This is a genomic window from Streptomyces yamdrokensis (genome assembly GCF_053890455.1).
In genome coordinates this window covers 1,660,915-1,774,175 of record NZ_CM132679.1, presented here as the reverse complement: position 1 = coordinate 1,774,175, position 113,261 = coordinate 1,660,915, and the positions used below count along the sequence as shown (strand labels likewise).

Sequence of the window (113,261 nt, the reverse complement as noted above, 5' to 3'; positions counted from 1 at the left end):
AGTTACTTCCAGGACCTCGCCGGGCTCCACCCCCGTACCCGCACCATGGTCACCACGGCCGCCTCCGTGGAGTGGACGGTGGTGTCCACGGAGGTCGAGGCGCTCCAGCTGGAGTACTCCTGGATCAAGGAGTACGACCCCCGGTTCAACGTCAAGTACCGCGACGACAAGAGCTACCCCTACCTCGCGGTGACGATGAACGAGGAGTTCCCGCGCGTGCAGGTGATGCGCGGTCACAAGAAGAAGGGCGTCCGGTACTTCGGCCCGTACGGGCACGCGTGGGCGATCCGCGACACCGTGGACCTGCTGCTCCGGGTGTTCCCGGTGCGTACCTGCTCGGCCGGTGTCTTCAAGAACGCCGCCCGTACCGGCCGCCCCTGCCTGCTCGGCTACATCGACAAGTGCTCCGCGCCCTGCGTGGACCGCGTCTCCGCCGAGGACCACCGTGAACTCGCCGAGGAGTTCTGCGACTTCATGGCCGGCCGCACCGGCACCTATGTGCGCCGCCTGGAACAGCGGATGACCGAGGCGGCCGAGGAGATGGAGTACGAGCGGGCCGCCCGCCTGCGCGACGACATCGGGGCCCTGAAGAAGGCCATGGAGAAGAGCGCGGTGGTGCTCGCCGACGCCACCGACGCCGACCTGGTCGCGGTCGCCGAGGACGAGCTGGAGGCGGCCGTCCAGATCTTCCACGTACGCGGCGGACGCGTACGCGGCCAGCGCGGCTGGGTCACCGACAAGGTGGAGGAGATCACCACCGGTGCCCTGGTGGAGCACGCCCTGCAGCAGCTGTACGGCGAGGAGACCGGCGACGCCGTCCCGAGGGAGGTCCTGGTCCCCGCGCTGCCCGACCCGGTGGAGCCCGTCCAGCAGTGGCTCACCGGGCGGCGGGGCTCGGGCGTCTCGCTGCGGGTCCCGCAGCGCGGGGACAAGCGGGCCCTGATGGAGACCGTGGAGCGCAACGCCCAGCATGCCCTCGTCCTGCACAAGACCAAGCGCGCCTCCGACCTGACCACGCGCTCGCGCGCGCTGGAGGAGATCGCCGACGCCCTGGGCCTGGACAGCGCCCCGCTGCGGATCGAGTGCTACGACATCTCGCACCTCCAGGGCGACGACGTCGTGGCCTCCATGGTCGTCTTCGAGGACGGGCTGGCCCGCAAGAGCGAGTACCGCCGCTTCCAGATCAAGAGCTTCGCCGGCCAGGACGACGTCCGGTCCATGCACGAGGTGATCAGCCGCCGCTTCCGGCGCTATCTCGCCGACAAGGAGCGGACCGGCGAGTGGAGCGACGGCGCGGAGCCCTACGGCGGGCAGCCCGTGGAGGAGACCGTCGGAAGCGCCGGGGCCGCCGGTGGTTGCGCCGTACCGTCCGCGAACACGCTCACCGAGGACGACGGCCGCCCCAAGCGCTTCGCGTACCCGCCCCAGCTGATCGTCGTCGACGGCGGCGCCCCCCAGGTCGCGGCGGCCCGCCGGGCCCTGGACGAGCTCGGCATCGACGACATCGCGGTGTGCGGCCTCGCCAAGCGGCTGGAGGAGGTGTGGCTGCCGGACGACGACGACCCCGTGGTGCTGCCCCGCACCAGCGAGGGCCTCTACCTGCTCCAGCGCGTCCGGGACGAGGCCCACCGTTTCGCCATCGGCTATCAGCGCGTCAAGCGGGCCAAACGCTTCCGGTCCGGTCCGCTGGACGATGTGCCCGGCCTCGGAGAGAGCCGCAAGCAGGCGCTGATCAAGCACTTCGGCTCGGTGAAGAGGCTGCGCGCGGCGACCGTCGAACAGATCTGCGACGTGCCCGGCGTGGGCCGCAAGACGGCCGAGGCGATCACCGCCGCCCTCGCCGGGGCGGTCCCCGCCGGTCCCGCCGTGAACACGGCGACGGGCGAGATCATGGACGACATGGTTGACATGGATGGCATGGACGACGTGGAAGAACCCGGGAAGTCCGGGGGTTCTCCCGGGGAGCCCGTGCCCACGGGCGCCCCGGACGACCGACGGGGACTGGAGACATGACCGAGCACGAGACACACAAGGACACCGGTCGGGACACGGACCGGGACGCGGGTGCGGGCCGGGACACCGGCCGGGGCCGCAGCGAGGACACAGGCCCCGGGACACGGCAGGACGACGGCGACGGAACAGGTGACGGAGCACAGGTGAGTACGGGCAAGGAAACGGCCGGGGCCCCCGAAGTGGCGATCCCCGAGCTGGTGATCATCTCCGGCATGTCCGGGGCCGGCCGGTCCACGGCCGCGAAGTGTCTGGAGGACCTGGGCTGGTTCGTCGTCGACAACCTCCCGCCCGCGCTGATCCCCACCATGGTGGAACTCGGCGCCCGCTCCCAGGGCAACGTGGCCCGGATCGCGGTCGTCGTCGACGTCCGCGGCCGGCGCTTCTTCGACAACCTCCGCGAATCCCTCGCCGACCTCGCCAGCCGGGGCGTCACCCGGCGGACCGTCTTCCTGGAGTCCTCCGAGGAAGCCCTGGTGCGCCGCTTCGAGTCGGTACGCCGCCCGCACCCCCTCCAGGGCGACGGCCGCATCGTCGACGGCATCACCGCCGAGCGCGAACTGCTGCGCGAACTGCGCGGCGACGCCGACCTGGTGATCGACACCTCCAGCCTCAACGTGCACGAGCTGCGCGCCAAGATGGACGCCCAGTTCGCCGGCGACGAGGAGCCCGAGCTGCGGGCCACCGTGATGTCCTTCGGCTTCAAGTACGGCCTCCCGGTCGACGCCGACCTGGTCGTGGACATGCGGTTCCTGCCCAACCCGCACTGGGTCCCGGAACTGCGTGCCTTCACCGGCCGCAACGAGGAGGTGGCGGCGTACGTCCTCAACCAGCCCGGCGCCAAGGAGTTCCTCGACCGGTACGCCGAGCTGCTGCGGCTGATCGCCGCGGGCTACCGCCGTGAGGGCAAGCGTTATGTGACCGTCGCCGTCGGCTGCACCGGCGGCAAGCACCGCTCGGTCGCCATGTCGGAGAAGCTCGCCGCCCGACTCGCCGCGGAGGGCGTGGAGACGGTGGTCGTCCACCGGGACATGGGACGGGAATGACCGCACGTACTCCGCGGCTGCACCGGTTGCGCCGGGTGATGCCCGAAGGGCGCGCCACCGGACGGCAGACCGGGGCCCGCGGCGCCAGGCCGCGACGCCGCGGCGCCCAGCCCAAGGTGGTCGCCCTCGGCGGCGGCATGGGACTGTCCGCCTCGCTCGCCGCGCTGCGCCGGATCACCGGCGACCTCACCGCGGTCGTCACCGTGGCCGACGACGGCGGCTCCAGCGGGCGGCTGCGCGACGAACTGGGTGTGCTGCCGCCCGGCGACCTGCGTAAGGCGCTGGCCGCGCTGTGCGGCGACGACGACTGGGGCCAGACCTGGGCCCGGGTCATCCAGCACCGCTTCCAGTCCAAGGGCGAGCTGCACGAGCACGCGGTCGGCAATCTGCTGATCGTCGCCCTGTGGGAGCAGCTCGGCGACCACGTCCAGGCCCTGGACCTGGTGGGCCGGCTGCTCGGCGCGCACGGGCGGGTGCTGCCCATGTCGGCCGTACCACTGGAGCTCCAGGCGCTGGTGAAGGGCCACGACCCCAAGCACCCCGAGGCCGTGGACACCGTCCGCGGCCAGGCGACCGTCGCCCTCACCCCCGGCGAGGTGCAGTCCGTGCACCTCGTGCCGAACGACCCGCCCGCCGTCCCCGAGGCGGTCGAGGCGGTCCTCGACGCCGACTGGGTGGTGCTCGGCCCCGGTTCCTGGTTCTCGTCGGTCATCCCGCACCTCCTGGTGCCGGAACTGCTGGACGCGCTCGTCCGGACCAAGGCGCGCCGGGTGCTCTCCCTGAACCTCGCTCCGCAGCCCGGAGAAACCGAGGGCTTCTCCCCGCAGCGTCATGTGGAGGTTTTGGGACGACACGCCCCTAAACTCGCCCTGGACGTGGTGCTGGCCGACGAGGCCGCCGTGCCCGACCGCGACTTGCTGACCGACGCCGCCGAGCGGCTCGGCGCCGCGGTCGAGCTGGCGCCGGTGGCCCGGCCCGACGGAAGCCCCCGGCACGACCCGGAGCTGTTGGCCGCCGCGTACGACCGTATTTTTCGGATGCATGGAAGGATCGGCCCATGGCGATGACGGCAGCGGTGAAGGACGAGGTCTCCCGGCTCCCCGTCACGCGGACCTGCTGCAGAAAGGCGGAGGTCTCCGCCGTTCTGCGGTTCGCCGGCGGCCTTCACCTGGTGAGCGGACGCATCGTGATCGAGGCGGAGCTGGACACGGCGATGGCCGCCCGCCGCCTCAAGCGGGACATCATGGAGATCTTCGGACACAGCTCCGAACTGATCGTGATGGCGCCGGGCGGGCTGCGCCGCGGCTCGCGCTACGTCGTCCGGGTGGTCGCGGGCGGCGATCAGCTGGCCCGCCAGACCGGCCTGGTGGACGGCCGGGGCCGTCCGATCCGCGGGCTGCCCCCGCAGGTGGTCTCGGGGGCCACCTGCGACGCCGAGGCGGCCTGGCGCGGGGCGTTCCTGTCGCACGGCTCCCTCACCGAGCCGGGCCGTTCCTCCTCACTGGAGGTGACCTGCCCCGGACCGGAGGCCGCGCTGGCCCTGGTCGGTGCCGCCCGACGCCTGTCCATCGCCGCCAAGGCCCGCGAGGTGCGCGGCGTGGACCGGGTCGTCGTCCGTGACGGCGACGCCATCGGCGCGCTGCTCACCCGGCTGGGCGCGCACGACTCGGTGCTGGCCTGGGAGGAGCGCCGGATGCGCCGCGAGGTGCGCGCCACGGCGAACCGGCTGGCCAACTTCGACGACGCCAACCTGCGCCGCTCGGCCCGCGCGGCCGTCGCCGCCGGCGCCCGGGTGCAGCGTGCCCTGGAGATCCTCGCCGACGACGTCCCCGAGCACCTCGCCGCGGCCGGGCGGCTGCGCATGGAGCACAAGCAGGCCTCGCTGGAGGAACTGGGCGCGCTCGCCGACCCGCCGCTGACCAAGGACGCCGTGGCCGGCCGGATCCGCCGGCTGCTCGCGATGGCCGACAAGCGCGCCACCGACCTCGGCATCCCGGGCACGGAGGCCAACATCGGCGAGGAACTCGCCGACAACCTCGTCGGCTAGGGCCTGTCCGACGGTTCGACCCGGCAGTGGAACACGGGGCGCAGGGCCTTTGGTCCGAGCCGATCCGCCCTTCCTGACGGAGCCGCACAAGGTCCCCCGGCCTGGGCGGTCCGCACCCTACTGGCGGGTAAGGCCCGGCCTGCCGGGTATGGCCCGACTCGATGTCACGGGCGTGGTCCCGGAGAGGTAGGGTCGGGGGTGGTCGGGGACATCCCATACAGCTCGCCGGCGACTTGTGCCGGCGCACCAACGAGGAGATCGGTTCGTGACGATCCGCGTAGGCATCAACGGGTTTGGCCGCATCGGCCGGAACTACTTCCGCGCATTGCTCGAGCAGGGCGCAGACATCGAGATCGTGGCAGTCAATGACCTGGGTGACACCGCGACCACTGCCCACCTGCTGAAGTACGACACCATTCTGGGCCGCCTCAAGCAGGAGGTCTCCCACACCGCCGACACGATCACGGTCGGCGACAAGACGGTCAAGGTGCTCTCCGAGCGCAACCCCGCCGACATCCCGTGGGGCGAGCTGGGCGTCGACATCGTCATCGAGTCGACCGGCATCTTCACCAAGAAGGCCGACGCCGGGAAGCACATCACCGGTGGCGCCAAGAAGGTCATCATCTCGGCTCCGGCCAAGGATGAGGACGTCACCATCGTCATGGGCGTCAACCAGGACAAGTACGACCCGGCGAGCCACCACGTCATCTCCAACGCCTCCTGCACCACCAACTGCGTGGCGCCGATGGCGAAGGTGCTCGACGAGAACTTCGGCATCGTCAAGGGCCTGATGACGACGGTGCACGCGTACACGAACGACCAGCGCATCCTGGACTTCCCGCACACGGACCTGCGCCGTGCCCGTGCCGCCGCCGAGAACATCATCCCGACGACGACCGGTGCCGCGAAGGCCACCGCCCTGGTGCTGCCGCAGCTCGAGGGCAAGCTGGACGGCATCGCGATGCGCGTCCCGGTCCCGACCGGCTCGGTCACCGACCTGGTCGTCGAGCTCGGCCGCGAGGTCACCAAGGAAGAGGTCAACGCCGCCTTCCAGAAGGCCGCCGAGGGCGAGCTCAAGGGTCTCCTCGAGTACACGGAGGACCCGATCGTCTCCTCCGACATCGTCAACGCCCCGGCGTCCTGCACGTTCGACTCGTCCCTGACCATGGTCCAGGACGGCAAGAGCGTGAAGATCATCGGCTGGTACGACAACGAGTGGGGCTACTCCAACCGCCTCGTCGACCTCACGGTCTTCGTCGGCAACCAGCTCTGATCGTGGAGCAGACCGCCTGATATGAGTGCAGGGCTCGGCCGGCGCGCCAACGCGCTGTCCGAGCCCTGACGCACGTATCGGAGCGGTCGACCGCTTCCGATCACGAGTGATCACGAGCGAACACAAGCTCTTCTCCAGGAGTCCCTTCATGAAGACGATCGACGAACTCCTCTCCGAAGGGGTCGCGGGCAAGCGGGTCTTCGTCCGCGCCGACCTCAACGTGCCGCTGGACGGCACCACCATCACCGACGACGGCCGCATCCGCGCGGTGCTGCCCACCGTCAAGGCGCTCGCCGAGGCGGGCGGCCGTGTCGTCGTCGCCTCGCACCTGGGCCGCCCCAAGGGCGCCCCGGACCCCGCCTTCTCGCTCGCCCCGGCCGCCGCCCGTCTGGGCGAACTCCTCGGCTCCGACGTGGCGTTCGCGACGGACACCGTCGGTGAGTCCGCCACCGCCACCGTCGCCGGCCTCGCCGACGGACAGGTCGCGGTCCTCGAGAACCTGCGCTTCAACGCCGGCGAGACCGCCAAGGACGACGCCGAGCGCGGCGCCTTCGCCGACCGTCTGGCCGGCCTGGCCGACCTTTACGTGGGCGACGGCTTCGGCGCGGTGCACCGCAGGCACGCGTCCGTGTACGACCTCCCGGCCCGCCTGCCGCACGCCGCGGGCTACCTCATCGCCACCGAGGTCGGTGTCCTGAAGAAGCTCACGGCCGACGTCCGGCGGCCCTACGTCGTCGCCCTCGGCGGCGCCAAGGTCTCCGACAAGCTCGCCGTCATCGACGAACTGCTCGGCAAGGCCGACCGCATCCTCATCGGCGGCGGCATGGCGTACACCTTCCTCAAGGCCAAGGGGTACGAGATCGGCACGTCGCTGGTCCAGGAGGACCAGCTGTCCGCCGTCACCGAGTACCTGGAGCGCGCCGAGAAGAACGGTGTCGAACTGCTGCTGCCGGTCGACACCCTGGTCGCCGAGGCGTTCCCGGACCTGAAGACCAAGGCGCCGGCCCACCCCGACGCCGTCGCCGCGGACGCCATGCCGGCCGGCCGGATGGGCCTGGACATCGGCCCCGAGACCTGCATGCTCTACGCCTCGAAGCTCGCCGACGCGGCCACCGTCTTCTGGAACGGCCCCATGGGCGTCTTCGAGCACCCCGACTACGCCGAGGGCACCAAAGCGGTCGCCCAGGCCCTCCTCGGCTCCCCGGGCTACACCGTGGTCGGCGGCGGCGACTCCGCCGCGGCCGTCCGCATCCTGGGCTTCGACGAAAAGGCATTCGGCCACATCTCGACCGGAGGCGGCGCCTCCCTCGAATACCTCGAGGGCAAGACGCTCCCCGGCCTCGCCGCACTGGAGGACTGACCCTCAATGACCGCTGCTGAAAAAGGCCGCACCCCGCTGATGGCGGGCAACTGGAAGATGAACCTCAACCACCTCGAGGCCATCGCCCACGTCCAGAAGCTCGCCTTCGCGCTCGCCGACACGGACTACGAGGCCGTGGAGGCCGCCGTCCTGCCGCCCTTCACCGACCTGCGCTCCGTGCAGACCCTCGTCGACGGCGACAAGCTGAAGATCAGGTACGGCGCCCAGGACATCTCGGCGCACGACGCAGGGGCCTACACCGGCGAGATCTCCGGCCCGATGCTGGCCAAGCTGAAGTGCGCGTACGTGACGGTCGGGCACTCCGAGCGCCGGCAGTACCACGGTGAGACCGACGAACTCGTGAACGCCAAGGTCAAGGCCGCGTACAAGCACGGCATCACGCCGATCCTGTGCGTCGGCGAGGAGCTGTCCGTGCGCGAGGCCGGCAACCACGTCGCCCACACCCTCGCCCAGGTCGAGGGCGGTCTGAAGGACCTGACCGCCGAGCAGGCCGAGTCCGTCGTGATCGCCTACGAGCCCGTGTGGGCCATCGGCACCGGCAAGGTCTGCGGCGCCGGGGACGCCCAGGAGGTCTGCGGCGCCATCCGCGGCAAGCTCGCCGAGCTGTACTCGCAGGAGGTCGCCGACCGGGTCCGCATCCAGTACGGCGGCTCGGTCAAGTCGGGCAACGTCGCCGAGATCATGGCCCAGACCGACATCGACGGCGCCCTGGTCGGCGGTGCCTCGCTGGACGCGGACGAGTTCGTCAAGATCATCCGCTTTCGCGACCAGTGAGTAGGCTCTAGCCGCGATCCGTCGTACCCTTGCGGGGTCCAGTCCTGTGCTGGACCCCGCGTCGTCCGTCCGAATCCGAGGAAGTTGGTCCAGCCGTGGTTTTGGGGTTCTCGATCGCCCTGATCGTCTTCAGCCTGCTGCTGATGCTGCTGGTGCTGATGCACAAGGGAAAGGGCGGCGGCCTCTCCGACATGTTCGGTGGCGGCATGCAGTCCTCCGTCGGCGGCTCCTCGGTCGCCGAGCGCAACCTCGACCGGATCACCGTCGTGGTCGGTCTGCTCTGGGCCGTGTGCATCATCGCGCTCGGCGTCATGATGAAGACGAGCTGACCCGGGCGAAAGCCCCTGGCGGACAGTCCGTCCGCATCGGGTACGCATTCCCCACGTAAGGCCCCATGTCCGGTACGCGCGGCACAGCGCGGCCTATCATGGGGCTTGCGTCTGGATAGGGGAGCGGTAACTCCAATCACTGGACGCGCGTTGGGCCTTACGTAGACTGAGGCGCTCGCGGCGAAGCGGAACGCCGACTCGCTTCGCCGCACCATCACGCAGGGAGTTACAACCGTGGCAAGTGGCAACGCGATCCGGGGAAGCCGGGTCGGGGCGGGGCCGATGGGCGAGGCCGAGCGCGGTGAGTCAGCGCCGCGGCTGCGCATCTCCTTCTGGTGCTCCAACGGGCACGAGACCCAGCCGAGCTTCGCGAGCGACGCGCAGGTCCCCGACACGTGGGACTGCCCCCGCTGCGGCTTTCCGGCGGGCCAGGACCGGGAGAACCCCCCGGACCCGCCGCGTACCGAGCCCTACAAGACGCACCTCGCCTATGTGCGGGAACGGCGCAGCGACGCGGACGGCGAGGCGATCCTCGCCGAGGCGCTCGCCAAACTGCGGGGCGAGATCTAGCAGTTCGGTTCGACACCAGTGCCGAGGTCTACCCGTGCCGCGGTCTACCCGTGCCGTGGTCTACCCGTGCCGTGCTCGTGCCCGGCTGTTCACCGTCGGCTCCTGGTCGCGGCCTGCTCCTTCTTCCTGCCCGCGGCCCCGCCCGACGTCCTGCCCCTCGCCGTGCCGATACCCGGGGGCCGGACAGCCGTACCTGTTGTTGTGCCCCACGACGGCGTCACGACAGGTGATGTCCACCTCTGATCAATTAGGTTGGAAACCGGCAGCGGGGCGGATACGCAGCACAGGCAGCAAGGAAGAAGGCTGAAGTCCGAGATGAACGCAGACGGCCGTACCAGGCTCGACCAGACTCCCGAGTGGACCGCACTGGCCAAGCACCGCGAGGAGCTCGGGGACCTGCGGTTGCGCGAGGTGTTCGCCGCCCACCCGGACCGGGGCACCGCGTACACCCTCCGAGTCGGTGACCTGTACATCGACTACTCCAAGCACCTCGTCACCGACGACACCCTGCGTTTGCTGCGCGAACTGGCCGCGGCCACCGACGTGTTCGGGCTGCGCGACGCCATGTTCCGCGGTGAGCGCATCAACACCACCGAGGACCGGGCGGTCCTGCACACCGCCCTCAGGGCGCCGCGCGACGCGGTGGTCGAGGTCGACGGGGAGAACGTCGTCCCGGGCGTGCACGCCGTTCTCGACAAGATGGCGGACTTCGCCGACCGGGTGCGTTCCGGCGAGTGGACCGGCCACACCGGCAAGCGCATCCGCACCGTGGTCAACATCGGCATCGGCGGCTCCGACCTGGGTCCCGCGATGGCGTACGAGGCGCTGCGCGCCTTCACCGACCGCGACCTCACGGTCCGCTTCGTGTCCAACGTGGACGGCTCCGACCTGCACGAGGCCACCCGCGACCTGGACCCGGCCGAGACGCTGTTCGTCATCGCGTCCAAGACCTTCACCACCATCGAGACGGTCACCAACGCCACCTCCGCGCGGACCTGGCTGCTCAGCGCACTCGGCGACGAGGGCGCCGTCGCCAGGCACTTCGTCGCCCTGTCGACGAACGCGGAGAAGGTCGCCGACTTCGGCATCGACACGGCGAACATGTTCGAGTTCTGGGACTGGGTCGGCGGACGCTACTCGTACGCCTCGGCGATCGGCCTGTCGCTGATGATCGCCATCGGTCCGGGCCGCTTCCGGGAGATGCTCGACGGGTTCCGCCTCGTCGACGACCACTTCCGCACGGCCCCCGCCGAGTCCAACGTGCCGCTGCTGCTGGGGCTGCTGGGCGTCTGGTACGGCAACTTCCTGGGCGCCCAGTCGCACGCGGTGCTGCCGTACTCGCACTACCTGTCGAAGTTCACCGCCTATCTCCAGCAACTCGACATGGAGTCCAACGGCAAGTACGTCGGCCGGGACGGGCGTGAGGTCCAGTGGCAGACCGGACCCGTCGTCTGGGGCACGCCGGGCACCAACGGGCAGCACGCCTATTACCAGCTGATCCACCAGGGGACGAAGCTGATCCCGGCGGACTTCATCGGCTTCGCCGAGCCGGTCGCCGAGCTGAGCGACGAACTCAAGGCGCAGCACGACCTGTTGATGGCCAACTTCTTCGCCCAGACGCAGGCCCTGGCCTTCGGCAAGACGCCGGACGAGGTGCGCGGCGAAGGCGTGCCCGAGGAACTGGTGCCGCACAGGACGTTCAAGGGCGACCACCCCACGACCACGATCCTCGCGCGCGAGCTGACGCCGTCCGTCCTCGGCCAGCTCGTCGCCCTCTACGAGCACAAGGTGTTCGTGCAGGGCGCGGTCTGGAACATCGACTCCTTCGACCAGTGGGGCGTGGAGCTCGGCAAGGTGCTCGCCAAGCGCGTCGAGCCCGCGCTCACCGAGGGCGCCGACGTACCCGGCCTGGACGCTTCCAGCCGGGCCCTGGTCGCCACCTACCGAAAGCTGCGCGGCCGGAACTGAGAACGGAGCGGGAAGCGGACGGCGCACTGTCGTCCGCTTCCCGTGGAATCCCCCGTCGATCATGACGACCACCATCACGGCGGACGCTCGGGGGCGTTCAAGTTGGGACGCGTACACGGGAGTCGGGCGGGAGGACCGCTCAGGGTCCCGACGTTCCCGAAGCCCCGTCAGCCGGCGCGGGCGCTGTTCCACCCCGCGTGGACACCCGACTCGCTCGATCCGTCCATCGAACGGCTCAAGCGCATACGGATCATCGCCGGACCGGCCGCCGCCCTCGGCGTGTACACCTTCCTCGCCGGCGGGTCCGACTTCACCGAGCTGCTGACGAACACCCTGGCCGCGGCCCTGGTGCTCCTCTTCCTCACCCCGCTGAGGGTCGGCGCGATGTTCCTGGTGTGCCGGCGCGCCGGCACCGTACGGCAGCTGCGGGTGCCGCTGTTCGACGCGCTCAAGCTGCTGCCCCTCGTCCGCGCCCTCGCCGCCCCGGTGCTGCCGGGGTGGGCGATGCCCGGGCTCGGGAGGGAGGACCTGGGGCTGTTCCTGGTCCTCTGCCCGGTGATGCTGTGGCTCTTCGTCTTCGTCTTCGCCGCGGCGCCGCGGATCTCCGGGAACTTCTTCGGCACGGGCGCCGTGCACCGCTCACTGCCGGCCCTGCTCGCCGTCGTCACCTGCTGGCTGATGTCCCTGCCGGGCCTGATCACCGGTGATCTGCACGGGCTCGGTCTCGCCCTGGGCATCGTCTTCATCCTGGCCGCCCCGCCGACGGTCACCGGGATCGCCCTGCTGGAACTGCGGCGGCTCAAGCGGCGCCACGGCGTCCGGCCGGCGGACCACCCGGCGACCCGGGGCCCGTTCCCCGGACTCGTCCCGCAGACCCCGCCTCCGGCTCCGGAACCGGCATCGCATCCGGCCTCCGCTTCCGTCCACGCCCCGGCGCACGGTCCGGGGCAGCCGCACGTTGCGGTGCAGGGCAACCCCTACGCCTACCCGCGGTCCCCGTACGTCCCGGGCACGCCCGGCCATCCGTACGCACCGGCCGCCCCGCAGAACCCGTACGCGCGCTGACCCGCCGGAGAACCCCTTCCGCGCCCCCACAGGCCGCAGCACCCGGGGCCGGCCCTCACGCGACCGCGCTCAGGGTGTCCGCGAGGCGGCGCCGGGCCGCGCGGGCGGCCGGGAGGGCCGCCAGGGCGGCGGCGCCCAGCACGGCGGCGCTGCCGAGGAGCACCAGGAGTGCGGGGGAGGGCCCGCGGGCGATCCCGGCGCCGATGCCGCTCGACCGTCCCTGGGCGTCGATCAGCCAGTGTGCCAGCGGCAGCCCCAGCCCCATGGCGACGAGCACGGCGGCCAGTGCCGTGCAGGAGGTGGCAGTGACCGTGATCCCGGTGATCTGCCGCGGTGAGAGGCCGATCGCCTTGAGCGCGAGCAGGTCCCGTTCGCCCTCGCGTACCGTGCCGCCGATCGCGGTGAGCAGCTCGATCAGTCCGATCAGGGCGAGTACGGCGATCAGCCCGACGACGACCGCGCGCAACGCGGACAGCCCTTCGGCGGGATTGGTCACCGTATGCACGTCCAGCCGGCCGTCTCCCACCCCGGCCAGCCGCTCGGCGACGGCCGTGGGGTCGGCGCCGGGGTCCAGCCGGAGCTGGTAGAGGGCGGGCTCCAGCCCGGGGTCGTTGCCGCGGAGGGTGTCGAGCGAGGTGGAGATGACCCGCCCGGCGTTCTCCGGCTCGATGCTGCGGCCGACGATGTGCAGGATCTGCGGCCGGTCGCCGACGGTCACCCGGACCCAGTCGCCGACCCGGACGTGCAGCAGGTCCAGCAGCCCCTGCCCCGCCACCGCCTCGTCGGGGCCGTGCGCGGCGCGGCCCTCGGCCAGGGTGAACGGGTAGGGCTCCTGGCGGGTGCCGAAGCCGCGCAGCGCGATCGTGGCGGTCTGGCCGGGAACCAGGGCGGCCACCTCGACGCCCGGGTGGGCGGCGGCGACCTGCGGATCGCGTTCCAGCAGGGCGCGGGCCTCCCGGTCGCCGAGCGAGGCGTCCGCGCGGACGCTCAGCGCGGTGGGCAGCCCCACCCGCTCCGGGCTGCTGTGGAAGCGGTCGATGGTGGTCCACGCGCTCAGTGCCGTCACGATCAGCAGCAGCGGCAACGCCAGCCTGGCCACCATGCCCAGCGAGCGCGGGCGGCTGAACGCCTTGTGCCAGCCCAGGACCAGTGCGGGCGGCACCCGGGCCCCGAGCGCCCGTCGCGCCACACCCGTCAGCCGGCCGGCCGCCGGCCCGGGCCCCGCGGTCACGCTCCCGTCCGCCTCCGGGCGGACGACGGGAGTGTGCCGACGGGACCCGGGTACCGGCACCGGCGGCACCCGGCCCGCCCGCCACGCCGCGAGCCCGGTGGTGGCGCCGATGAACAGCACCGCCCCCACGGGTACGACGAACAGCGCCACGGTGTGTCCCGGCAGCCCCTGCCACACGCCGACCGCGTCGCCGAGCCGGCCCGGTATCCCGCTGCCCAGCGTCTCGGTCAGCGCGGCGGCAGCCACCGCACCCAGCAGGGCATAGCCGAGATGCTGGAGCAGGAAGACGCGGACGACCTGCCCCGGGGTGAAGCCGATCGCCTTGAGGACGGAGATGTCCCGCAGATGCCCCCGGATCCTGGTGCTGATCGCCCCGTGCACCGCGAACCCGGCGGCGACCAGCGCGCCGAGCCCGAACAGGCCGAGGACCTGGCCGAGCAGCCGGTTGTCGCCCTGCGCCGCGGCCCGCGCCTGCTGCCAGGTGGAGACCTCGCCGATCGCGCCGGCGCCCAGCACCGTCACCGCACGCTGCACCGCGTACCCGGTGTCGGCGGGGTCGGTCAGCCGCAGCCCGGTCACCCGGCCGTCGGGGTCGGTCACGGCCGACGGCAGGGCCCACACCAGGCCGGGCCGTTCCCCCGGCCGGTAGCGCGGCTCGGCACTGTCGGCGACGCCCACCACGGTCAGGGTCCGCGCGGTGCCGGGCAGGGTGAGGGTGTCGCCGGGCGTGGTGAGCAGGGCGCGGGCGAGGCTGCTCTCCAGCACCACACCGTCGGGGGTGGCGGGGTCCAGCCAGTGCCCGGAGGTGAGCAGCGGGCGGCCGGTGCCGGGCTGTCCGACGGTGCCGCGCAGCTCGGCGGAGGCCCGGCTGCCGCGGGCGGCGAGGGTGACGGCGGCCGTGGGGTGGGGGCCGGAGACGGACTCCACACCGTCCAGGTCCGCCAGCTTCGAGGCGTCGGCCGAAGCGGTGGTGTGCAGGGTGACGTGGGCGCCGCGGGCCTGGGTGAAGGTCCGCTGCCAGGGGTTGGTGGCGTATCCGAACAGGGCCGTGGCCAGCAGCAGGGACGCGACGACACCCGCGGTGGCGAGGACCAGGAACAGCGCCTCGCCGCGGTGCGCGCGCAGATCGGAGTGCGCCCAGCGCAGGGTCGCTCGCACCGGCGTCAGCTCCTTCGCCCGCGCCGGACGCCCGGACCGTCGTACACCCGCATGCCCGTCCTTCGTCAGTCCTGGTCGGTCCCGTGTTGCGGCCGGCCCTGTGTTCCGGCCGGTTCCTGGTCGGTCCTTGGTCAGTCCCTGAGTTCCAGCACCCCGGACGCGCCGCGGCCGCGCGACGGCGTTCCGTCGAGTTCCGCGTCGTCGGCGATCCGTCCGTCGAAGAAACTGATCACCCGGTCCGCGGCGCTTGCCAGCCGGGCGTCGTGCGTGACCAGGACGATCGTCTGTCCGCGCTGGTGGAAGCGGGACAGCAGCCGCATCACCTCGCGGGTGCCCTTGCTGTCCAGACTGCCGGCGGGTTCGTCCGCCAGCAGCAGCGGCGGATGGTTGACCAGGGCACGGGCCAGTGCGACCCGCTGCTGCTCACCGCCGGACAGCTCGCCCGGCATGCTCCGCTCCTTGCCCGTCAGGCCCAGCTCGGCCAGCAGCTCCTCCCGGCCGGCGCGGGCCTTCCTCGGCGGGGTTCCGGCGAGCAGGGCCGGCAGTTCCACGTTGTCGGCGACCGACAGGTTCGAGACGAGGTTGAAGAACTGGAAGACGATCCCGATGCGCTTCCTGCGCTCCACCGCCCAGCGGGCCTCGCTGTAGGCGTCGGTGCGCTCGCCGTCCAGCCAGATGCTGCCGGCGTCCGGACGCTGGAGCCCGCCGAGCAGATGCAGCAGGGTCGACTTGCCGGCCCCGGACGGACCGGTGACCGCCACGAACTCGCCGCGCGTCACCCGCAGACCGACCCCGCGCACCGCGTGCGCCGGGGCTCCCTCGCCGTGGTGCGTCTTGACCAGGCCTTCGGCGCGCAGCACGAGGGCGGGGTTCTCGCTCACTCCAGCTCCTCCAGCTCTTCCTGGCACCGCTCCAGCCAGTCGAGGTCGGCCTGCAGGTGCAGCATCGCGCCCTCGATCAGCAGGTGGGCGACGCGGTTGTCCCGGTCTTCGGCAGCGGCCAGCTTCGACAACTGCCGCATGGTGTTGAGGTACTGGCGCCGCTGCCGGTTGATCAGGGCGATCCGGTCGGCGAGGCCGGTCTGCGGGGCGAGGGCCAGTTTCATGAAGAACTCGTCCCGCACCCGCGGCTCGTCCGCGGTCTCCCCGTACCAGGCGCGCAGCGCCTCCCGCCCGGCGTCGGTGAGGTGGTAGACCTTCTTGTTGGGCCGGCTGGACTGCTCGACGTCCTCGCCCTCGATCAGCCCCGACTTCTCGAGGCGGCCCAGGGTGACGTAGATCTGGCCGACGTTCGGCTGAGGGTACGCGGAGCCCAGCAGTTGCTCAAGGTCCTGCTTCAGTTCGTAGCCGTGGGCCGGGCCGCGGGCGAGCAGGGCCAGCAGGGACTGCCGCACTCGTGCTCCCTCCCCGCGTCCTTCGCGCCACGTGCCCGCGCCCGATGCCACGTCCCGCGCGCGCACGCGATGTGCGGCACGCCCTAGTATCGCCGATACCTAACAGGTATACATGGCCACTGACCCCGGCAAGGGTGCCGGGTGGTGCCGGACGGTACCGGTCACGGGTGCACAGGGAGGAACCTATGCGGTGGATCCATGCCGCGGGTAGGGGCCTTCTCGTCCTCGCCGTGCTCCTGGCCGTGGGGGCGGTCTCCGGGGCGCGGGCCGACCGGGCCGCCCCCGGCGGCGGGCGCGGCCCGCTCACCCTGGCCACCGCGGGGGACCTCACCGGCTATCTCGGCCCGCTGCTCGACGGCTGGAACCGCACCCATCCCGGCGAGGAGGTCACCCTCGTCGAGCTGCCCGACTCGGCCGACGAGACCCGCGCGCAGATGATCACCGACCTGCGCGACGCCGGGCGAGGCCGCTTCGACGTGCTCAACATCGACGTCAGCTGGACCTCGGAGTTCGCCGCCGGAGGCTGGATCAGTCCGCTGCCGCGCGACCGCTTCCCGCTGGACACCTTCCTGCCAGGCGTCGTGGACACCGCGACCTACGACGGCCGGCTGTACGCCGTCCCGTACGTGACCAACGCCGGGCTGCTCCTGTACCGCGCGGACGTGCTCGACGCCGAGGGCGTGGCACCGCCGCGCACCTGGGGCGACCTGGAGCGGGCCGCGAAGACCCTCGCCCCGGCGCACGGACTCGACGGCTACGCCGGCCAGTTCCTGCCCTACGAGGGCCTGACCGTCAACGCGGCCGAGGCCGTCTACTCGGCGGGCGGCACCATCCTGGGCGACGAGGGCGAGCGCGTCACCGTCGACTCCCGGGCGGCCCGCGAGGGCATCGGGTTCCTCGCCCGAGGGGTCCGCGACGGCTGGATCCCCCAGGAGGCGCTGACCTACAAGGAGGAGGAGTCCAAGCGGGCCTTCCAGGACGGCAGGCTGCTCTTCCTGCGCAACTGGCCCTACGCCTACGTCGCCGCGTCCGCCGAGGGCTCCGCGGTCGCCGGCAAGGTCGGCGCCGTACCCCTGCCGGGACCGGACGGGCCGGGGACCAGTGTCCTCGGCGGCTCCAACCTCGCCGTCGCCGCCCACGCGCGGCACCCCGACTCCGCCGCGCGGCTGATCGCGTACCTCACCGGCGAGCCCGTCCAGCGTCAGGTGCTCACCCGCGGCGCGCTGCCGCCCGTACGGGCCGCGCTGTACGACGACCCGGAACTGGTCCGGCGGTTCCCGTACCTGCCGACGCTGCGCGAGAGCGTGCTCGCCGCCGCCCCGCGTCCCAAGAGCCCGCGCTACGACCAGGTGAGTCTGGTCGTGCAGGCGGTGGTGCGCGACGCGATGACCGGGCGGCAGACGCCCGGGTCCGCGGTGCGACGGCTGGCACGCGAACTCGCAGCCGTCTCCGCGCGCTAGGGCCTGTTGCGGACCGCCGTCCGCACCGCACTCCGGGGCCCGCACCCGCCCGGCCCCCCGGGCCTCCCATCCGGACAGCCATATCTAGTTACCTGTTAGGTAACGCGGATGTCTCGATAGTGCCCGATGTGCCCAGGTCGGTGGTGATTCGTCCACGGCAAACGCTGGGTAGCTTGCGCCCGTTCATTGACACCTCCGCGACACACCTACCTAACATGCATGCATAACGGCGAGGACGCCGTCGGCCCGGGAATCCCGGGTCTCCGCACGCACAGACAGGTCGACGTGGTGAGTTCCAAGCACATCGACACCCACCGCTGGTGGCGCGACGCAGTGATCTACCAGGTGTACGTCCGCAGCTTCCTGGACAGCACCGGAGACGGCATCGGCGACCTCGCCGGAGTCAGGGCGGGCCTGCCCTACCTGAAGAAGCTGGGCGTGGACGGTATCTGGCTGAGCCCCTTCTACCCCTCGCCGCAGCACGACCACGGCTACGACGTGGCCGACTACTGCGACGTCGACCCGGTCTTCGGCGACCTCGCCGAGTTCGACCTGCTGGTCGGGGCCGCCCGGCGGCTCGACGTCAAGGTGCTGCTGGACATCGTCCCCAACCACTGCTCCAGCGAGCACCCCTGGTTCCGCGAGGCGCTCGCCGCACCGCCCGGCAGCCCGCAGCGCGCCCGCTTCCACTTCGCCGACGGCCGAGGACCGGACGGTGCGACAGCGCCCAACAACTGGCACGCCATGTTCGGCGGACCCGCCTGGACCCGCGTCACCGAACCGGACGGCCGGCCCGGCCAGTGGTACCTGCACATGTTCACGCCCGAACAGCCGGACTGGAACTGGCGCAACCCCGAAGTCGCCGCCGGCTTCGACCGCACCCTGCGCTTCTGGCTGGACCGGGGCGCCGACGGCTTCCGCATCGATGTCGCCGCCGGACTCTTCAAGCACCCAAAACTGCCCGACTCCCCGGACCCGGAGGCCGACGCCCGCACCCGCGACTCGGTCAACCCGCTGGCCTGGAACCAGCCCGAGGTGCACGAGGTGTGGAGGCACTGGCGCGCGGTGTGCGAGGAGTACACGCGGCGCGACGGCCGCGAGCGGCTCCTGGTCGGCGAGGTCTCCGTCCCGAGCGCCCGGGAACACGCCGCGTACGTGCGCCCCGACGAACTGCACCAGGCCTTCTTCTTCGACCTGCTCGGCGCACCCTGGGACGCCGACGCCTTCCGCAAGGTCATCTCCGAGGCCATGCAGGACATCGCCGGCACCGGATCGACCGTCACCTGGGTCCTCAACAACCACGACCAGGTCCGCACCGTCACCCGCTACGGCGAACCCACGTCCCAGGGCAGGGGCCCCGGCGCCGCCCGGGCCCGCGCCGCCGCGCTGCTGATGCTGGCGCTGCCCGGTGCCGCGTACATCTACCAGGGCGAGGAACTGGGCCTGCCCGAGGTCGTCGACCTCCCCGACGACGTGCTCACCGACCCGATCTTCCGCCGCACCGGCAGCCGCGCCCGGATCCGCGACGGCTGCCGGGTGCCGCTGCCCTGGTCGGGACAGGCCTCACCGTTCGGCTTCACCTCCGGCGCCGAAGGGGCCGCACCCTGGCTGCCGCAGCCCGAGTGGTTCGCCGACCACGCCACCGACCGGGCCCTCGCCGACACCCGTTCCTTCTGGCACCTCTACCGCGACGGCCTGCAACTGCGCTCCACCCTGCCCCAGCTGGGCGAGGGCACGCTGCGCTGGCTGGAGACCCCGCCCGACGTCCTGGCCTTCACCCGCGCCGACGACCTGGTGTGCGCCGTCAACTTCGGCACCGCCCCCGTACCCGCCCCGGTCCCCGGCACCCCGCTGCTCGCCAGCGGCCCGTGCCCGCCCGGAGTCCTGCCCGGCTCCACAGCCGCCTGGTGGATCAGCGGCTCCTGAACCCAGCCCACTTTCCGTACCTCGAAGGGACATCAACGATGATGCGACGACGTACCCCCCTGCTCACCGGCTGCACCGCCCTGGTGCTCGCCCTCGGCGCCACCGCCTGCGGCTCGGGCGAGCCCGTCGCGGCCGGCGGCGGTGACAAGGCGCTCGGCGGCCAGACGGTCTCCGTCGCCGGTGTCTGGTCCGGCAGCGAGCAGAAGAACTTCCAGAAGGTGCTCGACGCCTTCACCGAGAAGACCGGCGCCAAGACGGAGTTCGTGTCCACCGGCGACAACGTCTCCACCGTCGTCGGCAGCAAGATCGAGGGCGGCAACGCACCCGACGTCGTGATGGTCCCCCAGGTCGGCGTGTTGAAGCAGTTCGCCGAGGAGGGCTGGCTCAAGCCGCTGGACAAGAGGGTCCAAGGCGCCGTGGAAGCCAACTTCGCCGAGGTGTGGCGCAGTTACGGCAGCGTCGACGGCACCCTGTACGGCCTCTACTTCAAGGCCGCCCACAAGTCGACCGTCTGGTACAGCCCCGAGGCCCTGGAACAGGCAGGCGTCACCCCGCCGAAGACCTACGACGCCATGCTGAAGGACGGGCGCACGATCTCCGACTCCGGCCTCGCCGCCTTCTCGGTCGCCGGACAGGACGGCTGGACGCTGACCGACTGGTTCGAGAACGTCTACCTCTCCCAGGCCGGGCCCGAGAAGTACGACGCCCTCGCCGCGCACGAGATCGAGTGGACCGATCCGACGGTGGTCGAGGCGCTCACCACGCTCGGCGACCTCTTCAAGGACAGGCAACTCATCGCGGGTGGCCAGAAGGAAGCCCTGAACACCGACTTCCCCGGCTCGGTGGAGAAGGTCTTCGGACCCGAGCCGGACGCCGCCATGGTCTACGAGGGCGACTTCGTGGCCGGCGTCGCCAAGGACCAGTTCGGCAAGGCCATCGGCACCGACGCCAACTTCTTCCCGTTCCCGCCGGTCGGTGACGGCGAGGCACCGGTGGTCAGCGGCGGCGACGCGGCCGTGGTGCTCAAGGACGGCAAGAACGCCGAGGCCGGCATGGCGCTCCTCGAGTACCTCGCCACGCCGGAGGCCGCCGCCGTGTGGGCCGAGGCCGGCGGCTTCCTCTCCCCGAACAAGGAGCTCGACCTCGCTGCCTACGGCGACGACGTCACCCGCGCCACCGCGGAGTCCCTGACCGAGGCCGGCGACTCGGTCCGCTTCGACATGTCGGACCAGGCCCCGGCGGCCTTCGGCGGCACGAAGGGCGCCGGAGAGTGGAAGATCCTCCAGGACTTCCTGCGCGACCCGTCCGACCCGAAGAAGACCGCCGCCGAGCTGGAGAAGGCGGCGGCCAAGGCGTACGGGAACTGACGGCCATGACCGCCACCCTGGTGAAAGAAGCGAGCCCGCCGGCTCCTTCGCACCCCGATCGTGCCCGCCGCCGGCGCCTGCGCCGGCGGGGGCGGATCGTCGCCGTGCTGTTCGTGCTGCCCGCCCTGCTCCTCCTGGGCGCGCTGGTCGTGTACCCGGTGCTGTTCTCCGTCGGCCGCAGCCTCTTCGACGCCTCCGGCACCCGGTTCGTGGGCGGCGGGAACTACACCGAGATGTTCCGCGACCCGGCCACCCTCAAGGCCGTCCGGAACACCGCGATCTGGGTCGTGATCGCCCCCACCCTGCTCACCGGCCTCGGCCTGATCCTGGCCGTGCTGGTGGAGAAGGTCCGCTGGGCCACCGCCTTCAAGCTGCTGCTGTTCATGCCGATGGCGGTGTCCTTCCTGGCGGCCGGCATCATCTTCCGGCTCGCCTACGACGACGACCCGGACAAGGGCGTGCTGAACGCCGCCGCCGTCACGGTCCACGACGCCTTCAAGGGCAGTTCCTCCTACCCGACGGCCCGCGCCCGCGAGGCCGCCGGGGGCGGAGGAGGAGGGGGCGCCGGACCGGGCCTGGCCAAGGAGGCCGACGGCGCCTACACGACCGGCGCGGACCTCTCGCCGGGCACCGTCACCGCCCTCGGCCTGGTCGGTGTCGCCCCCAAGGACCTGCCCGACGACGCCGCGCCCGCCCACCCGGCGGCCACCCGCCAGGAGGCGGGCGCCGACGAGGTCGGCGGAGTGGTCTACCTCGACTTCACCCCCGGCGGGGGAGGAGAGCCGGGCGTGGTCGACCGGCAGGAGAGCGGACTGCCCGGGATGACGGTCGAGGCGGTCCGCGACGGACGCACCGTCGCGAGCACGACGACCGCCGCCGACGGCTCGTTCCGCTTCACCGGCCTGGACAGCGGCTCGTACGCGGTCAAGCTGCCCGCCGCCAACTTCGCGCCCCCCTACGACGGCATCTCCTGGCTCGGACCCACCCTGGTCACCCCGGCGATCATCGGGTCCTACCTGTGGATCTGGACCGGGTTCGCGATGGTGCTGATCGGCGCGGGACTCTCGGCCCTGCCGCGGGACGCGCTGGAGGCGGCGCGGATGGACGGCGCGAACGAGTGGCAGATCTTCCGCCGGATCACCGTCCCGCTGCTCGCGCCCGTCCTCACCGTCGTCTTCGTGACCCTGGTGATCAACGTGATGAAGGTCTTCGACCTCGTCTACATCATCGCGCCCGGACCCGTGCAGGAGGACGCGACCGTGCTTGCGACCCAGATGTGGCTGGTGTCGTTCGGCGGCGGAAACAACCAGGGGATGGGCAGCGCGCTCGGCGTGCTGCTCCTGCTGCTGGTCGTCCCCGCCATGGTCTTCAACGTCCGCCGCTTCCGAAGGAGTCAGCGATGAACGCGATCCGGCGCGGCCTGGGCAACGCCGTGGTGCAGGCGTTCCTGGTCGTGATCGGCCTGGTGTGGATGACCCCGCTGGCCGGCCTGTTCCTCTCCTCGCTGCGGTCCGCGCAGGACACGGCCAAGGGCGGCTGGTGGACGGTGCTCACCAGCCCCGGGCAGCTGTCCTTCGACAACTACGCGGCCCTGTTGAAGAACTCGGGGATGACGCAGGCGTTCTGGAACACCGTGCTGATCTCGGTGCCGACCACGGTCCTGGTCGTGGTCGTCGCGGCGCTCGCCGGATACGCCTTCGCCTGGCTGGACTTCCCCGGCCGCGACGCGGTCTTCCTGCTCGTGGTGGCGCTGCTGGTGGTCCCCGTGCAGGTCGGACTGCTGCCGGTCGCCAAACTCTTCGGCCAGCTGGGACTGTTCGGCACCATCCCCGGCGTCGTGCTGTTCCATGTGGCGTACGGACTGCCGTTCGCGGTGTTCCTGCTGCGGAACTACTTCGCCGAGATGCCCAAGGAGATGCTGGAGGCCGCCCGGATGGACGGCGGCAGCGAGTGGCGCATCTTCACCCGGCTGATCCTGCCCGTCGGGCGGCCGGCGATCGCCAGCCTCGCCATCTTCCAGTTCCTGTGGGTCTGGAACGACATGCTGGTCGCCCTCCTCTTCGCCGACAGCTCCTCGCAGCCGCTGACGGTGGAACTCCAGTCGCAGATCCGTCAGTTCGGCAGCAACATCGACGTGCTCGCACCGGGCGCGTTCCTGTCCCTGGTGGTGCCGGTGGTCGTGTTCTTCGCCTTCCAGCGGCACTTCGTGCAGGGGGTGATGGCGGGCTCGGTGAAGTGACGGACACCGTCCCACCCGGAACGCACGGACCCCCGCTTCCTGACGAAGCGGGGGTCCGTGCGTGTCGTGCGCCGCGCGCGTTACGCCGACACCGGCGGATACAGCGACCGAGGCAGCTGCGAGGCCGCCGCCGTGTCCAGGAGCCACAGGGTGCGGGCCCGGCCGTGAGCGCCTGCCGCCGGGGCCTGGATCTCGCCCGCACCCGACAGGGCGATCGCCGCCGCCTTCGCCTTGTCCTCGCCGGCCGCCAGCAGCCACACCTCGCGGGCCCTACGGATCGCCGGCAGGGTGAGCGTCACCCTGGTCGGCGGCGGCTTGGGCGCGCCGTGGACGCCGACCACCGCGCGCTCCGTCTCCCGGACCGCGGGCAGCTCCGGGAAGAGGGACGCCACGTGCGTGTCCGGGCCGACGCCCAGCATCAGCACGTCGAACTCCGGCACCCCTTCGTGGTTCGCCGGTCCCGCGGCACGGGCCAGCTCCCGGGCGTACGCGGCAGCCGCCGCGTCCACGTCGGTGCCGTACGGTCCGTCGGACGCGGGCATGGCGTGCACGCGCCCCGGGTCCAGCGGCACCGCGTCGAGCAGCGCCTCGCGTGCCTGGGTGACATTGCGCTCCGGGTCGCCGTCCGGCAGGAACCGCTCGTCGCCCCACCACAGGTCGATCCGGCCCCAGTCCACCGCGTCCCGGGCGGGCGCCGCCGCGAGCGCGGCCAGCAGGCCGTTGCCGTTGCGGCCGCCGGTCAGGACCACGGACGCCGAACCCCGTGAGGCCTGCGCGTCCACGACCCGGGTGATCAGCCGGGCCGCCGCGGCCTGTGCCATCAGCTCCTTGTCGCGGTGCACGACGAGCTGCGGTGCCGTACTCATGTCGCCGCCGACCCCTTCACCGGCGCCTGCGCCGCCGCCCCGGCGGCCCGGGAACCTTCCGCAGCCGCTTCGACGGGAGCGGGGCTCCCCGCTCCTTTCGCTCCTGCTCCTTTGGCCGGCGACTCACCCGCCGACCGCTTCCCGGGGTCACCGGACGCCTCGTCCAGTGCCGGCGGCACCTCGTCGAGGGCGCTGGACGAGGCGGTCAGCCCGCGCGACACCGCCGCCGACCGCTCGCCCGACGGCGCCTTCGACGCCCCCGGATCCGCCGTCGGCCGGTGCGCCGGGTTCCTCAGCCGCTCGACGCCGTACCGCAACGCCGACGCGTACGTGTCGTCCGGGTCCAGCCGGCGCAGTTCCTCCGCGATCAGCTCCGACGTGGCCCGGCGCTTGAGCGCCACCGCACGCCCCGGCTGACCCTGGATCGACAGCGTCGCCAGCGAACCGTCGGCCCGGTCCAGCACGATCGGGCCGCAGTCGGTCGTCAGACGGACCGCCGTGAGCCCGGGACCGGCGGACAGCGAACGCTTCACGGGGACGTCCAGCCGGTCCGCGAGCCACATCGCCAGCAGCTCGCAGCTCGGGTTGGACTCCTCGCCCTCCACCTCGACGCCCTGCACCTCGCAGGTCACCTGGTCCAGGGCCGCCGCCAGCATCGAACGCCAGGGCGTGATCCGCGTCCAGGACAGGTCGGTGTCGCCCGGGGTGTAGGAGTCGGCACGGGCGGCGAGCTCCCGCACCGGCTGCTCGCCGGCGTAGGTGTCGGTCACCCGGCGCTGGCCCAGTGCGCCCAGCGGATCGCCGGCCGGGTCCAGCGGTGCGTCGACCGGCCACCAGACCACCACCGGGGCGTCCGGCAGCAGCAGCGGCAGCACCACCGACTGGGCGTGGTCGGCCACCTCGCCGTACAGCCGCAGCACCACCGTCTCGCCGGTGCCCGCGTCGGCGCCGACCAGCACCTCGGCGTCCAGCCGGGACTGCGTACGGCCGCGGTGCGGGCGGGAGACGCGCTTGATGACGACCAGGGTGCGCGAGGGATGCTCGCGCGAGGCGTCCCCGGCGGACTTCAGCGCGTCGTAGGCGTTCTCCTCGTCGGTCACGATGACCAGGGTGAGCACCATGCCGACCGCCGGGGTGCCGATGGCCCGGCGGGCCTTCACCAGCGATTTGTTGATCTTGCTGGCCGTAGTGTCCGTGAGGGCTGTCTTCATGGCCGGCGCCAGCTCCGTCCGTCTCGCTCGAGCATGTGGTCCGCCTCGACGGGCCCCCAGGTACCGGCCGGATACTGGGCCGGCCTGCCGTGGTCGTCCCAGTACTCCTCGATCGGGTCGAGGATCTTCCAGGACAGCTCGACCTCCTCGGTGCGCGGGAAGAGGTTGGAGTCGCCGAGCAGCACGTCGAGGATGAGCCGCTCGTACGCCTCCGGGCTGGACTCCGTGAACGACTCGCCGTAGGCGAAGTCCATCGACACGTCCCGGATCTCCATCGACGTACCGGGAACCTTCGAGCCGAACCGCACCGTGACACCCTCGTCCGGCTGGACGCGGATGACGATGGCGTTCGACCCGAGCTCCTCGGTGGCCGTCGTGTCGAACGGCGAGTGCGGTGCCCGCTGGAACACGACCGCGATCTCGGTGACCCTGCGGCCCAGCCGCTTGCCGGTGCGTAGGTAGAAGGGGACGCCCGCCCAGCGGCGGTTGTCCACGCCCAGCTTGATCGCGGCGTACGTGTCGGTGTTCGAGGAGGCGTCGATGCCCTCCTCCTCCAGGTACCCGACCGCCTTCGCGCCGCCCTGCCAGCCCGCCGCGTACTGCCCGCGCACGGTGTCCCGGCCCAGGTCCTTCGGCAGCCGCACGGCGCCGAGCACCTTGGTCTTCTCCGCGGCCAGCGCGTCCGCGTCGAAGGAGGCAGGCTCCTCCATCGCGGTGAGCGCCATGAGCTGGAGCAGGTGGTTCTGGACGACGTCACGGGCGGCGCCGATGCCGTCGTAGTAGCCGGCCCGGCCGCCGATGCCGATGTCCTCGGCCATGGTGATCTGCACGTGGTCGACGAAGGACCGGTTCCAGATCGGCTCGAACATCGTGTTCGCGAAGCGCAGGGCCAGGATGTTCTGGACGGTCTCCTTGCCCAGGTAGTGGTCGATCCGGAAGACCTGGTCCGGGTCGAACACCTCGTGCACGATCGCGTTGAGCTCCTCGGCCGACCTCAGGTCGTGGCCGAACGGCTTCTCGATCACCGCGCGCCGCCAGGAACCGCTCGACTGGTCGGCCAGCCCGTGCTTCTTCAGCTGCTGGATGACCACCGGGAAGGAACGCGGCGGCACCGACAGGTAGAACGCGAAGTTCCCGCCCGTGCCCTGCGCCTTGTCCAGCTCCTCGATCGTGCCGCGCAGCCGCTCGAAGGACTCGTCGTCGTCGAAGGTGCCCTGGACGAACCGCATGCCCTGGATGAGCTGCTGCCAGACCTCCTCGCGGAAGGGGGTGCGGGCGTGCTCCTTGACCGCGTCGTGGACCTCCTGCGCGAAGTCCTCGTGCGCCCACTCGCGGCGGGCGAAACCGACCAGCGAGAAGCCCGGCGGCAGCAGCCCCCGGTTGGCGAGGTCGTACACCGCCGGCATCAGCTTCTTGCGCGACAGGTCGCCCGTGACCCCGAAGATGACCAGGCCCGACGGCCCCGCGATACGCGGGAGCCGCCGGTCGGCCGGGTCACGCAGCGGATTGCTGCTCGACAAGGTGTCAGCCCTCCGAAGGGGCGAGGCGCGCGAGCTCCGCCTCGGTCGACTTCAGCAGGTCGGTCCAGGACGCCTCGAACTTCTGGACGCCCTCTTCCTCCAGCAGCCGTACGACGTCGTCGTACGCGATGCCGAGCTTCTCCACGGCGTCGAGGTCGGCGCGGGCCTGCGCGTAGGTGCCGGCGATGGTGTTGCCGGTGATCTCGCCCGACTCCTCGGTGGCCTCCAGCGTGGCCTCCGGCATGGTGTTCACCGTGTTCGGCGCCACCAGGTCGTCGACGTACATCGTGGACCTGTACGCCTTGTCCTTCACACCGGTGGAGGCCCACAGCGGACGCTGCTTGTTGGCGCCGGCGCGCTCCAGCGCGCTCCAGCGGTCGGTGGCGAAGACCTCCTCGTACGCCTGGTAGGCCAGGCGTGCGTTGGCGACGGCGGCCTTGCCGCGCAGCGCCTTGGCGGCGTCGGTGCCGAGCGCGTCGATGCGCTTGTCGATCTCGGTGTCCACCCGGGACACGAAGAACGACGCCACCGAGTGGATCTTCGACAGGTCCAGGCCGCGCTCCTTGGCCTTCTCCAGGCCGGTCAGGAACGCGTCCATGACCTTGCGGTAGCGCTCCAGGGAGAAGATCAGCGTGACGTTGACACTGATGCCCAGGCCGATGGTCTCGGCGATCGCCGGGATGCCGGCCTCGGTCGCCGGGATCTTGATCAGGGTGTTGGGCCGGTCCACCAGCCAGGCGAGCTGCTTGGCCTCGGCCACGGTGGAGCGCGTGTTGTGCGCGAGCCGCGGGTCGACCTCGATGGAGACCCGGCCGTCCTGGCCGTCGGTGGCGTCGAAGACCGGGCGCAGGATGTCGGCGGCGTCGCGGACGTCCGCCGTCGTGATCATCCGGATGGCCTCTTCGACCGTGACCCTGCGGGCGGCGAGGTCGGCGAGCTGCTGCTCGTAGCCGTCGCCCTCGGAGATCGCCTTCTGGAAGATCGACGGGTTGGTGGTGACGCCCACGACGTGCTGCTGGTCGATCAGCTCGGCGAGGTTGCCGGACGTGATCCGCTTGCGCGACAGGTCGTCCAGCCAGATCGCGACACCTTCGTCGGAAAGGCGCTTGAGTGCGTCTGTCATGGAAATTCCATCTCCTACGTCTCGTGTCGTATGTGAGCGTCAGCGCTGGGTCGCGGCCAGTGATTCCCGGGCGACGGCAGCCACGTTCTCAGGGGTGAAGCCGTACTCCTCGAACAGCACCTTGCCGTCGGCGGACGCGCCGAAGTGCTCCAGCGACACGATGCGCCCGGCGTCCCCCACGTACTTGTGCCAGGTGAGGCCGATGCCGGCCTCGACGGCGACGCGGGCCTTCACGGCCGGCGGCAGGACGCTGTCCCGGTACCCCTGGTCCTGCTCCTCGAACCACTCCACCGACGGCATGGACACCACGCGCGTCGGTACGCCGGCGGCCTGCAGCTGCTCGCGTGCCCCGACGGCGACATGCACCTCGGAACCGGTGGCGATCAGAACGACCTGCGGAGCGCCGCCCTCGGCCTCGAACAGCACGTAGCCACCGCGCGCGGCGTCCTCGTTCGGTTCGTAGGTCGGCACGCCCTGGCGGGTGAGGGCCAGACCGTGCGGGGCGCCCTTGCCGAACTCCTTCGTCCAGCGCTTGAGGATCTCCCGCCAGGCGATCGCGGTCTCGTTGGCGTCCGCGGGGCGGACGACGTTCAGACCGGGGATGGCGCGCAGCGAGGCCAGGTGCTCGACGGGCTGGTGGGTCGGGCCGTCCTCGCCCAGACCGATGGAGTCGTGCGTCCACACGTACGTCACCGGCAGGTGCATCAGGGCGGACAGCCGCACCGCGTTGCGCATGTAGTCGGAGAACACCAGGAAAGTGCCGCCGTAGATCCGGGTGTTGCCGTGCAGCGCGATGCCGTTCATCTCCGCGGCCATGGAGTGCTCACGGATGCCGAAGTGGATCGTGCGGCCGTACGGGTTCGCCTCGGGCAGCGGGTTGTCCGCCGGGAGGAACGACGACGTCTTGTCGATCGTCGTGTTGTTGGAGCCCGCCAGGTCGGCCGAGCCGCCCCACAGCTCCGGGACGACCGCGCCGAGCGCCTGGAGCACCTTGCCGGACGCGGCGCGCGTGGCGACCGCCTTGCCCGGCTCGAAGACCGGGAGCTTGTCCTCCCAGCCCTTGGGCAGCTCACCGGCCGCGATCCGGTCGAACTCGGCCGCGCGCTCCGCGTTGTTGCTCCGCCACTCCTGGAACGACTTCTCCCACTCGGCCCGCGCCCGCTTGCCGCGCTCCAGCGCCCCACGGGTGTGGCCGATGACCTCGTCGGTCACCTCGAAGGTCTGCTCCGGGTCGAAGCCCAGCACCCGCTTGGTGGCGGCCACCTCGTCGTCGCCGAGCGCCGAGCCGTGCGCGGCCTCGGTGTTCTGCGCGTTCGGCGCCGGCCAGGCGATGATCGAGCGCATCGCGATGAACGACGGCCGGTCGGTGACCTTCCTCGCCTCGGCGATCGCGTCGTAGAGCGCGCCCGGATCCAGGTCGCCGTCCGGCTTCGGGGCGACCCGCTGCACGTGCCAGCCGTAGGCCTCGTACCGCTTGACGGTGTCCTCGGAGACGGCCGTCCCGGTGTCGCCCTCGATCGAGATGTGGTTGTCGTCCCACAGCAGGATCAGGTTGCCGAGCCTCTGGTGGCCGGCCATCGAGGACGCCTCGGCGGAGATGCCCTCCTGCAGACAGCCGTCACCGGCGACGCAGTACACGAAGTGGTCGAACGGGGACGTGCCGGCGGCGGCCTCGGGGTCGAACAGACCGCGCTCGTAGCGGGCGGCCATCGCCATGCCGACCGCGTTGGCGACACCCTGGCCCAGCGGCCCGGTCGTCGTCTCCACGCCGGTGGTGTGCCCGTACTCGGGGTGACCCGGGGTCTTCGAACCCCAGGTGCGGAACGCCTTGAGGTCGTCCAGCTCCAGACCGAAACCGGCCAGGTACAGCTGGGTGTAGAGGGTCAGGGACGAATGGCCGGCGGACAGGACGAAACGGTCCCGCCCGACCCAGTCGGCGTCCGAGGGGTCGTGCCGCATCACCTTCTGGAAGAGGGTGTACGCGGCGGGCGCCAGGCTCATCGCCGTACCGGGATGGCCGTTGCCGACCTTCTGTACGGCATCGGCGGCCAGGACGCGGGCGGTGTCCACGGCCCGCTGGTCCAGTTCGGTCCACTCGAGGTCTGTGGTGGTCGGCTTGGTGCTCACCCTGAGTCAGGGCTCCTCTCCACATGTCTTCGGATGCCGGACGAGTACATACCGGCGACGTCGAGCCTACCCCCGTAGGACGTGCTTCCCCCGAGCGCTTCCCGACGGCCCGGGCTCCCGGCGATCCGCCTTCTGACTGGGAAGTATCCGCATTCGGCAGATGAATACGGAGCCGCTCATCCGGTCGCTCAATCGAGCCGGGATCCGTGCCGTGAGCGGCCCCGTCCAACACGACCGGACCCCCGCGAATGTCCGGGTCTGGGCAACGTCTAAGGTGGCGTGGTACGCGTGAGCCTTTACCGCCGCTTCATCCGGGAGGGCTTGCTGGGATGTCTCTGTCAGGGGTGCGAGTGACGGCCGTTGAATCCCGTCCTGCGGGGGTTATCGGGACGAGCCAGAGCCCGAGTCACCGGCCGATCGGGGCCCGTGTCAAGGCGTTCGTGGCGTTGACCAAGCCGCGGATCATCGAGCTGCTGCTCATCACCACCGTTCCGGTGATGTTCCTGGCGCAGCAGGGTGTGCCCGATCTGCGGCTGGTGCTGCTGACCTGCCTCGGCGGCTACCTGTCGGCGGGCGGGGCCAACGCGCTCAACATGTACATCGACCGCGACATCGACGCGCTGATGGACCGCACCTCGCAGCGCCCCCTGGTCACGGGGATGGTCGGTCCGCGCGAGTGCCTGGTCTTCGGCATCACCCTGGCCGTCGTCTCGACCCTGCTGTTCGGCCTCGCCGTCAACTGGCTGTCCGCCTGGCTCTCCCTCGGCGCGCTCCTCTTCTACGTCGTCGTCTACACGATGATCCTCAAGCGGCGTACGTCGCAGAACATCGTGTGGGGCGGCATCGCCGGCTGCATGCCGGTGCTGATCGGCTGGTCCGCGGTCACCGATTCGTTGTCCTGGGCGCCGGTCGTCCTCTTCCTCGTCATCTTCTTCTGGACGCCGCCGCACTACTGGCCGCTGTCCATGAAGGTGAGGGACGACTACGCGCGCGTGGGCGTGCCGATGCTCCCGGTCATAGCCTCCAACAAGGTGGTCGCCAAGCAGATCGTGGCCTACAGCTGGGTCATGGTCGTGGTGTCGCTGCTGCTCACCCCGCTCGGCTACACCGGCTGGTTCTACACCGCGGTCGCGCTGGCAGCGGGCGGCTGGTGGCTCTGGGAGGCGCACGCGCTCCTCAACCGGGCCAGGTCCGAGGTGACCGGTGGCAAGCTCAAGGAGATGCGCCTGTTCCACTGGTCCATCACCTATGTGTCGCTGCTCTTCGTGGCCGTCGCGGTGGACCCCTTCCTGCGGTAGGGCGTCCGCTGTCCGTCCGACGGGCGGGGTCCGTGGCCAAGGCCACGGACCCCGCCCGTCGCCGTTCGATCTACCCGTCGGTAGCATTCTGGTCATGGCAGAAACGCAGCAGTCGGACCCGAAGGCCGAACAGACCTCCGAGCAGCGGGCCGCACAGAAGGCCGGGCGCAAGGCCGACCGGAAGGCGGCCAGGCTCGCCAAGCGGATCAGTGGCTTCGCCGCGGCCCACGGCGGAGCCGAAGGCCAGATCGCGTACCTCGGACAGCGCGGCGCCCGGATCGTGCTGGTCGGTCAGGACGGTGACTGGGGCGACCTGGTCGCCCACTCCTACCCGATCGCCCAGAAGGCGGCCGAGCGGGCGGGCCTCACCCTCCACGAGGACTTCGACGGCGAGTTCGCGGCCAAGGTCAGGACCGGCCCGTACGAATGGACCCGCATGGCGGGCCTCCAGATCGGCGGCCCGGCCAACGGCTGAACCCCGCCCCCGGGCGGCGCCGGCCCCGCGAGACGCGCGGGGCCGGCGCCGCGGCGAGGCCGCGGCCGGGCAAAACCTACTCGCCGGTTCGCCGTTGGGCCCTGCGGCACCAGCGCAGCGCCCACCTGGGGAGCCCGGACGATCGGCCCGCCGTCCCTCGTGGACCAGTACCGCCACGGCGTGCTGCGCACCGAGCCGGGCCTCGGCACCTTCGAGGTCCAGCTCGCCGCAGTGATGGCCCGCCCGCCCCGGGCCCCACCCTCTTCGACACCCGGACCGGTTTCGCCGTACGCCGCGGGTGCCCGCCCCTGCTGGGCCTGGAGCCGCGTGGGCACTCGGCGACGGGCAGCGGGTGGCCGCGATGATCGCCCCGGAGAACGCGGGCAGGGTGTACGGGCTGGGGTGAGACGTGAAGACGATACGCAGGGTGTACGGACCGGACCGGTGCGTGAAGACTGGGCGGATGCCCACCGACGCCCTGCTCGACCGCTTCCTCACCGGCCTCGCACCGCTCACCCCCGTCGCCGTCTGGGCCCACGGCTCGCTGGCCGGCGGCGACTACCAGGAGGGCCGCAGCGACCTGGATCTGATCACCGTCCTGGACCGCCCGGTCACGGCGCGGACGGTGTGGCGGGTGGCGCTGCTGCACGCCCGTCTGCGGGGCGAGCCGCTCGCCGACCGGCTGCACTGCACGTACCTGACGCCGGCCACCGCGGGAGGCGCCGAGCGGCGTCACCCGACCTGGGCGCACGAGCGGCTTTTCCGTCGAACGGTCACCCCGGTCACCCGGACCGAGCTGCACCGCTTCGGGCGGGTCCTGCACGGCGTACCGCCCGCGGGCGCGCTGCCGCTGGTGCCGGACGGCGAACTCGCCGCGTTCGTGGTGCGCGACCAGCGCGACTTCTGGCGCCGGGAGGTGGACCGGGCCGCGAACTGGACGCAGGACGTATGGGTCGACCTGGGACTGCTGACCTTCGCCCGTGCCACGGTCACCCTGCGCGAGGGCCGCCTGATCTCCAAGCGGGAGGCCCTGGAGGTACTGCCCGGCCTGGGTGCCCCCGGTGAAGTCGTCGAGGACGTCCGAAGGCGGCGCTACGACGGTCCCGCGCCGCCCGACGAGAAATGGGTCCTGCGCCGGGCACGGCTGACCCGGGACTACCTGGGTCCGGCGATCGACTCGCTCGTGGCACGGGACGGCCGACCGGACGGCACCGGCACCTCGGCCACCGGCGTGTCCGGCCGCTCGCGCAGCGACAGCAGCACGCGCACTACCCAGATCCACATGACGCAGGAGCCGAACATGTGCAGCCCGACCAGGACCTCGGGCAGGTCAGTGAAGTATTGGACGTAACCCACCGCCCCCTGCGCGAGGATGATCAGAAACAGATCACGGGTGCGCTTCAACGGGCCCTTGGGGGCGTCCACCGCCTTGAGGACGAACCACAGGGCGAACGTCAGCGTCGCCACGATCCACGCCAGCACGGCGTGCAGCTTGCTGACCGTCTCCCAGTCCAGCGGCATCCGCTCGACCTCGCTGGAGTCACCCGCGTGCGGCCCCGCGCCGGTCACCACCGTGCCGACCGCGATCAGCAGCACGGAGACCGCCACCAGGAACCACACCAGCTGCCGCACCGGCTTGCCGACCAGCGGCCGGGGCTCCCCGTCGCCCTCGCCGACGCGGTGCCACATCAGGGTGGCCACCGCGATCAGCGCAGAGGAGAGCAGGAAGTGCGCCGCGACCGTGTACGGGTTGAGGCCGACCAGGACCACGATGCCGCCGAGGACCGCGTTGCCCATCACGATCCAGAACTGCGCCCAGCCCAGCCGGGTCAGGCCGCGCCGGTACGGCTTCTGGGAGCGCGCGGCGACGATCGCCCAGCCGACGGCGGCGCACAGCACGTACGTCAGCAGCCGGTTGCCGAACTCGATCAGACCGTGGACGCCCATCTCGCGCGTGGAGGCGATGGAGTCCTCGGTGCACTTGGGCCAGGTCGGGCAGCCCAGACCGGAACCGGTCAGCCGCACGGCACCGCCGGTGACCACGATGACCACCGACATGACGAGCGCGGCGAGGGCCGCCCGCCGGACCGTCCGGGGGTCCGGTGTCCAGCGTGCGGCGATGAAGGCGAGGGGGTTGCGCAGGGCCGCCTGGGCGTCGGCGCGGGTCAGGTTTGGCACGCGACCATCGTAGGGCGCCGCTTGTGCACGCTTTCACGAGGGTCCCGGTCGGCGGTACCCGCCGGCCCGCTCACTCCCAGCGGAAGAAGCGGCCCGCCGCCGCGAGCCCCACGACCGCCCACACGGCGAGGATCGCGACCTGGCCCCACGGCAGTCCCGCCCCGTCCTGGAGCACGTCCCGCAGACCCTGGGACAGCGCCGAGACGGGCAGCAGCCCGAGGACGTTCCGCGCGGCGTCCGGGAAGTGTTCCAGCGGCACGACGACCCCGCCGCCGACGAGCAGCAGCAGGAACACCAGGTTGGCGGCGGCGAGCGTCGCCTCGGCCTTCAGGGTGCCCGCCATCAGCAGGCCGAGCCCCGAGAAGGCGGCCGTGCCCAGCACCAGCAGCACCAGTACCGCGAACGGGCCGCCCTGCGGCGACCAGCCCAGCGCGAACGCGATCCCCGTCAGCAGGACGATCTGGAGCACCTCGGTGACCAGCACCGACAGCGTCTTCGCGGTCATCAGCGCCCAGCGTGGCAGCGGAGAGGACGCCAGCCGCTTCAGCACCCCGTACCGGCGCTCGAAACCGGTGGCGATGGCCTGCCCGGTGAACGCGGTCGACATCACCGCCAGCGCGAGGACGCCGGGAGTGAGGAAGTCCACGGCCTCGCCCGCGCCGGTGTCCACGATGTCCACCGTGCTGAACAGCACCAGCAGCAGTGTGGGGATGACCACGGTGAGCAGCAGCTGCTCGCCGTTGCGCAGCAGCATCTTCGTCTCGAGCGCCGCCTGCGCCGCGATCATGCGGGGGAGCGGCGCCGCGCCCGGCTTCGGTGAGTAGGTGCCGGTGGCCGTCACGAGCGCAGCTCCTTGCCGGTGAGCTCGAGAAAAACGTCTTCGAGGGTGTGCCGTTCCACCGAGATCCGGTCCGGCAGCACGCCGTGCTGGGCGCACCAGGACGTGACGGTGGCGAGCAGTTGCGGGTCCACCTCGCCGACCACCCGGTACGAGCCCGGGGTCACCTCGTCGGCCTGGGAGCCGGACGGCAGCGCCTTGAGCAGGGAGACCACGTCCAGCCCCGGCCGGCCCGAGAAGCGCAGGGTGTTCTCGGCGCCGCCCCGGCACAGCTCCTCGGGGCTGCCCTGGGCCACCACCCGGCCGGCGTCGATGATCGCGACGTCGTCGGCGAGCTGCTCGGCCTCGTCCATGTGGTGCGTGGTGAGGATGACGCAGACCCCGTCGGCGCGCAGATCCCGTACGAGGTCCCAGGTGGCGCGGCGGGCCTGCGGGTCGAGTCCGGCGGTCGGCTCGTCCAGGAACACCAGCTCCGGGCGTCCGACCACGGCCATCGCCAGCGCGAGCCGCTGCTGCTGGCCGCCGGAGAGCCGCCGGTACGTCGTACGGCCGCAGGAACCGAGGCCGAGGCGCTCGATCAGCGCGTCCACGTCCAGGGGATGCGCGTGCAGCTTCGCCGTGTGCCGGAGCATCTCGTCGGCCCGCGCACCCGAGTAGACGCCGCCGGACTGGAGCATCACGCCGACGCGGGGCCTGAGCGCGGCCGACTGCCGCACCGGGTCCAGGCCCAGGACGCGCACGGTGCCGGAGTCGGGGCGCCGGTATCCCTCGCAGGTCTCCACCGTGGTCGTCTTGCCCGCCCCGTTGGGGCCGAGCACGGCCGTCACGCCCTGCCGTGCCACCAGGTCGAGGCCGTCCACCGCGGTCTTCGTGCCGTACCGCTTCACCAGGGCCTGCACCTGGACCACGGGCTCACTTCGCATGGTTCACGAGTCTAGGTACGGGCCGGGGGCCCCAGAACGGCGGGTTCGGGAACTCCTCCGTACGAGGGCGGTGCGGTTCCTGCCACCGCCGCGCGTACGCCACCGCGTCCGGCAGCGGGAACGGCCGGACCTCGGCGGCCCGGCCGCGCCCCGGAGGCCGGGACGGCCCACCGCCACGAGCGGGGACGGTGTCCGGTACTCCGCGAGGCGGAAGCAGGTGCAGATGGCGTACCCGGTGCCCGGCGGCAGAATCCGGGCGTCCAGCCGGCAGTCCTGCGGGTGCACCGCGACGACCTTTGCCGCACGCCTGCCGGGCGCGGCGAACGGGGTCCGCGGACGGGCGCCGCGCAGGGCGCCCGGACAGGTCCGGACCGTTTCCGGGACGACGCCGGCCCCGCGGGTGGGGGTGGTCGCCGGGCCATGGCCGGGCACGGTGGCCCGGACGGTCTCCCACCAGGCCTTCGGCACCGGCGGGTCGCTCCACGGCGCCGGGGCGGGGAGGTCGCCGGACCGGGCGGGGACGGCCAGGGCGCCGTCCGGGCCCAGCACGTCGAGCAGGGCGCCGACGACCGCGACCGGACCGCCGTCGACCCTGCCCGGGGAACTCGGTGAGGAGTGCACGAGGAGGGTCCCGCCGCGCCGCACACCGGGATCCGCGAGTCCGGCGGTGAGGGTGTCCCGGGTGACAAGAGGGCCGGTCGGAAGGGGGGCGGGCATGCTCGGGAGCGTCCCGGACGAGCCCTCGGGCCGCCACCGGTTTCCTCGGTGATCCGATCGACCGGAGATCGTTTCCGCAGGTCACCTTAGGTTTACCTAAGTGATGCAGCGCACCTCGGGGCGGATCATGCGCGGCTTGCCCGGTCCGGATGAATTACGCAACAATGGCGTTGTGAAAAACGTCGGAGAGGCTCCCCAGGAGGAACTTGCGACCGGTGAGCGGTCCACCCGCAACCGGGTCGCGCGGTCCGTCCTGGATCACGGGCCCTCGACCGTCTCCGAACTCGCCCAGCGGCTCGGACTGACCCAGGCGGCCGTCCGCCGGCACCTCGACACCCTGGCGGGCGACGGAGTCGTGGAGGCGCGCGAGCGCAGGGTCTACGGCGCACGCACCCGCGGACGCCCCGCCAAGGTATTCGCCCTCACCGACTGCGGGCGGGACGCCTTCGACCAGTCGTACGACAAACTGGCAGTCGACGCCCTGCACTGGATCGGCGAGCAGGAGGGCGGCGACGAGGCGATCTCCGCGTTCGCCCGCGCCCGGATCGCCGCCCAGGCCGGTGCGTACCGGGCGGCGGTGGAGGCGGCCGCCCCCGAGGAGCGGGCCCAGGCACTGGCCAGGGCGCTCACCGCGGACGGGTACTCTGCCACCGCGCGCAGCGCACCCCACCCGCAGCAGGGCGAGCAGCTGTGCCAGCATCACTGCCCGGTCGCCCACGCCGCCGAGCGGTTCCCGCAACTCTGCGAGGCGGAGACGGAATTTTTCGCCGAGCTGCTCGGTACGCATGTCCAGCGGCTCGCCACCATCGCCCACGGCGACGGCGTCTGCACCACCTTCATCCCGAAGTCCTCGACGGCCTCGACCGGCCAGGCGGGCACGGAGGCCCCCGAGGCCCCACCGCCCCCGAAGCCGGGGAAGCCCCCGAGAGCCTCCGGGGCGAAGGCCGGGAAGACCTCGCTCCACATCCACAACGAATCCGCATCTGCATCCGCAAGCACGGCCGGGAGGAACCCCGCATGACTCTCCCCACGGAGACTGCCCACCCCGAACTCGAGGGCCTGGGCACGTACGAATTCGGCTGGGCCGACTCCGACACGGCAGGCGCCGCGGCCAAGCGTGGTCTCAGCGAGGAGGTCGTCCGTGACATCTCCGCGAAGAAGAACGAGCCGGAGTGGATGCTGAAGCTGCGGCTCAAGGGCCTGCGCCTGTTCGACAAGAAGCCCATGCCCAACTGGGGCTCGGACCTGTCGGGCATCGACTTCGACAACATCAAGTACTTCGTGCGCTCCACCGAGAAGCAGGCCGCCTCCTGGGAGGACCTGCCCGAGGACATCAAGAACACCTACGACCGGCTCGGCATCCCCGAGGCGGAGAAGCAGCGCCTGGTCGCCGGTGTCGCCGCGCAGTACGAGTCCGAGGTCGTCTACCACCAGATCCGCGAGGACCTGGAGGAGCAGGGCGTCATCTTCCTCGACACGGACACCGCGCTGAAGGAGCACCCGGAGCTCTTCCAGGAGTACTTCGGCACCGTCATCCCGGTCGGCGACAACAAGTTCGCGTCGCTGAACTCGGCCGTGTGGTCCGGCGGGTCGTTCATCTACGTCCCCAAGGGCGTCCACGTGGACATCCCGCTCCAGGCCTACTTCCGGATCAACACCGAGAACATGGGCCAGTTCGAGCGGACGCTGATCATCGTCGACGAGGACGCCTACGTCCACTACGTCGAGGGCTGCACCGCCCCGATCTACACCTCGGACTCGCTGCACAGCGCCGTCGTCGAGATCATCGTCAAGAAGGGCGGCCGCTGCCGCTACACGACCATCCAGAACTGGTCGAACAACGTCTACAACCTGGTCACCAAGCGTGCCGTCGCCTACGAGGGCGCGACCATGGAATGGGTCGACGGCAACATCGGCTCCAAGGTGACGATGAAGTACCCGGCCGTCTACCTCATGGGCGAGCACGCCAAGGGCGAGACCCTGTCCATCGCCTTCGCCGGCGAGGGACAGCACCAGGACGCCGGCGCCAAGATGGTCCACATGGCCCCGAACACCTCGTCGAACATCGTCTCCAAGTCGGTGGCGCGCGGCGGCGGCCGCACCTCCTACCGCGGTCTGATCGAGATCGGTGAGGGCGCCCCCGGTGCCAAGTCCAACGTGCTGTGCGACGCGCTGCTCGTGGACACCATCTCCCGCTCGGACACCTACCCCTACGTCGACGTCCGCGAGGACGACGTGTCCATGGGCCACGAGGCGACCGTCTCCAAGGTCTCCGAGGACCAGCTCTTCTACCTGATGAGCCGCGGTCTGTCCGAGTTCGAGGCGATGGCGATGATCGTCCGCGGCTTCGTCGAGCCGATCGCCAAGGAGCTGCCGATGGAGTACGCGCTGGAGCTCAACCGGCTGATCGAGCTGCAGATGGAAGGCGCGGTCGGCTGACCCGCCGCCCCGCCCCCGTCGGCCGGTCGATCCGACCCGCCCGTGGGCGGGCCGGCTCGGCCCGCCCCGTCGGACAGCACACGTCTTACTCAGAAAGAGAGCACTACGACAGCCATGGCTGAGGCTCAGAATCTCCCGGTGGGCTCCACCACCGCCGGCTCGATCGCGGTGGCCGCCGAGTCGACCGTCGCCACCCGTATGAGCGCGCCCCCGTCCTTCGACGTGGCGTCCTTCCCGGTCCCGCACGGCCGCGAGGAGGAATGGCGGTTCACCCCGCTGGAGCGCCTGCGCGGCCTGCACGACGGCACCGCCGTCGCCACCGGAGGCGTCAAGATCGCCGTCGAGGCGCCCGAGGGCGTCCGCGTCGAGGCCGTCGGCCGTGACGACGCGCGGCTCGGCCGGGCCGGCAAACCGGTGGACCGCGTCGCCGCCCAGGCGTACAGCGCCTTCGAGCAGGCCTCGGTGGTGACCGTGCCGAAGGAGACCGTGCTCACCGAGCCGATCCGCATCGTGGTGCACGGCGACGGCGGCACCGCCTACGGCCACCAGGTGATCGAGCTCGGCGCCTTCGCCGAGGCGGTCGTCGTCCTCGACCACACCGGTGACGCGGTGCTCGCCGCCAACGTCGAGTACGTCCTCGGCGACGGCGCCAAGCTCACCGTGGTCTCCGTCCAGGACTGGGACCACAAGGCCGTGCACGTCGCCCAGCACAACGCCCTCGTGGGCCGTGACGCCTCCTTCAAGTCCGTGGTCGTCACCTTCGGCGGCGACCTGGTCCGGCTGCACCCGCGGGTCGCCTACGCGGGCACCGGCGGCGAGGCCGAGCTGTTCGGCCTGTACTTCACCGACGCCGGCCAGCACCAGGAGCACCGCCTCCTGGTCGACCACAACGTCCCGCACTGCAAGTCCAACGTCGTCTACAAGGGCGCACTGCAGGGCGAGGCCGCGCACGCCGTGTGGATCGGCGACGTGCTCATCCAGGCCAGGGCCGAGGGCACCGACACCTACGAGATGAACCGCAACCTCGTCCTCACCGACGGCGCCCGTGTCGACTCCGTGCCCAACCTGGAGATCGAGACCGGCGAGATCGTCGGCGCCGGCCACGCCTCGGCGACCGGCCGCTTCGACGACGAGCAGCTCTTCTACCTGATGGCCCGCGGCATCGCCGAGCAGGACGCCCGCCGTCTGGTCGTCCGCGGCTTCTTCGCCGAACTCGTCCAGCAGATCGGCGTCCCGGACATCGAGGAGCGTCTGATCACCAAGATCGAGGCGGAGCTGGAGGCGTCGGTCGCATGACCTTCCAACGTGCCTGCGGGTTGAGCGAGCTGGAGGAGGACACCCCGAAGCGGGTGGAACTCGACGGCACGCCGGTCTCCCTCGTGCACACCGGGGGCGAGGTGTTCGCGATCAACGACATCTGCTCGCACGCGAACGTCTCCCTCTCGGAGGGGGAGGTCGACGACTGCCACATCGAGTGCTGGCTGCACGGCTCGCGCTTCGACCTCCGCTCGGGCAAGCCCGACAGTCTTCCGGCCACACGCCCCGTCCCCGTATACCCCGTAAAGATCGAAGGGGACGACGTGCTCGTCTCCCTCACCCAGGAGTCCTGAGGCACCCATGGCAACGCTTGAAATCCGAGACCTGCACGTCACCGTCGAGGCCGACAACGCCACGAAGGAAATCCTCAAGGGCGTCGACCTCACCGTGAAGCAGGGCGAGACGCACGCCATCATGGGCCCCAACGGCTCCGGCAAGTCGACCCTCGCCTACGCCCTGGCCGGTCACCCCAAGTACACCGTCTCCGGCGGCAGCGTCACCCTCGACGGCGAGGACGTCCTGGAGATGTCCGTCGACGAGCGCGCCCGCGCCGGCCTGTTCCTCGCCATGCAGTACCCGGTCGAGGTCCCCGGCGTCTCCGTCTCCAACTTCCTTCGCACCTCCGCCACCGCCATCCGCGGCGAGGCCCCCAAGCTGCGCACCTGGGTGAAGGAGGTCAAGGAGACCATGGAGCGCCTCCACATGGACCCCGCCTTCGCCGAGCGCAACGTCAACGAGGGCTTCTCCGGCGGTGAGAAGAAGCGCCACGAGATCCTCCAGCTGGAGCTCCTCAAGCCGAAGGTCGCGATCCTCGACGAGACCGACTCCGGCCTGGACGTCGACGCGCTGCGGATCGTCTCCGAGGGGGTCAACCGCGTCCGCGAGTCCGGCGAGGTCGGCACCCTGCTGATCACGCACTACACGCGCATCCTGCGCTACATCAAGCCCGATCACGTCCACGTGTTCGCCGACGGGCGGATCGCCGAGTCCGGCGGAGCCGAGCTCGCCGACAAGCTCGAGAACGAGGGCTACGAGGCCTACGCGAAGGGTGGCGCATCCGAGTGACACAGACGCCGGGCCTCCTCACCGAGCCCAGGCTCCTGAGCGAGGCGATCCGCAAGGACTTCCCCATCCTGGACCGCCAGGTCCACGACGGCCGAAAGCTCGTCTACCTGGACAACGCGGCGACCAGCCAGAAGCCGCGTCAGGTACTGGACGCACTCAGTGAGTACTACGAGCGCTACAACGCCAACGTCCACCGCGGTGTGCATGTGCTCGCCGAGGAGGCCACGGCGCTGTACGAGGGCGCGCGCGACAAGGTCGCGGAGTTCGTCAACGCGCCCTCACGCGACGAGGTGATCTTCACGAAGAACGCCTCGGAGTCGCTCAACCTCGTGGCGAACATGCTCGGCTGGGCCGACGAGCCCTACCGGGTGGACCACGAGACCGAGATCGTCATCACGGAGATGGAGCACCACTCCAACATCGTGCCGTGGCAGCTGCTCGCGCAGCGCACCGGTGCCAAGCTGAAGTGGTTCGGCCTCACCGACGACGGCCGCCTCGACCTGTCCAACATCGACGAGGTCATCACCGAGAAGACGAAGATCGTCTCCTTCGTGCTGGTCTCCAACATCCTGGGCACGGTCAACCCGGTCGAGGCGATAGTGCGCCGCGCCCAGGAGGTCGGCGCCCTGGTGTGCATCGACGCCTCCCAGGCCGCCCCGCACATGCCGGTGGACGTACAGGCCCTCCAGGCCGACTTCGTGGCCTTCACCGGCCACAAGATGTGCGGCCCGACCGGAATCGGCGTCCTGTGGGGCCGCCAGGAGCTGCTCGAGGACCTGCCGCCGTTCCTCGGCGGCGGCGAGATGATCGAGACCGTGTCGATGAGTTCGTCGACCTACGCGCCGGCTCCGCACAAGTTCGAGGCGGGCACTCCGCCGATCGCCCAGGCGGTCGGTCTCGGTGCCGCGGTCGACTACCTGTCGGCCATCGGCATGGACAAGATCCTCGCCCACGAGCACGCGCTCACCGAGTACGCCGTCAAGCGGCTGGCCGAGGTCCCGGACCTGCGCATCATCGGCCCCGACACGGCCGAGGACCGCGGCGCCGCGATCTCGTTCGCGCTGGGCGACATCCACCCGCACGACGTGGGCCAGGTCCTCGACGAGCAGGGCATCGCGGTCCGGGTCGGCCACCACTGCGCGCGGCCGGTCTGCCTGCGGTACGGAATTCCCGCGACCACGCGAGCGTCGTTCTATCTGTACTCCACACCGGCCGAGATCGACGCACTGGTCGACGGCCTGGAGCACGTACGGAACTTCTTCGGCTGAGGGGCTGGCTGGGCGTGAAGCTTGATTCGATGTACCAGGAAGTCATCCTGGACCACTACAAGAACCCGCACGGGCGGGGCTTGCGGGACGGCGACGCCGAGGTGCACCACGTCAACCCGACGTGCGGCGACGAGATCACGCTGCGGGTGAAGTACGACGGCACGACGATCAGCGACGTCTCGTACGAGGGGCAGGGCTGCTCCATCAGCCAGGCCTCCGCCTCCGTGCTGAACGACCTGCTGGTCGGCAAGGACCTCGCCACGGCGCAGCGGATCCAGGAGACCTTCCTGGAGCTGATGCAGTCCAAGGGCAGGATCGAGCCGGACGACGCGATGGAGGAGACCCTGGAGGACGCGATCGCGTTCGCCGGGGTGTCCAAGTACCCCGCCCGCGTCAAGTGCGCCCTCCTGAGCTGGATGGCGTGGAAGGACGCGACAGCCCAGGCCCTGGGCTCCGACGCCGAAAGGACAACGGCATGAGCGAGACCGTGGAGATGAAGCCGGCCTCGGAGGAGGAGCTCCGCGAGGCCCTGATGGACGTCGTCGACCCCGAACTGGGCATCGACGTCGTCAACCTCGGCCTGATCTACGGCGTCCACGTCGACGACTCCAATGTGGCGACCGTCGACATGACCCTGACGTCCGCGGCCTGTCCGCTGACCGACGTCATCGAGGACCAGGCCAAGTCCGCCACCGAAGGCCTGGTCAGCGAGTTGCGCATCAACTGGGTCTGGATGCCGCCGTGGGGCCCCGACAAGATCACGGACGACGGCCGCGAACAGCTGAGGGCACTGGGCTTCAACGTCTGAGACGTCCGCCCGACACCGGTTCTCCCGCAGAACGGCGACACCCGACACGGGTGTCGCCGTTTCGCGTGTGCGGGATTCCGGGGACGCGTCCCCCACCGGGCGCCCGACCGTTGTGTACGCTCGTACATATGGGATACCTGCTGCTCGCCGGGGCGATCGCCGCGGAGGTGGGCGCCACCACCGCCATGAAGTACAGCGAGGGCTTCAGCCGGCTCTGGCCCTCGCTGCTGACCCTGCTCGGCTACGTGGTCTCCTTCACCCTGCTCGCGCAGACGCTGCGCACCCTCTCCATCGGCACCGCGTACGCCATCTGGGCGGGGGTGGGCACGGCCGCCATCGCCGCGATCGGCGTCGTGTTCATGGGGGAGGGGCTCACCGTCGTCAAGGCCACCGGGATCGCGCTGATCATCGTGGGCGTGGTCGTGCTCAACCTCGGCGGCGCGCACTGATGGCCCGGCGGTACGACCCCGAGCGGCGCCGGCGGATCATCGACGCGGCGATCCGCGTCGTCGGCAGGAGCGGCATCGCGGGCCTCAGCCACCGCAGCGTCGCCGCCGAGGCCGATGTGCCGCTCGGCTCCACGACGTACCACTTCGAGACCCTCGACGAGTTGCTGGTGGCCGCGCTGCGCCAGGCGAACGAGGGCTTCGCCAAGGCCGTCGCCTCACGCGGCGGCCTGGAGGACCCGCGCACCGACCTGGCGGCCGAACTCGCCGGCCTGCTCGGCGAGTGGCTCGCGGGCGAACGCACCGGCGTCGAGCTGGAGTACGAGCTGTATCTGGCGGCCCTGCGCCGTCCCGCCCTGCGCCCCGTCGCGGCCGAGTGGTGCGAGGGCGTCACCGAGTTGCTGTCCCGCCGCACCGACCCGGTCACCGCCCGTGCCCTGGTCGCCCTGATGGACGGCGTCTGCCTCCAGACCCTGCTGACCGGAACGCCGTACGACGGGGAGTACGCGCGGGAGATGCTCGGCCGGATCCTGCCCGGAAAGTGAGGGGGCGTCAGCCCGCCGCTCCACCCCTGGCCGTTTCCGCGGAAACCCGGAACGCCTGTCCGCGACGGTCGTTCCGGCCGCGGTGTCAGTGACATCGCCTGCGGTGTCCCGTGGCAGTGGGAAGATCTCCTGGTGGGGGCGCGGCACCTCGCCCGCCGCACGTTCGTTCTGTTTTCATGTATCGCGGTGCCGAAGGAAGGGTACATTCCACCGCCCGCGCCCTCTGAATCGTGTCGATGATCATGATGCGATGATGTGACCATCAGCAGTAACTTGTGCCCCTGTGATTGACACTCAGCTCTCTCGCCAGCAGGACGTGTCCGACGAACTCGCCACCGCACTGTTCGGTACCCGCGCCGCGAGTCTCCACCACCCCTGGAAGCGGCTGTTCAGTTCTGCACCGTTCTCCTACCAGGAGGGTCTCAGTCACGAAGAACGCATCCGGCTGTCGTACGAGCGTCTGCGCCTGGTCAACGACGCCGTCGGCCACCCGTCGGTCCTCGCGACCGACCCCGCCGCGCTGAGCGCGATGCACGAGTGGGCCGGCGTCACCGACGCCGGTATGGCGACCTGCGCCAGCATCCACTACAACCTCTTCCTCGGCAGCCTCCTCGATCACGACCACGACCAGCGGGACCTGACGGAGTATCTGCGGATGGCCCGCGTCGGAACGTTCCTGTGCACCGAACTCGCGCACGGCAACGATGCCTCCCAGATGGAAACCACCTGCACCTTCGACCGGTCCACCGGCGGCTTCGTCCTCCACACCCCCCGCCCCGAGGCCTGCAAGTGGATGCCCAACACCAGCCCCGTGGGCGGGCCCAAGGACGCTGTGGTCGCCGCCCGCCTCCTCGTCGACGACCGGGACCTGGGCGTCTTCCTGTTCCTGACCCCGCTGCACGACGCCCACGGCACACCGATGCCCGGCATCGAAATACGCCGCCTGCCCCGGACGGCCAGCAGCCCGGTCGACCACTGCGCCACCAGCTTCGAGCGGGTCGGCCTGCCCTACACCGCGCTGCTCCAGGGCGACCACGGCCGCCTCACCCCCGACGGCCGCTTCACCAGCAACCTCGGCAACCCCCGCAAACGCTTCCTCCGCTCCATCGGACGCGTCACCACGGGCAAACTCTGCATGAGCGCCTACAGCCTCGGCACCACCCGTCACGCCCTGACCGTCGCCACCCGCCACGCCCACAGCCGCCACACCTCCGGCATGACCAGCGGCCACAGGGTGCCGCTGTTCGCACACCGCAGCCACCACGCCCCGCTGCTGGAAGCCACCGCCACCGCCTACGCAGCCACCCTCCTGCAACGCAGCGTCACCCAGCAGTGGACACAGGCGACGGACGACGACCTGCAGGACTGCGAACGGCTCGTCGCCGTCACCAAGGGGTGGATCACCTGGCAGGCCCGCGCCATCATGACCGAATGCCGCGAACGCTGCGGCGCCCAGGGCCTGATCCTCGCCAACGGCATCGCCGGACAGCTCGCCGCGAACGAAGGCACCATCACCGCGGAAGGCGACAACAAGGTCATCTGGGTCAAGGCCGCAGGCGAGATGCTCCTCGGCGGTTTCGCCCCGAAACCGCCCAGTGAGATCCCGCCGGGGCAGCGTGCGCTGGAGGACCCGCACCACCTGCAGGACCTCCTGACGGACATCGAGCGGATATGGCACGAACGGGCCCGCGCCCGACTGCGCAGCGGCCGGCCCCCCTCCCCCCTGGCCCGCTGGAACGCCACCGTCACCCCCGCCCTCCAGCTCGTCGACGCACACGCCCACCGCCTGGCCGGCGACGCCCTCCGCGACGCGGCCACCCGGGCAGGCACCGCTGCGGCCCGGCAGGTCCTCACCGACCTGCACCGGCTGTTCACCCTGCGCCGCGTCGCCGCACACAGTGGTGACCTGCTGGCTCAGGGGCGGCTCACCACCGATCAGGTGCAGCGGCTGCCCGACGCGGTCGAGAGTGTCGTCGCAGCCCTGGAGCCCCACGCGCTGACGCTGGTCGGAGGATTCGACGTCCCGGAGGAACTGCTGCGCAGCCACCCCGTACTGCACGCCGGCAACCCGGAAGTCCTCGTCCCCGCATAGTGACCGGCCGCCGTGGACGGCCCGCCCGGTACCTGAGACGGCGCGGCACCGGTTCGCATCGCCGGGCCCGCGCCGGTTAGGTTGCCCTCATGACCGACTCGACTGCTCAGAGCACCACCGGCGCAGTGGCCGCCGGCCTCGCCACCCTCACCGCCGACGGAACCGTCCTCGACACCTGGTTCCCCGCCCCCGAACTCGCCGCCGCGCCCGGCCCGTCCGGCACCGAACGGCTGTCCGCCGAGCGCGCCGCCGAACTCCTCGGCGCCGGGGCGAGTGCGGCGATCGGACCGGACGCGCGCCGGGGCGTCGAAGTGGTCGCGGTCCGTACGGTCATCTCCTCGCTCGACGAGAAGCCGACCGACGCGCACGACGTCTACCTGCGCCTCCACCTGCTCTCGCACCGTCTGGTCAAGCCGCACGGCCAGAACCTGGAGGGCATGTTCGGTTTCCTCGCGAACGTCGCCTGGACCTCACTCGGCCCCGTCGCCGTCGACGACGTCGAGAAGGCGCGGCTGAACGCCCGCGCCGAGGGCCTGCACCTGGCCGTCACGTCCATCGACAAGTTCCCCCGGATGACGGACTACGTCGTCCCCAAGGGCGTCCGCATCGCCGACGCGGACCGGGTCCGCCTGGGCGCCCACCTCGCCGCGGGCACCACGGTCATGCACGAGGGCTTCGTCAACTTCAACGCGGGCACCCTCGGCACCTCCATGGTCGAGGGCCGCATCTCCGCGGGCGTCGTCGTCGGCGACGGCTCGGACATCGGCGGCGGCGCCTCCACCATGGGCACGCTGTCCGGCGGCGGCAGCGTGATCATCTCCATCGGCGAGCGCTGCCTGGTCGGCGCCGAGGCGGGCGTCGGCATCGCGCTCGGCGACGAGTGCGTCGTCGAGGCCGGCCTCTACGTCACGGCCGGCACCCGCGTGACCATGCCCGACGGCGAGGTCGTCAAGGCCCGCGCGCTGTCCGGTGCCTCCCACATCCTCTTCCGCCGCAACTCGATCACCGGCACGGTCGAGGCCCGCCCGAACAACGCGGTCTGGGGCGGCCTGAACGACGTCCTGCACAGCCACAACTGACGGGGAGCCGCAGGATCCCGCTCCGTGAGCACGCCCGGGTGCGACGACCGCACCCGGGCATCTCCCTCGACGGTTCCGGGTCCCGGCCTCAGCGGCTCAGGACTGTTTCCCGGCGCATGTGGGAGAGCTTCTCCGGATTGCGTACGGCGTAGAGGCCGGTGACGAGGCCGCCCTCGACGCGGACCGTCAGGACGGTGTCGAGTTCGCCGTCGACCCGCAGGAGCAGCGCCGGGCGGCCGTTGACCTGGGCCGGCAGGAACGAGGAACCGGCGGGGATCCTGCCCAGGCCCGCGGCCAGCAGGCGGGCCACCTTGTCGGCCCCGACGACGGGCCGCAGGACGGCCTGCCTGACCCCGCCGCCGTCGCCCAGCAGGACGACGTCCGGTGCCAGGATGTCGAGCAGGTTCTGGAGGTCTCCCGTCTCGACCGCCCGACGGAACGCGTCGAGCGCCTTCTGGGAGTCCGCCGACGACACGTGTCCGCGCGGACGGCGCGCCGCCACGTGGGCGCGTGCGCGGTGTGCGATCTGGCGGACCGCGGCCGGTTTCCGGTCGACGGCCTCCGCGATCTCGCCGTACTCCAGGGCGAACACCTCGCGCAGCACGAACACCGCCCGCTCCGTCGGCGTGAGCGTCTCCAGCACCAGCATCATCGCCGTCGAGACGCTGTCGGCCAGTTCGACGTCCTCCGCCACGTCGGGCGTGGTGAGCAGCGGCTCGGGCAGCCACGAGCCCACGTAGGACTCCTTGCGGCGGCCGAGCGTGCGCAACCGGTTCAGTGCCTGGCGCGTGGTGATCCGGACCAGGTACGCCCGCCGGTCCCGCACCGTCCCGAGATCGACCCCCGTCCACCGCAGCCAGGTCTCCTGCAGCACGTCCTCCGCGTCGGCGGCCGATCCCAGCATCTCGTAGGCGACCGTGAACAGGAGACTGCGGTGGTCGACGAACGCCTCGGTGGCGGCATCCGTTCCCGCGTCGCCCGCGGGCTCGCTTCGTTCGCTCTTCACCGGACGCTCCTTCGCTTGCGACTGCGTCATGCGCACAGGACACCGGCCCCCGCGATCCTGTGACACCCGTCTGTCGTGGCCTGCGTCACAGGACGGTTCTGTCACACGAAGCCGGCGGGCGGCATCTCGTGTTCGTCCGATGCACCACCACGAGTGAACACGAGTGAGGACGACACCATGGATGCCCGATTCGACCTGTTCGCCAACGAACTCGCCCTCAAGTTCGTCAAGCGGTTCGCCGGTGCCGGCCTGGTGATCCAGCAGTCGCCGCTGCCCCGGTCCACGCAGGAGCTGGTGTCGCTGCGCGCCAGCCAGATCAACGGCTGCGGCCACTGCGTCGACATGCACACCAAGGAGGCCGCCGCAGCCGGTGAGAGCGCGGTCCGGCTCAACCTGGTGGCCGCCTGGCGCGAGTCCACGGTGTTCACCGAGGCCGAGCAGGCCGCGCTGGCCCTCGCCGAGGAGGGCACCCGGCTCGGCGACGCCCGTCACGGCGTGTCCGACGACACCTGGGCCCGGGTGCGCAAGCACTACGACGACGATCAGACCGCGGCCCTGGTCGCCCTGGTCGCCCTGATCAACGCGGCCAACCGGCTCGCCGTGATCGTCCACCGGAAGGGAGGTGCGTACGAGCCGGGCGTGTTCGCCCACGTCCTCGACTGAGGGGCGGGCGCGCGGCGAGCGGTGACGGTCAGCCTGCTGTGAGGCTCCCGTGGAGCGCCCCGAGGCTGTCGGTCGTCTTCCGGTCCGCCGGCCTCAGGGGCCGGCGGACCGGGCCCGCCGGCAGGCCCAGGGTGGTGAGGAGGGCCTTGGCCGTGACCGTGCCGGGCAGGCCGCCGGCCGTCATCGCCTCGATGAGGGCGGTCGCCCGCCGCTGGAGGTCCGCCGCGCGTGCCGTGTCGCCCGCGTCGAAGGCGTCCAGGACGGCGCGCAGGTGGTCCGGGACCACGTTCGCGACCGTACTGACGTAACCGGCGCCGCCGACCGCGTACAGGGCCAGGATGTGCTCGTCGCAGCCCGCGTAGTAGGCGAGGTCCGTGCGGGCGAGGATCTTCTGGGCGGCCAGGAAGTCGTGCGAGCAGTCCTTCACCGCGACGATCCGGGGATGCTCGGCGAGCCGCAGCATCGTGCCGGGCTCGATGCGGGTGCCCGTGCGGGCCGGGATGTCGTACAGGGCGAGGGGGAGGCCCGTGGCGTCCGCGATCTCGCGGAAGTGGGCCTCGATCGCGTCCTGTGGCGGGCGGCTGTAGTACGGGGCGGCGACCAGGAGGCCGTCCGCGCCCGCCTTCTCGGCCTCCCGGGCGAGTGCGGCGGTGTGCGCGGTGTCGGCGGTGCCGACTCCGGCGACGATCGCGGCGCGGCTGCCCACGGCCTCCCGTACCGCTGTGACGAGGGCGTACTTCTCGGCGTCCGTCGTGGTCGGGGACTCTCCCGTCGTACCGGACAGGACCAGGCCGTCGCAGCCGCGGCTCACCAGGTGGTCGGCCAGGCGCGCGGCTCCGTCCAGGTCCAGGGCACCGGCAGGGGTGAAGGGGGTGACCATGGCGCAGAGGGCGCGGCCGAAGGGGGACGGGGACGCGGAGGGGGCGGACGGGGACGCGGAGGGGAGCGGAGTGGTCATGGGGGTAGTCTCGGTGCGATCAATGCGTAGCTCCACTTATATCTACTACCTACTACCGGTAAGCATTGGTAATCGATGGCGGCTCGGGATAAGGGACGCGCGGTCCGGGTACTCGAACGGTCCCGACCGAGAGGAGGCGGAATGCCGTGACCGCAACCATCGAGCACCGTCCGGCCCGCGACACACACGGCCATGACCAGCAGAGGCGCGAGTACAGCGGCGGCACGCGCATGCGTGACGGCCACAGCCATGACGAGCACAGCGTGGGTGAACTCGTCGGACAGGCCACCGAGCAGGTCTCCCGGCTGGTGCGGCAGGAAGTGGCCCTGGCCAAGGTGGAGCTGGCCGAGAAGGGCCGCCGGGCCGGAATCGGCGGCGGCATGCTGGGCGGGGCGGGAGCCTTCGCCTACGCGGGCCTGCTCGCGGCGGCCTTCACCGGGGGCGCCGCGCTCTCCCTCGTCCTGCCGGTGTGGGCGGCGGCGCTGATCGTCACGGCCGTGCTGTTCGTGATCGCGGGTGTGCTGGCCGTGCTCGGACGCGGCCAGCTGCGGAAGGCCACGCCGGCGGCTCCGGAGCAGGCGCTGGGCAGCGTGAGGGCCGACGTGGAGGAGATCAGGGAAAGGGCACACCGATGACGCGGGATGTGAACGGCGTGAACGCGCCTGCGAAGGCGGTGGGTTCCGCTTCCGGGGCCCACATCGAGGCCGATGCCGAGAAGGACGCCGCCCGCGGGGCCAAGGGGCCGGACGAGCTGCGGCGGGAGATCGAGCGGACGCGGCACGAACTCGGTGACACGGTGGAGCAGTTGGCCGGGAAGATGGACGTCAAGGGGAACGCGATGGCCCGCGTGGAGGACCTGCGCGACAAGGCCGGGGCGGTGACCGTGCAGCTGCGGAGCAACGCCACGCAGGTCCGGCGGGCCGGGACGCGCAAGCCGTGGCCGGTGATGGTCGCCGGCGGGACGGTGGCCGGACTGGCGGCGACCGCGGTGCTGAGGCGGCGCGGGGCGCACTGACGGCGGACCGGGTCGGGCGGGCACGGCCGAGGGCCGGCCGGACGGGAACGTCCGGCCGGCCCTCGGTACGGGTGTACGGGTGCAGGTGTGTACGCCCTACGGGCGGAAGCGCAGGATCTGCGGGTCGTGGTCGCTGATCTGGTCGTGGAACTCGCTGTTGAGATGCACGCTGTCGTACGTGAACGCCCCGCCGCGGCGGATCGACGGGCTGATCAGGATCTGGTCCAGAACCTGGCTGTTGCCCTGGTAGACGTATGAGTAACGCTCGCTCCTCGGCAGGGACCTGACCGCCGACCAGAGAGTGCCCCGGCCCTCGAGGATCTTCGTCGTCGTGGAGAACTCGAAGTCGTTGATGTCGCCGAGGACGACGACGTCCGCGTTCTTCTGGGCGGCGAGGACCTTCGCGGCGAAGTCGTGGACCTCCTTCGCCTGGAGGTGGCGCTGCTTCTCCGAGCCGCGCGACGGCGGCTGGTACTGCGACGTCAGGGCCTGGTCGCCGCCCTTGGAGGCGAAGTGGTTGGCGACCACGACCACCGTGCGGCCGCGGAAGACGAACTCGCCGGCCAGCGGCTTGCGGCTGTCCTCGAACGCCTCGGACCGAGGGGCGACGCGGCCGGGGGAGACCGTCAGGGCCGCCTTGCCACGCACCTTGGTGACGCCGGTGGCCGTCGTGGCGTCGCCGCCCGCGCGGTCGGTGAAGGAGACCCGGTCCGGGTTGAAGAGGAACACCTGGCGGATGTTGCCGCCCGGCTCGCCGCCGTCGGTCTTGTCGGCCGGGTCGATCCCGCGCCAGTCGTAGCGCGGGCCGCCCGCCGCCTCGATCGCGTCGATCAGCTTCGTCACCGTCAGGTCGGCGGTGACCGTGCCGTCGTCGGTGGCACCGTTGTCGTCCTGGATCTCCTCCAGGGACACGATGTCGGGCGACTTCAGGTTGCCCACGATCGCCTCGGCGTGCGCGGCGAACGTGTCGTCGGACGGGTCGAGGTTCTCCACGTTGTACGTGGCGACCGCCAGTTCGCCGGAGCGCTGCGCGCGGGTGGACTCGCGCCGCAGGTTCCCGCTCTCGAGCGTGCCGAGTTCGCCGGCCACCAGCGTGTAGCCGCCGTACTGGTTGAAGTCCAGCGGCCCCGCGGTGGTGCCGGCGAGGGTGTCGCCGACGTTGGCATCGGGGAAGTCCGCGGCCCGGCCCAGGGACTGGATCTGCAGACGCCCGGTGTTCTGGGCGTGGTAGGAGCCGTAGACCGTGCCGCCGCGGTGGTTGCGGTTCTCCCGCGGCTTCACCGTGACCCAGAGCTCGGTGTACGGGTCGGTGGCACCGACCACGCGGGTGTCGGAGACCTGGACGTTCATTCCCTCGAGGGACTCGTAGAAGTCCAGGGCGTAGCGGCCCGGGCGCAGCGGCAGGGCGTTGACCGAGCCGTTCGCCGCGGTGTCCCCGGCCGGGGTGTAGGCGGCGGGGACCGACCCGGCGTCGATCCTGGTGGCGGCCGGGACCGGATTGCCGCCGGAGACGACGGTGAACGTGGCGCGGGTGATCTCCGTCAGCGACTGGTTGCCGGAGGACGTGCCGCCGGGGACGTACTCCGTGACCGTGCCGGAGACCGTGACGGCATCGCCCACGGCGACCCCCTGCGGGGTCGAACCCGTGTGGACGAAGACGCCCTCACTGGTGGCCGGGTCGGCGTCCGGGGCCGGATCCTGGATCCAGAATCCGCGGGACGAGCCGTAGGTGCGGATGCCTGTGACGATTCCGGCCACATCGGTGACCTGCTGCCCGACGTAGGGAGACATCCGGGTGTCGCCCTGGATGTCGTGGATGCGCACGGACTGCGCGTGCGCGGGCGAGGTGAGGACGATCGTGGACGCCGCGCACACGGCGGCGACGGTGAGCGCGGCGAGACGCGCGGACGGCTTGCTCGGCAACGGATTCCCTCCGGGAATGTGATGAGTGCCGGGACGAGGGGAAGAACGTGCGACGTGCTGGGACGGCGGGAGCGGTCCGGGCCGGTGGGACCGAGGGGACGTGTGAGGCGGGTCGGGCAGGTGTGACGCGCGTAGAGGGTGCGGTCCCGTGAGCCCTGCGGGTACCCCCAGGATGCCTCTGTGAAAGGCGTCCATGGGCGGATCCCACTCCGGTGGACAACTGTCCGCCGACTTCTACGCGCGTCAATCTCCAGCCTGGCCGGGCCACTTGTCAAGGTTTCAGCCATGTACAGGGGCTGAAGCAGAGGTGAAGCGGGCGGCTTGGGTGGAAATCCGTCTAGGCTGAGCGGCTGAGTCGTAGAAGGCGCCGAGGTCAGGACCTGGGTCTTTCCGGAGGAGAACAGCCGATGTCAGACAGCTCCATGCCGCCGGCGCGGCTGCACCCCGAAGCGGAGCTGGCGCGCGAAGCGCTGTCCACGCCGCTGCTGTCCCGGGCCGCCCGGCTCGCCCGCTGGACCGGGCCCGGAACACGGGTCGACGCCGGCGGCGGACTCGTCGACGAGCAGCTGCCCGCGGCGGCCGAGGTGCTCGGGCTGAGCGGCGAGGACGCCACCGCCGACGCCAGTGCCGCATGGCGCGTCGCCGTGGACGCCGGGCTCGTCGACGTCGTCGACGAGGAGGAGGGCACCGTCACCGCGGGCGCCGACCTGGCGCTGCTCACCGGTGGCTCGCCGCAGGACGTCCTCGCCGTGTGGCTCGCCGCTCTGGAGACGGTGCTCGCCGACGCGAGCGTGCCCGACCTGGACGGGCTCGTCGACGCGCTCGCCACCGGGGACGGCTCCGGCGAACTCGACCTCTCCTCGGTCGACTGGGACCCCGACGCCGAGGCGGAGTTCCTCGACGGGGTCCTCGGCAACCTGTATCTCCTGACCGCCGGTGAGACGGGGCCCGTCGGCCCGCCGGTGCCGCTGCCCGCGCTGGCCGCCTCCGTGATCGTCCCCGACGACCTGCCGGAGCCCACCGACGACGTGCTCCAGCAGGTCTCCGACGCGATGATGCGGCTGGACGACCGGTTCCGCCTGCTGGAACCGGCCGGACTCGTGGAGTACCAGCCGGTCGACGAGGCGCTGCTGGCCGAGGGGGGCGAGGAGCCCGCGCCGCCCCAGGACGACACCGACGTCACCCGCTACGGCGTGGTGCGGCTGACCCCACTCGGCCTGTACGGGCTGCGTGCCCGCCTGCTGGAGGCCGGGTTCGACGCCCCGGCGGTCGGGGACCTCACGGACAAGGGCGCCGACGCGCTGCTCGACGGCACCTCCCTGTTCCCGCCGGCGGCGGCCCACGCGGAGACCGAGCAGTGGCTCGCCCGCCGTGAACCCCTCGCCGCGGCCCGGGAGCTGCTGGCCGCCGCGCGCGGCACCGACGAGAACGCGCCGCTGCGGCGGCTGCAGTGCCAGCAGGCGCTGTCGCTGGTCGGTGTCTCGGCCGAGCCCGCCCTGCGCGAGGTGCTCGACGACGCGGAACTCGGCGGGCTGGCCCGGGTGTGGCTGACCGAGCACGGGGCGACGGACGTACCGCCGCCCTCCGAGGCCATGATCTTCTGGCTGACCATCGACACGGTGGCCGCACAGCTCTCGGCCGAGGGCCACTCCGAGGAACTGCAGGCCCTGGTGGAGGGCCTGGCCCGCCAGCACAGCGGCTTCTTCGCCACCGCCTGGCGGGTGGAGCACCCTGCCACGGCGGACGTGCTGGAGGCGATGGGGCGGCTGCACCCGGACAGGGCGATCGCCAAGGCCGCACGTAAGGCCGCCTTCAAGGCGCGTTCGCAGAAGGGTGGTTGACCCTCGGGAGGGGGCTGACCGGCCGGGCGGATGCCTCGCGCCGGTCGCCGGGCAGGGCGGGCGGCCGCGCGTGACCTGCCGAAGGGGCCGCGGGCGGCCCACCGACGTGTTCGCGCGGGCCCACCGACGTGTTCGCGCGGGCCCACCGACGTGGCCGCGCGCGGTTCACCGAAGCGGCCGCCGGGGAGCCCCGCGGAGTTCAGCCGGTGTTCAGGCACGGGCGGAAGCGTGACGGTGAACGAGGCCTGACCCGTCACCCCCGCACGGCAACCCACCGTCACAGGAGGCTTCATGCCGCTCACCCGCAGGGACTTCGCCAGGACATCCGCGGTCGCCGGCGCCGGTGTCGCACTGGTGGGCAGCGTAGGCGCCCTCGCCTCAGCCCCGGGCGCCCTCGCGTCCCACGACGCCGAGAGCGCGGGTCAGGAGCGGGAGGCGGACCGGCAGCCCCACCCCATGGTCGGTTACGGCCCCCTGGTCCCGGACCCGGCCGGCATCCTCGCCCTGCCGGCCGGCTTCACCTACCGAACCCTCACGTACACCGGGAAGACCCGGCTGGAGTCCGGCGAGTACACCCCCTCCGACCACGACGGCACCGCCGCCTTCGACGGTCCCCGCGGTACCACCCTGCTGGTCAACAACCACGAGATCGACGGCCCGCGCGACGAGGCGGAGCACCCGGTCCCACTCACCGAGGGTCTGGTCTACGACCCGGGCGCGCCCGGCGGCTGCACGGTCGTCGAGGTGCGTCCCGACGGCAGCGTCGCCGAGTGGGTCGGCATCGCGGGCACCGCCAACAACTGCGCGGGCGGCAGCACCCCCTGGGGCACCTGGCTCACCTGCGAGGAGAACTCCGACCGGGCCGGCGAGAACGGCATGACCAAGGACCACGGCTACGTCTTCGAGGTCGACCCCGCCGACCGGCGTGCCAACCGGGATCCCAAGCCCCTGAAGTTCTTCGGCCGGTACGACCACGAGGCCGTCGTCATCGACCCGGGGCGCGGCCACGCCTACCTCACCGAGGACGCCGACGAACCCAACGGCCTGTTCTTCCGCTGGACCCCGCCGAAGGACTTCCGCCACGGCCCCGGCAGGTTCCGCACCCTCGCGGACGACGCGGGCGTCCTCCAGGCGCCCAAGTGCTACGACTCCGGCGGCCGGTTCGTCGACGACTTCTCCCGCGCCACCCGGACCGGCACGGTGTACGGCGTCGACTGGGTGGACGTGCCCGACCGCGACGCGCAGTCCCTCTCCGTGCGCGAGCAGTTCGGGGCCGGCGAGATCACCCGCGGCCGCAAGCTGGAGGGCATGTGGTGGGGCGACGGCGGGGCGTACTTCGTCTCCTCGTACGCCCGTGAGGAGAGCCCGGGCCGGCACGACGGGCAGGTCTGGTTCTACGACCCGCGGCGTCGCACCATGACCCTCAAGGTCCTGCTCGGCGTGAACCCCGATCCTTCCAGGGACGGCGCCTTCGACGGCCCCGACAACATCACCGTCTCCCCGTACGGCGGCCTGGTCATCGCCGAGGACGGCGACGGCGTGCAGCACCTGTTCGGCGCCACCGACAGTGGACGCACCTACCCCATCGCCCGCAACGACCTGAACATCGGCACGGAACGGGAGCCGGAGTTCAGCGAGTTCACCGGCGTCACCTTCTCGCCCGACGGGAAGACCCTGTACGCCAACATCCAGGAACCGGGCATCATGCTCGCCATCACGGGCCCCTGGAAGCGCCAGAAGCGCGACTGAACCCGCGGCACGGAACCATTCCGCCGGGCCCGGCCCGCGGCCGCCCCGAGCACGACGGGGCAGGTGAACGGCCGCGGGAGACGGGGTGGAGCAAGTGTCCGGCACGACGCGGGCCCGCGGAGGTGAGCCGTCGCCGGCACGCGGGGAACCGGCGGGTCCGGTTCCCCGCGGCGGTGGCCCGTGCGGCGCGCCTTCCGGGTGATCGCGCCGCCGCGGGGGACAAGGCCGGTGCCGTCGGCGGATGGCGCCAAGCCCTGCTCGGACACTCGTCGGCGACGCTCGTTGCTAGCTTGGACGGATGGAATCCAAGCAGGTGGCGCGCACGAGTTACCACCACGGAGCGCTTCGGCAAGCGCTGATCGACGGTGCCAGAGACATCCTGGCCGAGCGGGGGCACGAGCAGTTCAGCCTCAACGAGGTGGCGCGCCGGGCCGGTGTGAGCACTTCCGCGCCGTACCGCCACTTCGACGGCCGGGACGAACTGCTGGAGGCCGTGGCGGCAGACGGCTACGCGACGCTGTACCAGTACCTCGGACAGACGGCGGCCGGCGCCAGTGATCCGGGGGAGCGGCTGCTGCGGCTGGGCGGGGCGTATGTGCGGTTCGCGCAGGAGCATCCTGGACTGTTCGTGACGATGTTCCGCAGTCCCTCCAAAGGCGCACCGGTCTCGGCCGGGATGGATTCCTTCGAGATCCTCCGGTGTGCCGTCGCCGAAGCCCAGCAGGCGCAACTGCTCTCCACCGTCCCGTCGGCGGAGCTGCTGGCCAGGTCCGTATGGGCCACCCTGCACGGGCTTGCCGTCCTGAGCCTGCGAGGGCTGACCGAACGGTTCGCCATGGATGTGCCACCCGAGGAACTCGCCGGCGACACGCTGTCGGCGCTGCTCGGCCTCTGACACCGGTACAAAGACCGCAGGGTTTCGGCTCCCGTGACCCCGGGGCGTGGCCCGGACCTCGGCCGACCGTATGTGAACGCTGCTAACATTGATGTATGTTAGTGGCGCTCACATACGAGTGACAGCCAAGAGAGCCGGGAGTTCGTATGGTCGCCGTCCCACCACCCGCAGAATCCAAGCCCCGCCGGCCATCGAGCCGGGGGCGGTGGAGCCGGGTCTGGGTCACCCTCTCGTCGGTGGCGATCGCCGGCTACTTCTCCGGTCAGTACGCGCAGGGCAAGCTGGACGATCTGGGCCGGCGGGAAGTGGGGCTGGCTGCCGACTACGCCTCCCAGGCATGGCCGATTCAGCTGACGTTCTACCTGCACATCGTCTTCGCCGGACTGGCACTGGCCCTGGGGCCGTGGCAGTTCGCACGGCGCATCCGCGCCCGCCGTCGGGCGCTGCACCGGTGGACGGGGCGGGCGTACCTGGTCGGCGTCGGCCTCGGTGCGTTGACCGGCTTCATCATGTCGATGTTCAGCACGGTGGGGATGCTGGGGTTCTTCGGGTTCGGTTCGCTGTCCGCGGTGTGGGGCTGGACGGCCTGGCGGGCGTACAGGACGATCCGCGCGCGTGACGTCCGCAGCCATCAGGCCTGGGTGATCAGGAACTTCGCACTCACCTACGCCGCGGTGACGCTGCGTCTGTGGTTCGGCATGCTGGTCCTTGTGCAGATCCCGTTCATGGACGACTCGGACTCGCTCGAAAGCGTCATGACCAACGCCTACTCGCCGCTGGCCTTCCTGTGCTGGCTTCCGAACCTGGTCATCGCCGAGTTCATGATCCGCCGCCGCGGCCTGCCCGCCCTCCATCTCACGACCGCCCACCCGTGAGCAGATCACGCGGATCGCGCGGAACACCGGCCGGCTCATCGGCGTACGCCGGGAACCGAACAGGACGTGGGACTGGACGAGCGCTACCACACGGGCACCCACGAGATCCCACGGGATCCCCGAGGGGGCGACGCCGGAGGCGGTGCGGCTCGCCGCCCGCACCGAGGGGGTGGTCACCGACCCGGTGTACGAGGGCAGGCCGACGGCCGGACTCGTCGACCTGGTGTCCCGCGGCGGGACCGGCCGCGAGCCCACCGTCCCCCACGCCCGTCCGGACGGGCGGCCGGCGCCGAACGCGTACAGCGCGCTGTTCCGACCGCCCCGGGCCCTCGGTAGGGTACGGAGAGGGCTGCCGGGGTCGGGGGGAAGGGCTGAGGGCTGATGGCGCAGGTCAGAGCCATGCGGGCGGACGCCAGGCGCAATCACGCGCGGCTGCTGGAAGTGGCCGTCGAGGCGTTCGCCACTTATGGCGAGGGCGCCTCGCTCGACGACATAGCCAAGCGGGCAGGGGTCGGCTCCGGCACGCTCTACCGGCACTTCCCCACGCGCCGGGCGCTGCTGGAGGCCGTCTACGTCGGCCGCATCGACGCGATCGCCGCGCGCGCCGGCGAACTCGCCGAACGGCTGCCGCCCGGTGAGGCGCTGACCGAGTGGCTGTACGAACTCGGTACCGGGATGATCCGGATCCGAGGTCTGCGGGCCCTGCTGGGCTCCGCCGTCGGCGGCGGCGGGGGTGAGGGCGGCGTCGGTGGCGACGGTGGTCGGGCCGGCGACACCACCGACTGCTGCGAGCCCTTGAAGGGCGCGGTGGCGCGGCTGGTCGGTGCAGCCCAGGAGGCGGGGACGCTGCGCCGGGACATCGAGCCGGTCGACGTGCTGCGCCTGGCCCACGGGGTCGCCACGGCCTCCGAACTGGCGGACGGGAAGGGGGAGCACATCCGCCGGTACCTGGGGCTGCTGACGGAGGGCCTGCGGCCGCCGCCGCAGCCGCCGCGGCTGCCGTAGCAGGCGGGTCCGGGTGCGCCCCTGCCCTCGGGCACACCCGGACCGGGAAGTGCTCTACAGCGCCTGGGCGGCCGGTTTGACCATGCCCCTGACCGTGCGGGACTTCACGAAGTCGCCCATCGCGGTCATCTCCCACTCGCCGGAGAACTGGCGGATCAGTTTCGCCATCATCACGCCCGTCTGCGGTTCGGCGGAGGTGAGGTCGAAGCGCACCAGTTCCTCGCCGGTGGCGGCGTCCAGGAGGCGGCAGTACGCCTTGGCGACCTCGGTGAACTTCTGGCCGGAGAACGAGTTCACCGTGAAGACCAGGCCGGAGACGTCCTGGGGGAGGCGGCCGAGATCGACCGTGATCGTCTCGTCGTCCCCGCCGCCCTCGCCCGTGAGGTTGTCACCGGAGTGCTTGACCGCGCCGTTCACGATCTGGAGCTTGCCGAAGTAGCAGCTGTCGATGTGGTTGCGCTGCGGGCCGTACGCGATGACCGAGGCGTCGAGGTCGATGTCCTTGCCCCGGTACGCGGGCTCCCAGCCGAGGCCCATCCGGACCTGCGAGAGCAGCGGCCGGCCGCCCTTCATCAGGGAGACGGTCTGGTTCTTCTGGAGGCTGACCCGGCCCTTGTCCAGGTTGATCTTCCCGGTGCCCGGCGCGGCGGCGGACGGCGCCGGGGGCGCGGCGGGTGCGGGCGGAGCCTGCGGGGCGGCCACCGGCGGGGCCGGGGGCGCCGGCGGAGGGGGAGTGGCCGGCTGCGCCGCAGCGGCGGGCCGGGCGGGTGCGGCCGGTTCCTCGACCGTGACGCCGAAGTCGGTCGCGATGCCGGCCAGGCCGTTGGAGTAGCCCTGGCCGACCGCGCGGGCCTTCCAGGCGCCGTTGCGCAGATAGACCTCGACGATCACCAGGGCGGTCTCGTCGCCGAGGCGCGGGGGAGTGAAGGTGGCCAGGACCGCGTTGTCGTCCGCGCTCCGGATGGTGGCGGTCGGTTCGATGCCCTGGAACGTCTGGCCCTGGGCGTCGGGGCTCGCGGTGACGACGATCTTCTCGATGCCGGGCGGGACGGCCGTGGTGTCGATCGTGATGGCGTCCGGAGCGCTGCCGCCGCCGGAGCGGTAGGTCACGCCGGGGCCCGCGGGCTGGTTGTAGAAGATGAAGTCGTCGTCGGAGCGCACCTTGCCGTCGGCGGTGAGCAGCAGGCCCGATACGTCGAGCCGCACCGGGGCGGCGACGTCCACCGTCACGCGGGCGGTGGGAAGAGGGATGTTCGAGCCGGGGGTCATAGCTGTCATGCCGGGTGAACGAGCGGGGGCGTTTTGCCGTTCCCTTACCTGTGCCCCGTTCGGCGCAGTCGGTTTCCGGCCGCTCGGCGGCCCGGTCAGCGGCGGTTGCGGGGGTGGTCGCGGGCGGTGCGTTCGTTGCCGTGCTTGTAGTCGCCGGTCCAGCGGGCCATGACGAGCTGGGGGTCGCCGGTGGCGGTGACCTCGCTGAGGAAACGGGCGGCCCGGTCGCCGTTCAGAACGGTCGCGGGGCGGTTGTGGTGGGTGATGCGCACACTGCCGTTGGCGTGGGCCTCGTGGGCGAAGCCGTGGGGTCGGGGCATGCGGAGATGGTACGGCGGTGGGGGCGGGGCGCCCAGGGGTTTTCGTCCTCACCGCCCCTGCCCTCCCCGGCCCTGGGAGCCGCGCCCCCAGGGCCGCCTCTTCCTACGGCACGACCACGATCTTCCTGCCGATCCCCGCCGCGAACTGCTCCAGCGCCTGCGGGTACCGGTCCAGCGGGATGCGGTCGCTGATGAAGACCTCGGGGTCCAGCACGCCGTTCGCGAAGAGTTCCGCCGCCCGTTCGTAGCTGTGCAGGACGGCCATCGATCCCGTGATCGTGATCTCCTGGTTGTAGATGCGGTACGGGTCGATCGTCACGCGGGTCGCGTAGTCGGCCACGCCGAACTGCAGGAAGGTGCCCGCCTTGGACACGCGGTCCAGGCCGTCCTGGATCGCCGCCGCGTTGCCCGTGGCGTCGATGACGAGGTCCCAGCCCTGGGGCCGGTCCAGTTCGTCAGGGTTCGCCGCCGAGGCGGAGACGCCCAGCTGCCGGGCGGTCTCCAGCCGGGCCGGGTTCAGATCCACCATGTCCACGCTCGCCGCGCCGGTCCGCTTGGCCAGCTCCAGCATCATCAGGCCCATGGTCCCGGAGCCGTAGATCAGGACGTGCGCGCCGAGGCGGGACTGCAGGACGTCGTAGCCGCGCACCGCGCAGGAGAGCGGCTCGATCAGGGCCGCGTCCTGGGTACGGACGTGCTCGGGCAGTTTGACGCAGTTCGCCACCGGGGCCACCGCGTACTGGGCCGCCCCGCCCGCCGCGGTGACACCGATCGCCGCCCAGCGCTCGCACAGGTTGTTGTGGCCGGTGCGGCAGTAGCGGCACTCGTAGCAGTACAGGGAGGGGTCCACGGCGACCCGGTCGCCGAGCGACACCTCGGTGACCCGGGAGCCGACGCCGACCACCTCGCCGGCGAACTCGTGTCCCGGCACGATCGGCAGTTCGGGAGCGAACTCGCCCTGCAGGATGTGCAGGTCCGTGCCGCACAGCCCGCAGGCCGCGACCTCGACGACGACCTCGCGGGGCCCTGGCGTCGGGTCCGGGACCTCGGCGACGACGGCCCGGCCCACGGACTCGATGACGGCGGCCTTCATTTCACGGCTCCCAACGACAGGCCCTGGACGAGTTTGTCCTGGGCGGCGAACCCCGCGGCGAGCACCGGCAGGGAGATGACGAGCGACGCGGCGCACACCTTGGCCAGGAACAGGCCCTGGCTGGTGATGAAGCCGGTCAGGAAGACGGGGGCGGTCTCGGCGACCACACCCGTCAGGACCCGGGCGAACAGCAGTTCGTTCCAGCTGAAGATGAAGCAGATCAGGGCCGTCGCCGCGATGCCGGGCAGCGCCATCGGGGCGATGATGCGGGCCAGCACCGTCGGCAGCCGGGCCCCGTCGATCTGGGCGGCCTCGATCACCGCGACCGGTATCTCCGAGAGGAACGAGTGCATCATCCACACGGCGATCGGCAGGTTCATGGAGGTGTAGAGCAGGACGAGCAGCCAGATGTTGTCGAGCATCCCGGCGTTCTTGGCGAACAGGTAGAGCGGCAGCAGGCCCGCCACGACCGGCAGCATCTTGGTGGAGAGGAAGAAGAACAGGACGTCCGTCCACCGCTTCACCGGCCGGATGGACAGGGCGTACGCCGCCGGGAGCGCGAGCAGCAGGACCAGGATCATCGAGGCCACGGACGCCACCGTCGAGTTGATCAGCGACGGCCAGGGGCTCGCGCCACCGCCCGCGCCGAAGAACTCCCGGTAGCCGTCCAGGGTGAGGGCGGCGGTGAACGACGGCGGGTTGGTGGCCGCGTCCTCCTCGGAGTGGAAGGACGTCAGCGCCATCCAGGCGATCGGCAGGAAGAAGACGATGCCGGCCAGCCAGGCCACCAGGCCGAGCCCCGCTCCCTTGCGGATCCGGGTCCGCGGCCGGCCGCGGTCGGGTGCAGCGATGGTGCTCATGCGCGGGACGCCTCCTCGCGGAACAGGGACGACACGACGCGCAGGGCGAAGGTCGCGATGATGATCGAGCCGATGACCACCAGGACACCGGCGGCCGAGGCCAGACCGTTCTCGTGGGCCTGGTAGAAGGTCTGGTACACGGTGTACGGAAGGTTGGCGGTGCCCAGGCCGCCGGACGTGATCGTGAAGACCGCGTCGAAGTTCTGCACGATGTAGATCGACCCGAGCAGGGCGCCCAGTTCGAGGTAGCGGCGCAGGTGGGGCAGGGTCAGATGGCGGAAGATCTGCCAGTCGCCGGCGCCGTCCACCCGGGCCGCCTCGATCTGCTCCTGGTCCCGGCTCTGCAGGCCGGCGAGCAGGATCAGCATCATGAACGGCGTCCACTGCCACACCAGCGCGGCCTCCACCGCGAGCAGCGGCGTGTCGGAGATCCAGTCGGGCTGCGGGCCGCCGACGTAGTGCAGCAGACCGTTGAACAGGCCGTACTCGGGGTTGTAGAGGACGTGCTTCCACAGCAGGGCCGCCGCCACCGGCACCACCAGGAACGGGGCGATGAGCAGGGTGCGGACGATGCCCCGGCCGCGGAACTTCCGGTCGAGGAGCAGGGCGAGGAGCAGTCCGAGGACCAGGCTGGTGAGGACGACCGCCACCGTCAGCAGGATCGTCGTCCACACCGACTGGCGCAGGTCGGAGTCGCCGAGGACCTCCCCGTAGTTCGCGAAGCCGGCGAACTCCCGGGCATCGGGGTAGAGGGAGTTCCAGTCGAAGAAGGAGATCACCAGCGTCGCCACGAAGGGCAGCTGGGTCACCGCGATCATGAAGATCAGGGCGGGCAGCAGCGGGGCCCTGGTGGCCCATCCGCGCAGCCGGTCGGAGCGCCGTTTGCCGCTGGGGCGGAGGTCCGGGGCGGCCACGGGGGCCGTTGTCGTGGCGGTCATCGGCCCTCGTACTCCTCTGAGATCTCTTCGGCGAGCTGCTGGGACTTCTTCAGGGCCGACTCGACGGACTGGCGTCCGGCGATGGCCGCGCTGATCTCCTGGGAGACCTGGGTGCCGAGGTCCGTGAACTCGGGGATGCCGACGAACTGGATGCCGGGCGCGGGCCGCGGCTGCACACCCGGGTCGTCCGGACGGGCCTGTTCGATGGCCTTCCTGGTCATCTCCTGGAAGGCCGCGGCCTCCGCGCGGTAGTCCGGGTTCTCGTAGGTGGAGGCGCGCTTGCCGGCCGGGATGTTGGACCAGCCGATCTCGTCGCCGACCAGCTGCTCGTACTCCTTGCTGGAGGCCCACGAGACGAACTTCCAGGCGTTGTCCGGGTTCCGGGAGGCGTTCTGGATGCCCCAGGCCCAGGTGTAGAGCCAGCCGGCCGACTCCGTCTTCTCCACGGGAGCGGGGGCGTAGCCCATCTTGCCCTTGACGGGGGAGTTGGCGGACTCCAGGGAGCCGGCCGCGGACGTGGCGTCGTACCACATCGCGGTCTTGCCCTGGGTGGTGTTGTTCAGGCACTCGGCGAAGCCGGACTGGGCGGCGCCGGCCTCGCCGTGCTCGCGCACCAGGTCGACATAGAACTTCACCGCCTCCTGCCACTCCGGGGAGTCCAGGCGGGCGTTCCAGTCCTCGTCGAACCAGGTACCGCCGAAGGTGTTCACCACGGTCGTCAGCGGTGCCATGACCTCGCCCCAGCCGGGCAGACCGCGCAGGCAGATGCCCTTCATACCGGGCTCGGCCCCGTCGAGCTTCGCCGCGATCTCGCCCACCTCCTGCCAGGTGGGGTTGGCGGGCATCGTCAGGCCCTCCCGCTCGAGGAGGTCCTTGCGGTACATCAGGAACGACGACTCGCCGTAGAAGGGCTGGCCGTAGAGCTTGTCGTCGTCCCCGGTGAGGGACTGGCGCATCGGTTTGAGTACGTCCTGCTCGTCGTAGTCGGGGTCCTCGTCGACGTAGGAGTCCATCTCCTTGAGCCAGCCGTTGCGGGCGTAGATCGGGATCTCGTAGTTGGACAGGGTGGCGACGTCGTACTGGCCGGCCTGGTTGGCGAAGTCCTGGCTGATCTTGTCGCGGACGTCGTTCTCCGGCAGCACGGTGAAGTTCACCTTGATGCCGGTGTCCTTGGTGAAGTGCGCGGCGGTGAGCTTCTGCAGCTCCACCATCTGGGGGTTGTTGACCATCAGGACGTTGATGGCGTCACCGCCTGATCCGGCCCCGCCTGCTCCGACCCAGCAGCCGGAGAGCAGCGGGGCGAGCAGCGTCCCTGCGGCGACCGCGGCGAGTGTGGCTCGCGGCGGCCTCCGACGGCTCTGGGTTCGCATGGATCGCTCCTGGACGTATAGGGAGGTACCGGGCGCGGCCTGGGGCGGCTCTGCCCGTGGGGAAGTGGAACCTTGTGCTGTGAATCGCTGAGCTGGTGGACAGATGAGCTGGTGAATCGGTGTTGTGGTGCGGTGGTGTCGTGGTGCGGTGGGGTCCGACGGGTCGTCGTCGGTCAGACGCGGATGACCTGGGGGCCCAGCAGGGAGTAGCGGTGGGCCTCGGCCGCCGGAAGCAGCGTGCTGGTGACGATCGCCTCCAGTGCGCCGACGTCGGCGAACCGGCAGAAGCTGACCGCCCCGAACTTGCTGTGGACGCCCGCGAACACCACCCGGCGCGAGGACCGCACCGCCTGTGCCTTGACCTCGCTGACCGCCGGGTCGGGCGTGGTCAGACCGTGTTCGCGCGAGATGCCGTTGGCGCCGATGAACGCCAGGTCGATGACGAAACCGGAGAGCATCCTCGTCGTCCAGTGGTCGACGGTGGCGAGGGTGCCGGAGCGGACCCGGCCGCCGAGCAGCAGGACGGACACGGTGCCGGTCTCGGCGAGCGCGCCCGCGACCGGCAGGGAGGCGGTGACCACGGTCAGTGCCCGGTCCCGGGGCAGTGCCTCGGCGATGAGCTGCGGGGTGAAGCCCTCGTCGACGAACACCGTCTCCGCGTCGCCGAGCAGCTCGGCCGCCGCGTTCGCGACCCGCCGCTTCTCGGCCACATGGCTGGTGGCGCGGAAGGCGAGCGTGGTCTCGAAGGCGGCGCTCTCCACGGGATAGGCGCCGCCGTGGGTGCGGCGCACCAGGCCGTGGTCCTCCAGAGCGCGCAGATCCCGCCGTACGGTCTCCTTGGCCACGCCCAGATCGGCGGCGAGCGCTGTCACGTCGACCGAGCCGGTGGCGCGCGCCACCCGCACGATCTCGCGCTGGCGCTCCTCGGCCGTTCTGTCGCTCATGGCCGCACACCTGCTTCCTGCGTTGGTTGCCCGTTCGGGCCCCGTGAGGGCCTGCAGGAAGTTGTACAGCGGGTGTGCGGAGCTGACCAGGCCTGTTGCGTGACCGGTCCTGCCCGTTTGTGCCCGTTCGGCTCGGGAGGTGCCCGCCCGGGACCTGGGCGGGGGGCGGACAGGGGCGGGGAAGCGGGCATCGCGGATGCCCGAATGCGGCGGCGGGCGGGCCCGTTCGGTGCCCGCCCGCCGCCGTGGACGTCGATTTTCCGCCGTGACCGCGCCGCCGGTGCCGTCAGTACGGCCAGATCGGCGGGTCGGTGACGAAGTGCCCGCCGAGGCGTGCCTGTGCCGGGTCGGCCGGGTCCAGTTCGCCCTGCTCGGCGACGAGCTTCGCGGCGAACGGCTCGGAGTCGTCCCGCGGGTCGTAGCCGAGGGCGCGCGCGGAGGTGAGGTCCCACCACAGCCGGGTGTTGTCGGACGAGCCGTGGACGACCGTGTGGCCGACGCCCTCGGCGGTCAGGGCCGCGTGGAGGAGACGGGCGCCGTCGGCGGGACTCATCCACACCGAGAGCATCCGCACGCTGGTCGGCTCGGGGAAGCAGGAGCCGATGCGTACGGAGACGGTCTCCAGTCCGTGCTTGTCCCAGTACAGCTGGGCGAGATCCTCGCCGAAGCACTTGGACAGACCGTAGAAGGTGTCCGGGCGGCGCGGGGTGTCGACGGGGATAAGAGGGTCGTCGCCCTGAGGGCGCGGGGTGTATCCGACGGCGTGGTTGGAGGAGGCGAAGACGATGCGCCCCACGCCCTCCTCGCGCGCGGCCTCGTACAGGTGGTAGGTGCCCTCGATGTTCGCCGCGAGTATCTTCTCGAACGGGGCTTCCAGGGAGATGCCCGCGAGATGGATGATCGCGTCGACCCCGCGGACCGCCTCGCGCACGGCCTCCCGGTCGGCCAGATCCGCGACGACCGCGTCCGGCTCGCCCTCGACCGGCCGCAGGTCGAGCAGACGCAGTTCGTAGCCGTAGTCCGGGAGCAGGCCCCGCATCAGGGTGCCGAGGCCGCCGGCGGCGCCGGTGAGCAGGACGGTGCGGGGAGCGGGCATCGAGGATCTCCTTGCGTCACCGGCCGTGCATGTGCGCGCACGGCATTCATATGCGTGGACACGGTAAGGAGGTGTCCCGCCGCCCGTCAAGTATCCCCCACCCTCCCGTGGGCTGGGAGAATCGATCGGCGTGTGACGGGTCGGCGTGCTTGACCGGTGTCCTGGGGGCGCTCTAGCGTGACACCGTTCAGAGATGTAGACGTCAATCAAGAATATGGACCTGGGAGAGCTTGTGACGCCAGCCCCTCTCGCCGCCCGACTCGGCATCCCCAGCGGACCGCTGTTCTTCCCGGTCACCGCCTACGGCCCCGACGGCTCCGTCGACCTCGAGACCTACCGGCTCCATGTGCGCGGCGGGATCGAGGCCGGTGCCGCCGCCGTCTTCGCCTGCTGCGGCACCGGGGAGTTCCACGCCCTGACACCCGAGGAGTTCGAGGCGTGCGTGCGGGTCGCCGTCGAGGCGGCCGACGGACGTGTCCCGGTCGTCGCGGGCGCCGGGTACGGCACCGGCCTCGCGGTGCGCTGGGCCAGGATCGCCGAGCGGGCCGGGGCGGACGGGCTGCTCGCCATGCCGCCCTACCTGGTGCGGGCCGGCCAGGCGGGACTGGTCCGGCACTACCGCGAACTCGCCGCGGCGACCGCCCTCCCGGTGATCGTCTACCAGCGCGACAACGCGCTGTTCACGCCCGAGGGCGTGGTCGACCTGGCCCGCACCGAGGGGATCATCGGCCTCAAGGACGGCCACGGCGACCTCGACCACATGCAGCGGATCGTCAGTGCCGTACGCACCGAAGTCCCCGGCGAGTTCCTGTACTTCAACGGGCTGCCCACCGCCGAACAGACCCAGCTCGCCTACCGCGCCCTCGGCATCACCCTCTACTCGTCCGCGGTGTTCTGCTTCGTCCCCGAGATCGCCCTCGCCTGTCACCAGGCCCTGCACACCGGTGACCGGGCCACCGTGGACCGCCTGCTCGACGGCTTCTACCGGCCCTTCGTCGAACTGCGCGACCAGGGCCGGGGATACGCCGTCTCCCTGGTCAAGGCCGGAGTGCGGCTGCGCGGCCTGGACGTGGGCGGGGTCCGGCCGCCGCTCGACGAACCGGCCGGGGATCATGTCAAGCGGCTCGCTCGGCTGATCGAGCGGGGACTCGCACTGATCGAGGAGGCCAAGTGAGGGCATCGGCGTTCGTCTACCCCTGGGACGTCAACGGGGATCCAAAGGCTCCCGCGCGGATCGCCGGGCTCGGTGTGGCGCAGGTGACGCTCGCCTCCGCCTACCACTCCACGCGCGCGCTGACTCCCCGTCACCCGCGCCACCGTGTCGTCACCGCCGAGCACGCGGCCGTGCTCTACCCGCCCGGCGCCCACTGGGCCGGCCGCGCCCCGCGCCCGTACCCGTCCGGCGACTGGGCCCCCGGCGACGCCTTCGGCGAGGCCGCCGACGCGCTCGCGGCCGTCGGCCTGCAGGTGCACACCTGGGTCGTGCTCGCGCACAACTCCCGCCTCGGCGCCGACCATCCGGACACCTCGGTCGTCAACGCCTACGGCGACCGCTACCCCTGGGCCCCCTGCATCGCGCAGCCCGCCACGCGCGCCTACCTCACCGCCCTGGCCGCGGAGGCCGCGGTACGGCCCGGGGCGAGCGGCACCGAACTGGAGTCCCTCGGCTGGTACGGCCTCGCCCACCTGCACGCCCACGACAAGACCGCCGGCGTCGGCCTGGGCGACGCCGGGCAGTACCTGATGTCCCTGTGCTTCTGCCCGTCCTGCCGCGAGGGCTACGGGGCCCAGGACCTGGACGCCGGTGAACTGGCCGCGACCGTACGGGCCGCCCTGGAACCGGTGTGGCGGGGGGCGCCCTCCGACGGAGGCTGGGCGGGAGTGGGCAGGCTCCTCGGCGAGGACACGGCGACCGCCACGCGCGCGTGGCGCGACGCGACGGCCCGCACGCTCCAGGAGGCGGCGGTCCTGGCGGTACGCGACGCGGCCCCCGAGGACTTCCAGGTCCTGCTGCACGCGGACCCGGTCTCCTACCACTGCGGCGCCAACGCCGGCGTCGACCCCGCGCACATCCTCTCCGTCGCCGACGGCGTGGTCGTCCCCTGCACGGGAAGTCCCGCCTCGCTGACCCCGTTCGCGCAGGAGGCGCGGGGGGCGGGGGAGGCGCGGGCGAACCGTCCGGGCGCGGTCCTCGCCGCCAACTTCACCGTCGTCTCCGGCATGGGCGGCAGCCCCGCCACCCTCGCCGCGGACGCGACCGAGGCCCGCCGCCTCGGCGCGACGGAACTGCGGCTGTATCACGCGGGGCTGGCCTCGGACGGCGATCTGGAGCAGGTGAGCGGGGCACTCGCCGCCCTCTGAGGCGATGAGTTCCGGGGCCGGGGCCGGTCCACCCTCCAGGAGCCGAACCGCCGGCGGCGCCGTGCCCGGTCCCGCCCGGGTCCGGGCACGCGGTGCCGCGAGGGGAAACGTGAGGAGCACCCCATGACCGACCCGACCCCGACCCCGACCCCGACCCTCGACCTCGGACCGCAGACGCGGATCGTGGCACGTCTCGCCGAGGCCGTCACCGACGAGCAGCTGACGGCCGGGACACCTTGCCCGAAGTACGAGGTGCGCCACCTGCTGGGCCACCTCGCCGGACTGTGCGTCGCCTTCCGTGACGCGGGGCGCAGGAACTTCGGCGCCACCACCGACACCAGCCCCGACGCCGTCCTGCCGGAGCTCGCCCCCGGCTGGCGCGAGGACCTGCCCGTGGTGCTCGGCGAACTCGCCGAGGCGTGGCGGGACCCCGCGGCCCGGACCGGCATGACCAGGGCCGGAGGTGTCGACCTGCCCGGCGAGGTGGCCGGAGCCGTGGCGGCCGACGAACTGGTGATCCACGGCTGGGACCTGGCCCGCGCCACCGGCCAGGACTACGCCCCCGACCCCGCCGCACTGGCGGCCGTGCACGCCTTTCTCCTCGCCGCCGCGGCGGAACCCGGCCGGAACGGTGGCGAGGGCGTCTTCGGTCCCGTCGTGCCCGTACCGTCCGACGCCCCGCTGCTGGACCGGACGGTGGGGCTGAGCGGCCGCGATCCGGGATGGACGCCCAGGACCTGACCGGGAGATCTCCCGAGCGGCCGGGCACCCGGGCAGGACGGGTGCCCGGCCGCCGCGGGTGCCCGGCCGGTGCGCGCGCGGTGACGGAAACCTGAACTTCCTTTGTCGGAAGCATTGACGAAACTCCGGACCGCTCTTAGTTTCATCGCGTCGTACTTCGTACGTCATATATGAGACGCGATACGCGAGATTCCGAGAGGCGCGCATGACCTCTGTGCCCATGCCGATCCCCTCCCGCACGCAGTACGTGCTGGAAGAGATCAAACGACGCATCCTCACCGGCCGGCTCACGCCGGGCCAGGCTCTGGTCGAGACCGAACTCGCGGCGCAGTTCGGGGTGTCCAAGACCCCGGTGCGGGAGGCGCTCAAGACCCTGGCCGGCACCGGACTGGTCGTGATGAGCCAGTACAAGGGCGTCACGGTGCGCATGGTCGACGCGGACATGGCACGCGAGGTCTACGACGTGCGGCTGCTCCTCGAACCCGAGGCGCTGCGGCGCGCCGTCCGCCGGGGCGCCTCCCTGGACGCCGCCCGCGACGCGCTGACGCGGGCCGACGAGGCCACCGACACAGCCGAACGCTCCCTGACCAACCGCGAGTTCCACCGCGCCCTGTACCTGCCGTGCGGCAACCCGCTGCTCAGCCGGATGCTCGACGAGGTCCGCGACCAGGCCGCACTCGTCTCCGCCGTCGCCTGGGCCGCCGACCCCTCCTGGGAGCGGGAGGCGAGCGAGCACCGCGAGATCCTGCGGCTCGCCCTGGCGGGCGACGCGGCCGGCGCGGCGCGCGCCCTGCACGCGCACATCGCCTCCTTCGTGCGCCGGGCCTTCCCCGGCGCGGAACTCGGAATCGAGGAAGGCCTGGGGACCCGGGGAGCCCAGGACATCCTCGAGACCACGGACAACCCCGAAGCCACGGCCGCCCCGGCAGCCCAGAAAGAGGACGGTCAGGCATGACGACGACGTTCGAGACCCAGCGGGCGGCCCTGGCCGACGTGGTGGCGATCCCGGTGACCCCGTTCGCCGAGGACGGCTCCGTCGACCCGGCCGGATACCGGGCCCTGCTGCGCCGCCTCCTCGACGCCGGCATCACCACCCTGACGCCCAACGGAAACACCGGCGAGTTCTACGCCCTCACCCCAGAGGAGCGGCGCACGGTCACCGAGCTGACCCTCGAGGAGACCGGCGACGGCTCGTCCGTCCTGGTCGGCGTGGGACACGACGTGCCGACCGCCGTCGCCTCCGCACGGCACGCCCGTGACCTCGGCGCGCGGATGGTGATGGTGCACCAGCCCGTTCACCCCTACGTCTCCCAGAGCGGCTGGGTCGACTACCACCGCGCCATCGCCGAGGCCGTGCCCGGCCTGGGCGTCGTCCCCTACATCCGCAACCCCCAGCTCACCGGCGCCCGTCTCGCCGAACTCGCCGACTCCTGCCCCAACGTCATCGGCGTGAAGTACGCCGTGCCGGACGCGGCGAAGTTCGCCGCCTTCGCGCGGGACGCCGGCATCGAGCGGTTCGTGTGGGTCGCCGGGCTCGCCGAGCCGTACGCCCCCTCCTACTTCTCGGCGGGCGCCACCGGCTTCACCTCCGGCCTGGTCAACGTCGCCCCGTCGGTGTCGCTCAACATGATCGGGGCGCTCAGATCGGGTGACTACGCGAGTGCCATGAAGGTCTGGGAGCAGATCCGGCGCTTCGAGGAACTGCGCGCCGCCAACGGCTCCGCCAACAACGTCACCGTCGTCAAGGAGGCCCTCGCCTCCCTCGGCCTGTGCCGCCGCGAGGTCCGCCCGCCGAGCAGGCCGCTGCCCGAGGACGAGCGGGCCGAGGTCGCCGCGATAGCCGCGGGGTGGTCCGTGTGAGCACCCCGGCGAGCACACCGAGGAAGCGGCCCGAGGAGCTGCGCAGCCACCAGTGGTACGGCACGGACGGGCTGCGTTCCTTCAGCCACCGCGCCCGCACCCGCCAGCTCGGCTACCTGCCCGAGGAGCACCTGGGCAAGCCCGTCGTCGCGATCCTCAACACCTGGTCCGACATCAACCCCTGCCACGTCCACCTGCGCGACCGCGCGCAGGCCGTGAAGCGCGGGGTGTGGCAGGCGGGCGGCTTCCCGCTCGAGTTCCCGGTCTCCACGCTCAGCGAGACCTTCCAGAAGCCGACCCCGATGCTCTACCGCAACCTCCTCGCCATGGAGACCGAGGAACTGCTGCGCTCCTACCCCGTCGACGGGGCCGTGCTGATGGGCGGCTGCGACAAGTCCACGCCCGCCCTGCTCATGGGCGCGGCCAGCGCCGACCTGCCGACGGTGTTCGTGCCGGCCGGACCCATGCTGCCGGGACACTGGCGCAACGAGGTGCTCGGCTCCGGCACCGACATGTGGAAGTACTGGGACGACAAGCGGGCCGGTGTCATCGGCGACTGCGAGATGCAGGAACTGGAGAGCGGCCTGGCCCGCTCGCCCGGCCACTGCATGACCATGGGCACGGCGTCCACACTGACCGCCGCCGCCGAGGCCCTCGGCGTCACGATCCCGGGCGCCTCCAGCATCCCGGCCGTCGACTCCGGGCACGACCGGATGGCCGCCGCGGCCGGGCTGCGCATCGTCGAACTGGTCCACCGGGACCGGAAACTGAGCGACATCCTCACCGCGGACGCCTTCGAGGACGCGGTGACGACCGTCCTGGGCCTCGGCGGCTCCACCAACGCCGTGATCCACCTGATCGCCATGGCCGGCCGCGCGGGCGTCGCCCTGACCCTCGACGACTTCGACCGCATCGCCCGCACCGTCCCGGTGCTCGCCAACGTACGGCCCGGCGGGCAGACGTACCTGATGGAGGACTTCCACTTCGCGGGAGGTCTGCCCGGTTTCCTCTCCCGGATCGAGGACCTGCTCCACCTGGAGAGGCCCACCGTCTCCCACGACACCCTGCGCGAGCAGATCGCCGGCGCGCAGGTGCACCACGACGACGTCATCCGGCCCCGGGACAAGCCCGTCGCCGACGAGGGCGGGGTCGCCGTCCTGCGCGGCAACCTCTGCCCCGACGGCGCCGTCATCAAGCACATCGCGGCCGAACCGCACCTGCTCAAACACACCGGCCCCGCCGTCGTCTTCGACGACTACCGGACCATGCAGCGCACCATCAACGACCCGGACCTGGGCATCACCGCCGACCACGTGCTCGTGCTGCGCAACTCCGGCCCCAAGGGCGGGCCCGGCATGCCCGAGTACGGCATGCTGCCCCTGCCCGACCACCTGCTCAGGCAGGGGGTGCGGGACATGGTGCGGATCTCCGACGCCCGGATGAGCGGCACGAGCTACGGCACCTGCGTGCTGCACATCGCCCCCGAGTCGTACGTCGGCGGACCGCTGGCCCTCGTACGCACCGGGGACCTGATCACCCTCGACGTCGAACGCCGGCTGCTCCGGCTCGAGATCGACGACGAGGAGCTGGAACGGCGCAGGGCCGCATGGACGCCCCCGCCCGCACGGTACGAGCGCGGATACGGAGCGCTCTACAACGAGCAGGTCACCCAGGCCGACACCGGCTGCGACTTCGAGTTCCTCGCCCGGCCGGGCACGGTGCAGGACCCCTACGCGGGCTGACCGCGAGCACCACCCCCGTACAGCGCGGTCCGGCCCCGGACCGCGTGGACACCCGCAGACCTGAGAAGAAAGCGCTTCACCCCCGCACCGCACGCACGACGTACACCGAGAAACGGAGAACAGTCATGGCCCAAGCCGCAGCCGTGGCGAAACCGCCCACGCCACCGAGGCGGCGCCGTGCCTCCGCCACGCCGCGCAGACTGCCCTACCTGCTGATCGCCCCGGCGGGTCTGCTCATGCTGGGCTTCATCGCCTACCCGGTCATCAGCGTCTTCTACTACAGCCTGCAGGAGTACAACCCCACCAAGCCGTGGCGGAACGGCTTCGCGGGCTTCGACAACTTCGTCCACCTCTTCACCGAGGACCCGCTGTTCTGGGACACCCTGGTCTTCAGCGCCAAGTGGGTCGTCGTCGAGGTCGGCCTCCAGCTGATGTTCGGGCTCGCGCTGGCGCTCATCGTCAACCAGACCTTCATCGGCCGGGGCATCGGCCGCGCCCTGGTCTTCTCCCCGTGGGCCGTCTCCGGGGTGCTGACCTCGGCGATCTGGGTGCTCCTCTACAACTCCCAGACCGGCATCACCCGTTACCTCGCCGACATGGGCATCGGCGAGTACGGCACCAGCTGGCTCTCGGACACCTCCACCGTCTTCTCGGCGGTGGTCGTCGCCGACCTGTGGCGCGGTGTCCCCTTCTTCGCCATCCTCATCCTCGCCGACCTCCAGTCCGTCTCCAAGGACCTGTACGAGGCCGCCGAGGTCGACGGGGCCAGCCGCTTCCAGCAGTTCATGCACATCACGCTGCCCCACCTCAAGGACGCCATCATCCTGTCCACGCTGCTGCGCGCGGTGTGGGAGTTCAACAACGTCGACCTGCTCTACACCCTCACCGGCGGCGGACCGGCCGGCGTGACCACGACGCTCCCGCTGTACATCGCCAACACCAGCGTCGACGCCCACGACTTCGGCTACGCGTCGGCGCTCACCACGGTCGCGTTCGTGATTCTGCTCTTCTGCTCGATCGTCTATCTGCGGCTGAGCAAGTTCGGAGGCGAAAGCAAGTGATCACCCAAGAGGCCTCCCCGGCCGCACCCGCCCCCGCGCGCTCCGCCGCCGAGCCGCCGAGCCGCCCCGCGAGGAAGAAGCACCGCGCCTGGGACGAGGTGCCCCGATGGCACATCTACCTTCCCCTGGGCATCTACCTCCTGTTCACCCTCATCCCCTTCTACTGGATCCTGCTCTTCGCCCTGCGCCCGGCCGGCTCGACCTCGCTGGTGCCCTGGCCCATGACCACCGCCCACTTCGAGAAGGTGTGGACGGACCGGGCCTTCGGCACCTTCTTCCAGAACAGCGTGCTCGTCGGTGTCGCCACCCTGATCACGACGACGCTGGTCGCCCTGGCCGGCGGCTACGCGCTCGCCCGGTTCGACTTCCGCGTCAAGCGGGTCTTCATGCTCGCGCTGCTGTGCTCCCAGTTCGTACCCGGCGCACTGCTCCTGGTCCCGCTGTTCGAGATCTTCGCCGGGCTGCAGATGATCAACTCGCTGCTCAGCGTCATCATCGCCGAGACGGTCTTCCAGTTGCCGCTGTCGATGATCCTGATCAGCAACTTCATCAAGAACGTGCCGTACTCGCTGGAGGAGGCCGCCTGGGTCGACGGGTGCAGCAGGATGCGGGCGTTCCGGGTGGTCGTCCTGCCGCTGCTGCGGCCCGGACTGATCGCCGTCGGTTCCTTCGCCTTCGTCCACTCCTGGAACCACTTCCTGTTCGCCCTGATGTTCCTCAACAACCAGGAGAAGCAGACCATCCCGGTCGGTCTGAACACCCTGATGAGCGCGGACAGCGTCGACCTCGGCGCCCTCGCCGCGGGCGGCATCATCGCGGCCGTGCCCGTCGTGATCGTGTTCGCCTTCATCCAGAAGTGGCTGATCACCGGCTTCAGCGCGGGGGCGGTGAAGGGATGACCGCACCCGAGGCCGCACCTCAGGCCGCCACCGAGGCCGCGTCCGGCGCCACGGCCCGGTCCGAGCCGCTGCCCGTCGTGCTCGCCGGCGCCCGCGGCCACGGCCGCTGGCACCTGGCGAACATCCGCAGGCTCCAGGAGGACGGGCTCGTCCGGCTGGCCGGCGTCTGCGAGCTCACCCCGCTCACCGAGGACGAGTTCGGGGGCGGCGGGTTCGGGGGTGGCGGGTTCGAGGGCCGACCGCCCGAGCAGTCCGCCGACTTCGGCGCCCTGCTGGAGTCCACCGGAGCCCGGATCGCGGTCGTGTGCACCCCGATCCACACCCACACCGACCTCGCCCTCGCCGCGGCCGAACGGGGCGTGCACCTCCTGCTGGAGAAGCCGCCGGCGCCGTCCTACGCCGAGTACCGGCGGATGGCCGACGGGGTCGCCGCCGCGGGGATCGCCTGCCAGATCGGCTTCCAGTCGCTGGGCTCGCACGCCGTGCCGGCCATCCGCGCACTGGTCGCCGACGGTGCCATCGGCCGGCCGACCGGGACCGGTGGCGCCGGGGCGTGGGTGCGCCCGGAGGACTACTTCCGGCGGGCGCCCTGGGCGGGCCGGCGCCGGCTGCACGGCGTCGACGTGATCGACGGGGCGCTGACCAACCCCCTCGCCCACGCCGTCGCCACTGCCCTGGCACTGTCCGGCAGCACCCGCGCCGAGGACGTCACCGGCATCGAGACCGAACTGCTGCGCGCCAACGACATCGAGTCCGACGACACCTCCTGCGTCCGCGTCACCACCGCACAGGGCCGGCCGGTCACCGTCGCCGCGACCCTGTGCGCCGAGCGGGCCGACGAGCCGTACGTCCTGGTGCACGGCACCAGCGGCAGGATCACCTTCTGGTACAAGCAGGACCGCGTCCTGGTCCAGCGTGCGGGCCACGGCCCCGAGGAACTCCACTTCGGCCGGACCGACCTGCTGGAGAACCTCGTCGACCACCTCGTCACCGGCGCCCCGCTGCTCGTCACGCCGGACGGGACGGGCGCCTTCATGAAGGTCGTCGAGGCGATCCGGCGCGCCCCCGACCCCGCCCCGCTGCCCGACGGCGCGTGGCACCACGTCCCCGGCGAGAACCGCCGTGTCGTCCCCGGCGTCGACGGCCTCGTCGCGGCCGCCGCCGACACCCTGTCCCTCTACTCCGAACTCGGCGCCTCCTGGGCCCTGCCCGTACGGCAGGACGTACCCGAGCCCGTACGGCACTTTGAAGAACCGTCCGCGCCGCGGTCCGGACACCAGACCGCACCGCACCCGCCGAAAGAGGTGAGCACCCGATGACCAGCGACGACTTCACGATCCTGCGCGTCGCGGGCCGGCCGGTCGGCCGGTACGTCACCCGGCCCGAGCTGCCCCCGGGGCTCTCCCCGCGCCCGTATCTGCACCCCGTCACCACCCTGGCCGGCACGACGGTCACCGAACTGTCGCCCGCGGACCACACCCACCACCTCGGCGTCGGTGTCGCCGTTCCCGATGTCGAGGGGCACAACTTCTGGGGCGGGCGCACCTACGTCCGTGACCGGGGTCCGACCGAGCTGGACAACCACGGCTCCCAGCGGCACTCCGGCTTCCAGCTCCGGGACCCCGACGGCTTCGTGGAGGAACTGCGCTGGACCGCCGCCCCCGGCGAGCTGCTGCGGGAGCGCCGCACCGTCGCCGCCACCGGACTCACCGACACCGCCTGGGCGCTGGACTTCACCTTCTCCCTCACCAACGTCACCAAGGCCCCGCTCTCCGTCGGCAGCCCGGCCACCAACGGCCGCCCCGGCGCCGCCTACGGAGGCTTCTTCTGGCGGGCCCGCAAGGAGGAGGCGGAGCCCGACGTCTTCACCGCCTCCGCCCAGGGAGAGGAAACGGTGCACGGCCGCCCGGCCGACTGGCTGGCCCTGACCGGCGCCGACTGGACGCTGGTGTTCGCCGGAGCCACCGGGACGACCCGCCGCGACCCCTGGTTCGTGCGCACCGCCGAGTACCCCGGCGTCGGCTCCTCCCTGGCCCACGACGCACGGCTGCCCATCCCGCCCGGGGAGACGGTGGTCCGCCGCGTCGTCACCGTCGTCGCCGACGGCCGCCTCGGCAGGGACGACGCCGCCGCCCTGGTCCGCAAGGCGGTGAGCCCGTGAGCGCCCCGCCGACGGACCTCACCTATCGCAACCCGGTGCTCGACGCCGACTGGTCCGACCCGGACGTGATCCGCGTCGACGACGACTTCTACCTGACCGCCTCCAGCTTCGGCCGCGTCCCCGGACTGCCGCTGCTGCACTCCCGCGACCTGGTCAACTGGACACTCGTCGGCCACGCGCTGCAACGCCTCGAACCCGAGGGCGAGTTCGCGGCGCCCCGGCACGACCGCGGGGTCTGGGCGCCCTCCCTGCGCCACCACGACGACCGGTTCTGGATCTTCTGGGGCGACCCGGACCAGGGCATCTTCCAGATCAACGCCCCCGAGATCCGGGGTCCTTGGACCCGCCCCCACCTGGTGAAGGCGGGCAAGGGCCTGATCGACCCGTGCCCGCTGTGGGACGAGGAGAGTGGCGAGGCGTACCTCGTGCACGCCTGGGCGAGGTCCCGTTCCGGCGTCAAGAACCGTCTCACCGGCCACCGCATGCACCCCCACGGCACCGAACTCCTCGACGAGGGCAAGGTGATCGTCGACGCCGACCGCATCCCCGGCTGGTTCACCCTGGAGGGGCCCAAGCTCTACCGGCACGACGGCTGGTTCTGGATCCTGGCGCCCGCCGGGGGAGTGGAGACCGGCTGGCAGGGTGCCTTCCGGTCCCGCGACTTCTTCGGCCCGTACGAGGAGAAGGTCGTCCTGGAACAGCGGGACACCGACGTCAACGGGCCCCATCAGGGCGGCTGGGTGCGCACTCCGTCAGGTGAGGACTGGTTCCTGCACTTCCAGCAGCGTGGGGCGTACGGCAGGGTCGTGCACCTCCAGCCGATGCGCTGGGACCGGGCCGCGGACACCTCCGGTTCGAGCGAAGGCGGGAGTGGTGGCGGAGGGGGCTGGCCGGTGATCGGGGACGACGGCGCCCCCGTCGCCGGGCACCGCCGCCCGGACCTGCCCGCCCAGCCGGCCGCCGCGCCCGCCACCGACGACGACTTCCCCGGTGGCCGGCACGGCCGTCAGTGGCAGTGGACGGCCAACCCCCGGGAGGGCTGGGCCACCCAGCACTCCGCCGACGGCCTGCGGCTCACCTGCGTCCGCACCGCCGACGCGCACGACCTGCGCAAACTGCCGAACGTCCTCACCCAGCGGCTGCCCGGCACCCCGTGCACCGTCGAGGTGGAACTGCGGCTCGACAGCGAGGAGCCCGGAGCACGGGCGGGCCTCGCCGTCCTCGGGGACGCCTACGCCTGGATCGGGCTCCAGCGAGGCGCGGACGGCACGACACACCTCGTGCACCGGTTCGCCGAGACGGTCGCCGAGGGCGAGCGCGACGCCGGTCACCCCCGGCTCGCCCCCGAGGGCCGGGCCCGGCTGCGGATCGAGGCCGGCCCCCAGGCCCGCTGCCGCTTCTCGTACGACACCGGGGACGGCTTCCGTCCCTTCGGGCAGGTCTTCGCCGCCACCCCGTGGCGCTGGGTCGGCGCCCTGCTCGGCCTGACCGCCCTGGCCCCGACGGGCCAGGGGCACGCCGGGACGGCGACCTTCACACGGTTCAGGATCAGTCCCGCGTAACCACCGGCCCCCGTACCCCCACATACGGTCCAGCAAGTCCAGCAAGTCCAGCAAGTTCAGAAAGTCCCGTTGGAACCAGAAGAACCAGAAGCAGAAGAGAGCCGACCAATGAAGATCAGCAATCGCAGAAGCAGCAGCACTGGCAGGCGCCGGACGTCGGCCGCCGTCGCCCTGGGCGCCGTGCTCGCGCTGACCGTCACCGCCTGCGGCGACGACGGCAGCGGCGCGGGCGGCGACCAGGGTGCCGAGGGCAGCGGCACGGGCAAGATCACCTTCTGGGACAACAACGGCGGTATCCGCACCGACATCTGGAAGGAGATCATCGCCGACTTCGAGAAGGCCAACCCGGACATCGAGGTCGAGTACGTCGGGATCGCGTCCACCGAGTACCAGTCCAAGGTCGACACCGCCATCCAGGGCGGCGGCCTGCCGGACGTCGGCGGTGTCGGCGCGGCGATGCTCGCGGGCTTCGCCGCCCAGCAGGCGCTCGCCCCGCTGGACGACCGGCTCGGGGAGTCGTCCCTCGAGGGGAAGCTCAACAAGGACATGGTCGAGTCGCTGCGGGCCGCCGGCGGCGGTGACGACAAGCTGTACTCGATCCCGACCTCCGCGAACAACGGAGTCCTCTACTACCGCACCGACCTGTTCGAGGCGGCGGGTCTCGAGGAGCCGACCACCTGGGACCGCTTCTTCGAGGCCGCGGGCAAGCTCAGCGACAAGGGCGAGAACGAGTTCGGGTACACCATCCGCGGTGGCGCCGGCTCCATCGCCCAGGCCCTGGACGCGATGTACGGACAGTCCGGCATCACCACGTTCTGGGACTCCACCGGTGAGAAGACCACGGTCAACGACCCGAAGAACGTCGAGGCCCTGGAGAAGTACGCGGGTCTGTTCAAGGAGACCACTCCCGCCGCCGACCTGAACAACGACTTCACCAAGATGGTCGCGCAGTGGGACTCGGGCACCATCGGCATGCTCAACCACAACCTCGGCTCCTACCAGGACCACGTGAAGGCGATCGGCGCCGACAAGTTCCGGGGCATCCCGCAGCCGACCGGACCCGACGGGGCCCGCGTCCAGGTCTCCAACCCGGTCGACGGGCTCGGCGTGTTCCAGAGCTCCAAGAACAAGGACGCCGCCTGGAAGTTCATCGAGTACGCCACCTCGGCCGAGGCCAACTCGAAGTTCAACGAGTCCGCGGGACAGGTGCCGGCCAACCTCGACGCCGCCAAGGACGACTGGATCCAGAAGGCGGAGCCGACGAAGCTGGCCGCGGACGCGCTGAGCGACGGGTCGACGACGATCGTCCAGCTGCCGTACTACCTGCCCGACTGGAACACCATCTCCAAGGCCGACAACGAGCCCAGCTTCCAGAAGGTGCTGCTCGGGGACATGAGCGCCAAGGACTTCCTCGACAACCTGGCCGAGCAGCTGAACGAGGCCCAGGCCGAGTGGCAGGAGCAGATGGCCTGAGCGGCGTTCGACAGCCGACGACACCACTGGATCCGGTCTCCGGTATCCGGTGACACCGCGGGGGCGGCCCGTCCCTTCCGGGCCACGGGCCGCCCCCGCGACCAGCCGCACCCGCCCGGCGCGGTCACGCACAGGTACAGTCCCGCGCCCCGCCCGGCGCACTCCCGGACCCCTTGCTGAAAGGCACAGGCTTGTGTCGCTCACTCGCAGACAGGTTTCCGCCGCCGGTCTCGGCCTTCCCCTCGCCCTCGCCGCGACCGGCACCGCCCAGGCCGCCCCCGGGCGCCCCCGCCCCCGCACCCTGTACATCGCCGGGGACTCCACGGCGGCCCAGAAATACGCCGACGCCGCCCCCGAGACCGGATGGGGCACGGCGCTCCCCTTCCTGCTCCGCCCCGGCCTCGACGTCGTCAACCACGCAGTGAACGGGCGGAGTTCGAAGAGCTTCGTCGACGAGGGACGACTGGACGCGATCCTCGCCGCCGTCCGGCCCGGCGACCTCCTGCTGATCCAGTTCGCGCACAACGACGAGAAGGCCACCGACCCGGCCCGCCACACCGAGCCCTGGACGACGTACCAGGACCACCTGCGGCTGTACGTCGACGGGGCCAGGGGCCGCGGGGCGCGGCCCGTGCTGGCCACCCCCGTGGAACGCCGGAGGTTCGACGCGGACGGCGCCGCCGTGCCGAGTCACGGCGACTACCCGGCGGCGATGCGGGCGCTGGCCGGCGAGGAGCGGGTCGCGCTGCTCGACACCCAGGCCCTGTCGCTGGCGCTGTGGCAGGAGCTCGGTGTCGAGGAGACCAAGAAGTACTTCAACTGGACCGCGACCGAGCAGGACAACACGCACTTCAACCCGCCCGGCGCGATCGCCGTGGCGCGGCTGGTCGCCCGGGAGCTGCTGCGCACCCGGGTGCTCGGGCCGCGGGACGTGCGCCGGCTGAACGACGTGATCCCCGAATCGTGGATCACCTGGCCGGACGCCGGCGCCACCGCCTGACCGATCGAACGAGAAAAAGGGAGAGCCGCACCATGAACAGACCGACATGGCATGCTCATGCCAGCATGAAGGCCGCCACGCTGGCCGGCTGCACCGCCCTCGTACTGGCCCTGACCGGCACCGGCGCCCAGGCCCACGGTCCTCACCACGGTGATCACCCCGGCAAGCACCGCGATCCCGCCCGGCAGACCCTCGGCGCGAACGACGGCTGGGCGTCCCACGGCACCGGCACCACCGGAGGCGCCGACGCCGCCCCCGAGCACGTCTACACCGTCAGCGACTGGGCCGGGTTCAAGGCGGCCCTGGCGGACGGGGGCAGCGCACCGAAGATCATCAAGGTGCGGGGGACCATCGACGCGGTCTCCGCGGGCTGCGACTCGCTCGCCGCCCCCGGTTACGACTTCGACGCCTACCTGGAGAAGTACGCGCCCGAGACCTGGGGCCGGGAACAGGACCTGAGCGACGAGAGCGACGACAGCCCCGAAGGACTGCGCAGGACCTCCGCGGACAACCAGAGCGCCGAGATCAAGGCGAACGTCCCCGCCAACACCACGATCATCGGCATCGGGAAGAACGCCGGGTTCAAGGGCGCCAGCCTGCAGATCAAGGACGTCGACAACGTCATCGTCCGCAACCTCACCCTCGAGAGCCCGCTCGACTGCTTCCCGCAGTGGGACCCGACCGACGGCGACCGCGGCAACTGGAACTCCGAGTACGACACCGCCGTCGTGTACAACTCCACCCACGTCTGGCTGGACCACAACACCTTCACCGACGGCGAGCACCCCGACAGTGCCGCGCCCACCCACTTCGGAATGCTGTACCAGCAGCACGACGGCGAGCTGGACATCGTCCGCGGCGCCAACTACGTCACCGCCTCCTGGAACATCTTCACCGAGCACGACAAGACGATCCTGATCGGCAACAGCGACGGCGAGTCCACGGCCGTCGGCGACCGGGGCAAGCTGAAGACGACCTTCCACCACAACCTGTTCTCGAAGCTGGTCGAGCGAGCTCCGCGCGTCCGCTTCGGACAGGTCGACGTGTACAACAACCACTTCGTGGCAAAGCAGGGCTTCTCCTACAGCTTCGGCATCGGCAAGGAGTCCCAGCTCGTCGCCGAGCACAACGCGTTCACCCTGGCGAAGGGCGTCACCCCGGGCAAGATCCTCAAGCGGTGGAACGACTCGCCGCTCACCGCCGGGAACAACCTCGTCAACGGCAAGCGGGTCGACCTGATCGCCGTGCACAACGCGGAGATCCCCGAGGAGACCCTCCGGTCCGGTGCCGGCTGGACACCCACCCTGCGCGCCGACGTGGACCGGGTGCGGGCGGTCCCGGCGCTGGTCAAGCACGGTGCGGGAGCGGGCCGTCTGCGCTGACCTCCCCTGCCCCGCGCACCCCTGACGCCGGGGCGGGCGCGTGCCACCCCCACTGTGGCGCGCACCCGCCCCGGTCCGTCCCGTCCGCTCCCGTACCGAAGGAGTATCCGCATGCCCTCGCCCCACGGCCGCCCGCTGCCGTTCCCCCCGCGCCCGTCCGCGCCCGTCTCCCGACGGGGCCTCCTGCTCGCGGGCGCCTCGGCCGCCACCGCGCTCGCCCTGGCCGCCGCCCCCGCGCAGGCCGCGCACGCCGCCCGGCCGACCGTTCACCCGCGCCGCCCGTTCGGCCGGTACGGCTCGCCCGCCGACCGTCTGACCCCCAGGACCCTGTACGTCCACCCCGGCGGTGCCGGCGACTTCACCTCCGTCCAGGCGGCCGTGACCGCCGCGACCGGCACCGGACGCGTCCTCGTCCTGGCCCCCGGCACCTACCGTGAGACGGTCTCCGTCGAGGCCGACCGCACCGGCATGACCTGGATCGGCGCCTCGCACAACCCCCGCGACGTGGTCATCGTGTACGACAACGCGGCCGGCACCCCGAAGCCGGACGGCTCCGGCACCTACGGCACCTCCGGCTCCGCGACCACCACCGTGCGCCCCGACGGCTTCACCGCCCGGTGGATCACCTTCGCCAACGACTGGCTGCGCACCGACCTCCCCGGCACCAGCGGTACCCAGGCCGTCGCCCTCAAGGTGCAGGGCGACCGCAGCGCCTTCACCCACTGCCGGTTCCTCGGCCACCAGGACACCCTGTACGCCGACTCCCCCTCCCTGGACACCTTCGCCCGCCAGTACTTCTCCCACTGCTACGCCGAGGGCGACGTCGACTTCGTCTTCGGCCGGGCGACCGCCGTCTTCGAGCACTGCCACTTCCGCACCCTGATCCGCCCGGACCTGGCCGGCGCCCCGTACGGCTTCGTCTTCGCGCCCTCCACGGCCGGCGCCAACCCGCGCGGCTACCTCGTCACGAAGAGCAGGATCAGCAGCGAGGCACCCGACGGCCACTACAAGCTGGCCCGCCCCTGGGTGCCCAGCTCCGACCCCACCGCCCGCCCGATGCTCACCGTCCGCGACACCCACCTCGGCCCCGGCATCGACGCGGTCGCGCCCTACACCAACATGGCAGCCGGTCACCCCTGGCAGGACCAGCGCTTCGCCGAGTACCGCAACAGCGGTCCCGGCGCCGTGGTCACCGTCCCGGAGAACCGGCCCCGGCTCACCCGGGACCAGGCCGCCGCCCACACTCCCGGGACCTACCTCGGCGACTGGCGCCCCCGGCCGGCCGCGAAGTGACCTCCGCCTCCGCCCTCGTCCCCGTCCCGGGCCCGACCGGCCTCCACCAGGCGCTCAAGGACGACCTGACGTTCCCCCTCGCCTGGGGCACCTCACCCGTCCGGGACTTCGACGCGTGGCGGCGAGCGGCCCGGGACAAGGTCGAGGACCTGCTCGTCGTCGACGACCAGGCGGACACCCCGTACGCACCCGGGTTCACCGCGGGCCCCGCCGGGGGCGAGCAGGAGGACGGGTGCACACGCGAGGTGGTGACCCTCTCCCTCACCCGCTACGACAGAGTCCGCGGCGCGCTGCTCACCCCGCGCGGCACCGGTCCCTTCCCCGCCGTGCTGCTCCTGCACGACCACGGCTCCCGCTTCGACATCGGCAAGGAGAAGTGCGTCCGCCCCTGGTACGACGCCACCGGCACCCGTCTCGCCTCCGCCGAGCAGTGGGCCGCGCGGCACTTCGGCGGACGCTTCGTCGGCGACGAACTCGCCCGGCGCGGCTACGTCGTGCTCTGTCTGGACGCCCTCGGCTGGGGCGAGCGGGGGCCGTTGACCTACGAGCGGCAGCAGGAACTGGCGAGCAACCTCTTCCACCTCGGCTCCTCGCTCGCCGGACTCCACGCCCGCGAGGACCAGCGTGCCGCCGCCTTCCTGGCCGGCCTCGAGAGGGTGGACTCCCGCCGGGTGGCCGCCCTGGGTTTCTCCATGGGCGGCTACCGGGCCTGGCAGGTGGCAGCCCTCAGCGACCACATCGCGGCCGCGGCGAGCGTGTGCTGGATGACCGGGCTGAAGGACATGATGGTGCCCGGCAACAACACGCTGCGCGGGCAGTCGGCGTTCCACATGCTCCACCCCGGCCTCACCCGGCACCTGGACATCCCCGACGTGGCGAGCATCGCCGCACCCCGGCCGATGCTGTTCTTCCACGGCGGGCTCGACCCGCTGTTCCCCGCCGACGGCGTGCGGACCGCATACAGCCGGCTGCGTACCGTATGGCGCTCACAGGACGCCGGCCACCGACTGCGTCTGAAGACGTGGCCGGACCGCGGCCACGTCTTCGACGGCGCGATGCAGGACGAGGTCCACGCCTGGCTGGCCTCCGTCCTGTGACGGCGGCCGGCCCGGGCTCCTACGGGTACGCGGCCAGCAGCCGGTCGTACTCCGCCCGCGTCACCGGGATCACCGTGCCGTGCCGGGGACTGGCGGGCAGCCGGTGGGTGGTGGACGGGGTCCAGCGGCCCGAGGCGAGGTCGGTCGTCTCGAAGGGGAGGTAGCCCCGGCCGCCGTACTCGTCGATGAACAGGTACCACCTGTCCTCGGTGTTGGACTTGAACACCGTCGGCCCCTCGCCCCGGCTCATCGCCCCGCTGCCGATGCAGTCGGCGACGAAGGTGTACGACGTCGAGGTCAGGTCCGCCGACTTCTCGCCGGTGATGAACTTCGAGCACGGGGAGCCGGAGGACGGGTCGCGCTCGTCCTTGGTGTACCGGTAGTAGGTGCCCCGGTGCTCGACCACCGTGGAGTCGATCACCGAGTAGCCGGGGTCGTTCCAGATCTTCGGCTCGCTGAAGGTGCGGAAGTCCCGGGTGGTCGCATACAGCATCCTGTTGTACGTCGACCTCGTGTGGCCGGGGTCGTCGGCCGCGTACAGCTTCGACGCCCAGAAGACGACGTACGCGTTCCGTGACGCGTCCCAGTAGGCCTCGGGCGCCCAGGTGTTGCCGGCGGTGCCGGGGGAGACCCGCACCAGACGCTGGTCGGTCCAGTTCACCAGGTCGGTGGACTCCCACACCATGATCGACTTACTGCCGTGCCGCTGGACCTCGTCCCAGCTGCCGCTGCTGCCCTGGTACATCCGCAGGTCGGTGGCGATCAGGTAGAACCTGCCGCCGTCGGGGGAGCGGATCACGAACGGATCGCGCAGCCCCTTCTCACCGATCGTGGAGGTCAGCACCGGTCGGCCGCCGTTCAGCTCACGCCAGCTCAGCGCGTTGTTGCCGCGGCTGAGGGCGTAGCGGATCTGCTCACCGTCGGCGGTTCCCTCACCGGTGAAGTAGGCGAAGAGGTATCCGGCGTAGGAGGCCTTGGGCACGGGCGGGGTTCCGGGTTCCGCGGCGCCGGGCCCAGCGGTGAGGAGGGAGAGCAGCAGGGCGAGCAGGAGCGCCGGGAAGGCGGCGACGGACAGGGGGCGGGGCAGGAGCGTGCGGGCGGGCCGGCGACGCATGGCGCCTCCTGTGGGAGTGTGGGGGATTCCGTCGGAGTCGGCCCTCGGAGTGTCACCGGCTGGTGGGACACCGTCAACCGGCGCGGACGGGGCAGCGGGGTCGAAAGGTTTCGCCGGTTTTCGCCGGCGTCCAGCGCGCGACGCGGACGCCCCGGCGGGAGTTCACCCGCCGGGGCGTCGGTCATGTGCTCGGCGGGGTCACTTGTAGGTGATGTCCGAGTCCGAGAACTTGCAGTACTTCCCGTCGGCGCCGGAGCCGAGGTCCTTCGGCTCCTTGCCCGTGTTGTTGCCCTGGTAGCGGGTGCAGGTCTTCATCTTCTTCTTGCTGTCCCCGTGGACGCGGATCTGCGACAGCGTGGCGGTGTCCCCGTAGTTGGTGTTGATGCCGACGATCGACTTGCCGGGGGCCGTCAGGTCGATGTCCTTCAGCACGATCGTGCGCTTGTACTGCGTCTTGCAGTTGCCGCAGGAGCGCACCAGCTTGCCGAAGTCCTCGACCTGGAAGCCGCTCACCGTCAGCGTCCCGGCGCCGTTGAACTGCAGCACCTTGTCGTCGGCCTTCCTCGCGCCACCGCCGATCACCTTGTACTGCGCCGAGGACGACTTGCCCTTGAAGCTGGCGGCGTCCTCACCGACGTCCAGCCACCACACGTTCTGCAGCGTGCAACTGCCCTTGCAGTGCACGCCGTCGGCGGCGGGGGTGCCGATGATGACGTTCTTGAGCGTGGCACCGTCGGCCAGCTCGAAGACCGGGTCCTGGCCCTCGTCCTGGCTGTCGCCGCCCAGGTCGCCGGTGCCGTAGTACTTCTTCATGCCGCCGTCGAGGGACCCGGAGACCGGGATGGTCTTCGGCACCGGCTTGCTGCCGGTGTCCGAGGGCCACGAGGAGGCGGCGCTCGCGGTGGACAGCATCGTCGAGGTGAGGATCGCCGCACCCGTGACGCCGAGCGCGGAAACCCCGGCGATCACCGCCCGCCTCCTGCCGGTCCGGCGGCGGTGGGAGACGGGCTGTTCGGCTCGTGCAGTCATGCTCGTTCCTTGCGTGAGGAGAATCGTTTCGCCTCTTGGTTGCCGCAAGGCGGGGAAGAGTTGCCGCGAGCGAGAAGTTTTTTTCCGGCTTCTCCCCGGCCGCCGTCGCCCCGCGGGCGAACGACGGGACTTCCACCGCACGTCAGTCGTCCTGGGCCGCGAAGTCGCCGCCCACCAGAAGCTGTCCGGAGCCGGTGGCGGCCGTCGCGGTGTACGTGTCCGCCTTGGCGTCCCGGCCACCGCGTGCGTGGTCGTACTGCCCCGCGAAGACCCACTCGCCCGGCGCGACCGTACGGTCCTTCCTGAGAGTCCAGGTGTAGACGACGAAGCCGTCCCGTTCGTCGGTGGTCAGGCTGAAGTCCTTCTCGGGCGGGGAACGCCAGGCACCCGTGGAGGAGACCCCGCCGGTCTGCGCGATCCGCAGTTCCACGGTGAGCGCGGTCAGCCGCTCGGTGGTCTTCAGGGTGACGTTGCTCTGCGCCCAGAACTCGTTGCTGTGCCGGTCCACCGAGCCGTCCGACCACAACGGCCCGTCCTCGACGTCCTCGGGCTGCCGAACGGCCCCCGGCGCCTTTGTCGCGGGCGTCCCCGTCCCCGGCGTGCGGGCCGGTGCCGAACCCGGCTCGCCGGTCTCCCCCGAGGGGTCCGTCGACGGCTCCGCCGGAGGCAGGGGCGCCCGGCTCGTCGCGTCCGGTGACGGCGCGGGCTCCGCTGTCGGCGAGACCGCCACCTGCCGCTGCGCGGGAGGCTCCGCATCGGTCACCACGGACGCGACCGCGAATCCGCCCACCGCGAGCACTCCGGCCACCGCGGCCGTCGTGCCCGCCACCCGGACCCATCCGAGCGCCGGCGGGCGCGTGGCCCGACGGCCGGGCCGGGCCGGGCGGGCCATGCCGCGTTCGACCCGGGCCAGGATGCGCTCCCGGTCGGGCTCGTGCTCCCCGGCCGCCTCGTGCAGCCGGGCGCGCAGCTCGTCGTGCACGTCCCGCCGCATCGTCATCGGTCCCTTCCCGTGTCCTCGCCGGTGGGCTCCCCCGGGTGTCCCGCCACGGCGTGCACCCGCCGTGGCACCTCCGCCGTGCCCAGCAGCCGCTGCAGTTCGGCCATCCCCTTCGAGGTCTGGCTCTTCACCGTACCCACCGAGACGCCCAGGGCGAGCGCGGTGTCCTTCTCCGACAGGTCGAAGGCGTGCCGCAGCACCACACACGCCCGCTTGCGGAACGGCAGCCGGCGCAACGCCTCCCGCACATCCACCACCCCCGCGACATCCGGGTTCTCGGCCCGTTCCTCGCGCTGCGACCAGAACAGGGCGATCCGGCGCCGCTCGCGCACCGCGCTGCGTATACGGGTGCGGGCCAGATTGGCGACCACGCCCCGCGCGTACGCCACCGGGTGGTCGGCGGCGCGCACCCGGTCCCAGCGGTGCCACAACGCCAGCAGGGCGTCCGCCGCCAGGTCGTCGGCGGTGTCCGCCTCGCCCGTCAGCAGGGCGGCCAGTCGCGACAGTTCGGCGTAGTGACGCTCGAAGAAGGCGTGGAACTCCACAGAGGCGGCGTCGTCGACGAGTGTGCCCACGGGCGACCTCCCCTCGCTGCGGTTTCGGGGGCCCGTGAGCCCCGGCAAGTGACGGTGTGTGTCATGTAGATGACATGCGAACATCCGGAGTGGACCGTGCGCGAGATCCGGAGCGTAGCAGTGATCACCCACGGGTTCGTCCGGAGGGCCGAACGTCGAACGGCCGGTCGGCGCCCGAATCCGTAAACGCGAAGCACACCTGAACGCGGTTCGGCGCGGGCACGATCCGGCGGCATCCGCACCCGGCTCACTCAGGCACCGGCCGTCACCGGTGAGGGCCGGCAACCACTCAGGCGCTCAGGAGCGTTCGCCGTGTCCGACTCGCAACAGGTGGCCGGCAAGCCGGACTCCCCGCCCTCCGCGGGGAACACCGTCGGCCGGTTCCTCAGGATATCGGCGCGCGGCTCCACCGTCGGCCGGGAGATACGCGGCGGCTTCGCCACGCTCTTCACCATGGCCTGCGTCCTCGTCCTCGACCCGCTGATCCCCGGCAGTGCGAAGGGCAGGTCCGGCGAACAGCCCGACCCCGTCCGGCTCACCATCGCCACCGCCCTGGTGACCGCCGTCATGCCGTTCACCTGCTCGATCACCAACGGCATCGGAGCCGGCCCCGTCGCCCACGCGCTGCTCCAGCCGGTGCCGGGCAGGGCGAAGGAGATCCACTGGTTGCCGGGGGAGGGGGGACCTCGGCACTGTTCCCGGTGTTCCTCGCGATCGACCCGATCGAGCAGATCCCGGGCGTGGGGCAGGACGCAGGACAGGACCGGCCTCCGCGGAAGGTGACGGGCCGCCCCCGGGGGGAGGGAGCGGCCCGTCACCGGTACAGACGGCTCCCCGGCCGGAAAGGTTCAGCGCCTTGACGAACTCGTGGCGCGAAACCCGGTGTCCGCCGGCCGAGCGCCGGGGGAAAGCCGTTCAGCCGGCCGGTATGACGGCGAGGACGAGTTCGTCGGTCCCGGCGCCCCGGGCCGGCGCATACCCCGTCTCCCGCGCGACGACCCGGAAACCGCACTTCTCCAGGACCCGCAGCGACCCCGCGTCGTCGGCGGCCACGCGCGCGTGCAGCGGACGCCCGGTCACCTCGGCCGGCAGAGCGCGCAGGGCGGCGGTGGCGATGCCCCTGCCCCAGTACGCGCGGTCGGTCCGGTAGGTCACCTCGCGCTCGCCCGCCGTTCCGTGCACCGCCGCGTGGCCCACCACGTCGCCGTCGCACAGCACCGTGCGCGCGACGACGTCCGGCGCGGTGCGGATACGCGCCCGGTGGTCCTCGAAGGCCTCCCGGCCGGCCGGGTCCCCGGCGGTGAAGGCCGCCGTCCACAGCGCCTCCGGGTCGTTCGACTGCCGGTGGAAGACCGGCAGACCGCTCCCGTGCACCGCGCGCGGCGCGACCTGCGGGCCGGTCACGGTCAGAGCCTGCGGGTGGCCAGCGTCAGCCGGTCGCGCGCGTCGAACAACGCGTCCTTGACCATCTGCTCGTGCGCGGGGGTGAGCCGGGCGACCGGCACCGAGCAGCTGATCGCGTCCCGCGCGGGGGTGCGGTAGGGGATCGCCGCACCGAAGCAGCGCAGCCCCAGTGTGTTCTCCTCGCGGTCCACCGCTATGCCCTGCTCCCGCACCTGGTGCAGCTCCTCGATGAGCTTCTCCCGGTCGGTGATCGTGTGCTCGGTGAGGGCGGGCAGCGTCTGCGGGAGCATCCTGCGCACCTGCTCGTCCGTGTACGTGCTCAGCAGCGCCTTGCCGAGCGACGTCGAGTGCGCGGGCAGCCTGCGGCCGACCCGGGTGAACGGGCGCAGATAGTGCTGCGACTGCCGGGTGGCCAGGTACACCACGTTGGTGCCGTCGAGCCGGGCGAGGTGGATCGTCTCCGTGGTGTCGTCCGACAGCCGGTCCAGCGTGGGCCGGGCCGCCGCCACGACCTCGTCCCCGTCGATGTACGACGTGCCCACGAGCAGCGCCCGCACGCCGATGCCGTACCGCGTGCCCGTCGAGTCCGTCTCCACCCAGCCGAGGTCGACAAGGGTGCGCAGCAGCATGTAGAGACTCGACTTGGGGTAACCGACTGCCTCCTGGACCGCCGCAAGGGAATGCATGCCGGGGCGCCCGGCGAAGTACTCGAGCAGTTCAACGGTCCGCACCGCGGACTTGACCTGCGCGCCGCCGCCCGTCTCGCCAGCCGACATGCCCTTGACCCTTCGTTCGACGAGAAGCTGAAGTTATAGTCTCCAACAGCCCATTCATCATCAGAGACAGCGTTCAGTATATCGAACACTCCTGGTGGACGACGTACATACTGCGGCATTGCAAGCGGCAGTCAAGCGGAAGGACTCGCGGTGGCAGCAGCACCAGTCTGGAGTGTCGACCCCCGAACCGGGAAGCAGCGGGAACAGGTTGCGGTGGAGGCCACGGCCCAGGAGGTGGACGCCACCGTCCGGGCCGCCCACGAGGCACGGGGCGCGCTGGCGGACCGCACCGTCCGCTCGGCCTTCCTGCGCTCGGCCGCCGACGAACTCGAGGCGGCCAAGGACACGCTCGTCGAGGTCGCCGACGCCGAGACCGCTCTCGGACCGGTCCGCCTCACCGGCGAACTCGCCCGCACCTGCTACCAGTTGCGGGCCTTCGCCGACATCGTCGACGAGGGCGCCTTCCTCGACGTCGTCGTCAACCACCCCGACGACACCGCGACCCCGCCCGTCCCGGACCTGCGCCGCTACAAGGTCCCGCTGGGCGTCGTCGCCGTCTACTCGGCCTCCAACTTCCCCTTCGCCTTCTCCGTCCCCGGCGGCGACACCGCGAGCGCCCTCGCGGCCGGCTGCCCCGTGGTCGTCAAGGCCCACCCCGACCACCCCGGCCTGTCCGAGCTGGTCGCCAGGGTGCTGCGCCGGGCGGCAACCGTGCACGGCATCCCCGAGGGCGTGCTCGGCCTGGTGCACGGCTTCGAGGCCGGCGTCGAGCTGGTCCGGCACCCGCTGGTCGCGGCGGCCGGCTTCACCGGCTCGGTACGCGGCGGCCGGGCCCTCTTCGACGCGGCGGCCGCCCGCCCGGTCCCCATCCCGTTCCACGGCGAGCTGGGCTCCCTGAACCCGGTCCTCGTCACGGAGGCCGCCGCCGCCGAGCGCGCCGAGGCGATCGGCGCCGGGCTCGCCGGGTCGATGACGCTCGGCGTCGGCCAGTTCTGCGTGAAGCCGGGGCTCGTCCTCGCCCCGGCGGGCGAGGCCGGCGACCGCCTGGTCAAGTCCCTGACCGACGCCGTCAGCGACACCGACGCCGGTGTCCTGCTCGACCACCGCATGCGTGACAACTTCGTCGCCGGGGTCGCCGAGCGGGCCCAGCTGCCCGACGTGGAGTCCCCGGTGACGCCGGGCGCGGGCGGCGAGCACACCGTCAGCGCCGGCTTCCTCACCGTCCCGGCGAGCAGGCTCGCCACGGAGGGCGAGCACGACCTGCTCCTGGAGGAGTGCTTCGGCCCGGTCACCGTCCTGGTCCGCTACGAGGACGACACCGAGGTCCGTTCCGTCCTGACCCGCCTCCCCGGCAACCTCACCGCCACCGTCCACCTCTCCGAGGAGGAGGGCGCGGGCCAGGGGCGGGGCGCGGAGATCCTCGGCGAACTGACCCCGCTCGCCGGCCGGGTGCTCGTCAACGCCTGGCCGACCGGTGTCGCGGTCGCCCCGGCCCAGCACCACGGAGGCCCCTACCCGGCGACGACCTCCACCTCCACCTCGGTCGGCGGCACCGCCATCGAGCGCTGGCTGCGTCCCGTCGCCTACCAGAACAGTCCCGAGGCCCTCCTGCCGCCGGAACTGCGCGACGACAACCCGCAAGGGCTGCCGCGCCGGTTCAACGGCCGACTGGAGCGCTGACGCGTACGGCAGGCGGACTCGAGGGGCCCGCCCGGCGGATCGTGCCGGGCGGGCCCCTCATGGCCCGTCCGGCGGGATCATGCCGAGGAGGCGGGGCCCCGGCCCGCACTTCCCCGAGCTCTTCGAGCAGGGCCCCCGTCGTGGCGACCGTCTTCTCCGCCCCGCAGCCGCACGCACCAGCCCCCGCTCACCCCGGCTGGACAGATGCGGCCGGTTGCCTCCGGCCCGATCCGCCGGACAGGTCCTGGCGCGGGGTGAACCTGCGAGACTCCCCCCCATGGACATAAAGCTTCCCGAACTGCCGTTCCCCCTGCGCACCTACGGCCCTGACGGGCACTGGTCCCACGAGAACGGCGTCCTCACCGGCTGGGCCGGAGCGCGCCAGGACCGCTTCGTACCGCCCACCGGGGAGGCCCTGGACCCCGCCGCCGACGCGCCCCGACTGCTGGGCGCCCCCGAGGGCGACTTCCAGCTGATCGCCCGCGTCACCGTCGGCTTCGCCGCCGCGTTCGACGCCGGGGTCCTCTACGTCCACACCGGCGAGCGCGACTGGGCCAAGCTGTGCCTGGAGTACTCCCCGGACGTGCCCACCATCTGCACGGTCGTCACCCGCGGCCACTCCGACGACGCCAACTCCTTCACGGTGGAAGGAAGTTCCGCCTGGCTGCGGGTCAGCCGCACCGGCCGCGCCTTCGCGTTCCACGCCTCCCGCGACGGCGAGCACTGGACCTTCGTGCGCCTGTTCACCCTCGACGCGGAGAAGGAGACGGGAGCCGCCCTCGTCGGCTTCATGACCCAGTCCCCGATGGGCGAGGGCTGCGTGGTCACCTACGACCACATCGAGTTCCGGCCGAACTGGCCGCAGGACCTGCGCGACGGCAGCTGAGGGCCGGGCGCCCGCGGGGGGCGGGGAACCGCCCCCCGCCCACGCACGTCCTGAGCCGCATGAGCAGACCTCACCGGACCGCGGACTCCCTGGTGATCAGGACCGCCCTGGCGGCCGAGGCCGCGGACATCGCCGCGCTGCACCTGCGGGCCCGCTCCACGTACTACCCGGACGGCGTACCCGGCGACGGCACCGACTGGCCGGCCGTCTGGCGGGAGGCGATCGCGCGCCCCGACGGGCGGGTGCTGTGCGCGGTACGGCACGGACACCTGGCCGGCCTCGCCTCCTTCCGCACCCCGCCAAAGGCTCCCGCCGGCACGGTCAAGCTGTTCCAGTTCCACGTGGACCCCGGCCACTGGCGCACCGGGACCGGCACGGCCCTGCACGCCGCCTGCGTCCAGGAGTGGCGGGCGAGCGGCCTGCACGCCGCCGTACTCGACGTGCACATCGACAACCACCGGGCCCAGGGCTTCTACACCCGCCTGGGCTGGACCCCCGACCCGGCGCATCCGCCCGCCCCCGACGACCACCACCTGTACCTGCGCTTCGCCGTGCCCGGGAACCACCCCGGGGAATGAACCGCACTGGTTGAACGTTCATGCAGTCGGCGGAGGGAGTCCCCGCGCCCGTACGACTGGGAGAGTGCCGAAACGATGCGTGTCGAGATCTGGTCGGACATCGCCTGCCCCTGGTGCTACGTGGGCAAGGCCCGCTTCGGGAAGGCGCTCAGCGCCTTCCCGCACCGCGACGACGTCGAGGTGGTGCACCGCTCCTTCGAGCTGGACCCGGGCCGGGCCAAGGACGACATCCAGCCCGTGCTCTCGATGCTCACCGCGAAGTACGGCATGAGCCGGGCGCAGGCCGAGGCCGGCGAGGACAACCTGGGTGCCCAGGCCGCCGCCGAGGGGCTGCCGTACCGCACCCGGGGCCGTGACCACGGCGGCACCTTCGACATGCACCGCCTGCTCCACTTCGCCCGCGAGGAGGGCCGCCAGGTGGAGCTGCTCGACCTGCTCTACACGGCGAACTTCGCCGAGGAGCGGTCCGTGTTCGGTGACGACGACCGCCTCCTCGAACTCGCCACCGCCGCCGGCCTGGACACCGATGCCGCCCGCGCGGTCCTCGCAGACCCCGAGGCGTACGCCGCCGAGGTGCGCGAGGACCAGCGGGAGGCCGCGGAACTCGGCGCGCGGGGCGTGCCCTTCTTCGTCCTCGACCGTGCGTACGGCGTCTCCGGCGCCCAGCCCGCCGAGGTGTTCACCCAGGCGCTGACCCGGGCCTGGGGCGAGCGGGCGCCGCTGAGGACCGTCGAGGGCGACGCGCAGGCCTGCGGTCCCGACGGCTGCGCGGTGCCGCAGACCTGAACCGGCCGTGCCCACACCGCCGATCCGCGCCCACCGCACCCCTGTCTTCATTCGTCCTCCCAGGTCAGGGCGTACTCATAAGGGTTCCTTCGCGGTTTCGCACAAAACAAGTCAATGGACGGGGAGACCCTGGCACCGCAGAGTGGTCGCATGGAGACCTTCGAGCATCTCGTCCGTGCCGAGTTCACCCCGAAGAACACCTTCCTGAACACCGCCGCCAGCGCTCTCCTGCCCGCCCGCACCGTGACCGCCCTCGAGGGCGCCGTGCGGCTGAGGGCCGAGGGCGGCCCGCTGGATCCGCTGTACGACGACGTCGAGGCGAGCCGGGCCGCCTACGCCCGGCTGGCCGGCGTCCCCGTCGAGCGGGTGGCGGCCGGGGCCACGGTCGCCCTGTACACCGGGCTGATCGCGGCCTCACTGCCGCCGGGCGCCGAGGTGATCACCGTCGAGAACGACTTCGCGTCGGTGCTCAACCCGTTCCACGTCCGCGGCGACCTCAAGGTGCGGGCCGTGCCGCTGGAGCGGATCGCCGAGTCCGTCGGCCCGCAGACCGCGCTCGTCGCCACCAGCGCCGTGCAGTCCGCCGACGGCACGATCGCCGATCTGCGCGCGCTGCGCGAGGCGGCCCGGGAACACGGAGCGCGCACCTACGTCGACCTCTCCCAGGCGATCGGCTGGCTGCCGGTCGACGCCGGTGCCTTCGACTACTCCGTCGCCATCGTCCACAAGTGGCTGCTGGGCCCGCACGGCGGAGCCTTCCTGACCGTACCGGAGGACTTCGGCGACCTGACCCCCGTACAGGCAGGGTGGACCGCGGCGGAGAAGCCCTGGGACAGCTGCTACGGACCTGTCGCCGAACTGGCCCACTCCGCCCGACGGTTCGACGTGAGCCCCGCCCTCCTCACCTACGCGGGGCTGCGGGCCTCACTCGAACTCGTCGAGGAGATCGGGGTGGACGCCGTCCACACCCACGATGTCGCCCTCGCCGACCGCTTTCGCGCGGGGCTCGTCGAGCGGGGCCACGAGCCCGTGCCCTCGCCCGGTTCGGCCATCGTGTCCGTGCCGGGACTGGGCCGTCTCCAGCCGGAGTTGAGCAGGGCGGGCCTGGTCCTGTCCGACCGGGCCGGCCATCTGCGGGCGTCCTTCCACCTCTACAACACCCCGGCGGACGTGGACCGGCTGCTGGAGGCCCTGCCCGGCTGAGCCGTCCGTGTCCGCGTCCGCGTCTGTGTCCATGTCCACGGACACGGCAGCGGGCCGGTGCCTCCCGTCCCACACGAGGAGGCCCGGCCCGCAGTCGTGGTCTCGCCGGCGCGTTCACGCCGGTGTGCTCACCTCACCGCAGTGAAGTCCCGGGCCCCGATGTAGTCGGGCCGCCGGACCGGCGCCGCGAACGGCTCCACGGCCGTGTTGTCGACGCTGTTGAACACGATGAACACGTTGCTGCGCGGGAACGGCGTGATGTTGTCCCCGGAACCGTGCATGCAGTTGCAGTCGAACCAGGTCGCCGAGCCGGCCTTGCCGGTGAACAGCTTGATGCCGTGCTCGGACGCCAGCGAGGTCAGCCCCTCGTCGGAGGGCGTGCCCGCGTCCTGCATCTGCAGCGACTTCTTGTAGTTGTCCTTCGGCGTGGCCCCCGCGCACCCGAGGAACGTCTTGTGCGACCCCGGCATGATCATGAGTCCGCCGTTGGTGTCGAAGTTCTCGGTGAGCGCGATCGACACGGAGACCGTCCGCATCCGCGGCAGACCGTCCTCGGCGTGCCAGGTCTCGAAGTCCGAGTGCCAGTAGAAGCCACTGGCCCCGAAGCCCGGCTTGACGTTGATCCGTGACTGGTGGACGTAGACGTCGGAGCCGAGGATCTGCCGGGCCCGGCCGACGACGCGTTCGTCGCGCACGAGCCGCGCGAACACCTCGCTGATCCGGTGGACCTCGAAGACCGACCGGATCTCCTTGGACTGCGGCTCGACGATCGACCGGTCGTCGGCCCGGATCGCCGGGTCGGAGACCAGCCGGTTCAGTTCGTCCCGGTAGACGGTGACCTCGTCGTCGGTGATCAGCTGATCGATGGCGAGGAAGCCGTCACGCTCGAACGACCCGAGGTCGGCCGGAGCGATCGGGCCGGGGGCGTCGGGGGCGCCCCAGACGACCGGGTCCTGCCGAGGGGTGAGCACCTCGGCGTTGCCCCGGGTGGGATAGAGGTCGGGTACGTGCGTCTGGGTGCTGGTGGTCGCGGTGGTCATGGAACCTCACACCTCCTCGGTGAGCAGCGGGTATACGCCGTTCTCGTCGTGGTCCTCCCGTCCGGTGACGGGCGGGTTGAAGACGCAGAGGCAGCGGAAGTCCTTCTTCACCCGCAGCGTGTGCTTCTCGTGCCCGTCGAGGAGGTACATCGTTCCGGGCGTGATCGTGTGCGTCAGCCCGGAGTCATGGTCGGTGAGTTCTGCCTCACCTTCCACACAGACGACGGCCTCGATGTGGTTCGCGTACCACATCGATGTCTCCGTACCGGTGTACAGGATGGTCTCGTGCAGGGAGAAGCCCACGTTCTCCTTGGCGAGGACGATGCGCTTGCTCTCCCAGGTACCGGACGCGGACTTCACGTGCCGGTCGGTACCCTCGATCTCCTTGAAGGAACGGACAATCACGGTGCTGCGATGCCTCCTCGGTGGTGGTGCTGGTACTGCCTGCGGGCCGTCCGGGTCCCGGGCCGAGGCCCGGGACCCGGACGGTTCAGCAGACGATTCAGGTGGTCACCCTGGTTCGGGTGGCCCGGATCGGCCGGATCATTCCGGCGGTCCGGACGCTTTGGACGGGGTCAGGCGGTCTCGCGGACGGCGCGGGCCAGCGTGGTCAGCCCCTCGTCCAGCTCCTCCGGGGTGATGGTCAGGGCCGGAAGCAGCTTGACGACCTCGCTCTCCGGACCGGACGTCTCGATCAGCAGCCCGAGCTCGAAGGCGCGCGCGGCGATGCGCCCGGCCCGAGTCTTGTCGTGGAACTCCATGCCCCACACGAGGCCGCGACCGCGGTACTCCTTCACGTCGGCGGGGTTCTCCTCGGCGATGGCGGCCATCGCCTGCTCGACCTGCTCGCCGCGGGCACGGGTCTGCTTCTCCATCGCCGATCCGTCGGCCCAGTAGGCCTCCAGGGCGGCGGTCGCCGTGACGAAGGCCGGGTTGTTGCCGCGGAAGGTGCCGTTGTGCTCGCCCGGCTCCCAGACGTCCAGCTCGGGCTTGAACAGGCACAGCGACATCGGCAGGCCGTAGCCGCTGATCGACTTGGACACCGTGACGATGTCGGGCGTGATGCCGGCCTCCTCGAAGGAGAAGAAGGCACCGGTGCGGCCGCAGCCCATCTGGATGTCGTCGACGATCAGCAGCATGTCCTGGCGTTCGCACAGCTCGGCCAGGGCGCGCAGCCACTCGGGCCGGGCGACGTTGATGCCGCCCTCGCCCTGCACCGTCTCGACGATCACGGCGGCGGGCTTGTTGAGGCCGGATCCCTGGTCCTCCAGGAGCCGCTCGAACCACAGGAAGTCGGGGATCTGGCCGTCGAAGTAGTTGTCGAACGGCATCGGCGTGCCGTGCACCAGCGGAATGCCCGCACCGGCGCGCTTGAAGGCGTTGCCGGTCACGGCGAGCGAGCCCAGCGACATGCCGTGGAAGGCGTTGGTGAACGAGACGATCGCCTCGCGGCCCTTCACCTTCCGGGCCAGCTTCAGCGCCGACTCCACGGCGTTGGTGCCGGTCGGGCCCGGGAACATGACCTTGTACGGCAGGTCGCGCGGGCGCAGGATCCAGTTCTGGAAGGACTCCAGGAACGCGCGTTTGGCGGTGGTCGACATGTCGAGCCCGTGCGTGACGCCGTCCCGCTCCAGGTAGTCGATCAGTGCCCGTTTCAGTACGGGGTTGTTGTGGCCGTAGTTGAGTGATCCGGCTCCGGCGAAGAAGTCGAGGTACTCGTGGCCGTCCTCGTCATACATACGGCTGCCGTGCGCGCGGTCGAACACGGTGGGCCAGCCGCGGCAGTAGCTGCGTACCTCGGACTCGAGGGTCTCGAAGACGCTCAGATCGGGCTGGGTGATGGTCACGACGAATCGCTCCTCGGTGGCTTGGGAGGTCAGAGAGGGAGTCGGGGGGCGGCGGAGTGGCGCACGGGCGCGTACGCGTGGGGCCGGTGGTCAGGGGGAGAGGGGACCGATGCGGTACAGGACCTCGGGGTCGTGCGGTCCGTCGGGGAACTGCTCCGACTCGAACAGCACCTCGCGCTCCAGCCGGGCCCCGTGGCGCTCGGCGAACGCGGTGAACAGGCGCTCGGAAGCGGTGTTCCCCGGTGCGATGGTGGTCTCCACAGTGGTCACTCCGTGTTCCGCGGTGGTCCGTGCGACCAGACCGTCGAGCAGAGCGGCGGCCAGGCCACGGCCGCGGTGCGTCTCGTCCACCGCGACCTGCCAGACGAGCAGGGTGTGCGGGCTGTCCGGCCGTACGTAGCCGGTGACGAAGCCGACCGGCTCCCCGCCGGCGTCACGCGCGACGGCGGATGTGGCGGCGAAGTCCCGGCACCACAGGAGATAGCTGTACGACGAGTTCAGGTCGAGGGTTTTCGAGTCCCTTGCTATCCGCCACAGCGCGGCTCCGTCCGCCAGGGCGGGGCGGTCGATTTGCGGGTCTGCTTGTGCGGCAGTCATGTGAATTGAACTTACCCAGGTGAATGCGAAATTGCATCGGCTGCCGGGGTTACCTGAGCGACTCGTCTATGTTATCGCGCGGGCGTGAAGGCGCAAGCGGAAGTCCGGCGAGATGTCCCGTTTCGAGTGGGATTAAAGCCGTGAAACGGACACCTTGTGGAATCGATCACAAGTGTGTAACTCCCGTGAGGGCGATCGGGATGCGCCACTCCCCGCCCGCCCGAATCGATGTGTTTAGGTTTCAGGAAAGCGGGCAGGAGAGGATGGGAAGCTGCCCTGGAAGGTAATATTGAAATAAGCGGGAGAATAGTGGAGAAGAATGCCCCCGAGGGCTTCTGATAATCCCATGGAATTCATCCTCCGGTTACTCGCCCGCCGACCGCCCGGACTCCGGTCGGCGCCAGCCGTTGTCGGCGGCCCGCAGGGCCCCGGGCACATCCACCGTCAGGCCCTGCTCCGCCAGCGCCGTCCCCAGGGCCGTCAGGCTCGCCCGGACCGCGCCCCGGGTGGCGTCGGGGCCGTAGTGGTTGACGCGGATCATCTCGTTGGCCAGCGTTCCGCCCCCCGCCGCCAGTGGCAGCGCCGGGTCCACGGCCAGGGCGCGGGCCACCAGCTCGGCGGCCACCGAGCCCGACGGGGCCCGCAGGGTCGTGGCGACCGGGGCCGCCTGGGCCGCGTCGTGGACGTACGGCTCCAGGCCGCCGCCCAGTGCGAGCGCCCCCGCCCGGGCCGCCGCCGCGGCCGCCGCGTGCCGTGCCGTCACCGCATCCAGGCCCACGGCCTCGATGCGCTCCACGCACGCCTCCAGCGCCAGCATCTCCAACTGCGCAGGCGCGTGCGGCAACGCCGTGCGGCCCCCGTCGATCCAGCGCTGCTTCCAGTCCAGCAGGGACAGGTACGAGTGGCGCGGCGCCCGCGGGTTCGCCGCCATCCGGGCCCACGCCCGCCCGCTCACCGACACCGCCGACACGCCGGCCGGGCCGCCCATCGCCTTCTGTGCCCCGATCACGCACAGGTCCACACCCCACGCGTCCGGGAGTACCGGCTCCGCCCCGATCGACGCCACCGCGTCCAGGTAGAACAGCGCCCCGTGCGCCCGCACCGCCTCGCCGATCTCCGCGACCGGGTTGGTGTTGCCGGTCGCCGCCTCCGCGTGCACCAGGGAGACGAAGTCGATCTCCGGGTACGCGGCGAAGGCCTCACGGATCCGCCCGGCCGTCACCGCCGTGTGGAACGGCACCGCCAGATCGATCACCGTGGCGCCGCAGTCCCGCAGCCAGTCGCCGAAGGTCTGCCCGTACGGGCCCGTGACGACGTTCAGCGCGGTCGTGCCGGGCCCGGCGGCCGCGCGGATCGCGCCCTCCAGCGGCAGCAGTGCCTCACCCTGCATGATCACGACGTCCTGCGTGGTGTCCAGCAGCCGCGCCACGCCGTCCTCGATCGAGGCGAAGTGTGCGGCGCTCAGCGGGGCCAGACCGAGGAAGGGGTGGGTGCTCACTGTGCTGCTCTCCAGATCACGGCTTTACAGGGCCGACGGGTTCGACGGGTTCGACGGGTTCGACGGAGTCGAGCGTATCCGGCCCTCCGGGGGGCCCGGTCCGGCATCCGGGGGCCCGGTCCGACGTCCGGTTCTTAGGTCGGACGGCATCACAGCCATCGGTTTGGTTTGAGGAACCCAAACTTCTCCTTATAATCAGAACCTCATCATGTTCCCTACCAGGAGGCCTCAGTGAAGACGCTCCTCGGCCGCAGGACCCGCGTTCTGGCCGCCACCACCGCGACGGCCGGGCTGGTGCTCCTGACCGCCTGCACCTCCACCGACGACGGGGACGGCGGCGCCTCCAGGACCGTGGCCGGCGGTGTCGAACTCGCCGAGGCGGGGCAGCTCACCACCTGCACCCACCTCCCGTACCCGCCCTTCCAGTCGGAGATCGACGGCAAGGTGCAGGGCTTCGACGTGGCGCTGGTCGACCTGGTCGCCGAGGACCTGGAAGTGAAGCAGGAGATCCTCGACACGCCGTTCGAGAACTTCAAGACCGGCGCCTTCCTCAACTCCGGTGAGTGCGACCTGGCCGCAGCCGGTATGACCATCACCGACGAGCGCAAGAAGAACGTCGACTTCTCGGACCCGTACTTCAACGCCACCCAGGCCGTCCTCGTCGACAAGTCGGCCGGCGTCACCTCGCTCGCCGACGTGAAGTCGAAGAACGTCAAGCTCGGCGCCCAGGCGCAGACCACCGGCGAGGACTACGTCAAGGGGGAGGGCTTCGACCCGGTCTCCTTCGAGTCCTCCGACGCTGTCCTCAACGGCCTGCGCACCGGCCAGGTGAAGGCCGTCGTCATCGACTTCCCGGTGGTCCAGGGCTGGCTCAAGGACAAGGCCACCGCCGACGCCTACGAGGTCGTCGACAACCTCGACACCGGCGAGCAGTACGGCTTCACGATGAAGAAGGGCAACACCGCGCTGCAGGAGGCCGTCAACAAGGCGCTCTCGGACGCCAAGGAGGACGGCACGTACAAGGAGCTGTACGAGCGGTGGATCGGCCCGTACGACGAGTCCGCCGCCTCGCCGGCCGCCTCCTGATCCGATGACCGACACGAAGGTGCCCCCGGAGCTGAGGAAGAAGGGCCTGACCCGGAGCCAGAAGCGCCGGCTGTCGCGCGGCGCCCAGTACGTCGTCTTCGTCGCCGCCGTGATCCTCTTCGCGGCCTCGGCGGACTGGGGCCGGCTGCAGAACCAGTTCGCGCAGGCCGACATCGCCGAGCGGATGTTCCCGGAGATCATCACCCTGGCGCTGAAGAACACCGTGCTCTACACGGTGACCGGCTTCGCCGTCGGGCTGGCCCTCGGCATGGTCGTCGCGCTGATGCGGCTGTCGTCGGTCGGCCCGTACCGCTGGCTGGCGGGCATCTACATCGAGATCTTCCGCGGCCTGCCCGCCCTGCTGATCTTCATCTTCATCGGCGTGGCCGTGCCGCTCGCCTTCCCGGGCACCGAGATCATCGGCGGCACCTACGGAAAGGTCGCCCTCGCGCTCGGCCTGGTGGCCGCCGCCTACATGGCCGAGACGATCCGCGCGGGTATCCAGGCGGTGCCCAAGGGGCAGATGGAGGCGGCCCGTTCGCTGGGCTTCTCACCCGCGCGGGCCATGGTCTCGATCATCATCCCGCAGGCGTTCCGGATCATCCTGCCGCCGCTCACCAACGAACTCGTCCTGCTCTTCAAGGACTCCTCGCTGGTGCTGTTCCTCGGCGTCACCCTGGAGGAGCGCGAACTGTCCAAGTACGGCCGCGACCTGGCCAGCCAGACCGCCAACTCCACGCCGATCCTGGTCGCCGGCCTGTGCTACCTGTTGATCACCATCCCGCTCGGCTTCGTCGTACGCCGTATGGAGGCCAAGGCCCAGGAGGCCGTCAAATGAGCCGACCGGACAAGCAGCCGGACAGGCAGCCGGATGAGCAGCCCGGCGAACAGCCGGGGAGCCGGCCCGGGAACCCGGAGATCCTGGTCAGCGGGCTGCACAAGTCGTTCGGCAGCAACGAGGTGCTGCGCGGCATCGACCTGGAGATCCGCCGGGGCGAGGTCGTCTGCGTGATCGGGCCGTCCGGCTCGGGCAAGTCGACCCTGCTCCGGTGCGTGAACCTGCTCGAGGAGCCCACCAGGGGCCGGGTGTACGTCGGCGGTACGGAACTCACCGACCCGGACGTCGACATCGACGCCGCCCGCCGCCGGATCGGCATGGTCTTCCAGCAGTTCAACCTGTTCCCGCACCTCACCGTCACCGAGAACCTCACCCTGCCGCAGCGCCGGGTACTGAGGCGGGGCAAGGCGGAGGCCGCCCGGACCGCCGCCGCGAACCTGGAACGGGTCGGCCTCGCGGAGAAGGCGGACGCCTACCCGTCCTCCCTCTCCGGCGGCCAGCAGCAGCGCGTCGCCATCGCCCGCGCGCTGGCGATGGGGCCCGAGGTGATGCTGTTCGACGAGCCGACCTCGGCGCTCGACCCCGAGCTGGTCGGCGACGTCCTGGCGGTGATGCGGATGCTCGCCGACGAGGGCATGACGATGATGGTCGTCACCCACGAGATGACCTTCGCCCGTGAGGTCGCCGACCGGGTCGTCTTCATGGACGGCGGGGTGATCGTCGAGGACGGCGCTCCCGAGGACGTCATCGGCGCCCCACGGCACGAACGCACCCGGCACTTCCTCTCCCGGCTCCTCGACCCCGCCATGGCGGACGTGGAGGAGGAGACCTCCGACCGGACCGGCAGGTCCGTGTAGCGGCTCACTACAGTGCTGGGCATGAGCGAACGCGCGGTGCTGCACGTGAAGGGGCGGGTCCTCGTCGGACCGGACGAGGACCAGGTCCGCGACGAGCTGTGGGTGGTCGACGGCCGGATCTCCTACGACCGCCCCGCCGGCGCCCGTGACGTGACGGCCGTCGAGGGCTGGGTGCTGCCCGGGCTGGTCGACGCCCACTGCCACGTGGGCCTCGACCGGCACGGCGCGGTGCCCGAGGACGTCGCCGAGAAGCAGGCGCTCACCGACCGCGACGCCGGGGCCCTGCTGCTGCGGGACGCGGGATCGCCTTCCGACACCCGCTGGATCGACGACCGGGACGACCTTCCGAAGATCGTCCGGGCCGGCCGGCACATCGCCCGCACCCGCCGCTACATCAGGGACTACGCCTGGGAGGTCGAACCCGAGGACCTCGTCGCGTACGTCGCCCGGGAGGCCCGGCGCGGCGACGGCTGGGTGAAGCTCGTCGGCGACTGGATCGACCGCGACCTCGGCGACCTGTCGGCCTGCTGGCCGCGCGGCGCCGTCGAGGCGGCGATCGCCGAGGCGCACCGGCTGGGTGCCCGGGTCACCGCGCACTGCTTCGCCGAGGACTCCCTGCGGGACCTGGTCGAGGCCGGCATCGACTGTGTCGAGCACGCGACGGGCCTGACCGACGACACCATCCCGCTGTTCGCCGAACGGGGCGTGGCGATCGTCCCGACCCTCGTCAACATCGCCACCTTCCCGGGCCTCGCCGACGGCGGCGAGTCCCGGTTCCCGCGCTGGTCGGCCCATATGCGCCGGCTCCACGAGCGCCGCTACGACACCGTGCGCTCCGCCTACGACGCCGGCATTCCCGTCTTCGTCGGTACGGACGCGGGCGGCACTCTCCAGCACGGCCTCGCGGCGGCCGAGGTCGCCGAACTCGTCGCCGCCGGCATCCCGCCCGTCGAAGCCCTCGCGGCCGGCACCTGGGCGGCCCGCGCCTGGCTCGGACGCCCCGCGCTGGACGAGGGGGCCCCGGCCGACCTCGTCGTCTACGCCTTTGACCCGCGCGCGGACGTACGGGTGCTGGCGGACCCGCGCAGGGTGGTGCTGAACGGGCGTGTGGTCGCGTAGGACGGGCGCGGCCCGGCCTCGGGTCAGATCGTGTCCAGGGCCCGGTCCAGGGCCTTCAGGAACGCGTCCGTCGTCGCTCGGTCGCGTACCGCGACGCGCAGCCAGTGTTCGTCGAGGCCCGGGAACGTGTCCCCGCGTCGTACCGCGAAGCCGAGGGCGCGCAGGCGCTCCCGTACGGCCGCCGCGTGCGGGAGCCGCAGGAGGACGAAGGGGCCTTCGGCGCCCTCCACGACCCGTACCCCGCGGTCGGCGAACTCCCCGAGCCCGGCGAGGAGACGGGAGCGGTCCGCGGTGATGCGGCGGGCCGCCCCGTCCGCCTCCGCCAGGGCCCTGGGCCCGACGCACGCCTGCGCCGCGGCCAGCGCGGGCGTGGACACCGGCCACAACGGCTGCGCCCGCGTCAGCCGCTCGACCGTCTCCGGCCCGGCCAGCACATACCCGATGCGCAACCCCGCCAGGCCCCACGTCTTGGTGAGGCTGCGCAGCACCACCAGCCCCGGCACGTCCGTCCGGCCGGCCAGAGCCTCCCGCTCACCCGGCACCGCGTCCAGGAACGCCTCGTCCACGACCAGGATCCGCCCGGGCCGGGCGAGCCGGGCGACGGCGGCGGCCGGGTGCAGGACGGACGTCGGATTCGTCGGGTTGCCGATCACCACCAGGTCCGCGGCCTCGGGAACCGCGCCGGGATCCAGCCGGAAACCGTCCTCCTCCCGCAGCAGCACCCGGCCGACCGTGTGCCCCGCGTCCCGCAGCGCCGCCTCCGGCTCCGTGAACTGCGGATGCACCACCACCGGCCGGCGCACCTGCAGCGCCCGCGCCAGCAGCACGAACGCCTCCGCCGCCCCCGCCGTCAGCAGCACCCGCTCCGCCGGCAGCCCGTGCCGCGCCGCCACCGCGGCCCGCGCCGCCCGCCCGTCCGGGTAGGCGGCGAGGCCGGCCAGCGACCCGGCGATGTGCTCGCGCAGCCACGCCGGGGGAGTACCCGGGCGGACGTTCACGGCGAGGTCGACCAACGAGGCGCCGTCGTCGCGGACCTCGGCGTCCCCGTGATGCCGCAGGTCGTGCGCACCGGCCCTGGGGGCGGCGGGGTCAGTGCGCACGGGAGTGCGTGTGGCCGTGGTCATGACCGTGATGGTGGCCGTCGTCGTCCGGGTGGAAGTGGGGTTGCTGCGGCATTCCCACCTTGTCCTCGAAGCCCGGCAGCGCGATCCGGTACACGCAGCTGTCGCAGTTCATCCGCAGGTCGCCCTTCACCGCCTCCGCGTACCGCTCCATCACCAGGTCCAGCAGCTCCGGCTCGGGACCGATGACGTCCGCCGACCGCACCTGTGTCTTTGGGTGCGCCGCCGCCCAGTCCTCCGTCTGCCGCCGTACCCGGTCCGGCAGGATGCCGGTGAACAGGAAGTACGGCAGGACCACGATCCGCCGGGCGCCGAGCCGCACGCACCGCTCCAGCCCGGCCGGCACGTCCGGCGCGGCCAGCGACACGAACGCCGTCTCCACGGCCCCGTACCCGCGCCCCTCCCACAGCAGCCGCGCCGCCTTGAACACCTCGGCGTTGGCGTCCGGGTCCGTGGAACCGCGCCCCACCAGCAGTACGGTCACCCCGGCGGGGTCCCAGGAGGGATCCACCGCCTGAGCCAGCCGCCGCTCCAGCACGCTCAGCAGGGCCGGGTGCGGGCCCAGCGGACGGCCGTACGTGTAGGAGAGGCCGGGGTGGCGTTCCTTCTCGCGGGCCAGCGCCGCCGGAATGTCGCCCTTGGCGTGTCCGGCGGACACCAGCATCAGCGGAACCGCCGCGAACCGTCGTACGCCCCGCTCCACCAGCTCGGCGACGGCCTCGCCCAGCGGTGGCGGGGACAGCTCGATGAAGCCGCCGGCGACGGGCAGTCCAGGGTTCCGGCGCCCCAGCTCCCGTACGAAGTCCCGGAACGCCTGTGCTCCGGCGTCGTCCCGGGTGCCGTGGCCGGCTATGAGCAGCGCGGGCGGTGTGGTCACAGGTCGTTCTCCTCAGGCGAAGTGGGGTGGTACAAAAGGGCGTTGAGCGCGGCGGCGGCGACCGCCGAACCGCCCTTCTCGGACACGTTGCTCACGGCGGGCAGTCCGCTCTCGCGCAACGCGGCCTTGGACTCGGCCGCTCCGACGAAACCGACGGGCAGCCCGATGACGAGCGCGGGCGAGGCGTCCAGGGCCAGCAGCTCCTCGAGGGCGGTCGGCGCACAGCCGATCACCCACAGGGCACCGGGCCCCACCTCGTCGTACGCCAGACGCACCGCGTGCGCGGAACGCGTCAGACCGGGCTCTGACCCGGCGTCCCCGAGCCGGCACACGGTCTCGCGGCGGGTGATCCCCGCCGCGACCATCTCCACGTCCACGACGACCGGCGCCCCGGCGTGCAGCGAGGCATGGGCCGTCACCAGCTCGGCCTCGTCCATGACGAGATCGGACGCGTAGTCCAGGTCGGCCGCCGAGTGGACGACCCGCTCGACGACCGCCCGGGTCAGCGGCGGGAAGTGCGAGGTGTCCAGGCGGGAGCGCAGCCGCCGGAAGGACTCCCGCTCGATGGGGTGGACGACACGGTTCACCGGGACTCCTCCCGGTCCGCGGCGGAGCCGCTCGTCGATGCCGCCTGCCAGCGGTAGCCGCGCGGGGTGACCATCCGGCCCGCGACCTCGCGGGTCGCCGTGTTGCCCACGGTCACCACCGTCATCATGTCGACGGTCGCCGGGTCCAGCGCGGCCAGCGTCGTCAGCAGGCTCGACCCGTCCGGCCGCGAGGCGTTCCGCACGACACCGACCGGGGTGGTCGGCCGCCGGTGCTCCGCGAGGATCGCGAGGGCCTTGGGCAGCTGCCAGTCACGGCCCCGGCTGCGCGGGTTGTAGAACGTCACGACGAGGTCCGCCTCGGCCGAGGCCCGCACCCGCCGTTCGATGACCTCCCACGGCGTGTGCAGATCGGACAGGCTGATCGACACATGGTCGTGGCCCAGCGGCGCGCCGAGGATCGCCCCGGCCGCCAGCGCCGCCGTCACACCGGGCACGCCGACCACGTCGATGTCGTCGGACGCCTCGGCGAGCGCAGGCGAGGCCATGGCGTACACGCCCGCGTCCCCGCTGCCGATCAGCGCGACCGCCTGCCCCCGGCGGGCCTGTTCGACGGCCGTGCGCGCCCGCTCCTCCTCCGCACCGAGCCCCGACTCCAGGACCCGGGTGCCGGGCCGCAGCAGATCGCGGATCTGGTCGACGTACTGGTCGAGGCCCACCAGCACGGACGCGCCCCGCAGTTCCGCCTTCGCGCGCGGGGTGAGCAGGTCCCGGGCGCCCGGCCCGAGGCCGACCACCGCGAGCCGCCCGCGCCCCGGCCGCCGCACGACGGCACAGGTCGCCATCGCGGGCCGCCCGTCCCCGCGCTCCGACCTGCGCTTGGGTACGAGGAGTTCGCCCCCGCCCGCCAGCGCGGCGGCCTCCGCCACCGACGGGGTGCCGACGGCGGCGAGCGGCGCGTCGGAGGGGTTCGGCACGTCGACGCGCGCCAGCTCCTCGGCGGCGTACGTCACCAGCGGCACCTCGAGCAGCCGGGCCGTCTCCACGATGCCGGGCTCCCCGGCCTTCGCGTCCACGGTGGCCAGGCGGGCGAGCGACGCGGCCGACAGCCCGGCGTCGCGCAGCGCGCCCTCGACCAGCGCGAGCACCTCGTCGGCCGGTGCGCCCTTGGAGGCACCGACCCCGACGACGAGGGTCGGCGGCCGGAGGACGACCTCTCCTGCGCGGGGCCCGACCACACGGTCCGTGAGCCGGACCGTGTACGCCCCCTCGCCGGCGAGCGGCAGCGGCGGCAGCGGCCAGGTCACGTCGGCGCGCAGCGCCACCGCCTCGCCGTCCAGCAGGGCGCGCGAGACGGCGGCCACGTCGCCCTCCACCGGCAGGCCCAGGGTGTCCAGGCCGGCCAGCCCCACGGCATCGGTCGCCGTGGTCACCACCGGCTCGGCGCCCAGCACCCCGGCGACCTCGCGCGCGAGCTCGTTCGCCCCGCCGCCGTGCCCGCCCACCAGCGACACCGCGAACCGGCCCGCCTCGTCGACGCACACCACGCCAGGGTCGCTCGTCTTGTCCTCCAGCAGCGGTGCCACCAGCCGCACCACGGCGCCCGTGGCCAGGAAGCACACGATCCGCTCGCACTGCGCGAACGCCGCCCGTACGGCGTCCCCGACGGGACCCTCGTACACACGCGTACGGTCCGGCCACGCGGCGGCCAGCCGGTCCCGCGCGGCGGCTCCCGCCGCGGTGGCGGAAATGAGGCCGATCACTGTGCGACTCCTTCTCTGTCGATGCCGTCGAAACCGTCGCCGGCAGCCGCCGGAGGCCGTACGCCCCACAGCAGGAAGACGGGATTGGCCGCCGCCAGCCGGGTCACGTCCCCGGGCAGCGGAGCCAGACGCGACGACTGCAGCAGCACCCCGTCGCAGGTGAACCCGGCCCCGGTCAGCGCCTCACGCACAGCCGGTACCCGGTCCAGGGCGGCCAGGGCGACGACGACCGTGCGCCGTGCCCGCCGCGCGCACGCGGTGACGACGACGGACAGGTCCCGCCCGCCCCCGCCGACGAACACCGCGTCGGGATCGTCGAGATCGGACAGCACGGTCGGCGCCGCCCCGTGCACCACGCGTACGTCCACCCCGTGCGCGAGGGCGTTGGCGCGGATCCGCCCCGCCCCGTCCGCGGTCTTCTCCACCGCGGTGACGGCGGCGCCCAGCCGGGCGCACTCCACGGCAACGGAGCCCGAACCCGCGCCGACGTCCCACACCGACTCGCCCGGGCGCGGCCCGAGCCGGGCCAGCGCCAGCGCCCGCACCTCGAACTTGGTGATCATCGAGTCGCGGTGGGCGAACGCGGTCTCCTCCAGCGCCCAGCCGCCGGACCGGCCGGCGACCCCGCCCGCGACGGTCCGCACCGGACCGAGGGCCCGCTGCTCGTCCAGGCACAGCACGACACTCACCGCGTTCCCCCAGTCCCGCGCCGCCGCCCGGGCGGGTGTGATCCGCTCCATCCGCTCACGCTTTGGATCGCCCAGCGAGGAGGCGACGACCAGAACGCGGCCCGGGGAGTGCCGGGCCAGCGCGGCCCCCAGCTCCGCCGGTCCGGCGCCCGGCCCGGTCAGCACGGCGACCTTCGGATGCGCGCGGCACAGATTCACCGCCGTACGCGGGTCCCTGCCGTGCGCGCTGACCACGACCGCGTCGTCCCAGGGCAGCCCGATCCGCGCGAAGGCGGCGGCCACGGAGGAGACACCCGGCCGCACGTCCAGCAGCGCCGGACCGAACCGCTCGGCCAGCGCCCGCACGATCCCCAGGAACCCGGGGTCCCCGGACGCCAGCACGACGACCCGACGCTCCTCGGCGACGTACTTCCCCACGGTCTCCAGCGCCGGTGCCAGCGGCCCGAGGACGACCCGCTCGGCCCCCTCGGGCAGCCGTACGGCGTCCAGATGCCGCCGCCCGCCCACGACCAGCTCCGCCCCGGCGAGGGCGGCCCCGTCCACCGGCGCCCCGGTCCCGGCGCCCACGACGGTGATCACGTGCTCGCGCCCTTGCTGCGCAACGCCCTGCGGGCCTCCGGATCGGCCTTGCGGTAACCGTGGAAGTGACCGGGGTGATACAGGTGCGAGCGGGTGCCGCTCGCGTCGAGCGCCGGCCCGACCAGGAACAGGGTGTGCTTCCAGAGCTTGTGCTCCTTGACCGTCTCCTCCAGCGTGCCGATCGTGCACTTCACGACCAGCTCCTCCGGCCAGGTCGCCTGGTACGCGACGACGACCGGCGTACCGGTCGGGTAGCCGCCCTCCAGCAGCTCCCGCACCAGCTGGCCGCTGCGCGCCGCAGACAGGAAGACCGCCATGGTGGTGCCGTGCCGCGCGAACTCACGGACCTCCTCACCGGGCGGCATCGGCGTCTTGCCGCCGCCCAGCCGGGTCAGCACCACGGACTGCGCCACCTCGGGAATGGTCAGCTCCCGCTGCGCGAGCGCCGCGACGGCCGAGAAGGACGACACACCGGGCACGATCTCGGTCGCGATGCCCAGCTCGGCACACCGGTCGAGCTGCTCCTGCGTGCCGCCCCACAGCGCGGGGTCACCGGAGTGGATCCTGGCCACCCTCAGCCCCCGGGCGAGGGCCCGCTCGTACACGGCCACGACGTCCTCCAGGGACATCGTCGCCGAGTCCAGGATCTCGGCGCCCTCCCGCGCGTGGTCGAGGACCTCCGCCTGGACCAGGCTGGCGGCCCAGATCACGACATCGGCCTCGGCGATCACGCGCGCGGCGCGCAACGTCAGCAGATCGGCGGCACCGGGGCCGGCACCGACGAAGGTCACCTTGCCGGTAGGGGCATCGGCCATGGGGAAACGATCCTCTCCTGCGGTTCCTGCGGTTCCTGCGGTTCCTGCGGTTCCTGCGGTTCCTGCGGTTCCTGCGGGTCCCGGGACCGCGCTCACAACTTGCCGCCCCGCCCGCCGTCCCGCCGGGGCGGCGCGATGAGCGTCGACAGATAGGGCAGGGGCGAGCCGTCCAGCTCGGCGGCCGGCCGGACGAACTCCTCCGGCAGCCCGAGCGCCGCCCCCCACACGGCGTCCCCCAGCCGCCCGCTCTCCCGCAGCGCCTCGGCCACCTCGCCCGCCCGTCGCCCGAACTTGTAGGCGACGACCGTGCCGGGCCCGGCCAGCGCGTCCTTGAGCACGGCGGACCCGGCGGTCACCGGCACCAGCGTGAGCGGCTCGGTCCCCTCGGTCAGCACCGCACCGGAACGCGCCGCCAGGTCCTGCATCGCGGTGATCCCCGGCACGGTCTCGACGACCGTCCCCGGCACCGACTCCACGACGGTCTGGGCGAGATACGTGAACGTCGAGTACACGTTGGGATCACCGATGGTGGCGAACGCGACGTGACCGCTCTCCCGCAGCAGCCCGGCCACCCGCTCACCGGCCGCGTCCCAGGCGGCCTCGCGCCGCGCCCGGTCGGTGCGCTCGTTCAGCGCGAACACCACCCGGACGACCTTCTCCCGGGGCACGTAGTGCAGCACGGTGGCCTCGGCCCGCCCCCGCTCCCCGCCGTCCGTTCCATCGGGTGCCGCCATCACGGGCACGACGACGACGTCGGCCGCGCGCAGGGCGTTCACCCCCTTCACGGTCACCAGTTCCGGATCGCCGGGGCCGACCCCGACCCCGATCAGCCTGTTCCTGCCGCTCATGACGTCCGGCACCTCTCGACGAACCGACGGGCCACACCGGGCTCGGACGCCCAGTGCGTGTGCAGATAGCTCGCGTGCACACCGCGC

At 71.7% G+C, this 113,261-nt stretch carries 105 protein-coding genes and 4 pseudogenes (2 of these 109 only partly in view); 67 read left to right on the top strand and 42 right to left on the bottom strand.

Annotation, left to right across the window (positions count from 1 at the left end; translation table 11 throughout):
* The 11 genes from uvrC to ACWZEH_RS07300 form a co-directional block, all read left to right on the top strand.
* On the top strand, positions 1 to 2,013 hold the 3' portion of the coding sequence (gene uvrC / locus ACWZEH_RS07350; protein ID WP_456196700.1) for an excinuclease ABC subunit UvrC. The gene continues 132 nt to the left of window position 1, outside the view; the window shows 2,013 of its 2,145 coding nt (coding positions 133-2,145); the start codon falls outside the window, past its left edge; its stop codon occupies positions 2,011 to 2,013.
* A complete protein-coding gene (gene rapZ, locus ACWZEH_RS07345) occupies positions 2,010 to 3,056 on the top strand; it encodes an RNase adapter RapZ (protein WP_456196698.1) in 1,047 nt (348 codons plus the stop codon). Before uvrC ends, rapZ begins: the two co-directional genes overlap by 4 nt.
* A complete protein-coding gene (locus ACWZEH_RS07340; RefSeq protein WP_456196697.1) occupies positions 3,053 to 4,123 on the top strand; it encodes a gluconeogenesis factor YvcK family protein in 1,071 nt (356 codons plus the stop codon). Before rapZ ends, ACWZEH_RS07340 begins: the two co-directional genes overlap by 4 nt.
* Positions 4,114 to 5,103: a DNA-binding protein WhiA gene (gene whiA, locus ACWZEH_RS07335; protein WP_456196695.1), complete on the top strand. Its 990-nt coding sequence runs from the start codon at positions 4,114 to 4,116 to the stop codon at positions 5,101 to 5,103. Before ACWZEH_RS07340 ends, whiA begins: the two co-directional genes overlap by 10 nt.
* A gap of 265 nt (positions 5,104 to 5,368) precedes the next feature.
* A complete protein-coding gene (gene gap / locus ACWZEH_RS07330) occupies positions 5,369 to 6,376 on the top strand; it encodes a type I glyceraldehyde-3-phosphate dehydrogenase (RefSeq protein WP_456196693.1) in 1,008 nt (335 codons plus the stop codon).
* A 148-nt stretch (positions 6,377 to 6,524) separates the two neighbouring features.
* Positions 6,525 to 7,736, top strand: coding sequence for a phosphoglycerate kinase (locus tag ACWZEH_RS07325; RefSeq protein WP_456196691.1), 1,212 nt, complete (start codon positions 6,525 to 6,527; stop codon positions 7,734 to 7,736).
* Positions 7,737 to 7,742: 6 nt separating this feature from the next.
* The gene (tpiA, locus tag ACWZEH_RS07320; RefSeq protein WP_456196689.1) at positions 7,743 to 8,531 is read left to right on the top strand and encodes a triose-phosphate isomerase; all 789 of its coding nucleotides are present in this window, start codon (positions 7,743 to 7,745) and stop codon (positions 8,529 to 8,531) included.
* A gap of 95 nt (positions 8,532 to 8,626) precedes the next feature.
* Entirely contained in the window at positions 8,627 to 8,860 is a 234-nt protein-coding gene (secG, locus tag ACWZEH_RS07315; protein WP_266072250.1) for a preprotein translocase subunit SecG, read from the top strand.
* Between the two features lie 234 nt (positions 8,861 to 9,094).
* Positions 9,095 to 9,430 carry an RNA polymerase-binding protein RbpA gene (locus ACWZEH_RS07310; RefSeq protein ID WP_078649359.1) on the top strand — a complete coding sequence of 112 codons (336 nt, stop codon included), beginning with the start codon at positions 9,095 to 9,097 and terminating at the stop codon, positions 9,428 to 9,430.
* 315 nt (positions 9,431 to 9,745) lie between these two features.
* A complete protein-coding gene (gene pgi, locus ACWZEH_RS07305) occupies positions 9,746 to 11,398 on the top strand; it encodes a glucose-6-phosphate isomerase (protein WP_456196687.1) in 1,653 nt (550 codons plus the stop codon).
* Positions 11,399 to 11,500: 102 nt separating this feature from the next.
* The gene (locus tag ACWZEH_RS07300; RefSeq protein WP_456196686.1) at positions 11,501 to 12,463 is read left to right on the top strand and encodes a hypothetical protein; all 963 of its coding nucleotides are present in this window, start codon (positions 11,501 to 11,503) and stop codon (positions 12,461 to 12,463) included.
* A gap of 55 nt (positions 12,464 to 12,518) precedes the next feature.
* On the opposite strand, the gene ACWZEH_RS07295 is transcribed toward ACWZEH_RS07300, so the two are convergent.
* From ACWZEH_RS07295 to ACWZEH_RS07285, 3 genes are all read right to left on the bottom strand, one after another.
* Positions 12,519 to 14,852 (bottom strand): ABC transporter permease, encoded by a 2,334-nt coding sequence (locus ACWZEH_RS07295; protein WP_456196685.1) that lies wholly within the window; start codon positions 14,850 to 14,852, stop codon positions 12,519 to 12,521.
* Between the two features lie 131 nt (positions 14,853 to 14,983).
* Positions 14,984 to 15,733, bottom strand: coding sequence for an ABC transporter ATP-binding protein (locus ACWZEH_RS07290; protein ID WP_456196683.1), 750 nt, complete (start codon positions 15,731 to 15,733; stop codon positions 14,984 to 14,986).
* Positions 15,730 to 16,245, bottom strand: coding sequence for a PadR family transcriptional regulator (locus ACWZEH_RS07285; protein WP_456196681.1), 516 nt, complete (start codon positions 16,243 to 16,245; stop codon positions 15,730 to 15,732). The genes ACWZEH_RS07290 and ACWZEH_RS07285 overlap by 4 nt, the downstream gene beginning before the upstream one ends.
* A 185-nt stretch (positions 16,246 to 16,430) precedes the next feature.
* Between ACWZEH_RS07285 and ACWZEH_RS07280 the strand changes: the two genes are divergently transcribed.
* The 5 genes from ACWZEH_RS07280 to ACWZEH_RS07260 all read left to right on the top strand — a co-directional run bounded on the left by ACWZEH_RS07280 (position 16,431) and on the right by ACWZEH_RS07260 (position 23,237).
* Complete coding sequence (locus ACWZEH_RS07280) at positions 16,431 to 17,705, top strand: ABC transporter substrate-binding protein (RefSeq protein ID WP_456196679.1); 1,275 nt, start codon at positions 16,431 to 16,433, stop codon at positions 17,703 to 17,705.
* Positions 17,706 to 18,008: 303 nt separating this feature from the next.
* Positions 18,009 to 19,631, top strand: a complete 1,623-nt coding sequence (locus ACWZEH_RS07275; protein WP_456199484.1) for a glycoside hydrolase family 13 protein — start codon at positions 18,009 to 18,011, stop codon at positions 19,629 to 19,631.
* A gap of 38 nt (positions 19,632 to 19,669) precedes the next feature.
* Positions 19,670 to 20,998, top strand: a complete 1,329-nt coding sequence (locus ACWZEH_RS07270; protein ID WP_456196677.1) for an ABC transporter substrate-binding protein — start codon at positions 19,670 to 19,672, stop codon at positions 20,996 to 20,998.
* A gap of 5 nt (positions 20,999 to 21,003) precedes the next feature.
* Positions 21,004 to 22,401, top strand: coding sequence for an ABC transporter permease (locus ACWZEH_RS07265; protein WP_456196676.1), 1,398 nt, complete (start codon positions 21,004 to 21,006; stop codon positions 22,399 to 22,401).
* Positions 22,398 to 23,237 carry a carbohydrate ABC transporter permease gene (locus ACWZEH_RS07260; protein WP_456196674.1) on the top strand — a complete coding sequence of 280 codons (840 nt, stop codon included), beginning with the start codon at positions 22,398 to 22,400 and terminating at the stop codon, positions 23,235 to 23,237. The genes ACWZEH_RS07265 and ACWZEH_RS07260 overlap by 4 nt, the downstream gene beginning before the upstream one ends.
* Before the next feature lie 80 nt (positions 23,238 to 23,317).
* Here ACWZEH_RS07260 and pgl read toward each other — a convergent pair whose 3' ends face one another.
* The 5 genes from pgl to tkt are packed head-to-tail and all read right to left on the bottom strand — an operon-like array spanning position 23,318 to position 30,084.
* Positions 23,318 to 24,103, bottom strand: coding sequence for a 6-phosphogluconolactonase (pgl, locus tag ACWZEH_RS07255; RefSeq protein ID WP_456196672.1), 786 nt, complete (start codon positions 24,101 to 24,103; stop codon positions 23,318 to 23,320).
* Positions 24,100 to 25,314 (bottom strand): glucose-6-phosphate dehydrogenase assembly protein OpcA, encoded by a 1,215-nt coding sequence (opcA, locus tag ACWZEH_RS07250; protein WP_456196670.1) that lies wholly within the window; start codon positions 25,312 to 25,314, stop codon positions 24,100 to 24,102. Before opcA ends, pgl begins: the two co-directional genes overlap by 4 nt.
* Complete coding sequence (zwf, locus tag ACWZEH_RS07245; protein ID WP_456196668.1) at positions 25,311 to 26,834, bottom strand: glucose-6-phosphate dehydrogenase; 1,524 nt, start codon at positions 26,832 to 26,834, stop codon at positions 25,311 to 25,313. The genes opcA and zwf overlap by 4 nt, the downstream gene beginning before the upstream one ends.
* A gap of 4 nt (positions 26,835 to 26,838) precedes the next feature.
* Positions 26,839 to 27,957, bottom strand: a complete 1,119-nt coding sequence (gene tal / locus ACWZEH_RS07240; protein ID WP_456196666.1) for a transaldolase — start codon at positions 27,955 to 27,957, stop codon at positions 26,839 to 26,841.
* 39 nt (positions 27,958 to 27,996) lie between these two features.
* The gene (gene tkt / locus ACWZEH_RS07235) at positions 27,997 to 30,084 is read right to left on the bottom strand and encodes a transketolase (RefSeq protein ID WP_456196664.1); all 2,088 of its coding nucleotides are present in this window, start codon (positions 30,082 to 30,084) and stop codon (positions 27,997 to 27,999) included.
* A gap of 344 nt (positions 30,085 to 30,428) precedes the next feature.
* Between tkt and ACWZEH_RS07230 the strand changes: the two genes are divergently transcribed.
* The 4 genes and pseudogenes from ACWZEH_RS07230 (at position 30,429) to ACWZEH_RS07215 (ending at position 33,208) form a co-directional block, all read left to right on the top strand.
* Positions 30,429 to 31,382 carry a heme o synthase gene (locus ACWZEH_RS07230; RefSeq protein ID WP_456199483.1) on the top strand — a complete coding sequence of 318 codons (954 nt, stop codon included), beginning with the start codon at positions 30,429 to 30,431 and terminating at the stop codon, positions 31,380 to 31,382.
* Between the two features lie 94 nt (positions 31,383 to 31,476).
* A complete protein-coding gene (locus tag ACWZEH_RS07225; RefSeq protein WP_456196662.1) occupies positions 31,477 to 31,857 on the top strand; it encodes a hypothetical protein in 381 nt (126 codons plus the stop codon).
* Between the two features lie 141 nt (positions 31,858 to 31,998).
* Positions 31,999 to 32,183 (top strand): annotated as a pseudogene (locus ACWZEH_RS07220) (amidohydrolase); the annotation flags it as partial.
* A 137-nt stretch (positions 32,184 to 32,320) separates the two neighbouring features.
* Positions 32,321 to 33,208 carry a nucleotidyltransferase domain-containing protein gene (locus tag ACWZEH_RS07215; RefSeq protein ID WP_456196660.1) on the top strand — a complete coding sequence of 296 codons (888 nt, stop codon included), beginning with the start codon at positions 32,321 to 32,323 and terminating at the stop codon, positions 33,206 to 33,208.
* On the opposite strand, the pseudogene ACWZEH_RS07210 reads toward ACWZEH_RS07215, so the two are convergent.
* From ACWZEH_RS07210 to ACWZEH_RS07195, 4 genes and pseudogenes are all read right to left on the bottom strand, one after another.
* Positions 33,187 to 33,915: pseudogene (locus ACWZEH_RS07210) on the bottom strand (COX15/CtaA family protein); the annotation flags it as partial. The gene ACWZEH_RS07215 and the pseudogene ACWZEH_RS07210 sit on opposite strands and share 22 nt — an antisense overlap.
* Positions 33,916 to 34,105: 190 nt before the next feature.
* Complete coding sequence (locus ACWZEH_RS07205) at positions 34,106 to 34,822, bottom strand: ABC transporter permease (RefSeq protein ID WP_456199481.1); 717 nt, start codon at positions 34,820 to 34,822, stop codon at positions 34,106 to 34,108.
* Between the two features lie 50 nt (positions 34,823 to 34,872).
* Positions 34,873 to 35,796: an ABC transporter ATP-binding protein gene (locus tag ACWZEH_RS07200; RefSeq protein WP_456196659.1), complete on the bottom strand. Its 924-nt coding sequence runs from the start codon at positions 35,794 to 35,796 to the stop codon at positions 34,873 to 34,875.
* A gap of 3 nt (positions 35,797 to 35,799) precedes the next feature.
* The gene (locus ACWZEH_RS07195; protein WP_456196657.1) at positions 35,800 to 36,513 is read right to left on the bottom strand and encodes an AAC(3) family N-acetyltransferase; all 714 of its coding nucleotides are present in this window, start codon (positions 36,511 to 36,513) and stop codon (positions 35,800 to 35,802) included.
* Positions 36,514 to 36,685: 172 nt separating this feature from the next.
* Here ACWZEH_RS07195 and ACWZEH_RS07190 point away from each other — a divergent pair, with 172 nt between their 5' ends.
* From ACWZEH_RS07190 to dapD, 12 genes are all read left to right on the top strand, one after another.
* Positions 36,686 to 37,534, top strand: a complete 849-nt coding sequence (locus ACWZEH_RS07190; RefSeq protein WP_456196655.1) for a helix-turn-helix transcriptional regulator — start codon at positions 36,686 to 36,688, stop codon at positions 37,532 to 37,534.
* Positions 37,531 to 38,952, top strand: a complete 1,422-nt coding sequence (gene sufB / locus ACWZEH_RS07185) for a Fe-S cluster assembly protein SufB (protein WP_456196653.1) — start codon at positions 37,531 to 37,533, stop codon at positions 38,950 to 38,952. Before ACWZEH_RS07190 ends, sufB begins: the two co-directional genes overlap by 4 nt.
* 114 nt (positions 38,953 to 39,066) lie before the next feature.
* Entirely contained in the window at positions 39,067 to 40,248 is a 1,182-nt protein-coding gene (gene sufD, locus ACWZEH_RS07180) for a Fe-S cluster assembly protein SufD (RefSeq protein WP_456196651.1), read from the top strand.
* Positions 40,245 to 40,562: a non-heme iron oxygenase ferredoxin subunit gene (locus ACWZEH_RS07175; protein WP_042166271.1), complete on the top strand. Its 318-nt coding sequence runs from the start codon at positions 40,245 to 40,247 to the stop codon at positions 40,560 to 40,562. The genes sufD and ACWZEH_RS07175 overlap by 4 nt, the downstream gene beginning before the upstream one ends.
* 7 nt (positions 40,563 to 40,569) lie before the next feature.
* Entirely contained in the window at positions 40,570 to 41,334 is a 765-nt protein-coding gene (gene sufC / locus ACWZEH_RS07170; RefSeq protein WP_384018750.1) for a Fe-S cluster assembly ATPase SufC, read from the top strand.
* The gene (locus ACWZEH_RS07165; protein ID WP_456196648.1) at positions 41,331 to 42,602 is read left to right on the top strand and encodes a cysteine desulfurase; all 1,272 of its coding nucleotides are present in this window, start codon (positions 41,331 to 41,333) and stop codon (positions 42,600 to 42,602) included. The genes sufC and ACWZEH_RS07165 overlap by 4 nt, the downstream gene beginning before the upstream one ends.
* A gap of 14 nt (positions 42,603 to 42,616) precedes the next feature.
* Entirely contained in the window at positions 42,617 to 43,081 is a 465-nt protein-coding gene (gene sufU / locus ACWZEH_RS07160) for a Fe-S cluster assembly sulfur transfer protein SufU (protein ID WP_456196646.1), read from the top strand.
* A complete protein-coding gene (locus ACWZEH_RS07155) occupies positions 43,078 to 43,410 on the top strand; it encodes a metal-sulfur cluster assembly factor (RefSeq protein WP_266072292.1) in 333 nt (110 codons plus the stop codon). The genes sufU and ACWZEH_RS07155 overlap by 4 nt, the downstream gene beginning before the upstream one ends.
* 128 nt (positions 43,411 to 43,538) lie before the next feature.
* Positions 43,539 to 43,859, top strand: coding sequence for a DMT family transporter (locus ACWZEH_RS07150; protein WP_456196644.1), 321 nt, complete (start codon positions 43,539 to 43,541; stop codon positions 43,857 to 43,859).
* Entirely contained in the window at positions 43,859 to 44,401 is a 543-nt protein-coding gene (locus ACWZEH_RS07145; protein ID WP_456196642.1) for a TetR/AcrR family transcriptional regulator, read from the top strand. Before ACWZEH_RS07150 ends, ACWZEH_RS07145 begins: the two co-directional genes overlap by 1 nt.
* Positions 44,402 to 44,684: 283 nt before the next feature.
* A complete protein-coding gene (locus ACWZEH_RS07140; protein ID WP_456196640.1) occupies positions 44,685 to 46,493 on the top strand; it encodes an acyl-CoA dehydrogenase family protein in 1,809 nt (602 codons plus the stop codon).
* 89 nt (positions 46,494 to 46,582) lie between these two features.
* Positions 46,583 to 47,572, top strand: coding sequence for a 2,3,4,5-tetrahydropyridine-2,6-dicarboxylate N-succinyltransferase (gene dapD, locus ACWZEH_RS07135; protein WP_456196638.1), 990 nt, complete (start codon positions 46,583 to 46,585; stop codon positions 47,570 to 47,572).
* Between the two features lie 88 nt (positions 47,573 to 47,660).
* Here the strand turns inward: dapD and ACWZEH_RS07130 are convergent, their stop codons facing one another.
* Complete coding sequence (locus tag ACWZEH_RS07130) at positions 47,661 to 48,608, bottom strand: RNA polymerase sigma-70 factor (protein ID WP_456196637.1); 948 nt, start codon at positions 48,606 to 48,608, stop codon at positions 47,661 to 47,663.
* 147 nt (positions 48,609 to 48,755) lie between these two features.
* On the opposite strand from ACWZEH_RS07130, the gene ACWZEH_RS07125 reads away from it, so the two are divergent.
* Positions 48,756 to 49,241 carry a carboxymuconolactone decarboxylase family protein gene (locus tag ACWZEH_RS07125; protein WP_456196635.1) on the top strand — a complete coding sequence of 162 codons (486 nt, stop codon included), beginning with the start codon at positions 48,756 to 48,758 and terminating at the stop codon, positions 49,239 to 49,241.
* Positions 49,242 to 49,269: 28 nt separating this feature from the next.
* On the opposite strand, the gene dapA is transcribed toward ACWZEH_RS07125, so the two are convergent.
* The gene (dapA, locus tag ACWZEH_RS07120) at positions 49,270 to 50,199 is read right to left on the bottom strand and encodes a 4-hydroxy-tetrahydrodipicolinate synthase (RefSeq protein ID WP_456196633.1); all 930 of its coding nucleotides are present in this window, start codon (positions 50,197 to 50,199) and stop codon (positions 49,270 to 49,272) included.
* Positions 50,200 to 50,429: 230 nt separating this feature from the next.
* Here dapA and ACWZEH_RS07115 point away from each other — a divergent pair, with 230 nt between their 5' ends.
* Positions 50,430 to 50,834, top strand: a complete 405-nt coding sequence (locus tag ACWZEH_RS07115) for a phage holin family protein (protein ID WP_456199479.1) — start codon at positions 50,430 to 50,432, stop codon at positions 50,832 to 50,834.
* A complete protein-coding gene (locus ACWZEH_RS07110; RefSeq protein ID WP_456196631.1) occupies positions 50,831 to 51,214 on the top strand; it encodes a DUF3618 domain-containing protein in 384 nt (127 codons plus the stop codon). The genes ACWZEH_RS07115 and ACWZEH_RS07110 overlap by 4 nt, the downstream gene beginning before the upstream one ends.
* A gap of 96 nt (positions 51,215 to 51,310) precedes the next feature.
* Here the strand turns inward: ACWZEH_RS07110 and ACWZEH_RS07105 are convergent, their stop codons facing one another.
* Complete coding sequence (locus tag ACWZEH_RS07105; protein WP_456196629.1) at positions 51,311 to 53,137, bottom strand: endonuclease/exonuclease/phosphatase family protein; 1,827 nt, start codon at positions 53,135 to 53,137, stop codon at positions 51,311 to 51,313.
* A gap of 407 nt (positions 53,138 to 53,544) precedes the next feature.
* Here ACWZEH_RS07105 and ACWZEH_RS07100 point away from each other — a divergent pair, with 407 nt between their 5' ends.
* From ACWZEH_RS07100 to ACWZEH_RS07075, 6 genes and pseudogenes are all read left to right on the top strand, one after another.
* Entirely contained in the window at positions 53,545 to 54,978 is a 1,434-nt protein-coding gene (locus ACWZEH_RS07100; protein ID WP_456196628.1) for a hypothetical protein, read from the top strand.
* Between the two features lie 291 nt (positions 54,979 to 55,269).
* On the top strand, positions 55,270 to 56,727 hold the full coding sequence (locus tag ACWZEH_RS07095) for an alkaline phosphatase PhoX (protein WP_456196627.1): 1,458 nt from the start codon (positions 55,270 to 55,272) through the stop codon (positions 56,725 to 56,727).
* Positions 56,728 to 57,025: 298 nt separating this feature from the next.
* Positions 57,026 to 57,622, top strand: a complete 597-nt coding sequence (locus ACWZEH_RS07090; RefSeq protein WP_456196625.1) for a TetR/AcrR family transcriptional regulator — start codon at positions 57,026 to 57,028, stop codon at positions 57,620 to 57,622.
* Between the two features lie 146 nt (positions 57,623 to 57,768).
* Positions 57,769 to 58,497, top strand: a complete 729-nt coding sequence (locus tag ACWZEH_RS07085) for a DUF2306 domain-containing protein (RefSeq protein WP_456196623.1) — start codon at positions 57,769 to 57,771, stop codon at positions 58,495 to 58,497.
* A pseudogene (locus tag ACWZEH_RS07080) lies at positions 58,490 to 58,810 on the top strand (1-aminocyclopropane-1-carboxylate deaminase); the annotation flags it as partial. The gene ACWZEH_RS07085 and the pseudogene ACWZEH_RS07080, both read left to right, overlap by 8 nt.
* A gap of 68 nt (positions 58,811 to 58,878) precedes the next feature.
* Positions 58,879 to 59,502, top strand: coding sequence for a TetR/AcrR family transcriptional regulator (locus ACWZEH_RS07075; protein WP_456196622.1), 624 nt, complete (start codon positions 58,879 to 58,881; stop codon positions 59,500 to 59,502).
* Positions 59,503 to 59,556: 54 nt separating this feature from the next.
* On the opposite strand, the gene ACWZEH_RS07070 is transcribed toward ACWZEH_RS07075, so the two are convergent.
* From ACWZEH_RS07070 to ACWZEH_RS07035, 8 genes are all read right to left on the bottom strand, one after another.
* On the bottom strand, positions 59,557 to 60,771 hold the full coding sequence (locus ACWZEH_RS07070) for a TerD family protein (RefSeq protein WP_456199477.1): 1,215 nt from the start codon (positions 60,769 to 60,771) through the stop codon (positions 59,557 to 59,559).
* Positions 60,772 to 60,866: 95 nt separating this feature from the next.
* Positions 60,867 to 61,091, bottom strand: coding sequence for a hypothetical protein (locus ACWZEH_RS07065; protein ID WP_456196620.1), 225 nt, complete (start codon positions 61,089 to 61,091; stop codon positions 60,867 to 60,869).
* 103 nt (positions 61,092 to 61,194) lie between these two features.
* Positions 61,195 to 62,184, bottom strand: coding sequence for a zinc-dependent alcohol dehydrogenase family protein (locus tag ACWZEH_RS07060; RefSeq protein WP_456196618.1), 990 nt, complete (start codon positions 62,182 to 62,184; stop codon positions 61,195 to 61,197).
* Positions 62,181 to 63,044 carry a carbohydrate ABC transporter permease gene (locus tag ACWZEH_RS07055; RefSeq protein ID WP_456196617.1) on the bottom strand — a complete coding sequence of 288 codons (864 nt, stop codon included), beginning with the start codon at positions 63,042 to 63,044 and terminating at the stop codon, positions 62,181 to 62,183. The genes ACWZEH_RS07060 and ACWZEH_RS07055 overlap by 4 nt, the downstream gene beginning before the upstream one ends.
* The gene (locus ACWZEH_RS07050) at positions 63,041 to 63,982 is read right to left on the bottom strand and encodes a carbohydrate ABC transporter permease (RefSeq protein WP_456196615.1); all 942 of its coding nucleotides are present in this window, start codon (positions 63,980 to 63,982) and stop codon (positions 63,041 to 63,043) included. Before ACWZEH_RS07050 ends, ACWZEH_RS07055 begins: the two co-directional genes overlap by 4 nt.
* Complete coding sequence (locus tag ACWZEH_RS07045; protein WP_456196613.1) at positions 63,979 to 65,352, bottom strand: ABC transporter substrate-binding protein; 1,374 nt, start codon at positions 65,350 to 65,352, stop codon at positions 63,979 to 63,981. The genes ACWZEH_RS07050 and ACWZEH_RS07045 overlap by 4 nt, the downstream gene beginning before the upstream one ends.
* A 173-nt stretch (positions 65,353 to 65,525) precedes the next feature.
* On the bottom strand, positions 65,526 to 66,296 hold the full coding sequence (locus ACWZEH_RS07040) for a DeoR/GlpR family DNA-binding transcription regulator (RefSeq protein WP_456196611.1): 771 nt from the start codon (positions 66,294 to 66,296) through the stop codon (positions 65,526 to 65,528).
* A gap of 286 nt (positions 66,297 to 66,582) precedes the next feature.
* Entirely contained in the window at positions 66,583 to 67,392 is an 810-nt protein-coding gene (locus tag ACWZEH_RS07035; RefSeq protein ID WP_456196609.1) for an NAD-dependent epimerase/dehydratase family protein, read from the bottom strand.
* A 232-nt stretch (positions 67,393 to 67,624) separates the two neighbouring features.
* Between ACWZEH_RS07035 and ACWZEH_RS07030 the strand changes: the two genes are divergently transcribed.
* From ACWZEH_RS07030 to ACWZEH_RS06955, 16 genes are all read left to right on the top strand, one after another.
* Positions 67,625 to 68,566, top strand: coding sequence for a 5-dehydro-4-deoxyglucarate dehydratase (locus ACWZEH_RS07030; RefSeq protein WP_456196607.1), 942 nt, complete (start codon positions 67,625 to 67,627; stop codon positions 68,564 to 68,566).
* Complete coding sequence (locus ACWZEH_RS07025) at positions 68,563 to 69,753, top strand: hypothetical protein (RefSeq protein WP_456196605.1); 1,191 nt, start codon at positions 68,563 to 68,565, stop codon at positions 69,751 to 69,753. Before ACWZEH_RS07030 ends, ACWZEH_RS07025 begins: the two co-directional genes overlap by 4 nt.
* A gap of 123 nt (positions 69,754 to 69,876) precedes the next feature.
* Positions 69,877 to 70,494 carry a TIGR03086 family metal-binding protein gene (locus ACWZEH_RS07020; RefSeq protein WP_456196603.1) on the top strand — a complete coding sequence of 206 codons (618 nt, stop codon included), beginning with the start codon at positions 69,877 to 69,879 and terminating at the stop codon, positions 70,492 to 70,494.
* Positions 70,495 to 70,699: 205 nt separating this feature from the next.
* Positions 70,700 to 71,449 (top strand): GntR family transcriptional regulator, encoded by a 750-nt coding sequence (locus ACWZEH_RS07015; RefSeq protein WP_456196601.1) that lies wholly within the window; start codon positions 70,700 to 70,702, stop codon positions 71,447 to 71,449.
* A complete protein-coding gene (locus ACWZEH_RS07010; RefSeq protein ID WP_456196599.1) occupies positions 71,446 to 72,354 on the top strand; it encodes a dihydrodipicolinate synthase family protein in 909 nt (302 codons plus the stop codon). Before ACWZEH_RS07015 ends, ACWZEH_RS07010 begins: the two co-directional genes overlap by 4 nt.
* On the top strand, positions 72,351 to 74,096 hold the full coding sequence (gene araD, locus ACWZEH_RS07005; protein WP_456196597.1) for an L-arabinonate dehydratase: 1,746 nt from the start codon (positions 72,351 to 72,353) through the stop codon (positions 74,094 to 74,096). Before ACWZEH_RS07010 ends, araD begins: the two co-directional genes overlap by 4 nt.
* Before the next feature lie 125 nt (positions 74,097 to 74,221).
* Positions 74,222 to 75,157 carry a carbohydrate ABC transporter permease gene (locus ACWZEH_RS07000; RefSeq protein ID WP_456196595.1) on the top strand — a complete coding sequence of 312 codons (936 nt, stop codon included), beginning with the start codon at positions 74,222 to 74,224 and terminating at the stop codon, positions 75,155 to 75,157.
* Positions 75,154 to 76,056: a carbohydrate ABC transporter permease gene (locus ACWZEH_RS06995; RefSeq protein WP_456196593.1), complete on the top strand. Its 903-nt coding sequence runs from the start codon at positions 75,154 to 75,156 to the stop codon at positions 76,054 to 76,056. Before ACWZEH_RS07000 ends, ACWZEH_RS06995 begins: the two co-directional genes overlap by 4 nt.
* Positions 76,053 to 77,375, top strand: coding sequence for a Gfo/Idh/MocA family protein (locus tag ACWZEH_RS06990; protein ID WP_456196591.1), 1,323 nt, complete (start codon positions 76,053 to 76,055; stop codon positions 77,373 to 77,375). The genes ACWZEH_RS06995 and ACWZEH_RS06990 overlap by 4 nt, the downstream gene beginning before the upstream one ends.
* Positions 77,372 to 78,217 carry a DUF6807 domain-containing protein gene (locus ACWZEH_RS06985; protein ID WP_456196590.1) on the top strand — a complete coding sequence of 282 codons (846 nt, stop codon included), beginning with the start codon at positions 77,372 to 77,374 and terminating at the stop codon, positions 78,215 to 78,217. Before ACWZEH_RS06990 ends, ACWZEH_RS06985 begins: the two co-directional genes overlap by 4 nt.
* Entirely contained in the window at positions 78,214 to 79,779 is a 1,566-nt protein-coding gene (locus tag ACWZEH_RS06980) for a glycoside hydrolase family 43 protein (protein ID WP_456196588.1), read from the top strand. Before ACWZEH_RS06985 ends, ACWZEH_RS06980 begins: the two co-directional genes overlap by 4 nt.
* A gap of 108 nt (positions 79,780 to 79,887) precedes the next feature.
* Complete coding sequence (locus ACWZEH_RS06975) at positions 79,888 to 81,252, top strand: ABC transporter substrate-binding protein (protein WP_456196586.1); 1,365 nt, start codon at positions 79,888 to 79,890, stop codon at positions 81,250 to 81,252.
* Between the two features lie 193 nt (positions 81,253 to 81,445).
* Entirely contained in the window at positions 81,446 to 82,252 is an 807-nt protein-coding gene (locus tag ACWZEH_RS06970; RefSeq protein ID WP_456196584.1) for a rhamnogalacturonan acetylesterase, read from the top strand.
* A gap of 32 nt (positions 82,253 to 82,284) precedes the next feature.
* Positions 82,285 to 83,634, top strand: coding sequence for a pectate lyase family protein (locus ACWZEH_RS06965; protein ID WP_456196582.1), 1,350 nt, complete (start codon positions 82,285 to 82,287; stop codon positions 83,632 to 83,634).
* Positions 83,635 to 83,745: 111 nt separating this feature from the next.
* Positions 83,746 to 84,927, top strand: a complete 1,182-nt coding sequence (locus ACWZEH_RS06960) for a pectinesterase family protein (RefSeq protein ID WP_456196580.1) — start codon at positions 83,746 to 83,748, stop codon at positions 84,925 to 84,927.
* The gene (locus ACWZEH_RS06955) at positions 84,924 to 86,024 is read left to right on the top strand and encodes a dienelactone hydrolase family protein (RefSeq protein WP_456196578.1); all 1,101 of its coding nucleotides are present in this window, start codon (positions 84,924 to 84,926) and stop codon (positions 86,022 to 86,024) included. Before ACWZEH_RS06960 ends, ACWZEH_RS06955 begins: the two co-directional genes overlap by 4 nt.
* A gap of 22 nt (positions 86,025 to 86,046) precedes the next feature.
* On the opposite strand, the pseudogene ACWZEH_RS06950 reads toward ACWZEH_RS06955, so the two are convergent.
* The 4 genes and pseudogenes from ACWZEH_RS06950 to ACWZEH_RS06935 form a co-directional block, all read right to left on the bottom strand.
* Positions 86,047 to 87,138: pseudogene (locus ACWZEH_RS06950) on the bottom strand (glycoside hydrolase family 43 protein); the annotation flags it as partial.
* A gap of 198 nt (positions 87,139 to 87,336) precedes the next feature.
* Positions 87,337 to 88,167, bottom strand: a complete 831-nt coding sequence (locus ACWZEH_RS06945) for a pectate lyase (RefSeq protein WP_456196576.1) — start codon at positions 88,165 to 88,167, stop codon at positions 87,337 to 87,339.
* A 142-nt stretch (positions 88,168 to 88,309) separates the two neighbouring features.
* Positions 88,310 to 89,167 carry a hypothetical protein gene (locus ACWZEH_RS06940; RefSeq protein WP_456196574.1) on the bottom strand — a complete coding sequence of 286 codons (858 nt, stop codon included), beginning with the start codon at positions 89,165 to 89,167 and terminating at the stop codon, positions 88,310 to 88,312.
* Positions 89,164 to 89,742 (bottom strand): SigE family RNA polymerase sigma factor, encoded by a 579-nt coding sequence (locus ACWZEH_RS06935; protein ID WP_456196572.1) that lies wholly within the window; start codon positions 89,740 to 89,742, stop codon positions 89,164 to 89,166. Before ACWZEH_RS06935 ends, ACWZEH_RS06940 begins: the two co-directional genes overlap by 4 nt.
* A gap of 312 nt (positions 89,743 to 90,054) precedes the next feature.
* On the opposite strand from ACWZEH_RS06935, the gene ACWZEH_RS06930 reads away from it, so the two are divergent.
* Positions 90,055 to 90,525 (top strand): hypothetical protein, encoded by a 471-nt coding sequence (locus ACWZEH_RS06930; protein WP_456196571.1) that lies wholly within the window; start codon positions 90,055 to 90,057, stop codon positions 90,523 to 90,525.
* Between the two features lie 132 nt (positions 90,526 to 90,657).
* On the opposite strand, the gene ACWZEH_RS06925 is transcribed toward ACWZEH_RS06930, so the two are convergent.
* Together ACWZEH_RS06925 and ACWZEH_RS06920 are read right to left on the bottom strand one after the other, a co-directional pair.
* Complete coding sequence (locus ACWZEH_RS06925) at positions 90,658 to 91,146, bottom strand: GNAT family N-acetyltransferase (protein ID WP_456196569.1); 489 nt, start codon at positions 91,144 to 91,146, stop codon at positions 90,658 to 90,660.
* A 2-nt stretch (positions 91,147 to 91,148) separates the two neighbouring features.
* On the bottom strand, positions 91,149 to 91,922 hold the full coding sequence (locus tag ACWZEH_RS06920; RefSeq protein WP_456196567.1) for an IclR family transcriptional regulator: 774 nt from the start codon (positions 91,920 to 91,922) through the stop codon (positions 91,149 to 91,151).
* Between the two features lie 150 nt (positions 91,923 to 92,072).
* Between ACWZEH_RS06920 and ACWZEH_RS06915 the strand changes: the two genes are divergently transcribed.
* The 5 genes from ACWZEH_RS06915 to ACWZEH_RS06895 all read left to right on the top strand — a co-directional run bounded on the left by ACWZEH_RS06915 (position 92,073) and on the right by ACWZEH_RS06895 (position 97,055).
* Positions 92,073 to 93,602 carry an aldehyde dehydrogenase (NADP(+)) gene (locus ACWZEH_RS06915; RefSeq protein WP_456196565.1) on the top strand — a complete coding sequence of 510 codons (1,530 nt, stop codon included), beginning with the start codon at positions 92,073 to 92,075 and terminating at the stop codon, positions 93,600 to 93,602.
* A gap of 277 nt (positions 93,603 to 93,879) precedes the next feature.
* Entirely contained in the window at positions 93,880 to 94,488 is a 609-nt protein-coding gene (locus tag ACWZEH_RS06910; protein ID WP_456196563.1) for a DUF1349 domain-containing protein, read from the top strand.
* A 59-nt stretch (positions 94,489 to 94,547) separates the two neighbouring features.
* Positions 94,548 to 95,066 (top strand): GNAT family N-acetyltransferase, encoded by a 519-nt coding sequence (locus ACWZEH_RS06905; RefSeq protein WP_456196561.1) that lies wholly within the window; start codon positions 94,548 to 94,550, stop codon positions 95,064 to 95,066.
* Between the two features lie 75 nt (positions 95,067 to 95,141).
* Positions 95,142 to 95,852 (top strand): DsbA family oxidoreductase, encoded by a 711-nt coding sequence (locus ACWZEH_RS06900; protein ID WP_456196559.1) that lies wholly within the window; start codon positions 95,142 to 95,144, stop codon positions 95,850 to 95,852.
* A 150-nt stretch (positions 95,853 to 96,002) separates the two neighbouring features.
* On the top strand, positions 96,003 to 97,055 hold the full coding sequence (locus ACWZEH_RS06895; protein WP_456196557.1) for an aminotransferase class V-fold PLP-dependent enzyme: 1,053 nt from the start codon (positions 96,003 to 96,005) through the stop codon (positions 97,053 to 97,055).
* A 128-nt stretch (positions 97,056 to 97,183) separates the two neighbouring features.
* Here ACWZEH_RS06895 and thpD read toward each other — a convergent pair whose 3' ends face one another.
* The 5 genes from thpD to ACWZEH_RS06870 all read right to left on the bottom strand — a co-directional run bounded on the left by thpD (position 97,184) and on the right by ACWZEH_RS06870 (position 102,037).
* The gene (gene thpD / locus ACWZEH_RS06890; protein ID WP_456196555.1) at positions 97,184 to 98,095 is read right to left on the bottom strand and encodes an ectoine hydroxylase; all 912 of its coding nucleotides are present in this window, start codon (positions 98,093 to 98,095) and stop codon (positions 97,184 to 97,186) included.
* A 6-nt stretch (positions 98,096 to 98,101) separates the two neighbouring features.
* Complete coding sequence (locus ACWZEH_RS06885; protein ID WP_257849715.1) at positions 98,102 to 98,500, bottom strand: ectoine synthase; 399 nt, start codon at positions 98,498 to 98,500, stop codon at positions 98,102 to 98,104.
* Positions 98,501 to 98,670: 170 nt separating this feature from the next.
* Positions 98,671 to 99,942: a diaminobutyrate--2-oxoglutarate transaminase gene (ectB, locus tag ACWZEH_RS06880; protein WP_456196553.1), complete on the bottom strand. Its 1,272-nt coding sequence runs from the start codon at positions 99,940 to 99,942 to the stop codon at positions 98,671 to 98,673.
* A gap of 90 nt (positions 99,943 to 100,032) precedes the next feature.
* A complete protein-coding gene (gene ectA / locus ACWZEH_RS06875; protein WP_456196552.1) occupies positions 100,033 to 100,539 on the bottom strand; it encodes a diaminobutyrate acetyltransferase in 507 nt (168 codons plus the stop codon).
* A 364-nt stretch (positions 100,540 to 100,903) separates the two neighbouring features.
* Entirely contained in the window at positions 100,904 to 102,037 is a 1,134-nt protein-coding gene (locus ACWZEH_RS06870; protein ID WP_456196550.1) for a pyridoxal-phosphate-dependent aminotransferase family protein, read from the bottom strand.
* A gap of 231 nt (positions 102,038 to 102,268) precedes the next feature.
* On the opposite strand from ACWZEH_RS06870, the gene ACWZEH_RS06865 reads away from it, so the two are divergent.
* The 4 genes from ACWZEH_RS06865 to ACWZEH_RS06850 are packed head-to-tail and all read left to right on the top strand — an operon-like array spanning position 102,269 to position 105,937.
* A complete protein-coding gene (locus tag ACWZEH_RS06865) occupies positions 102,269 to 103,123 on the top strand; it encodes a transporter substrate-binding domain-containing protein (protein ID WP_456196548.1) in 855 nt (284 codons plus the stop codon).
* A gap of 4 nt (positions 103,124 to 103,127) precedes the next feature.
* Entirely contained in the window at positions 103,128 to 103,961 is an 834-nt protein-coding gene (locus tag ACWZEH_RS06860; RefSeq protein WP_456196547.1) for an amino acid ABC transporter permease, read from the top strand.
* Positions 103,958 to 104,818 (top strand): amino acid ABC transporter ATP-binding protein, encoded by an 861-nt coding sequence (locus ACWZEH_RS06855; RefSeq protein ID WP_456196545.1) that lies wholly within the window; start codon positions 103,958 to 103,960, stop codon positions 104,816 to 104,818. Before ACWZEH_RS06860 ends, ACWZEH_RS06855 begins: the two co-directional genes overlap by 4 nt.
* Positions 104,819 to 104,839: 21 nt before the next feature.
* Positions 104,840 to 105,937 (top strand): amidohydrolase family protein, encoded by a 1,098-nt coding sequence (locus ACWZEH_RS06850; RefSeq protein WP_456196543.1) that lies wholly within the window; start codon positions 104,840 to 104,842, stop codon positions 105,935 to 105,937.
* Between the two features lie 23 nt (positions 105,938 to 105,960).
* Here the strand turns inward: ACWZEH_RS06850 and cobC are convergent, their stop codons facing one another.
* The 8 genes from cobC to ACWZEH_RS06810 form a co-directional block, all read right to left on the bottom strand.
* A complete protein-coding gene (gene cobC, locus ACWZEH_RS06845; protein WP_456196542.1) occupies positions 105,961 to 107,061 on the bottom strand; it encodes an Rv2231c family histidinol phosphate aminotransferase CobC in 1,101 nt (366 codons plus the stop codon).
* Positions 107,027 to 107,935: a sirohydrochlorin chelatase gene (locus ACWZEH_RS06840; protein ID WP_456196540.1), complete on the bottom strand. Its 909-nt coding sequence runs from the start codon at positions 107,933 to 107,935 to the stop codon at positions 107,027 to 107,029. The genes cobC and ACWZEH_RS06840 overlap by 35 nt, the downstream gene beginning before the upstream one ends.
* Positions 107,932 to 108,522 (bottom strand): precorrin-8X methylmutase, encoded by a 591-nt coding sequence (locus tag ACWZEH_RS06835; protein ID WP_456196538.1) that lies wholly within the window; start codon positions 108,520 to 108,522, stop codon positions 107,932 to 107,934. The genes ACWZEH_RS06840 and ACWZEH_RS06835 overlap by 4 nt, the downstream gene beginning before the upstream one ends.
* On the bottom strand, positions 108,519 to 110,243 hold the full coding sequence (gene cobJ, locus ACWZEH_RS06830; protein WP_456196536.1) for a precorrin-3B C(17)-methyltransferase: 1,725 nt from the start codon (positions 110,241 to 110,243) through the stop codon (positions 108,519 to 108,521). Before cobJ ends, ACWZEH_RS06835 begins: the two co-directional genes overlap by 4 nt.
* On the bottom strand, positions 110,240 to 111,511 hold the full coding sequence (gene cbiE, locus ACWZEH_RS06825; RefSeq protein ID WP_456196535.1) for a precorrin-6y C5,15-methyltransferase (decarboxylating) subunit CbiE: 1,272 nt from the start codon (positions 111,509 to 111,511) through the stop codon (positions 110,240 to 110,242). Before cbiE ends, cobJ begins: the two co-directional genes overlap by 4 nt.
* Positions 111,508 to 112,326: a precorrin-4 C(11)-methyltransferase gene (gene cobM / locus ACWZEH_RS06820; protein WP_456196533.1), complete on the bottom strand. Its 819-nt coding sequence runs from the start codon at positions 112,324 to 112,326 to the stop codon at positions 111,508 to 111,510. Before cobM ends, cbiE begins: the two co-directional genes overlap by 4 nt.
* 92 nt (positions 112,327 to 112,418) lie before the next feature.
* Entirely contained in the window at positions 112,419 to 113,186 is a 768-nt protein-coding gene (cobI, locus tag ACWZEH_RS06815; RefSeq protein WP_456196531.1) for a precorrin-2 C(20)-methyltransferase, read from the bottom strand.
* Positions 113,171 to 113,261, bottom strand: the end of a protein-coding gene (locus ACWZEH_RS06810; protein WP_456196529.1) for a cobyrinic acid a,c-diamide synthase CobB. 1,397 nt of this gene lie beyond the right edge of the window; only the last 91 of its 1,488 coding nucleotides appear in the window; its start codon lies beyond the right edge, outside the window — the gene reads right to left on this strand; the stop codon is at positions 113,171 to 113,173. Before ACWZEH_RS06810 ends, cobI begins: the two co-directional genes overlap by 16 nt.

What these genes read in the sequence shown, in the direction of transcription:
- ACWZEH_RS07040 (WP_456196611.1), bottom strand. Translation starts at nt 66,296, where the DNA reads ATGAGCGACAGAACGGCCGAGGAGCGCCAGCGCGAGATCGTGCGGGTG.
- ACWZEH_RS07215 (WP_456196660.1), top strand. Translation starts at nt 32,321, where the DNA reads ATGCCCACCGACGCCCTGCTCGACCGCTTCCTCACCGGCCTCGCACCG.
- ACWZEH_RS06905 (WP_456196561.1), top strand. Translation starts at nt 94,548, where the DNA reads ATGAGCAGACCTCACCGGACCGCGGACTCCCTGGTGATCAGGACCGCC.
- dapD (WP_456196638.1), top strand. Translation starts at nt 46,583, where the DNA reads ATGACCGACTCGACTGCTCAGAGCACCACCGGCGCAGTGGCCGCCGGC.
- thpD (WP_456196555.1), bottom strand. Translation starts at nt 98,095, where the DNA reads ATGACCACCGCGACCACCAGCACCCAGACGCACGTACCCGACCTCTAT.
- ACWZEH_RS07035 (WP_456196609.1), bottom strand. Translation starts at nt 67,392, where the DNA reads ATGCCCGCTCCCCGCACCGTCCTGCTCACCGGCGCCGCCGGCGGCCTC.
- ACWZEH_RS06945 (WP_456196576.1), bottom strand. Translation starts at nt 88,167, where the DNA reads ATGACTGCACGAGCCGAACAGCCCGTCTCCCACCGCCGCCGGACCGGC.
- ACWZEH_RS06860 (WP_456196547.1), top strand. Translation starts at nt 103,128, where the DNA reads ATGACCGACACGAAGGTGCCCCCGGAGCTGAGGAAGAAGGGCCTGACC.
- ACWZEH_RS07270 (WP_456196677.1), top strand. Translation starts at nt 19,670, where the DNA reads ATGATGCGACGACGTACCCCCCTGCTCACCGGCTGCACCGCCCTGGTG.
- ACWZEH_RS07060 (WP_456196618.1), bottom strand. Translation starts at nt 62,184, where the DNA reads ATGAAGGCCGCCGTCATCGAGTCCGTGGGCCGGGCCGTCGTCGCCGAG.
- ACWZEH_RS07010 (WP_456196599.1), top strand. Translation starts at nt 71,446, where the DNA reads ATGACGACGACGTTCGAGACCCAGCGGGCGGCCCTGGCCGACGTGGTG.
- ACWZEH_RS07125 (WP_456196635.1), top strand. Translation starts at nt 48,756, where the DNA reads ATGGATGCCCGATTCGACCTGTTCGCCAACGAACTCGCCCTCAAGTTC.
- ACWZEH_RS06940 (WP_456196574.1), bottom strand. Translation starts at nt 89,167, where the DNA reads ATGACGATGCGGCGGGACGTGCACGACGAGCTGCGCGCCCGGCTGCAC.
- ACWZEH_RS07225 (WP_456196662.1), top strand. Translation starts at nt 31,477, where the DNA reads ATGGCAGAAACGCAGCAGTCGGACCCGAAGGCCGAACAGACCTCCGAG.
- ACWZEH_RS06975 (WP_456196586.1), top strand. Translation starts at nt 79,888, where the DNA reads ATGAAGATCAGCAATCGCAGAAGCAGCAGCACTGGCAGGCGCCGGACG.
- ACWZEH_RS07055 (WP_456196617.1), bottom strand. Translation starts at nt 63,044, where the DNA reads ATGAGCACCATCGCTGCACCCGACCGCGGCCGGCCGCGGACCCGGATC.
- ACWZEH_RS07050 (WP_456196615.1), bottom strand. Translation starts at nt 63,982, where the DNA reads ATGACCGCCACGACAACGGCCCCCGTGGCCGCCCCGGACCTCCGCCCC.
- pgl (WP_456196672.1), bottom strand. Translation starts at nt 24,103, where the DNA reads ATGAGTACGGCACCGCAGCTCGTCGTGCACCGCGACAAGGAGCTGATG.
- ACWZEH_RS07155 (WP_266072292.1), top strand. Translation starts at nt 43,078, where the DNA reads ATGAGCGAGACCGTGGAGATGAAGCCGGCCTCGGAGGAGGAGCTCCGC.
- ACWZEH_RS07260 (WP_456196674.1), top strand. Translation starts at nt 22,398, where the DNA reads ATGAACGCGATCCGGCGCGGCCTGGGCAACGCCGTGGTGCAGGCGTTC.
- ACWZEH_RS07175 (WP_042166271.1), top strand. Translation starts at nt 40,245, where the DNA reads ATGACCTTCCAACGTGCCTGCGGGTTGAGCGAGCTGGAGGAGGACACC.
- rapZ (WP_456196698.1), top strand. Translation starts at nt 2,010, where the DNA reads ATGACCGAGCACGAGACACACAAGGACACCGGTCGGGACACGGACCGG.
- ACWZEH_RS07090 (WP_456196625.1), top strand. Translation starts at nt 57,026, where the DNA reads ATGGAATCCAAGCAGGTGGCGCGCACGAGTTACCACCACGGAGCGCTT.
- cobM (WP_456196533.1), bottom strand. Translation starts at nt 112,326, where the DNA reads ATGGCCGATGCCCCTACCGGCAAGGTGACCTTCGTCGGTGCCGGCCCC.
- ectA (WP_456196552.1), bottom strand. Translation starts at nt 100,539, where the DNA reads ATGACTGCCGCACAAGCAGACCCGCAAATCGACCGCCCCGCCCTGGCG.
- ACWZEH_RS07015 (WP_456196601.1), top strand. Translation starts at nt 70,700, where the DNA reads ATGACCTCTGTGCCCATGCCGATCCCCTCCCGCACGCAGTACGTGCTG.
- ACWZEH_RS06965 (WP_456196582.1), top strand. Translation starts at nt 82,285, where the DNA reads ATGAACAGACCGACATGGCATGCTCATGCCAGCATGAAGGCCGCCACG.
- ACWZEH_RS06985 (WP_456196590.1), top strand. Translation starts at nt 77,372, where the DNA reads ATGACCAGCGACGACTTCACGATCCTGCGCGTCGCGGGCCGGCCGGTC.
- sufC (WP_384018750.1), top strand. Translation starts at nt 40,570, where the DNA reads ATGGCAACGCTTGAAATCCGAGACCTGCACGTCACCGTCGAGGCCGAC.
- ACWZEH_RS07095 (WP_456196627.1), top strand. Translation starts at nt 55,270, where the DNA reads ATGCCGCTCACCCGCAGGGACTTCGCCAGGACATCCGCGGTCGCCGGC.
- ACWZEH_RS06855 (WP_456196545.1), top strand. Translation starts at nt 103,958, where the DNA reads ATGAGCCGACCGGACAAGCAGCCGGACAGGCAGCCGGATGAGCAGCCC.
- ACWZEH_RS07000 (WP_456196595.1), top strand. Translation starts at nt 74,222, where the DNA reads ATGGCCCAAGCCGCAGCCGTGGCGAAACCGCCCACGCCACCGAGGCGG.
- ACWZEH_RS07085 (WP_456196623.1), top strand. Translation starts at nt 57,769, where the DNA reads ATGGTCGCCGTCCCACCACCCGCAGAATCCAAGCCCCGCCGGCCATCG.
- ACWZEH_RS07280 (WP_456196679.1), top strand. Translation starts at nt 16,431, where the DNA reads ATGCGGTGGATCCATGCCGCGGGTAGGGGCCTTCTCGTCCTCGCCGTG.
- tal (WP_456196666.1), bottom strand. Translation starts at nt 27,957, where the DNA reads ATGACAGACGCACTCAAGCGCCTTTCCGACGAAGGTGTCGCGATCTGG.
- ACWZEH_RS07205 (WP_456199481.1), bottom strand. Translation starts at nt 34,822, where the DNA reads ATGATCGCGGCGCAGGCGGCGCTCGAGACGAAGATGCTGCTGCGCAAC.
- ACWZEH_RS07195 (WP_456196657.1), bottom strand. Translation starts at nt 36,513, where the DNA reads ATGCCCGCCCCCCTTCCGACCGGCCCTCTTGTCACCCGGGACACCCTC.
- ACWZEH_RS07265 (WP_456196676.1), top strand. Translation starts at nt 21,004, where the DNA reads ATGACCGCCACCCTGGTGAAAGAAGCGAGCCCGCCGGCTCCTTCGCAC.
- ACWZEH_RS06900 (WP_456196559.1), top strand. Translation starts at nt 95,142, where the DNA reads ATGCGTGTCGAGATCTGGTCGGACATCGCCTGCCCCTGGTGCTACGTG.
- ACWZEH_RS07075 (WP_456196622.1), top strand. Translation starts at nt 58,879, where the DNA reads ATGGCGCAGGTCAGAGCCATGCGGGCGGACGCCAGGCGCAATCACGCG.
- ACWZEH_RS07115 (WP_456199479.1), top strand. Translation starts at nt 50,430, where the DNA reads ATGCGTGACGGCCACAGCCATGACGAGCACAGCGTGGGTGAACTCGTC.
- ACWZEH_RS06850 (WP_456196543.1), top strand. Translation starts at nt 104,840, where the DNA reads ATGAGCGAACGCGCGGTGCTGCACGTGAAGGGGCGGGTCCTCGTCGGA.
- ACWZEH_RS07340 (WP_456196697.1), top strand. Translation starts at nt 3,053, where the DNA reads ATGACCGCACGTACTCCGCGGCTGCACCGGTTGCGCCGGGTGATGCCC.
- ACWZEH_RS07145 (WP_456196642.1), top strand. Translation starts at nt 43,859, where the DNA reads ATGGCCCGGCGGTACGACCCCGAGCGGCGCCGGCGGATCATCGACGCG.
- ACWZEH_RS07065 (WP_456196620.1), bottom strand. Translation starts at nt 61,091, where the DNA reads ATGCCCCGACCCCACGGCTTCGCCCACGAGGCCCACGCCAACGGCAGT.
- whiA (WP_456196695.1), top strand. Translation starts at nt 4,114, where the DNA reads ATGGCGATGACGGCAGCGGTGAAGGACGAGGTCTCCCGGCTCCCCGTC.
- ACWZEH_RS07110 (WP_456196631.1), top strand. Translation starts at nt 50,831, where the DNA reads ATGACGCGGGATGTGAACGGCGTGAACGCGCCTGCGAAGGCGGTGGGT.
- ACWZEH_RS07200 (WP_456196659.1), bottom strand. Translation starts at nt 35,796, where the DNA reads ATGCGAAGTGAGCCCGTGGTCCAGGTGCAGGCCCTGGTGAAGCGGTAC.
- pgi (WP_456196687.1), top strand. Translation starts at nt 9,746, where the DNA reads ATGAACGCAGACGGCCGTACCAGGCTCGACCAGACTCCCGAGTGGACC.
- dapA (WP_456196633.1), bottom strand. Translation starts at nt 50,199, where the DNA reads ATGACCACTCCGCTCCCCTCCGCGTCCCCGTCCGCCCCCTCCGCGTCC.
- sufB (WP_456196653.1), top strand. Translation starts at nt 37,531, where the DNA reads ATGACTCTCCCCACGGAGACTGCCCACCCCGAACTCGAGGGCCTGGGC.
- ACWZEH_RS06920 (WP_456196567.1), bottom strand. Translation starts at nt 91,922, where the DNA reads ATGTCGGCTGGCGAGACGGGCGGCGGCGCGCAGGTCAAGTCCGCGGTG.
- sufD (WP_456196651.1), top strand. Translation starts at nt 39,067, where the DNA reads ATGGCTGAGGCTCAGAATCTCCCGGTGGGCTCCACCACCGCCGGCTCG.
- ACWZEH_RS07070 (WP_456199477.1), bottom strand. Translation starts at nt 60,771, where the DNA reads ATGACCCCCGGCTCGAACATCCCTCTTCCCACCGCCCGCGTGACGGTG.
- ACWZEH_RS07100 (WP_456196628.1), top strand. Translation starts at nt 53,545, where the DNA reads ATGTCAGACAGCTCCATGCCGCCGGCGCGGCTGCACCCCGAAGCGGAG.
- ACWZEH_RS07130 (WP_456196637.1), bottom strand. Translation starts at nt 48,608, where the DNA reads ATGACGCAGTCGCAAGCGAAGGAGCGTCCGGTGAAGAGCGAACGAAGC.
- ACWZEH_RS06960 (WP_456196580.1), top strand. Translation starts at nt 83,746, where the DNA reads ATGCCCTCGCCCCACGGCCGCCCGCTGCCGTTCCCCCCGCGCCCGTCC.
- ACWZEH_RS07150 (WP_456196644.1), top strand. Translation starts at nt 43,539, where the DNA reads ATGGGATACCTGCTGCTCGCCGGGGCGATCGCCGCGGAGGTGGGCGCC.
- ACWZEH_RS07045 (WP_456196613.1), bottom strand. Translation starts at nt 65,352, where the DNA reads ATGCGAACCCAGAGCCGTCGGAGGCCGCCGCGAGCCACACTCGCCGCG.
- ACWZEH_RS06990 (WP_456196591.1), top strand. Translation starts at nt 76,053, where the DNA reads ATGACCGCACCCGAGGCCGCACCTCAGGCCGCCACCGAGGCCGCGTCC.
- opcA (WP_456196670.1), bottom strand. Translation starts at nt 25,314, where the DNA reads ATGAAGACAGCCCTCACGGACACTACGGCCAGCAAGATCAACAAATCG.
- cobC (WP_456196542.1), bottom strand. Translation starts at nt 107,061, where the DNA reads ATGACCACGGCCACACGCACTCCCGTGCGCACTGACCCCGCCGCCCCC.
- ACWZEH_RS07020 (WP_456196603.1), top strand. Translation starts at nt 69,877, where the DNA reads ATGACCGACCCGACCCCGACCCCGACCCCGACCCTCGACCTCGGACCG.
- tpiA (WP_456196689.1), top strand. Translation starts at nt 7,743, where the DNA reads ATGACCGCTGCTGAAAAAGGCCGCACCCCGCTGATGGCGGGCAACTGG.
- ACWZEH_RS07325 (WP_456196691.1), top strand. Translation starts at nt 6,525, where the DNA reads ATGAAGACGATCGACGAACTCCTCTCCGAAGGGGTCGCGGGCAAGCGG.
- ACWZEH_RS06910 (WP_456196563.1), top strand. Translation starts at nt 93,880, where the DNA reads ATGGACATAAAGCTTCCCGAACTGCCGTTCCCCCTGCGCACCTACGGC.
- ACWZEH_RS06895 (WP_456196557.1), top strand. Translation starts at nt 96,003, where the DNA reads ATGGAGACCTTCGAGCATCTCGTCCGTGCCGAGTTCACCCCGAAGAAC.